The organism is Spirillospora sp. NPDC049024 (assembly GCF_040649235.1).
GTDB lineage: Bacteria > Actinomycetota > Actinomycetes > Streptosporangiales > Streptosporangiaceae > Spirillospora.
The window spans coordinates 57,672-168,232 of sequence record NZ_JBEZFD010000016.1 but is presented as its reverse complement, the minus strand read 5'-3'; the positions used below and the strand labels follow the sequence as shown (position 1 = coordinate 168,232).

Annotated in this window: 112 protein-coding genes and 1 riboswitch (2 of these 113 cut by a window edge); of the genes, 63 read left to right on the top strand and 49 right to left on the bottom strand. The window is 72.5% G+C overall.

Annotated features, from left to right (window positions below; translation table 11 throughout):
- Positions 1-20, top strand: the final stretch of a protein-coding gene (locus tag AB0C21_RS28110) for an acyl-CoA dehydrogenase family protein (RefSeq protein WP_500208218.1). The gene continues 1,162 nt to the left of window position 1, outside the view; 20 of the gene's 1,182 nt are visible here — the last part of the coding sequence; its start codon lies beyond the left edge, outside the window; its stop codon occupies positions 18-20.
- 166 nt (positions 21-186) lie between these two features.
- Here the strand turns inward: AB0C21_RS28110 and AB0C21_RS28105 are convergent, their stop codons facing one another.
- The 3 genes from AB0C21_RS28105 to AB0C21_RS28095 are packed head-to-tail and all read right to left on the bottom strand — an operon-like array spanning position 187 to position 2,855.
- A complete protein-coding gene (locus AB0C21_RS28105) occupies positions 187-1,431 on the bottom strand; it encodes a cytochrome P450 family protein (RefSeq protein WP_500208217.1) in 1,245 nt (414 codons plus the stop codon).
- Positions 1,432-1,442: 11 nt separating this feature from the next.
- Positions 1,443-2,597: an epoxide hydrolase family protein gene (locus tag AB0C21_RS28100; RefSeq protein WP_500208216.1), complete on the bottom strand. Its 1,155-nt coding sequence runs from the start codon at positions 2,595-2,597 to the stop codon at positions 1,443-1,445.
- Positions 2,598-2,648: 51 nt separating this feature from the next.
- The gene (locus AB0C21_RS28095) at positions 2,649-2,855 is read right to left on the bottom strand and encodes an MbtH family protein (RefSeq protein WP_500208215.1); all 207 of its coding nucleotides are present in this window, start codon (positions 2,853-2,855) and stop codon (positions 2,649-2,651) included.
- A gap of 236 nt (positions 2,856-3,091) precedes the next feature.
- Between AB0C21_RS28095 and AB0C21_RS28090 the strand changes: the two genes are divergently transcribed.
- The 6 genes from AB0C21_RS28090 (at position 3,092) to rfbD (ending at position 9,037) form a co-directional block, all read left to right on the top strand.
- On the top strand, positions 3,092-4,126 hold the full coding sequence (locus tag AB0C21_RS28090; protein WP_500208213.1) for a methyltransferase: 1,035 nt from the start codon (positions 3,092-3,094) through the stop codon (positions 4,124-4,126).
- Between the two features lie 21 nt (positions 4,127-4,147).
- Positions 4,148-5,446, top strand: coding sequence for an activator-dependent family glycosyltransferase (locus tag AB0C21_RS28085; RefSeq protein ID WP_500208212.1), 1,299 nt, complete (start codon positions 4,148-4,150; stop codon positions 5,444-5,446).
- Positions 5,443-5,790: an MmcQ/YjbR family DNA-binding protein gene (locus AB0C21_RS28080; RefSeq protein ID WP_132195979.1), complete on the top strand. Its 348-nt coding sequence runs from the start codon at positions 5,443-5,445 to the stop codon at positions 5,788-5,790. The genes AB0C21_RS28085 and AB0C21_RS28080 overlap by 4 nt, the downstream gene beginning before the upstream one ends.
- A gap of 69 nt (positions 5,791-5,859) precedes the next feature.
- Complete coding sequence (locus AB0C21_RS28075; protein WP_500208210.1) at positions 5,860-6,642, top strand: SDR family oxidoreductase; 783 nt, start codon at positions 5,860-5,862, stop codon at positions 6,640-6,642.
- 20 nt (positions 6,643-6,662) lie between these two features.
- The gene (locus tag AB0C21_RS28070; RefSeq protein WP_500208208.1) at positions 6,663-8,177 is read left to right on the top strand and encodes an FAD-binding oxidoreductase; all 1,515 of its coding nucleotides are present in this window, start codon (positions 6,663-6,665) and stop codon (positions 8,175-8,177) included.
- A complete protein-coding gene (gene rfbD / locus AB0C21_RS28065) occupies positions 8,174-9,037 on the top strand; it encodes a dTDP-4-dehydrorhamnose reductase (protein WP_500208206.1) in 864 nt (287 codons plus the stop codon). Before AB0C21_RS28070 ends, rfbD begins: the two co-directional genes overlap by 4 nt.
- Positions 9,038-9,052: 15 nt before the next feature.
- Here the strand turns inward: rfbD and AB0C21_RS28060 are convergent, their stop codons facing one another.
- The 13 genes from AB0C21_RS28060 to AB0C21_RS28000 all read right to left on the bottom strand — a co-directional run bounded on the left by AB0C21_RS28060 (position 9,053) and on the right by AB0C21_RS28000 (position 24,895).
- Entirely contained in the window at positions 9,053-9,589 is a 537-nt protein-coding gene (locus AB0C21_RS28060; protein WP_500208204.1) for an SRPBCC domain-containing protein, read from the bottom strand.
- 140 nt (positions 9,590-9,729) lie between these two features.
- A complete protein-coding gene (locus AB0C21_RS28055) occupies positions 9,730-10,989 on the bottom strand; it encodes a class I SAM-dependent methyltransferase (RefSeq protein ID WP_500208203.1) in 1,260 nt (419 codons plus the stop codon).
- Between the two features lie 29 nt (positions 10,990-11,018).
- The gene (gene rfbB / locus AB0C21_RS28050; protein ID WP_500208201.1) at positions 11,019-12,050 is read right to left on the bottom strand and encodes a dTDP-glucose 4,6-dehydratase; all 1,032 of its coding nucleotides are present in this window, start codon (positions 12,048-12,050) and stop codon (positions 11,019-11,021) included.
- Positions 12,047-13,150, bottom strand: a complete 1,104-nt coding sequence (locus tag AB0C21_RS28045) for a glucose-1-phosphate thymidylyltransferase (protein ID WP_500208199.1) — start codon at positions 13,148-13,150, stop codon at positions 12,047-12,049. The genes rfbB and AB0C21_RS28045 overlap by 4 nt, the downstream gene beginning before the upstream one ends.
- 120 nt (positions 13,151-13,270) lie before the next feature.
- Positions 13,271-14,218 carry a class I SAM-dependent methyltransferase gene (locus tag AB0C21_RS28040; RefSeq protein WP_500208197.1) on the bottom strand — a complete coding sequence of 316 codons (948 nt, stop codon included), beginning with the start codon at positions 14,216-14,218 and terminating at the stop codon, positions 13,271-13,273.
- A complete protein-coding gene (locus tag AB0C21_RS28035) occupies positions 14,215-15,231 on the bottom strand; it encodes a fatty acid desaturase (RefSeq protein ID WP_500208196.1) in 1,017 nt (338 codons plus the stop codon). The genes AB0C21_RS28040 and AB0C21_RS28035 overlap by 4 nt, the downstream gene beginning before the upstream one ends.
- Positions 15,228-17,177 carry an ArnT family glycosyltransferase gene (locus AB0C21_RS28030; protein ID WP_500208195.1) on the bottom strand — a complete coding sequence of 650 codons (1,950 nt, stop codon included), beginning with the start codon at positions 17,175-17,177 and terminating at the stop codon, positions 15,228-15,230. Before AB0C21_RS28030 ends, AB0C21_RS28035 begins: the two co-directional genes overlap by 4 nt.
- 168 nt (positions 17,178-17,345) lie before the next feature.
- On the bottom strand, positions 17,346-18,125 hold the full coding sequence (locus tag AB0C21_RS28025) for an alpha/beta fold hydrolase (protein WP_500208193.1): 780 nt from the start codon (positions 18,123-18,125) through the stop codon (positions 17,346-17,348).
- Positions 18,070-19,713 (bottom strand): MFS transporter, encoded by a 1,644-nt coding sequence (locus AB0C21_RS28020; RefSeq protein WP_500208191.1) that lies wholly within the window; start codon positions 19,711-19,713, stop codon positions 18,070-18,072. Before AB0C21_RS28020 ends, AB0C21_RS28025 begins: the two co-directional genes overlap by 56 nt.
- Positions 19,710-21,479, bottom strand: coding sequence for an amino acid adenylation domain-containing protein (locus AB0C21_RS28015; protein ID WP_500208190.1), 1,770 nt, complete (start codon positions 21,477-21,479; stop codon positions 19,710-19,712). Before AB0C21_RS28015 ends, AB0C21_RS28020 begins: the two co-directional genes overlap by 4 nt.
- A gap of 11 nt (positions 21,480-21,490) precedes the next feature.
- Positions 21,491-22,840 (bottom strand): condensation domain-containing protein, encoded by a 1,350-nt coding sequence (locus AB0C21_RS28010; protein ID WP_500208188.1) that lies wholly within the window; start codon positions 22,838-22,840, stop codon positions 21,491-21,493.
- A 79-nt stretch (positions 22,841-22,919) separates the two neighbouring features.
- Complete coding sequence (locus tag AB0C21_RS28005) at positions 22,920-23,663, bottom strand: class I SAM-dependent methyltransferase (RefSeq protein WP_500208186.1); 744 nt, start codon at positions 23,661-23,663, stop codon at positions 22,920-22,922.
- Positions 23,664-23,668: 5 nt separating this feature from the next.
- Positions 23,669-24,895 (bottom strand): bifunctional glycosyltransferase family 2/GtrA family protein, encoded by a 1,227-nt coding sequence (locus tag AB0C21_RS28000; protein ID WP_500208184.1) that lies wholly within the window; start codon positions 24,893-24,895, stop codon positions 23,669-23,671.
- A gap of 184 nt (positions 24,896-25,079) precedes the next feature.
- On the opposite strand from AB0C21_RS28000, the gene AB0C21_RS27995 reads away from it, so the two are divergent.
- The 7 genes from AB0C21_RS27995 (at position 25,080) to AB0C21_RS27965 (ending at position 33,511) form a co-directional block, all read left to right on the top strand.
- Positions 25,080-25,859: an SDR family NAD(P)-dependent oxidoreductase gene (locus AB0C21_RS27995; RefSeq protein WP_500208183.1), complete on the top strand. Its 780-nt coding sequence runs from the start codon at positions 25,080-25,082 to the stop codon at positions 25,857-25,859.
- Positions 25,859-27,388 (top strand): 4-hydroxyphenylacetate 3-hydroxylase family protein, encoded by a 1,530-nt coding sequence (locus AB0C21_RS27990; protein WP_500208182.1) that lies wholly within the window; start codon positions 25,859-25,861, stop codon positions 27,386-27,388. Before AB0C21_RS27995 ends, AB0C21_RS27990 begins: the two co-directional genes overlap by 1 nt.
- Before the next feature lie 108 nt (positions 27,389-27,496).
- Positions 27,497-28,546, top strand: a complete 1,050-nt coding sequence (hppD, locus tag AB0C21_RS27985) for a 4-hydroxyphenylpyruvate dioxygenase (RefSeq protein WP_500208180.1) — start codon at positions 27,497-27,499, stop codon at positions 28,544-28,546.
- 40 nt (positions 28,547-28,586) lie between these two features.
- Positions 28,587-29,366, top strand: a complete 780-nt coding sequence (locus tag AB0C21_RS27980; protein ID WP_500208178.1) for a class I SAM-dependent methyltransferase — start codon at positions 28,587-28,589, stop codon at positions 29,364-29,366.
- An 83-nt stretch (positions 29,367-29,449) separates the two neighbouring features.
- Positions 29,450-30,238, top strand: coding sequence for an alpha/beta fold hydrolase (locus AB0C21_RS27975; protein ID WP_500208177.1), 789 nt, complete (start codon positions 29,450-29,452; stop codon positions 30,236-30,238).
- Positions 30,239-30,445: 207 nt separating this feature from the next.
- On the top strand, positions 30,446-32,599 hold the full coding sequence (locus AB0C21_RS27970) for an MMPL family transporter (protein ID WP_500208175.1): 2,154 nt from the start codon (positions 30,446-30,448) through the stop codon (positions 32,597-32,599).
- A 111-nt stretch (positions 32,600-32,710) separates the two neighbouring features.
- Entirely contained in the window at positions 32,711-33,511 is an 801-nt protein-coding gene (locus AB0C21_RS27965; RefSeq protein ID WP_500208173.1) for a TIGR03084 family metal-binding protein, read from the top strand.
- 66 nt (positions 33,512-33,577) lie between these two features.
- Here the strand turns inward: AB0C21_RS27965 and AB0C21_RS27960 are convergent, their stop codons facing one another.
- On the bottom strand, positions 33,578-33,919 hold the full coding sequence (locus AB0C21_RS27960; protein ID WP_243716126.1) for a YciI family protein: 342 nt from the start codon (positions 33,917-33,919) through the stop codon (positions 33,578-33,580).
- An 84-nt stretch (positions 33,920-34,003) separates the two neighbouring features.
- Positions 34,004-34,783 (bottom strand): TetR/AcrR family transcriptional regulator, encoded by a 780-nt coding sequence (locus AB0C21_RS27955; protein WP_500208171.1) that lies wholly within the window; start codon positions 34,781-34,783, stop codon positions 34,004-34,006.
- Positions 34,784-34,993: 210 nt separating this feature from the next.
- On the opposite strand from AB0C21_RS27955, the gene AB0C21_RS27950 reads away from it, so the two are divergent.
- On the top strand, positions 34,994-36,256 hold the full coding sequence (locus AB0C21_RS27950) for an RNA polymerase sigma factor (protein WP_500208170.1): 1,263 nt from the start codon (positions 34,994-34,996) through the stop codon (positions 36,254-36,256).
- A gap of 28 nt (positions 36,257-36,284) precedes the next feature.
- On the opposite strand, the gene AB0C21_RS27945 is transcribed toward AB0C21_RS27950, so the two are convergent.
- The 3 genes from AB0C21_RS27945 to AB0C21_RS27935 form a co-directional block, all read right to left on the bottom strand.
- A complete protein-coding gene (locus AB0C21_RS27945; protein ID WP_500208168.1) occupies positions 36,285-37,961 on the bottom strand; it encodes a (2,3-dihydroxybenzoyl)adenylate synthase in 1,677 nt (558 codons plus the stop codon).
- Positions 37,958-39,247, bottom strand: a complete 1,290-nt coding sequence (locus AB0C21_RS27940; protein WP_500208167.1) for a cytochrome P450 family protein — start codon at positions 39,245-39,247, stop codon at positions 37,958-37,960. Before AB0C21_RS27940 ends, AB0C21_RS27945 begins: the two co-directional genes overlap by 4 nt.
- Positions 39,248-39,413: 166 nt before the next feature.
- Positions 39,414-39,545, bottom strand: a complete 132-nt coding sequence (locus AB0C21_RS27935) for a hypothetical protein (RefSeq protein ID WP_500208165.1) — start codon at positions 39,543-39,545, stop codon at positions 39,414-39,416.
- On the opposite strand from AB0C21_RS27935, the gene AB0C21_RS27930 reads away from it, so the two are divergent.
- The 3 genes from AB0C21_RS27930 to AB0C21_RS27920 all read left to right on the top strand — a co-directional run bounded on the left by AB0C21_RS27930 (position 39,544) and on the right by AB0C21_RS27920 (position 43,784).
- Positions 39,544-41,502 carry a CRTAC1 family protein gene (locus AB0C21_RS27930; protein ID WP_500208164.1) on the top strand — a complete coding sequence of 653 codons (1,959 nt, stop codon included), beginning with the start codon at positions 39,544-39,546 and terminating at the stop codon, positions 41,500-41,502. The genes AB0C21_RS27935 and AB0C21_RS27930 overlap by 2 nt on opposite strands.
- Positions 41,499-42,497: an enediyne biosynthesis protein gene (locus AB0C21_RS27925; RefSeq protein WP_500208162.1), complete on the top strand. Its 999-nt coding sequence runs from the start codon at positions 41,499-41,501 to the stop codon at positions 42,495-42,497. Before AB0C21_RS27930 ends, AB0C21_RS27925 begins: the two co-directional genes overlap by 4 nt.
- 279 nt (positions 42,498-42,776) lie before the next feature.
- Positions 42,777-43,784 (top strand): alpha/beta fold hydrolase, encoded by a 1,008-nt coding sequence (locus AB0C21_RS27920; RefSeq protein WP_500208160.1) that lies wholly within the window; start codon positions 42,777-42,779, stop codon positions 43,782-43,784.
- Between the two features lie 64 nt (positions 43,785-43,848).
- Here the strand turns inward: AB0C21_RS27920 and AB0C21_RS27915 are convergent, their stop codons facing one another.
- Entirely contained in the window at positions 43,849-44,148 is a 300-nt protein-coding gene (locus AB0C21_RS27915; protein ID WP_500208159.1) for an STAS domain-containing protein, read from the bottom strand.
- A gap of 183 nt (positions 44,149-44,331) precedes the next feature.
- The gene (locus AB0C21_RS27910) at positions 44,332-45,186 is read right to left on the bottom strand and encodes a maleylpyruvate isomerase N-terminal domain-containing protein (RefSeq protein ID WP_500208158.1); all 855 of its coding nucleotides are present in this window, start codon (positions 45,184-45,186) and stop codon (positions 44,332-44,334) included.
- Positions 45,187-45,319: 133 nt separating this feature from the next.
- Between AB0C21_RS27910 and AB0C21_RS27905 the strand changes: the two genes are divergently transcribed.
- The 4 genes from AB0C21_RS27905 to AB0C21_RS27890 all read left to right on the top strand — a co-directional run bounded on the left by AB0C21_RS27905 (position 45,320) and on the right by AB0C21_RS27890 (position 47,668).
- Positions 45,320-45,472 (top strand): hypothetical protein, encoded by a 153-nt coding sequence (locus AB0C21_RS27905; protein WP_500208156.1) that lies wholly within the window; start codon positions 45,320-45,322, stop codon positions 45,470-45,472.
- A 677-nt stretch (positions 45,473-46,149) separates the two neighbouring features.
- Positions 46,150-46,695, top strand: coding sequence for a PI-PLC domain-containing protein (locus AB0C21_RS27900; protein ID WP_500208154.1), 546 nt, complete (start codon positions 46,150-46,152; stop codon positions 46,693-46,695).
- Between the two features lie 235 nt (positions 46,696-46,930).
- Positions 46,931-47,056, top strand: coding sequence for a hypothetical protein (locus tag AB0C21_RS27895; protein WP_500208152.1), 126 nt, complete (start codon positions 46,931-46,933; stop codon positions 47,054-47,056).
- 147 nt (positions 47,057-47,203) lie between these two features.
- Positions 47,204-47,668, top strand: coding sequence for a hypothetical protein (locus AB0C21_RS27890; RefSeq protein WP_500208150.1), 465 nt, complete (start codon positions 47,204-47,206; stop codon positions 47,666-47,668).
- A 227-nt stretch (positions 47,669-47,895) separates the two neighbouring features.
- On the opposite strand, the gene AB0C21_RS27885 is transcribed toward AB0C21_RS27890, so the two are convergent.
- Entirely contained in the window at positions 47,896-48,537 is a 642-nt protein-coding gene (locus tag AB0C21_RS27885) for an MBL fold metallo-hydrolase (RefSeq protein ID WP_500208149.1), read from the bottom strand.
- A gap of 79 nt (positions 48,538-48,616) precedes the next feature.
- Between AB0C21_RS27885 and AB0C21_RS27880 the strand changes: the two genes are divergently transcribed.
- Together AB0C21_RS27880 and AB0C21_RS27875 are read left to right on the top strand one after the other, a co-directional pair.
- Positions 48,617-49,039: a MarR family winged helix-turn-helix transcriptional regulator gene (locus AB0C21_RS27880; RefSeq protein WP_500208148.1), complete on the top strand. Its 423-nt coding sequence runs from the start codon at positions 48,617-48,619 to the stop codon at positions 49,037-49,039.
- Positions 49,040-49,104: 65 nt separating this feature from the next.
- A complete protein-coding gene (locus tag AB0C21_RS27875; RefSeq protein WP_500208288.1) occupies positions 49,105-49,416 on the top strand; it encodes a S1 RNA-binding domain-containing protein in 312 nt (103 codons plus the stop codon).
- Here AB0C21_RS27875 and AB0C21_RS27870 read toward each other — a convergent pair.
- A complete protein-coding gene (locus tag AB0C21_RS27870) occupies positions 49,364-49,885 on the bottom strand; it encodes a YceI family protein (protein WP_500208147.1) in 522 nt (173 codons plus the stop codon). The genes AB0C21_RS27875 and AB0C21_RS27870 overlap by 53 nt on opposite strands.
- Positions 49,886-50,150: 265 nt before the next feature.
- Positions 50,151-50,636: a carboxymuconolactone decarboxylase family protein gene (locus tag AB0C21_RS27865; RefSeq protein ID WP_500208145.1), complete on the bottom strand. Its 486-nt coding sequence runs from the start codon at positions 50,634-50,636 to the stop codon at positions 50,151-50,153.
- 105 nt (positions 50,637-50,741) lie between these two features.
- On the opposite strand from AB0C21_RS27865, the gene AB0C21_RS27860 reads away from it, so the two are divergent.
- Positions 50,742-50,888 (top strand): hypothetical protein, encoded by a 147-nt coding sequence (locus AB0C21_RS27860; RefSeq protein WP_500208143.1) that lies wholly within the window; start codon positions 50,742-50,744, stop codon positions 50,886-50,888.
- Between the two features lie 86 nt (positions 50,889-50,974).
- Here the strand turns inward: AB0C21_RS27860 and AB0C21_RS27855 are convergent, their stop codons facing one another.
- The 4 genes from AB0C21_RS27855 to AB0C21_RS27840 all read right to left on the bottom strand — a co-directional run bounded on the left by AB0C21_RS27855 (position 50,975) and on the right by AB0C21_RS27840 (position 56,543).
- On the bottom strand, positions 50,975-52,861 hold the full coding sequence (locus tag AB0C21_RS27855) for an acyl-CoA synthetase (RefSeq protein WP_500208141.1): 1,887 nt from the start codon (positions 52,859-52,861) through the stop codon (positions 50,975-50,977).
- 29 nt (positions 52,862-52,890) lie between these two features.
- Positions 52,891-53,733 (bottom strand): fumarylacetoacetate hydrolase family protein, encoded by an 843-nt coding sequence (locus tag AB0C21_RS27850; protein WP_500208139.1) that lies wholly within the window; start codon positions 53,731-53,733, stop codon positions 52,891-52,893.
- Between the two features lie 28 nt (positions 53,734-53,761).
- Entirely contained in the window at positions 53,762-55,303 is a 1,542-nt protein-coding gene (mhpA, locus tag AB0C21_RS27845; RefSeq protein WP_500208137.1) for a bifunctional 3-(3-hydroxy-phenyl)propionate/3-hydroxycinnamic acid hydroxylase MhpA, read from the bottom strand.
- 115 nt (positions 55,304-55,418) lie between these two features.
- Positions 55,419-56,543 (bottom strand): VOC family protein, encoded by a 1,125-nt coding sequence (locus AB0C21_RS27840; protein WP_500208136.1) that lies wholly within the window; start codon positions 56,541-56,543, stop codon positions 55,419-55,421.
- Between the two features lie 132 nt (positions 56,544-56,675).
- Here AB0C21_RS27840 and AB0C21_RS27835 point away from each other — a divergent pair, with 132 nt between their 5' ends.
- Both AB0C21_RS27835 and AB0C21_RS27830 read left to right on the top strand, forming a co-directional pair.
- A complete protein-coding gene (locus AB0C21_RS27835; protein ID WP_500208134.1) occupies positions 56,676-57,413 on the top strand; it encodes a TetR/AcrR family transcriptional regulator in 738 nt (245 codons plus the stop codon).
- Positions 57,414-57,637: 224 nt separating this feature from the next.
- On the top strand, positions 57,638-58,090 hold the full coding sequence (locus AB0C21_RS27830) for an NUDIX hydrolase (RefSeq protein WP_500208133.1): 453 nt from the start codon (positions 57,638-57,640) through the stop codon (positions 58,088-58,090).
- Positions 58,091-58,122: 32 nt separating this feature from the next.
- On the opposite strand, the gene AB0C21_RS27825 is transcribed toward AB0C21_RS27830, so the two are convergent.
- From AB0C21_RS27825 to AB0C21_RS27815, 3 genes are read right to left on the bottom strand one after another with little or no spacing between them, the layout of a single operon-like run.
- Positions 58,123-58,941, bottom strand: coding sequence for an efflux permease Rv1217c-related protein (locus AB0C21_RS27825; protein WP_500208131.1), 819 nt, complete (start codon positions 58,939-58,941; stop codon positions 58,123-58,125).
- 38 nt (positions 58,942-58,979) lie between these two features.
- The gene (locus tag AB0C21_RS27820; protein ID WP_500208129.1) at positions 58,980-59,312 is read right to left on the bottom strand and encodes a hypothetical protein; all 333 of its coding nucleotides are present in this window, start codon (positions 59,310-59,312) and stop codon (positions 58,980-58,982) included.
- Positions 59,309-59,764 (bottom strand): ATP-binding cassette domain-containing protein, encoded by a 456-nt coding sequence (locus tag AB0C21_RS27815; protein WP_500208128.1) that lies wholly within the window; start codon positions 59,762-59,764, stop codon positions 59,309-59,311. Before AB0C21_RS27815 ends, AB0C21_RS27820 begins: the two co-directional genes overlap by 4 nt.
- 64 nt (positions 59,765-59,828) lie before the next feature.
- On the opposite strand from AB0C21_RS27815, the gene AB0C21_RS27810 reads away from it, so the two are divergent.
- Complete coding sequence (locus tag AB0C21_RS27810; RefSeq protein ID WP_500208126.1) at positions 59,829-60,302, top strand: GbsR/MarR family transcriptional regulator; 474 nt, start codon at positions 59,829-59,831, stop codon at positions 60,300-60,302.
- 217 nt (positions 60,303-60,519) lie between these two features.
- Here the strand turns inward: AB0C21_RS27810 and AB0C21_RS27805 are convergent, their stop codons facing one another.
- Both AB0C21_RS27805 and AB0C21_RS27800 read right to left on the bottom strand, forming a co-directional pair.
- On the bottom strand, positions 60,520-61,542 hold the full coding sequence (locus AB0C21_RS27805; RefSeq protein ID WP_500208124.1) for an LLM class flavin-dependent oxidoreductase: 1,023 nt from the start codon (positions 61,540-61,542) through the stop codon (positions 60,520-60,522).
- A 72-nt stretch (positions 61,543-61,614) separates the two neighbouring features.
- A complete protein-coding gene (locus AB0C21_RS27800) occupies positions 61,615-62,190 on the bottom strand; it encodes a TetR/AcrR family transcriptional regulator (RefSeq protein WP_500208122.1) in 576 nt (191 codons plus the stop codon).
- Positions 62,191-62,278: 88 nt separating this feature from the next.
- Here AB0C21_RS27800 and AB0C21_RS27795 point away from each other — a divergent pair, with 88 nt between their 5' ends.
- Positions 62,279-63,715 carry an MFS transporter gene (locus AB0C21_RS27795; RefSeq protein ID WP_500208120.1) on the top strand — a complete coding sequence of 479 codons (1,437 nt, stop codon included), beginning with the start codon at positions 62,279-62,281 and terminating at the stop codon, positions 63,713-63,715.
- A gap of 69 nt (positions 63,716-63,784) precedes the next feature.
- Here AB0C21_RS27795 and AB0C21_RS27790 read toward each other — a convergent pair whose 3' ends face one another.
- On the bottom strand, positions 63,785-64,213 hold the full coding sequence (locus AB0C21_RS27790) for an SRPBCC family protein (RefSeq protein WP_500208118.1): 429 nt from the start codon (positions 64,211-64,213) through the stop codon (positions 63,785-63,787).
- A 2-nt stretch (positions 64,214-64,215) separates the two neighbouring features.
- Positions 64,216-65,109: an N-acyl homoserine lactonase family protein gene (locus tag AB0C21_RS27785; RefSeq protein WP_500208116.1), complete on the bottom strand. Its 894-nt coding sequence runs from the start codon at positions 65,107-65,109 to the stop codon at positions 64,216-64,218.
- A gap of 482 nt (positions 65,110-65,591) precedes the next feature.
- Between AB0C21_RS27785 and AB0C21_RS27780 the strand changes: the two genes are divergently transcribed.
- The 4 genes from AB0C21_RS27780 (at position 65,592) to AB0C21_RS27765 (ending at position 69,356) form a co-directional block, all read left to right on the top strand.
- A complete protein-coding gene (locus AB0C21_RS27780) occupies positions 65,592-66,041 on the top strand; it encodes a MarR family winged helix-turn-helix transcriptional regulator (RefSeq protein ID WP_500208114.1) in 450 nt (149 codons plus the stop codon).
- 158 nt (positions 66,042-66,199) lie between these two features.
- Positions 66,200-66,904 carry a TetR/AcrR family transcriptional regulator gene (locus AB0C21_RS27775; protein WP_500208112.1) on the top strand — a complete coding sequence of 235 codons (705 nt, stop codon included), beginning with the start codon at positions 66,200-66,202 and terminating at the stop codon, positions 66,902-66,904.
- 230 nt (positions 66,905-67,134) lie between these two features.
- Positions 67,135-68,328, top strand: coding sequence for an NAD(P)/FAD-dependent oxidoreductase (locus tag AB0C21_RS27770; protein WP_500208111.1), 1,194 nt, complete (start codon positions 67,135-67,137; stop codon positions 68,326-68,328).
- Between the two features lie 134 nt (positions 68,329-68,462).
- A complete protein-coding gene (locus AB0C21_RS27765) occupies positions 68,463-69,356 on the top strand; it encodes an RNA polymerase sigma-70 factor (RefSeq protein ID WP_500208109.1) in 894 nt (297 codons plus the stop codon).
- Positions 69,357-69,387: 31 nt separating this feature from the next.
- Here AB0C21_RS27765 and AB0C21_RS27760 read toward each other — a convergent pair whose 3' ends face one another.
- Both AB0C21_RS27760 and AB0C21_RS27755 read right to left on the bottom strand, forming a co-directional pair.
- Positions 69,388-69,954 (bottom strand): hypothetical protein, encoded by a 567-nt coding sequence (locus tag AB0C21_RS27760; protein WP_500208107.1) that lies wholly within the window; start codon positions 69,952-69,954, stop codon positions 69,388-69,390.
- A gap of 150 nt (positions 69,955-70,104) precedes the next feature.
- On the bottom strand, positions 70,105-70,989 hold the full coding sequence (locus AB0C21_RS27755; protein ID WP_500208105.1) for a hypothetical protein: 885 nt from the start codon (positions 70,987-70,989) through the stop codon (positions 70,105-70,107).
- A gap of 3 nt (positions 70,990-70,992) precedes the next feature.
- On the opposite strand from AB0C21_RS27755, the gene AB0C21_RS27750 reads away from it, so the two are divergent.
- The 18 genes from AB0C21_RS27750 (at position 70,993) to AB0C21_RS27665 (ending at position 88,858) form a co-directional block, all read left to right on the top strand.
- Complete coding sequence (locus AB0C21_RS27750) at positions 70,993-71,445, top strand: SUKH-3 domain-containing protein (RefSeq protein ID WP_500208103.1); 453 nt, start codon at positions 70,993-70,995, stop codon at positions 71,443-71,445.
- A 136-nt stretch (positions 71,446-71,581) separates the two neighbouring features.
- Positions 71,582-72,856, top strand: a complete 1,275-nt coding sequence (locus tag AB0C21_RS27745; protein WP_500208101.1) for an MFS transporter — start codon at positions 71,582-71,584, stop codon at positions 72,854-72,856.
- Between the two features lie 338 nt (positions 72,857-73,194).
- A riboswitch (cyclic di-AMP (ydaO/yuaA leader) is annotated at positions 73,195-73,360 on the top strand.
- A gap of 13 nt (positions 73,361-73,373) precedes the next feature.
- A complete protein-coding gene (locus AB0C21_RS27740; RefSeq protein ID WP_500208099.1) occupies positions 73,374-74,042 on the top strand; it encodes a CHAP domain-containing protein in 669 nt (222 codons plus the stop codon).
- 195 nt (positions 74,043-74,237) lie between these two features.
- Complete coding sequence (locus AB0C21_RS27735; RefSeq protein ID WP_500208097.1) at positions 74,238-74,999, top strand: hypothetical protein; 762 nt, start codon at positions 74,238-74,240, stop codon at positions 74,997-74,999.
- Positions 75,000-75,188: 189 nt separating this feature from the next.
- On the top strand, positions 75,189-76,118 hold the full coding sequence (gene yhfZ, locus AB0C21_RS27730) for a GntR family transcriptional regulator YhfZ (protein WP_500208095.1): 930 nt from the start codon (positions 75,189-75,191) through the stop codon (positions 76,116-76,118).
- Positions 76,119-76,142: 24 nt separating this feature from the next.
- Complete coding sequence (locus AB0C21_RS27725; RefSeq protein ID WP_500208093.1) at positions 76,143-76,520, top strand: PRD domain-containing protein; 378 nt, start codon at positions 76,143-76,145, stop codon at positions 76,518-76,520.
- A complete protein-coding gene (locus tag AB0C21_RS27720) occupies positions 76,517-76,876 on the top strand; it encodes a DUF2620 family protein (protein ID WP_500208091.1) in 360 nt (119 codons plus the stop codon). Before AB0C21_RS27725 ends, AB0C21_RS27720 begins: the two co-directional genes overlap by 4 nt.
- Positions 76,877-76,913: 37 nt before the next feature.
- Positions 76,914-78,302 (top strand): YhfT family protein, encoded by a 1,389-nt coding sequence (locus AB0C21_RS27715; RefSeq protein WP_500208089.1) that lies wholly within the window; start codon positions 76,914-76,916, stop codon positions 78,300-78,302.
- A 1-nt stretch (position 78,303) separates the two neighbouring features.
- Positions 78,304-79,233, top strand: a complete 930-nt coding sequence (locus AB0C21_RS27710; protein WP_500208087.1) for a phosphotriesterase family protein — start codon at positions 78,304-78,306, stop codon at positions 79,231-79,233.
- Positions 79,230-80,321: an aminotransferase class I/II-fold pyridoxal phosphate-dependent enzyme gene (locus AB0C21_RS27705; RefSeq protein ID WP_500208085.1), complete on the top strand. Its 1,092-nt coding sequence runs from the start codon at positions 79,230-79,232 to the stop codon at positions 80,319-80,321. The genes AB0C21_RS27710 and AB0C21_RS27705 overlap by 4 nt, the downstream gene beginning before the upstream one ends.
- Positions 80,312-81,484, top strand: coding sequence for an alanine racemase (locus AB0C21_RS27700; RefSeq protein ID WP_500208084.1), 1,173 nt, complete (start codon positions 80,312-80,314; stop codon positions 81,482-81,484). Before AB0C21_RS27705 ends, AB0C21_RS27700 begins: the two co-directional genes overlap by 10 nt.
- Positions 81,481-82,653, top strand: coding sequence for a phosphopentomutase (locus AB0C21_RS27695; RefSeq protein WP_500208082.1), 1,173 nt, complete (start codon positions 81,481-81,483; stop codon positions 82,651-82,653). Before AB0C21_RS27700 ends, AB0C21_RS27695 begins: the two co-directional genes overlap by 4 nt.
- A gap of 218 nt (positions 82,654-82,871) precedes the next feature.
- On the top strand, positions 82,872-84,323 hold the full coding sequence (locus tag AB0C21_RS27690; RefSeq protein WP_500208080.1) for a glycosyltransferase family 39 protein: 1,452 nt from the start codon (positions 82,872-82,874) through the stop codon (positions 84,321-84,323).
- 62 nt (positions 84,324-84,385) lie between these two features.
- A complete protein-coding gene (locus tag AB0C21_RS27685) occupies positions 84,386-84,853 on the top strand; it encodes an RNA polymerase sigma factor (protein ID WP_500208079.1) in 468 nt (155 codons plus the stop codon).
- Positions 84,850-85,986 (top strand): TolB family protein, encoded by a 1,137-nt coding sequence (locus AB0C21_RS27680; RefSeq protein WP_500208077.1) that lies wholly within the window; start codon positions 84,850-84,852, stop codon positions 85,984-85,986. Before AB0C21_RS27685 ends, AB0C21_RS27680 begins: the two co-directional genes overlap by 4 nt.
- A gap of 353 nt (positions 85,987-86,339) precedes the next feature.
- Positions 86,340-87,332 (top strand): zinc-binding dehydrogenase, encoded by a 993-nt coding sequence (locus AB0C21_RS27675; RefSeq protein ID WP_500208075.1) that lies wholly within the window; start codon positions 86,340-86,342, stop codon positions 87,330-87,332.
- A 65-nt stretch (positions 87,333-87,397) separates the two neighbouring features.
- Entirely contained in the window at positions 87,398-87,739 is a 342-nt protein-coding gene (locus tag AB0C21_RS27670; RefSeq protein ID WP_500208073.1) for an EthD family reductase, read from the top strand.
- A 123-nt stretch (positions 87,740-87,862) separates the two neighbouring features.
- Positions 87,863-88,858, top strand: a complete 996-nt coding sequence (locus AB0C21_RS27665; protein WP_500208072.1) for an RNA polymerase subunit sigma-70 — start codon at positions 87,863-87,865, stop codon at positions 88,856-88,858.
- A 23-nt stretch (positions 88,859-88,881) separates the two neighbouring features.
- On the opposite strand, the gene AB0C21_RS27660 is transcribed toward AB0C21_RS27665, so the two are convergent.
- The 4 genes from AB0C21_RS27660 to AB0C21_RS27645 all read right to left on the bottom strand — a co-directional run bounded on the left by AB0C21_RS27660 (position 88,882) and on the right by AB0C21_RS27645 (position 93,081).
- Positions 88,882-90,177 carry an MFS transporter gene (locus tag AB0C21_RS27660; RefSeq protein ID WP_500208070.1) on the bottom strand — a complete coding sequence of 432 codons (1,296 nt, stop codon included), beginning with the start codon at positions 90,175-90,177 and terminating at the stop codon, positions 88,882-88,884.
- 209 nt (positions 90,178-90,386) lie between these two features.
- On the bottom strand, positions 90,387-91,184 hold the full coding sequence (locus AB0C21_RS27655; protein WP_500208069.1) for an endonuclease/exonuclease/phosphatase family protein: 798 nt from the start codon (positions 91,182-91,184) through the stop codon (positions 90,387-90,389).
- A gap of 41 nt (positions 91,185-91,225) precedes the next feature.
- Positions 91,226-92,623, bottom strand: coding sequence for a tetratricopeptide repeat protein (locus tag AB0C21_RS27650; protein ID WP_500208067.1), 1,398 nt, complete (start codon positions 92,621-92,623; stop codon positions 91,226-91,228).
- 5 nt (positions 92,624-92,628) lie between these two features.
- Positions 92,629-93,081, bottom strand: coding sequence for a cupin domain-containing protein (locus AB0C21_RS27645; RefSeq protein ID WP_500208065.1), 453 nt, complete (start codon positions 93,079-93,081; stop codon positions 92,629-92,631).
- A 454-nt stretch (positions 93,082-93,535) separates the two neighbouring features.
- Here AB0C21_RS27645 and AB0C21_RS27640 point away from each other — a divergent pair, with 454 nt between their 5' ends.
- The 3 genes from AB0C21_RS27640 to AB0C21_RS27630 are packed head-to-tail and all read left to right on the top strand — an operon-like array spanning position 93,536 to position 96,127.
- Positions 93,536-94,282 (top strand): PIG-L deacetylase family protein, encoded by a 747-nt coding sequence (locus AB0C21_RS27640; protein WP_500208063.1) that lies wholly within the window; start codon positions 93,536-93,538, stop codon positions 94,280-94,282.
- 28 nt (positions 94,283-94,310) lie between these two features.
- The gene (locus AB0C21_RS27635; protein WP_500208061.1) at positions 94,311-95,045 is read left to right on the top strand and encodes a 4-carboxy-4-hydroxy-2-oxoadipate aldolase/oxaloacetate decarboxylase; all 735 of its coding nucleotides are present in this window, start codon (positions 94,311-94,313) and stop codon (positions 95,043-95,045) included.
- Positions 95,042-96,127 carry a 4-oxalomesaconate tautomerase gene (locus AB0C21_RS27630; protein WP_500208060.1) on the top strand — a complete coding sequence of 362 codons (1,086 nt, stop codon included), beginning with the start codon at positions 95,042-95,044 and terminating at the stop codon, positions 96,125-96,127. Before AB0C21_RS27635 ends, AB0C21_RS27630 begins: the two co-directional genes overlap by 4 nt.
- Positions 96,128-96,244: 117 nt before the next feature.
- On the opposite strand, the gene AB0C21_RS27625 is transcribed toward AB0C21_RS27630, so the two are convergent.
- Positions 96,245-96,919 (bottom strand): GntR family transcriptional regulator, encoded by a 675-nt coding sequence (locus AB0C21_RS27625; protein ID WP_500208058.1) that lies wholly within the window; start codon positions 96,917-96,919, stop codon positions 96,245-96,247.
- A gap of 214 nt (positions 96,920-97,133) precedes the next feature.
- Positions 97,134-98,096, bottom strand: a complete 963-nt coding sequence (locus AB0C21_RS27620; RefSeq protein WP_500208056.1) for a LysR family transcriptional regulator — start codon at positions 98,094-98,096, stop codon at positions 97,134-97,136.
- A 109-nt stretch (positions 98,097-98,205) separates the two neighbouring features.
- Between AB0C21_RS27620 and AB0C21_RS27615 the strand changes: the two genes are divergently transcribed.
- The 4 genes from AB0C21_RS27615 to AB0C21_RS27600 all read left to right on the top strand — a co-directional run bounded on the left by AB0C21_RS27615 (position 98,206) and on the right by AB0C21_RS27600 (position 101,476).
- Positions 98,206-98,343, top strand: a complete 138-nt coding sequence (locus AB0C21_RS27615; protein ID WP_500208054.1) for a hypothetical protein — start codon at positions 98,206-98,208, stop codon at positions 98,341-98,343.
- 30 nt (positions 98,344-98,373) lie between these two features.
- Complete coding sequence (locus AB0C21_RS27610; protein WP_500208052.1) at positions 98,374-99,162, top strand: alpha/beta fold hydrolase; 789 nt, start codon at positions 98,374-98,376, stop codon at positions 99,160-99,162.
- 263 nt (positions 99,163-99,425) lie between these two features.
- Complete coding sequence (locus AB0C21_RS27605) at positions 99,426-100,589, top strand: MFS transporter (RefSeq protein WP_500208050.1); 1,164 nt, start codon at positions 99,426-99,428, stop codon at positions 100,587-100,589.
- 23 nt (positions 100,590-100,612) lie between these two features.
- Positions 100,613-101,476: an alpha/beta fold hydrolase gene (locus tag AB0C21_RS27600; RefSeq protein WP_500208048.1), complete on the top strand. Its 864-nt coding sequence runs from the start codon at positions 100,613-100,615 to the stop codon at positions 101,474-101,476.
- Positions 101,477-101,620: 144 nt separating this feature from the next.
- Here the strand turns inward: AB0C21_RS27600 and AB0C21_RS27595 are convergent, their stop codons facing one another.
- Positions 101,621-102,625: a helix-turn-helix transcriptional regulator gene (locus AB0C21_RS27595; protein ID WP_500208046.1), complete on the bottom strand. Its 1,005-nt coding sequence runs from the start codon at positions 102,623-102,625 to the stop codon at positions 101,621-101,623.
- A 62-nt stretch (positions 102,626-102,687) separates the two neighbouring features.
- Here AB0C21_RS27595 and AB0C21_RS27590 point away from each other — a divergent pair, with 62 nt between their 5' ends.
- The 3 genes from AB0C21_RS27590 to AB0C21_RS27580 all read left to right on the top strand — a co-directional run bounded on the left by AB0C21_RS27590 (position 102,688) and on the right by AB0C21_RS27580 (position 105,191).
- Positions 102,688-103,839, top strand: coding sequence for an epoxide hydrolase family protein (locus AB0C21_RS27590; protein WP_500208044.1), 1,152 nt, complete (start codon positions 102,688-102,690; stop codon positions 103,837-103,839).
- Positions 103,840-104,014: 175 nt separating this feature from the next.
- The gene (locus AB0C21_RS27585) at positions 104,015-104,341 is read left to right on the top strand and encodes a hypothetical protein (protein WP_500208042.1); all 327 of its coding nucleotides are present in this window, start codon (positions 104,015-104,017) and stop codon (positions 104,339-104,341) included.
- A 115-nt stretch (positions 104,342-104,456) separates the two neighbouring features.
- Positions 104,457-105,191, top strand: a complete 735-nt coding sequence (locus AB0C21_RS27580; RefSeq protein ID WP_500208040.1) for a haloacid dehalogenase type II — start codon at positions 104,457-104,459, stop codon at positions 105,189-105,191.
- Between the two features lie 241 nt (positions 105,192-105,432).
- Here AB0C21_RS27580 and AB0C21_RS27575 read toward each other — a convergent pair whose 3' ends face one another.
- Together AB0C21_RS27575 and AB0C21_RS27570 are read right to left on the bottom strand one after the other, a co-directional pair.
- Complete coding sequence (locus tag AB0C21_RS27575) at positions 105,433-106,461, bottom strand: SDR family oxidoreductase (protein WP_500208038.1); 1,029 nt, start codon at positions 106,459-106,461, stop codon at positions 105,433-105,435.
- A 127-nt stretch (positions 106,462-106,588) separates the two neighbouring features.
- A complete protein-coding gene (locus AB0C21_RS27570) occupies positions 106,589-107,044 on the bottom strand; it encodes a MerR family transcriptional regulator (RefSeq protein ID WP_500208036.1) in 456 nt (151 codons plus the stop codon).
- A gap of 504 nt (positions 107,045-107,548) precedes the next feature.
- Between AB0C21_RS27570 and AB0C21_RS27565 the strand changes: the two genes are divergently transcribed.
- Entirely contained in the window at positions 107,549-109,105 is a 1,557-nt protein-coding gene (locus tag AB0C21_RS27565) for a serine/threonine-protein kinase (protein ID WP_500208034.1), read from the top strand.
- 248 nt (positions 109,106-109,353) lie between these two features.
- Here AB0C21_RS27565 and AB0C21_RS27560 read toward each other — a convergent pair whose 3' ends face one another.
- On the bottom strand, positions 109,354-109,527 hold the full coding sequence (locus tag AB0C21_RS27560) for a hypothetical protein (protein ID WP_500208032.1): 174 nt from the start codon (positions 109,525-109,527) through the stop codon (positions 109,354-109,356).
- A gap of 794 nt (positions 109,528-110,321) precedes the next feature.
- Between AB0C21_RS27560 and AB0C21_RS27555 the strand changes: the two genes are divergently transcribed.
- Positions 110,322-110,561 carry the start of a helix-turn-helix domain-containing protein gene (locus AB0C21_RS27555; protein WP_500208031.1) on the top strand. 597 nt of this gene lie beyond the right edge of the window, so only the first 240 of its 837 coding nucleotides appear in the window; its start codon is at positions 110,322-110,324; its stop codon lies beyond the right edge, outside the window.

Sequence of the window (110,561 nt, the reverse complement as noted above, 5' to 3'; positions counted from 1 at the left end):
CCAACACCCTGTACTTCTGACCGCGCCCCCTTCCTGGACCGTCGCCGGTGGCCTCCGCCGGCGGCGGTCCTCGTCGTCGTGGCGGGGCGCGGGCCGGAACAGGGCACGGACTGGAGCGGGGCACGGGAAAGCGCCGGCCGCTCCGGGTGGGGCGGCCGGCGCGCGGTGCGCGGCGGGACGCGCCGGTCAGCGCCGTCCCGAGCCGGCCGGGACGGTCAGCCGCACCGGGAGCGTCCGGTGCCCGTTCATGATGAACGTCGGCAGCGGGGTCAGCTCCTCGGAGGGCACCGCCAGCTCCAGGTCGGGGAAGCGGCGGAACAGCGTCGACAGGCCGACCTCGGCGACCATCCGGGCCACCCCGGCGCCCAGGCAGTAGTGCGGGCCGTGCCCGAACGACAGGTGCTCCTTGTCCGCCCGGGTGACGTCGAAGACGTCCGCGTCGCCGCCGTGCAGGGCCGGGTCGCGGCCCACCGCGCTGTAGTTGACCAGGATCGGGTCGCCCTTCGGGATCGTGACCCCGTCCAGCTCGATGTCCTCGACCGCGTACCGCAGCGGCAGGTGCGCCAGCGGCGACTCGACCCGCAGCGTCTCGTCGATGACGTCCGCCCAGGACGCCCGGCCCGACGTCACCAGCGCGCGCTGCTCCGGATGGGTCAGCAGCGCGGTGATCGCGTTGTCGAAGAAGTTGATCGTGGTCTCCGAGCCGGCGCCGAGGATCGCGAAGATCGTGTCGGTCAGCTCCGCCTCGCTGAGCCGCGACCCGTCCTCGTCCCGGGCGGCGATGAGGTCGCTGGTGATGTCCTCGCCGGGCTCGCGGCGCTTCGCCTCGATCAGCTCGGCCATCGCGCCGCGCCATCCGGCCAGCACCGCCTGCGCCTGCTCGGGCGTGACGGTGGTGTCCACCATCATGTCGATGACCGTCGCGGTCTTCGCGCGGGCCTCCTCCGACATCCCGATCAGGTCCGCGACCAGCCGGGCCGGCAGCGGGTAGGCGAACCGCTCCCGCAGGTCGACGACCTCGCCGGGGCCCGCCTGGGCGAGCCCGTCGAGCAGCTGGCCGGTCAGCTCGACCACGCGCGGCCGGATCGCCTCGGTGCGGCGCGGCGTGAACGCCTTGCCGACCAGGCGCCGCAGCCGGACGTGGTCCTTGCCGTAGGCGGTCACCATGTTGTCCATGGCGATCCAGCTGATCATCTCCCAGTCCGGGGGGATCTCGCCGTTGATGAACGCGGGCCAGTGGTTGCGGGCGCTCTTGGTCACCCGCGGGTCGGCCAGCAGCCTCTTGATCACCGAGTGCCGGTTGACGGACCAGGCGAGCACCCCGCCGGGCAGCTCGATCTGCACCGCCTCCCCCTGCGCGCGCAGCAGGGCGGCCTCGCCGTGGATGTCCCGGCCTGTGGTGTCCAGCTTGAAGGGGCAGCCGTCGTGCATGGGATCTCTCCTCACTTGAGCGTGCGCAGGAAGGCGCGGACGTCCTCGACGAGCAGCCCCGGCTGCTCCAGCGCGGCGAAGTGCCCGCCGCGGTCGAACTCCGTCCAGTGCGTGATCGTCGGCAGGTCCCGCTCGGCGAGCCGGCGGACCGGGACGAAGATGTCGTGCGGGAACACCGCGACGCCGACCGGGACGGGGACCGGCGGCGGCTGCACTCCGGACGCCGCCTGGGCGACCGCCGCGGCGCCCTCGTAGTAGAAGTTCGCCGCCGAGTGCGCGGTGCGGGTGAACCAGTAGATCGCCACGTTGGTGAGGATCCGGTCGCGGTCGACGGCGTCCTCCGGGCGCCCGCCCGGGTCCGTCCACTCGGCGAACTTCTCCACGATCCACGCCAGGTGCCCGACCGGGGAGTCGTCCAGCGCGTACGACAGGGTCCGCGGCCGCGTGGCCATCACCTTCATGTACGCCGACAGCTCCGCGTCGAACCGGGCCAGCCTGCCGAGGCGCGCCTGGTCGTCCGGGCCGAGGCCGGCCAGCTCCGCCGGGTCGCCGGACGGGAAGGCCATCAGCATGTTGACGTGCACGCCGATGACGTGGTCGGGGTCGCAGCGGCCGACCTGCAGGGAGATCGGCGAGCCGGCGTCCCCGCCCTGCGCGGCGTAGGAGGTGTAGCCGAGCCTGCGCATCAGCTCCGCCCACGCGGCGGCGATCCGCGGCACGTCCCAGCCGGTGTCGCGCAGCGGCGCCGAGAACCCGTAGCCGGGCAGCGACGGGATCACCAGGTGGAACGCGTCGGCGGGGTCCCCGCCGTGCGCCCGAGGATCGCTGAGCGGGCCGATGACGTCGAGGAACTCCGCGACGGACCCGGGCCAGCCGTGCGTCAGCAGCAGCGGACGGGCGTCCGGCTCCGGCGAGCGGACGTGCAGGAAGTGGACGGTCGCGCCGTCGATCTCGGTGGTGAACTGCGGGTACCGGTTCAGCTCCGCCTCGGCGGCGCGCCAGTCGAAGCCGGTCCGCCAGTACTCGGCCAGGTCGCGCAGGTAGCCGAGCGGCACGCCGCGGTCCCAGCCGGGGCCGCCGAGGTCGTCGGGCCACCGGGTGGCGGCGATCCGGCGGTGCAGGTCGTCCAGCTCCGCCTGCGGGATGTCGATCCGGAAGGAACGCATGACTGTCCCATCTGCTGTGGTGGCTGCCGGTGCGTCGGGTGACGCCGGGGGTCAGGGGGCGGCCGGTCCGGCCGCGGCGCGGGGCCGCATGTCCGTCCAGTTCGCCGCGATGAATTCCAGGCACTCCGCTCGTGCGGCGGGGCCGTGGCGCACATTCCATCCGGCCGGTACGTCGAGCGTCCCGGGCCAGAGCGAGAATTGCCCGCCGGAATTGGTCAGGACGCGGAAGGAGAGGTTCTCGTCGTCGAATGGATTCACCGGTGGTGGTCCCTTTCCCGCTCGGATCCGTGAGCCGACCGTCCCATTCGGCGGGTGCGCGCGCATCTTCGGTATTGCCGGTTCGGCCGGTCCGGGGGCGGCGGTGCGGCGCATCTCCGGGGCTGCGCGTCGGCGCGGCATTCCGGGAGATGCGGGCCGGTAGGCCGGTCGGCGAGCCTGGGCACGGCGCCCACCACGGACGCACCCAGCCAGGCACGCTCCAGAGGGAGACCCGTATGACCCCGCCCAGCCCAGCGGCCCCCGCGCCGAGCCGGGACGCGCAGTCCGTGGCGCGGCTCACCGAGATGGCCGACTACATCGTGCCCTTCACGCTGCGCGCGGTCTGCGACCTCGGCGTCGCCGACCTGCTCGCGGACGGGCCGCGCCCGGTGGACGAGCTGGCGCGCGGCACGGGAACGGACCCCCGGGCGCTGCTGAAGGCTCTGCGGGCGCTCGCGGGACGGGGCGTGTTCAGCGAGCCGGAGCCGGAGGTGTTCGGGCTGACGGAGCTGGGGCAGCCGCTGCGCAGCGACCACCCGCGGTCGCTGCGGGACGCCTACCGGTTCCTCGCCGCGGACGTCCGGGCTTGGGCGTCGCTGCCGCACAGCCTGCGGACCGGCGAGCCCGCCTTCGACCACGCGCACGGCACGGACTACTGGACGTACATGGCGGAGCACCCGGACGAGGGCGCCCGCTTCGACGCGACGCAGCGCGGCGTGACCCGGCGCGAGGTGCGGGCGCTGCTGCCCGCCTACCCGTGGTCGCGGTTCTCCACGATCGCCGACGTCGGCGGCGGCAACGGCGCGTTCCTCGCGGCGCTGCTGCAGGCCAACCCCGGCATGCGCGGCATCCTGTTCGACCAGCCGCGCGTCGTGGCGGCGGCCGGGCCCGTGCTGGCCGCCGCGGGCGTGGCCGACCGGTGCACGGTGGTGGGCGGCAGCTTCTTCGAGACGGTGCCGTCCGGCGCCGACGCGTACATCCTCAAGCGGGCCCTGTACGACGTCGGGGACGACGACCGCGCGGTGGACGTGCTGCGGTCGGTGCGCGCCGCGATGGGCCCGGACTCGCGGCTGCTGGTGATCGAGCCGCTGTCGGAGCCGGGCGACGCGTTCAGCTGGGGGAAGCTGTACGACCTGCTGCTGCTCGCGATGCGCGGCGGCGGCAGCCGCAGCCCGGCCCGGCTGGCGGAGCTGATGGAGGCGGCGGGCCTGCGGCTCGCCGAGGTGGTGCGCACCGGGGGCCTGCCGATCATCGAGGGCCGCCCGCTCTAGGGCCGGCGGGGAGGGGTTCCGATGCGGTTCCTGTTCGCGTCCTACGCCGAGCGGACGCACTTCTTTCCGATGGTGCCGATCGCCTGGGCGCTGCGCGCCGCCGGGCACGAGGTGCGGGTGGCGACGCAGCGTCCGCTGGTCCCGGCCGTGCTGGAGAGCGGCCTGCCGGCCGTCGCCGTGGCGGGCGACCACGACTGGCAGCGCCGGGTGGTGGCGGCCAGCTCGGCGAAGGGCGACTGGGAGGGCTGGGTGCAGCGGGTCACGGACGTGGCCCGCACCGGCCACCGGATGGGCTGGGATGACCTGCACGCCTACTTCGAGGAGCAGGTCGAGCACGCCTGGAAGCACTTCAACCACGGCCTGGTCGACGGGCTGGCCGGCTATGCGCGCGAATGGCGCCCCGACATGATCCTCTGGGAGCCGTTCACGTTCGCCGCGGCGGTCGCCGCCCGCGCTCTCGGCATCCCGCACGCCCGCGTGACCTGGGGCGCGGACGTGTGGGTGCGCGCCCGCCGCCGGTTCACCGAACTGCTGGCCGAGCGCTCGCCCGGGCTGCGCTCGGACCCGCTGCGCGACTGGCTCGGCGCCGAGGCGGCGCGGTTCGGCGCGGACTTCGACGAGGAGCTGTTCACCGGCCAGTGGACGATCGACCAGTCGCCGCCGAGCATGCGGCTGGAGTCCGGGGTGCGGACGATCCCGGCCCGGTACGTCCCCTACAACGGGCCCGCCGAGATCCCGGACTGGCTCCGCGAGCCGCCGCGGCGGCCGCGGGTGTGCGTCACCGGCGGGCTCACCGCGCGCGGCCTGTACGGCGCCGACCTGCTCGGCCCGGCCCTGCTGGACCGGCTCGCCGCCCTCGACGTCGAGGTGGTCGCGACCGTCGCGGCGGGCGACGGGGAGCGGCCCGCGGTGCCGGACAACGTGCGGCTCGTGGACTTCGTCCCCATGGACCCGCTCCTGGAGACCTGCTCGGCCGTGGTGCACATGGGCGGGTTCGGGGTGATGTCCACGGCCATGCGGCACGGCGTCCCGCAGCTCACGCTGCCCAAGCTCGGCGATTCGACGGTGCGCGCCGATCTTCTGCGGGCGACCGGGGCCGGATTGGTAATCTCCCACGACGAGGCCACCCCGGACACCGTGCGCGACGCGGTCGCCCGGCTGCTGGCGGAGCCCGGATTCGGTGAGGCGGCGGAGCGGCTGCGCCGCGAGACGCTGAGCGAGCCGGCCCCCGGCGCGGTGGCCGCCGCCCTGGAGGGGCCGGCGGCCGGACGGTCAGGGCCGCGCGCCCCCGCCATCGAGTCCGAAGGAGTCCCGCTGTGATCACCCTCGACGACATCCGCCGGTTCGCGCTCGCCCTGCCCGAGGTGGAGGAGGTCACGCACTTCCGGCTGCCGAGCTTCAAGGTCCGCAAGAAGCCCTTCGCCGGCGTGGAGAAGGGGGAGGCGACCGCGGTCTTCTCGGTGTCGGAGGAGGAGGCGGCGCGGGCCGTCGCCGCCGACTCCGAGGTCTACGAGGAGGTGTGGCGCACCGCCGCCACCAAGATCTTCGTCGGCCTGCGGGTCGACCTGGCGAAGGTCGACGAGGAGCGCGTCCGGGAACTGGTCGAGAACGCCTGGCGCAACAAGGCCCCCAAGAGGGTGGTCGCCGCTTACGACGCCCGGTGACGGGCGGCCGATGACGGGACGGGGGCGGCGGGGCGTCGCCGCCCCCGTCCCGGGGACGGAGGGACGGGCATGGACGGACTGCTGCGGGACAAGGCGGTCCTGGTCTCCGGCGTGGGACCGGGGCTCGGCCGCACGACGGCGCTGCGCTGCGCTCGCGCCGGCGCGGACGTCGTCCTCGCCGCCCGGGACGGCGAGCGGCTCGACGCGGTGGCCGCGGAGGTGGCGGCGCTCGGCCGCCGTGCGGTCGCGGTGCCGGCCGACATCACCGACGAGGAGTCGGCCGCGGCGCTCGCCGCCCGCGCCGTGGACGCGTTCGGGCGCCTGGACGCGCTGGTCAACAACGCCACCGCGGGCATCCCCCCGGCCGACCTGGCGACCGTCGACCTCGGCGCGTTCGCGGCGGGCATGGGCGTGGACGTCGTCGCGGCGCTTCGGCTGACCCGGCTGCTGGCGCCCGCGCTCGCCGAGCGCGGCGGCGCCGTGGTGATGGTCGCCTCCAGCGTGATCCGCGAGTCGCCGCCCGGCCTGGGCGTCTACAAGACGGTGAAGAGCGCGCTGGTGGCGGTGGCGCAGACGCTGTCGGCCGAGCTCGGACCCGGCGGCGTCCGGGTGAACACGGTCGCGCCCGGGCCGCTGTGGGCGGACGCCGTGAAGGCGCACTTCGCCGCCGTCGCCGAGCAGCGCGGCGTCCCCCTCCGGCAGGTCTACGACGAGACCGCCGCCACCATCGACCGGCGCCGGCTCACCGAGCCGGACGAGGCCGCCGACGCGATCGTGTTCCTGGTCTCCGACCTCGCGCGCGCGGTCACCGGACACTGCCTCGACGTCAACGGGGGCCAGTACCACAACTGAACCGGCGATCGGAGAGCGACATGACCGCAACGGACCCGGCGGCCCGCACGGCGGTGGTGACACCGCGCGACCCGCGCTACGAGGATCTGCTCGACGCCTACAACCACCGGTTCTCCGCCCGCCCCCGCGAGATCCGGGTGGCGGTGTCGGCGGCGGACGTCGCCGCCGCGCTGCGCGACGCGGCCGGCTCGGGGGCCCGGATCGCCGCGCGCAGCGGCGGCCACTGCTTCGAGGGCTTCGCGTCCGCCGCCGACCTCGCGGTCCTGCTCGACGTCTCGCAGCTGGACGGCGTGGCCTACGACCCGGCCCGCCGCGCGTTCGCCGTCGGCGCGGGCGCCCGGCTCGGCCCGGTGTACCGGGCCCTGCACGCCCGGTGGGGGGTGACGATCCCGGCCGGGACCTGCTTCGACGTCGGGATGGGCGGCCACGTCGCCGCCGGCGGCTACGGCCACCTGTCGCGGCGGGACGGGCTGGTCGTCGACCACCTGTACGCCGTCGAGGCCGTCGTGGTGGACGCCGGCGGGGAGCCGCGCGTCGTCACCGCGACCCGCGAACCGGACGACCCGCACCGCGACCTGTGGTGGGCGCACACCGGCGGCGGCGGGGGCAACTTCGGCGTGGTGACCCGCTACTGGTTCCGCAGCCCGGACGCGGACTCGGCGGACCCGGCGCGGCTCCTGCCCGCCGCACCCGGACGCGTCCTGCGGCGCACGGTGGTGTGGCCGTGGGAACCGGTGGACGACAAGGCCCTGACCCGCCTCGTCCGCAACTTCTGCGACTGGCACGAGGACAACTCCGCCCCCGGCTCGCCCGCCGCGCCGCTGTGGAGCAACCTCATCCTCGGCCACCGGTCGGCCGGCGCGATCACGCTGACCTCGGTCGTCGACGAGGCCGCGCCGGGCGCCGCGGAGCTGCTCGACGAGCAGTACGCGCGGCTCACCGGCGGGGTCGGCGTCGTCCCGGCCGTGGACGACCGGGCCGTCCAGCCGTGGATGAGCGGCTGGATGCCGTCCTACAACTGGCCTCCCGAGCCGCTGGGCCGCTACAAGAACAAGGCCGCCTACCTGCGCCGGGGGTTCGACGACCGACAGCTGGAGGTCGTCTGCTCCTACCTCGGCGGGGACGGCGGCAACCCCTTCGCCTGCCTCGTGCTGTCGGGGTACGGCTGCCGGATCGCGGAGGTCCCGTCCGGCGACACGGCCGCGGCGCACCGGACGCCCGTGCTCAAGGCGATGTTCTGCGGCGGCCAGTGGACGTCCCCGGACGAGGACGGACCCCGCATCGACTGGATCCGCCGCTTCTACCGCGACGTCTACGCGCACACTGGGGGAGTGCCGGTCCCCGACGCCGTCAGCGACGGCTCCTACATCGGCTACCCGGACGTGGACCTGGCCGACCCGGAGTGGAACACCTCGGGCGTGCCGTGGCACGACCTGTACTACGGCGGCAACTATCCGCGCCTGCAGCGGGTGAAGGAACGCTACGACCCGCTCGGGGTGTTCCGGCACGGCCTGTCGGTGCGGCCGCCCGCATGACCCGCTGGCTGATCACCGGCGCGGGCGGCGTGCTCGGCCGCGAGCTGCAGGACGTGCTCCGCGATCGCGGAGCCGAGACCGTCGCCCTGACGCGGCGCGACCTCGACCTCACCGACGGGCGGGCGGTGCGCGCCGCCGTCCGCCGGCACCGGCCGTCCGTGCTGGTGAACTGCGCGGCCTGGACGGACTTCCACAGCGCCGAGGAGCGCGAGGCGGAGGCGCTGCGGATCAACGGCGCCGCGGTCGGCGCGCTCGCCCGCGCGTGCGCGGACGCGTCGGTCCGGCTCGTGCACGTGTCCACCGACTACGTCTTCGACGGGACGGCCCGCCGCCCCTACGCCGAGGACGCGCCGGTGCGCCCGCTCAGCGCCTACGGCCGCACCAAGCTCGCGGGGGAGCGCGCCGCCGCCGGCCTGGTCGCCGCCGGGGGCGCGGCGATCGTCCGGACGGCGTGGCTCTACAGCCGGCACGGGACCGACTTCGTCCGCGCCATGGCCCGGGTCGAGCGGGCCGGCGGCCGCGCCGAGGCGGTGGACGACGAGTGGGGCCAGCCCACGTGGGCCGCCGACGCGGCCCGCCAGATCGTCGCGCTCGCCCGGACGGGCGCCGCCGGGGTGTTCCACGCGACCAGCGGCGGCGCGGCGTCCCGCTGGGACCTCGCCGGCGAGGTGTTCCGGCTGCTCGGCGCCGACCCCGGCCGGGTGGCGCCGGTGCCCGCCGACCGCTTCCCGGGCGCGCACCTGCGTCCCCGGTACACCGTCCTCGGGCACGCGGCGTGGGCGCGCGCCGGGCTCGCCCCGATCCAGCACTGGCGCGCGGCACTGGAAGCCGCGTTCCCGCACCTGGACCTGGACGCGTAGCCGAAACGCCGCCGGTCACACCTCGCCGGGCAGGACGGCGGTGTAGTGGTCCACGAGCGGCTGGAACCGCGGGTCGGCCGGCGGGATCTGCGCGCGCCGCACCGGCCGCCCGGCTAGCAGGTCGTCCAGATGGGCGAGGGAGAGGTGGTAGCCGGCGGCGCTCTGCGGCGCGTGCGCGAGGTCCTGCAGCGTCACGTCGAGGACGAGGACGCTTCCGCCGGCGTCGGGCGAGACCGTCCAGCGCAGGTTCTCGTCGTACGGGCTGCCGGGGATGCCGGGCCAGTGGAACTCCAGCAGCCGGGGCGGCTCGGCCGCGGTGACCGTCCCCGCCTCCGGGGCGCCGCCCGCGAACGAGAGCCGGATCGCGCCGCCGGGGACGGGGTCGACGGCCACCTCCCAGGGCGTCCACCGGGACAGCTCGGCGCCGTCGGTCAGCGCGCGCCAGATCCGCTCGGCCGGACGGGGGTAGTGGTGGTCGAGCCGCAGCACGGGCCGCCCCGTCCCCGGGTCGCGGGACAGGGCGGCGTCGGGCCGAAAGGATGCGTCGGTCATGAAGGGCCTCTCGGGCGTCGGGCACGGGCGGCCGTGCGTCGTCGGGTCTCGTCTACCCGACGAACGCCGCGGCGGCGACAGGACACCCGCGGTAGCGCGGCGCTCGGGCCGGGAGGGGACGAGGCGGCGTCGCGGCGGCGTCAGGGCGCCGCGACGGCGGACGGCGCGGTCACGAACCGGGGCCGCGGGACCGGCACGATGAACCGGCCGCCCGCCTCCAGGTACGCGCTCTCGCGGGCGATGATCTCGTCGGCGTAGTTCCAGGCCAGCAGCAGGAAGTAGTCCGGCCGGCGGGCCAGCCCCTCCTCCGGCGAGACGATCGGGACCCGCGAGCCGGGCATCAGCCGGCCCTGCTTGAGCTGGGTGGTGTCGGTGCAGAACAGCACCTCCTCCCGCGTGAGCCCGCACGCGTTGAGCAGCGTGGCGCCCTTGGCGGGCGCGCCGTACCCGGCGACCGTGCGGCCCTCGGCGGCGAGCGAGCGGACGAGGTCGCCGATCTCCGCGCGGGCGGCCTCGGTGCGGCGCGCGAATTCCAGGTACGGGCCGTCGCCGGACAGGCCGAGCGCGTCCTCGCGGGCCAGCATCCGCGCGACCGCCGGACGCTCCGGGCGGCCCGCGCCGCGCGGCGCGGCGGACACGACGATGGAGCCGCCGTGCACGGGCGCCGTCCGCACGTCCACGAGGTCGAGCCCGTGCATGCCGAACAGGGTGCGCAGCGTGCCGAGCGAGAAGTACGACAGGTGCTCGTGGAAGATGGTGTCGAACTCGTCGTTGGCGAGCAGCTCCACCAGGTACGGGACCTCGATGGTGAGCACGCCGCCCGGGTCGAGGACGGCCGTCACCCCGTCCAGGACCTCGTGCACGCCGTTGATGTGGGCGAAGCACTGCCGGCCCAGCACCAGCCGGGCCCGGCCGTGCCGCTCGGCCAGCCGGGCGCCGACGCGTCCGGTGAACGGCTCCGGCACTGTCTCCACGCCGCGCGCGTTGGCGATCTCGGCGAGGTTGCGGGCCGGGTCGACGCCCGCCACCCGCATCCCCGCCCGCCGGAACAGGTCCAGGTGGACGCCGGTGTTGCTGCCGAACTCGACGACGAGGTCGCCCTCGGCCAGGTCCGCGTCGGCGACCAGCCGCCGCATGTGGCTCATGATCGTCTCAGACTCGGACGAGACGTACCGGTAGTGCCCGAACATCGCCTCCGGGTCGACGACGTGGCGCAGGCTCATCAGCCGGCAGCCGCGGCACACCACGACCTCCAGCGGCACCGGCCGCTCCGCGCCGATCGGGGCGTCCGGGTCGAGGAAGTCGCCGGCGAGCGGGGTCTCGCCGAACGACACGACGTCCAGCCAGTCGTCCCGCCCGCACACCCGGCAGCCGTCGACCTTCCGCACGATCTCCTGCATCGCTCCTCCTGTCGGTGTGGGCCGCGCGGTCAGGCGGTGACGCGGCGGGCCGCGCGGCGGGGCAGGCCCCGGCCCGCGACGGCGGGCGCGGCGTTCTTCAGCGGCTCCCACCAGGCCCGGTTGTCGCGGTACCACGCGACGGTCTCCGCGAGCCCCCGCTCGAGCGGGACGCGCGGCGCGTACCCCAGCTCCTCGCGGATCTTGGTGATGTCGAGGGAGTACCGCAGGTCGTGGTTCGGCCGGTCCGGGACGTGATCGACCATGTCCCAGCCGGCGCCGCACGCCCGCAGCAGCCGGTCGGTCAGCTCCCGGTTGGTCAGCTCGGTGCCGCCGCCGACGTGGTACACCTCGCCGGCGCGGCCGCCGAGCAGCACGAGCTGGATGGCGCGGCAGTGGTCGGAGACGTGCAGCCAGTCCCGCACGTTGCGGCCGTCGCCGTACAGCGGGACGCGCAGCCCGTCGAGCAGGTTCGTCACGAAGAGCGGGATGACCTTCTCCGGGTACTGATGGGGGCCGTAGTTGTTGGTGCACCGGGTGACGACGACGTCGAGGTCGCGGGTGCGGTGCCAGGCGAGCGCCAGCAGGTCCGACCCGGCCTTGGCCGCCGCGTACGGGACGTTCGGCGCGACCGGGGACCGCTCCGTCCACGTCCCCTCGGGGATGGAGCCGTAGACCTCGTCGGTGGACACGTGCACGAACCGGCTGACGCGGTGCCGGTCGGCGGCCTCCAGCAGCACCTGCGTGCCGAGCACGTTCGTCTGCACGAAGCGGGCCGCGCTGGCGATGGACCGGTCGACGTGGGTCTCGGCGGCGAAGTGCACGATGACGTCGTGGCCCGCGACGACCTCGTCCACCACGACGGGGTCGCTGGTGTCGCCCTGGACGAACCGGAACCGGGGATGGTCGCGGACCTCCTCCAGGTTCGCCGGGTTGCCGGAGTAGGTGAGCAGGTCCAGCACGGTGACGTGGACGCCGGCGGACCCGGGCAGGTCGCCGCGCAGCGCCGACCGCACGTACTCGGAGCCGATGAACCCGGCGCCGCCGGTGACGAGGATCCTCATGGCCGCGGGTCTCCTTCCGGGGCGGGGGCCGCGGGGCCGTCCAGCCCGACGTCGGCGTGGTCGCTGAGCACGAACCGGTGCCCGGCACCGGCGCGGGGCGCGGGGCGGACGGTCGCGCCGCGGCCCAGCAGCGAGCCGCGCAGCGGGTGGGGTGCCCGCACCTCCGCCCCGTCCATCAGGATCGAGTCGGCGACCCGGGCGCCGAGCAGCGTGCAGCCGCGGCCGACGGAGACGTCCGGGCCGATCCGGCTGTCCTCGACGCGGCTGCCCGCGCCGACGACCACCGGGCCGTGCAGGGTGGAGCGCAGCACCCTGGCGCCGGGCTCGACGACCACCGGGCCGAGCAGCCGGCTGTGCTCGTCGACGTGCCCGGCGACGTCGCGGGACAGGCCCGCCAGGACGCGCCGGTTCGCGGCGAGGACGTCGTCGGGGCGGCCGGTGTCCTGCCAGTGCCCGTCGTACTGGTGCGCTGTGACCGGGCGCCCGTGCTCCACCAGCCAGCGCAGCGCGTCGGTGAGCTCCAGCTCGCCGCGCTCCCCGGGGCTGATCGCGGCGACGGCCTCGTGCACGGCGGCGGTGAAGAAGTAGACCCCGATGACGGCGAGGTCGCTGCGCGGCCGCCGCGGCTTCTCGGTGATCGCGCGGACGGCGCCGGCGCCGTCCAGTTCGACGACGCCGAACCGGCGCGGGTCGGCGACCTTGCCGACGACGATGTGCGCGGCCGGGCGGTGCTCGCGGAACCCCGCGGCGAGCCCGGCGACGCCGTCCAGCAGCATGTTGTCGCCGAGCCACACGACGAAGTCGTCGTCGCCGAGGAACGCGCGGGCGACGATCAGGCAGTGCGCCAGGCCGAGCGGCCTCTCCTGGGGCAGGTAGGTGATCCGCGCGCCGAACCGGGACCCGTCGCCGAGCGCGGCGGCGATCTGGTCGCCGCCGGCGCCGACGACGACGCCGATCTCGGTGGCGCCGAGCTCCCGGACGCCCCCCACGACGTGTTCCAGCACCGGGCGGTTCGCCACCGGAACGAGCTGCTTCGGCATCGCGTGACTGAGCGGCCGGAGCCGCATTCCCATTCCGCCGGACAGTATCAGGGCTTTCATAGAAATCCGCCCGGGTCCCGCATCGGTGTCCTCCACATGGCCTTTCCGACCGCCGTTCGCCGTGCCGGACGCGCGGCGTTCTTACCGGCAACGCTAGTGGTCAGAGCAGTCACTTGCTTCTCAAAGATTGCCGGGTGAGTTTCCCGGCCGGCCGTCGGACTCCAATTCCAGGAACATTTGCGAGGGCCGCCCGCCGAATCGCGCCCGGACGAAGTCGAAACCGGCGAACAGCGGGGTGAGAACGGGGTAGAGGGGATGGCGGACGACGGGCCGGCCGGCCGACAGCCGGACCAGTCCGCGCCCGGCGAGCCAGGCGAGGACGCTCGCCGTCCAGAACGGGGCGCCCTGGGTGTAGCGGAACCGGCGGACCCGCAGCCCGGCCGCCCCGGCCAGCCGGGTGAGGTTTCCGCGGTCGAACAGCCGCCAGTGCCGCGGGCAGTGCAGCCCGCCCCAGTTGCGGTGCCGGAACAGGCGGGCGTCGAGGCTGTCGGCGTTCGGCGTCTTCACCAGGATCACCCCGCCGGGCGCGAGGCAGCGGCGGAGCGCGGCGAGCACCGCGGCCGGGTCGGCGACGTGCTCGATCAGGTTGAGCAGCAGGATGAGGCCGAAGCGCTCGCCGGGTTCGAAGTCCTCGATCCGGCCCTGGTGGTAGCGGTGGCCGCGGGCGCGCGCCAGCCGGCCCGCCCGCTCGTCCAGGTCGACGACCTGGGTGAGCGCGGTCCGCGGCTCCAGCTCCCGGATCAGGGACAGGTGGGCGCCGTCGCCGCCGCCGACGTCCAGCACGCTCACCGCCTCGCCCGGCACCCCCGCCAGGACGCGGCGGAACAGGGCGGCGTCCAGGCGGAGCTTGACCCGCGCGGCGAACGACCGGTCCGGCGGCCCGTAGGAGTAGTAGGAGGGCGGGTAGATCTCGGCCAGCCGGTCGGCCGGGACGGGGTCGATGAACACCAGGCGGCAGTCGGGGCAGCGGCGGTAGGCGAACTCGTCGCCGCTGGTGAAGTACTCCAGGTCGCGGGCGCGGGCCCACGGGAGGGTCCGCGGGGCGCGGCAGAGGGGGCAGCCGGTCATACGCGGTTCAGCTCCCGCCATGCCTCGCGGTAGGTCGTCGTCCGCCGCAGCAGCAGCGGCGCGACGTCGGTGCGCAGCAGGAACCGCTCCACCTCGCGCAGCCGGGTGAACGAGACGCTCGGGTCCCAGTGGTGGAGCAGGTGCCGGTTGAAGCCCGCGCCGCCGAGCGTGGCCGCGAGCATGCCGTCGCCGAACAGCCGGTTGACGGCGCCGTGCGGCGTCCGCCGGTAGTCGGCGCGGTCGTCGGCGGAGTCGCCGCGATGCTCCAGCACCTGCCGGACGCTGTTGAACAGCGGCAGGAAGGTGAGCATGCCGAGCACCCACGCGGCCGCGAGCGCGGGCAGGCCGAGCAGCAGCGCGCCCACCACGACGGACGCGTTCACGGCCCCCGCGGCGAGGAAGACCGCGCCCAGGAAGGGCGGTCCGGCGGTTTCGGCGGACGGCGTGCGCGATGCCGCGCCCTCCGTGGCCCCGGCGGACGCCCGCTGGTAGCCGGCCAGGGACCGCACGAGCCGCACGCCGGTCAGGCTCTCGAGCAGGAACCGGCGGTCGAGCGGGTCGAAGTAGCTGGTCTCGGTGTCGGCGGTGGTGCCGAGGTTGCGGTGGTGCACGAAGTGGATCCGGCGGTAGGCGCGCACGTCCGACCCCAGGATCACCCCGATGCAGGCGTTGGCGGCGAGGTCGTTCAGCCTCCGGCCCGGCGCCAGGTTGTAGTGCGCCGCCTCATGCTGGAACAGCAGCAGGTAGTGCAGCCAGAAGCCGAGCACGGCGCCGCCGGCGACGGCGAGCACCGCGCCGGCGGCCGCCCCCGGGAGGGTTCCGGGGACGGCCCGCTCCAGCAGCGCGATCGCCGCGCCGCAGCCGGCCAGCGCCAGGTGCCCGCCGAGCAGCTTGCCCCAGACGGACGGCCAGCGCGGGGCGAGGGTGCGGCGGAAGGCGGTGTAGCGGACGCCGGAGTCGTCCACGATCCACGAGTGCCGCACCGCGGACAACTCCTGCGGGGGCGGGGTCATCGCGAGCCGGCGCCCTGGCAGTCGAGCAGCAGCAGCCCGGTCGCCGTGGGCCGCACCATGCGACACGCCTTCAGCGCCCACATCGACACCGCGATCGACGGACCCGAGCCGAAGCCGGTGAAGCCGCGGCCGGGCGGGGCGGTCAGGATGAAGCGGATCTCGCCCTTGGCGACGAGCCTGCGGAACTGCGGCAGCGTCGGCGTCGGGTTCGACCCGTCGAAGCCGCCCATCGCCATGATCGGCGCGCCGCCGGCGGCGATGGCCATCGGCGCGGACTGCAGCCCGCTGGGGACGGCCACCAGCCAGCGCGCCGAGCCCCGGTTCGCCTGGAGGAACCCCAGCAGCGCGGGGTCGACGCGCTGCGAGCCGGAGATGACGCCCATGATCGCGTTGCCGATCTGCGGCGGGACCACGGCGAGGCCGTACCGCCCGTCCTGGTTGGCGAGCGGGTTGATGCCGAGCAGCCGCTGCTCGGTGGTCTTCGCCGACCAGACCGCCGGGGCGGCGAGGACGGCGACGGCGGTCAGCGCCGCGAGCGCAGGGCCCGCCCACGTCAGCGGCCGCGACAGCGGGACGGACAGCAGCGCCAGCGCGGCCGCGGCCAGCACCAGCGGCATCAGCCAGCCGGGACGGTGCGCCGTGGTGTCGTGCAGCACCCACGCCGACCAGCCGCCGGCCACGGCGATCTGCGCGATGAGGGCGACGGCGCCGAAGGCGCTTCCGCGCCGCCACGCCCGCCAGGCCGTCACCAGGCCGCCCGCGGCGAGGGCCGCCAGAGCCGGGGCCATGAGGCTCGTGTAGTACGGGTGCAGGACGCCCTGCATGAAGCTGAACACAGCCCAGCAGCACACGGCCCAGCCCGTCCAGAGCACGAGCCCGGCGGGGGAGCCGTCCCCGCGGCGGCGAAGGTCGTAGGCCATGGTCACGGCGCCGACCAGGGCGAGCGGCAGCCACCAGGAGATCTGGTCGGCGAGCACCCCGGACAGCAGCCGGCCGGGCCCCGCCTCGCCCGCGTGGAACGCCTGCCCGGTCTGGAACGCGTGGATGATGACCGCTCCGGGCCCTTGGACCTGGGTGTCGGGCTCGGACAGGTGCTGGGAGAGGATCTGCCCGATCCGGTTCCCCACGGTCCCGTCGGTGCTGTTGCCGACCCACGGGCGGTCGGGCAGGAGCCGGAAGACGAGCGGCCAGACGGCGCTGACCGCGGCGAGGGCCGCCCCGGCGGCCGCCAGCCGGACGAGCCGCCGCCGCACCGGGCCCGCGGCGAACAGCAGCCAGGTCAGCGTCATCGCCGGGACGACGACGAACGCCTCCAGGTACTTGATGTCGAAGCCGAGCCCGATGACGGCGGCGGCGCCGAGCAGCGGCCGGATGCGGTCCCGGCGCAGCGCCCGCAGCAGCAGCCAGGCGCCGGTCAGCATCGTCAGCAGCAGCAGCGCGTCCGGGTTGTTGTCGCGCTCGATCGCGACGTTGACCGGGCTCAGCGCCAGGCCCAGCGCGGCCGGCAGCGCGGCGGCCCGCGCGGCGGGGGAGTCGCCGCCGGCCTCACGCACCGCGAGCCCCAGCATGAGCACGGACGCCACGCCCGCCAGCGCGGTGGGCAGGAAGACCGTAGCCCAGTGCACGCCGAAGATGCCGATGAGGATCGCCGACGGCCACAGCGCGGGTGCCGGCTTGTCCATGGTGATGAAGTGGCCGGTGTCCAGGCTGCCGGACAGGAACGACGTCCAGTCCCCGGACATGCTCAGCGCGGTCGCCGTGTAGTAGGCGTTGCCGGTCCCGGTGTCGGCCGCGTGGTGCCAGACGCGCAGGACGGTCGCGATCGCGAGGCAGGCGGTCATCCCCGCCCACCACCACGAGAAGGCGGCGCGGCCCGGGCGGCCCGGCGTCTGGTCGGAGGCCGCCGCCCGGACGGGCGCCCCGTGGTCTGCTGGCTCGGTTCTCATGCGACTCAGCATGAGCGCGGCCGCGGAACCGCTCATCTTCTCCCGTGCGCGAGGCGGAACCGCTCCGGAGGGGCCTTGCGGACCGCCGAAACGCAGGAAGGGCGCGAACCGGAACGCAGCGCGGAGCGCCCGCGCCGGGACGCTCGGCGCGGGCGCTGCTCAGGCCGCTCAGACGGTGAAGAACTCCTCCAGCAGGGGGGCGACCAGCTCGGGGGCGAGCCGGTGGTTCTGGCCCTCGAGGGACCGGTAGGTCACGTCCGGCAGCGTGGCGGCCAGCTCCCGCATCGCGGTGCGCTGGAACGGCGGGCTCTCCGTCCCGTCCATCACGAGGGTCGGGACGGCGACGGCCCTGACCCGCTCGGTGGGCAGGGAGTTGTCCCCGGCGATGGCGGCCTCGTACCGCAGCGACGGCGCGAGCGCCTCCAGCGCCGGCCACGCCGGGATGGTCCGGAAGTGCGCCACCGCCTCCGGCGGGAACCCGACCGCCTTCACCAGGAAGTGCGCGACGGCGTCGCCGTTCCGCCCCTCGGCGATCATCGCGTCCAGGTCCCGGACGTAGGCGTCGTCGAGCCGCGGATGGCTGTCGTCCACGATGTACGGCGGCTCGTACAGGGCGAGCCGGGTGATCGGCAGGCCGCGCGCCACCGCCTCCAGCGCCAGCATCCCGCCGGTGCAGTTGGCGAACAGGAACGCCTCGCCGCCCGCCTCGTCCACGATCCGGCTCAGGTCCTCGACCTCGCGGTCCAGGGAGTAGGGCGGGGTGTCGCCGCTGGCGCCCCGGCCACGCCGGTCGTAGTTGTAGGTGGTGAACCGCGGCGCGAGCAGTTCGGCGATCGGTGCGCAGGTGGCCCGGTCGTTCAGCGCGCCGCCCATGAGGACGACCGGCGGGCCGTCACCGAGCCGGTCGTAGGCGATCTCCGTGCCGTCCTTGGACGTCACCGTGCGCATGGCGCTCCTTCCGGTCGTGGTCATTGCGGTGGTCCCCTCCGCTCTCCGCGGGGTCGGCGGCGCCGACCGGGGGGACGTGCCGGAGCGCGACGAGCACGAATCCGGCGAGGACGAGGAACAGGACGGCGCCCACCGCGGCGACGGAGTGCAGCCCCGCCGTGAACGCGTGCCGGGCGCTCTCGGACAGCCCGTCCGCCCACGCGGCGGACGAGTGCCGGGTCACCGCGACGGCGCCGGTGATGCCGTCGCGGGCGGCGTCCGCCGCCAGGGCGGGGGTGCCCGCGGGCACGCGCAGGTGGTCGCGGTAGGCGGCGGCGCCGACGCTGCCGAGGACGGCGATGCCGGTGGCGACGCCGAACTGGCCGCCCGCCTCCACGGTCGCCGAGCCCGCCCCGGCCTTCTCCGGCGGGACGGAGCCGAGCATCATGCCGTAGCCGAGCCCGATCCCCGGGCCGATGCCCGCCATCGCGACCGCGAACCCGGCGATCAGGAGGACGGGCACGCCGGTGCCGGTGCCGACCCCCGTCACCATCAGGTAGCCGGCGGCCGACAGCAGCAGCCCGGCCGCGGTGACGTGCGCGGGACGCAGCGCCCGCCCGGCGCCCGTGCCGGCCATGATGCCGGCCACCATCGCCAGCGTCGCCGGGATCATCCACAGGCCCGCCGACAGCGGCGACAGGCCCGCCACCGACTGCAGGTACAGGTTCGCCATGAGCAGCGCCCCGCCCTGGATCGCGCCGCCGGAGACCGACAGCACGAGCGCGGGCCGGTAGGTGCGGTTCCGGAACAGCGCCGGGTCGAGGACCGGGTGGGGCGAGCGGGACTGCCGGCGCCAGAACACCACGCCGAGGACGAGCCCGGTGAGCCCGGCGAACACCGGGCCCGGGTCCCATCCGTCCCGGGCGCCCTCCGTGACCGCGTACATGACGGGCAGCAGCGCGGCGGGCGCGAGCGCCGCGCTCACCGGGTCGAGCCGGCCCTCGGTGGCGCCGCGCGACTCCGGCAGCAGCAGCGGCCCGGTGACGAGCAGCAGGCCGATGACGGGAACGGCGAGCAGGAAGATCGACCCCCACCAGAACGCCGCGAGCATCGTCCCACCGACGATCGGGCCGACGATCGAGCCGCCCATGAAGCAGCTCATCCAGACCGCGACCGCGGCCGACCGCTGCTTCGGGTCGGGGAACATGCCGTTGATCAGCGCGAGCGACGACGGCGCGAGCGTCGCGGCGGCGACGCCCATCACGGTGCGGGCCGCGATGAGGGCGCCGGGGCCGCCGGCCCACGCCGCCCACACCGACGCCGCGCCGAACACCGCGGCGCCGGCGAGCAGCAGCCGGCGCCGCCCGGTGCGGTCCCCGAGGACGCCCATCGGGATCAGGAAGGACGCGAGCATCAGCCCGTACACGTCCAGGATCCAGAGCTGGTCGGTAGCGCTCGGCCGCAGGTCCGCGCTCATCCGCGGCAGGGCGAGGAACAGCACGCTGAGGTCGACCGATACCAGCAGCGTCGGCAGCGCGAGGACCACGACGCCGAGCCATTCGCGCCGCCCGGCCCGCGCGGGCGCGGGCGTGGCCGTACCGTTGGTCATGGGGTCTCCCGGGGTCGGCCCGCGGCCGGCGCCTGCCGCTCGCCGACCACGGCGGCGAGCTCGGCGACGGTGGGGGAGTCGAACAGGTCGGCCATCGACAGCTCCACGCCCAGCCGGGCCTGGATGCGGGCGATGAGCCGCATCGCCAGCAGCGACTGGCCGCCGAGGTCGAAGAAGCTGGCGTGCACGCCGACCGTCCCGCAGCCGAGCACCTCGGCGAACACGGCGCACAGCACCGCCTGCAGCGGGTCGGGCGGGTCGTCGTCGGCGGCGACGCCCGTCTCGGGCGCGGGCAGCGCCCGGCGGTCGACCTTGCCGTTGGGCGTCAGCGGCAGCGCCTCCATCGGGAGCAGCGCGTTCGGGACCATGTAGTCCGGCAGCGTGGCGCGGGCGTGCGCGCGCAGGTCCGCGGCGTCGAGCCGGCCGTGGACGGGGACGTAGTACGCGGCGAGCCGCAGCCCGCCGTCGTCGTCGCGGTACCCGGCCGCGGCGACGTGCCGGACCTGCGGGTGCTCCGCCAGCGCCGCCTCGACCTCGCCGAGCTCGACCCGGAACCCGCGGACCTTCACCTGGCCGTCCGCGCGCCCGACGAACTCCAGGAGGCCGTCGCCGGTCCAGCGGGCCAGGTCCCCGGTGCGGTACATCCGCGCGCCCGGCTCCCCGTACGGGTCGGCGACGAACCGCTCGGCGGTCAGGGCCGGGCGGCCGTGGTAGCCGCGAGCGAGCCGTCCCGAGAGGTAGACCTCGCCGGTCCCGCCCGCCGCCACCGGGGCGAGCGCCTCGTCCAGGACGCGGACCGCCACCCCCTGCATGGGCCGCCCCACCGGGACGGCCGTGCCGGGGCGCGCCGTGCCCGACATCGGGTTGGACGTGCTGAACAGCGTGGCCTCGGTCGCGCCGTACATGGCGCGGACGGTGATGTCCGGGCAGGCGTCCAGGACCCGGCGGACGGCCGCGGGGGCGATGACGTCGCCGCCGGTCAGCACCTCGGACAGTCCCGCGAGCGCGCCGGGGTCCTCCTCCGCGATCACTCGGAACAGGCCCGCGGTGAGGTGCGCGGCGGTGACGCCCTCCGCGGCGACCAGCCGCCGCAGCATCGCCACGTCCGGGCGGCCGGGCGGGGCGAGCACGACCGTCCCGCCGCGGAGCAGCGGCACCCACAGCTCGTAGGTGGAGACGTTGAAGGCGTACGGGGCGACCATGAGGACCCGCTCGTGCCGCCCGGTAGCCCAGCACGGGTCGTCCACCAGCTCGGTGACGTGCCGGTGGGTGACGGCGACGCCCTTCGGCCGCCCGGTGGACCCGGAGGTGTGGATGACGTACGCGAGCGCGTCCGTCGGCACGTCCACGGCGGGCGCCGTCTCGGGCAGGCCGCGGGTCGCGTCGCCCCGGTCGACGATCAGGACGTGGTCGGTGTGCGGCAGCCCGCCGCGGCGGGAGGCGGTGTCGGCCAGCAGGACCGGCGCGGCGGTGTCGTCGACGATGCCCTGCATCCGCTCGATCGGGTCGGCGCTGTGCAGCGGCAGGTAGCAGCCGCCCGCCTTGGCGACGGCGAGCAGCGCGACGACGAGGTCGGGCGAGCGTTCCAGCAGGACCGCGACCGGCTGCTCGGGCCGGAGGCCGAGGCCGAGCAGCCGGTGCGCGAGCCGGTTCGCCCGGCGGTCCAGCTCGCCGTAGGTGACGGACGCGCCGGCGGCGCGCAGCGCGCACGCGTCCGGCCGCCGCGCGGCCTGCGCGGCGAAGCGCTCGGGAATGGTGTGGTTCATCGCGATGGCCTTCACTGCAGGGGCGCGTCGGGGTCGGCGACGCCGGAGCGCAGTGCCTCGGTGAACCGCCGGACGGTCGCCGTGATGGTCGCCGCGTCGAAGACCCGGCTGTTGTACTTCAGCGAGCCGAGGACGGTGCCGTCCGGCTCGACCTCCAGGTCCCACAGGGCGCCGTCGGGGATGTGGGAGCTGATGTCCTGCCGCAGGGTCCGCCGGATCCGCTCGATCCGCACGCCCGCGTGCGCGGCGTCGTCCAGCGTCGGCGGGAACTGCGCGACCTGGAACCCGAACACGGCGCGGTCCGGGTCGGCGAACTGCCGCATCAGCTCGGGCGTGGCGATGTACTCGAACGGGATGTCGTTGGCGTAGGTGTCCAGGCAGGTCGCGCGGGTGCGGACGGTGACGTCGCGGAAGGTGGCGCAGTCGCCGAGGTCCGTGCGCAGCGGCACGAAGTTGAAGAATGATCCGACCGTCTCCTGGAAGCGCGGCTGCCGCCGGTTGGAGGTGATCGTCGGCACCACCAGGTCGGTGACGCCGGTCATGCGCAGCAGCGCGGTGTTGTAGGCGGCGAGCAGCACCATGAACGGCGAGCACCGCATCGCCTTGGCGTAGTCGAGTGCGGCGGCGGCCACGGGGCCGTCCAGGACGAACCGCTCGACGGCCGCCACCATCTCCTCGCCCTCCGGCCGCGGGCGGTCGGCGGGCAGCGCGAGGATCTCCGCGCCCGGCAGCGTCTTCTCCCAGTGCTCCCGGGAGGCGGCGACGGCGTCGCCGGTCAGGTTCTCCCGCTCCCATTCCGCGAACTCGACGTACGACGGCGCCTCCGGCAGCCGGGGCGGACGGCCCTCGCGGCGCGCCGCGTACAGCTCCGCCAGATCCCGGATGATCAGCTGCATCGACCAGCCGTCGGTGGCGGTGTGGTGCGTGTTGACCACCAGCGCGGCGTCGGCGCCGTCGAACCGGCCGAGCACGGCGCGCAGCAGCGGCAGGTCGCCGATGTCGTGGGTGCCGGCCTCGACGTCGTTGATCAGCTCCTGCGCGGCGCGGTCCCGGTCGGCGGCGCCGGCCAGGTCGCGGACCTCCAGTTCCGGCGGGGACGTCGGCTGCACGGCCTGGTAGCGGTCCCGGTCGCCGCGCACCAGCGAGGTGCGCAGCGCCTCGTGCCGGTCCACCAGGTCGGTCAGCGCCGCGCGGAGCGCGCCGACGTCGAGGTCGCCGCGCAGCCGCCAGCCGTCCGCCAGCGTGTACCGCGGCCCGAACGGCCCGGCGCCGTTCCCCTGGTCGAACATGCAGAGGAATTCCTGGTTGAAGGAGAGCGGACCCCGGCTCACCGGTGTCGGCGACGTTGCGGAAATGGCCATGCGGAGTCCTTCCCCTGGAGCGGTGGTGGCGGTGAGCGGCGGCGGGAGGGAGCGCCCGGACGCGTCACCCTCCGCAGAATCACCCGGTGCCGGAGGCGGGTGCATCTCCCGGATTGCCGCGGTGCGGGCGGTGGGCGCGCAGCATCAGCGACACCCCGGGCAGCGACGCCACCGGCAGGAACCGCTCGCCGCCGACGACCGCGCCGAGCGCGGCGTTCAGCAGCGGATGCGGCGGGCGCAGGTCGTCGCCGCCCCGGCCGCGCCGCCACCGCACCACGGGACGCAGCAGCACGTTCCAGCTCCACAGCCGGTCGACGACCAGCCCGGCGCGGGCGACCACGGCGGCGAGGCCGGCGCGGTCGTAGCGGCGCACGTGCGACAGCGCCTCGTCGTGCGCCGACCAGAGCGCCATGTCGCACGGCACGGTGATCAGCGCGGTGCCGCCGGGCCGCAGCACCCGCGCGATCTCCCGGACGGCCCGCTCGTCGTCGTCCACGTGCTCGAGCACGTCCAGCGCGGTGACCACGCCGAACGCGCCGGACGGCAGCGGCAGGGCGCGCGCGTCGGCGTGCACCGCCGCCAGCCCCCGCGACCGCGCGATCGCGACGGCCTCGGGGGAGATGTCGGCGGCGAGCGCCCGCCAGCCGTGCGCCGCGAGGATCCGGGTGTTGCCGCCGCCGGCGGCGCCGACGTCCAGGGCCCGGTCCCCGTCGCGCGGGCGGGGCAGGCGCCGCAGCTCCCGCGCGAGCCGGGCGCGGCGCTCCCGGAACCACCAGTGCCGGTCCTCCTGCTCGGCGAGCCGGCGGATCTCCGTCGCGTCCATCGGGTTCAGTCCTTTCTGCGGAACACCCACCGGTCGAAGCCGATGTAGCGCAGGACGGTGATGCAGAGCTGTCCGAGGCCGAGCAGGACCACCTCGACGATCTTTCCGGCGTGCGGCGCGGTCAGGTGGAGGACCAAGACCTCGGCCGTGGTGACGGCGAAGCTGGCGGCGAACAGCGTCGCGGCCTTCAGGTGCAGCACGACCAGCGGGCCGCCCGCGCGGTTGAACGTCCAGCGCCGGTTGGCCTCCGTGTTGAACAGCCCCGCCAGCACCAGGGCGCCGAAGTTGGCCGCCAGCGCCGGCCACACCGAGCGCAGCGCCACGTAGAGCGGCACGTAGAGGAGCGTGGAGATCGCGCCGATGACGCCGAACGCGGCGACCTTCGGCAGCCGGGCGGAGCGCGGCCGGGCGAGGACGGCGTCGGGGTGCGCGGTCCGCAGCTCCCGCGGGCGCGGCAGGCGCAGGTCGGCGCGGCCGGTCGCCATCGTCCCGGCGAGCCGGGCGAGCCCCTTGAGGTTCTCCCAGGACGCCCGCGCGATCCGCACCCGCGAGTCGACGTCCTCGACCCAGTCGACGGGGACCTCGTGGACGCGCAGCCCGTTGTACTCGGCGAGCAGCAGGAACTCGGTGTCGAAGAACCAGCCCTGGCTGCGGACCCGCTCCAGCAGCGGCCGGACGGCCTCGGTCCGGGCCGCCTTGAACCCGCACTGGGCGTCGGAGAAACTGACGCCGAACCCGTACCGCAGCAGCCCGTTGTAAGCCCGCGAGACCAGCTCGCGTTTCAGACCGCGGTGAATCCGGGAATGCGGGTTGAGCCTGCTGCCGATCGCAATTTCCGACTGCCCGCTGATGAGCGGGGCGACCAGCGGGAGAAGCGCGTCCAGCCCGGTGGAAAGATCCGCGTCCATATACGCGACGATTTCCGCCGTGCTGTCGCACCAGGCGGCCTTGAGCGCCGCGCCCTTGCCGCGGACGGGCAGCCGCACCGGCCGCACCTCCGGGAACTGTTCGGCGAGGTCGTGGGCGACGCGCCAGGTCCCGTCCGTGCTGTCGTTGTCCAGGATGGTGATGCGCCAGGAAAGCGGAAAGGAACCGTCCAGGAAGGAGTGCAGAGTCCGGACGCAGCCTGGCAGCGACCGTTCCTCGTTGAGCACGGGAATGACGATGTCGAGGGTCGCCGTCCCCGTTCCCGTTTCCGTGCCGGCGGGGCGCGGAACAGATGTCTCCTCCACGGCGGGCTGTCCTTTCTCCGGCCGGGCGTCTCAGGTCATCGTCATCACCGGCGGCCGCCGCCCGCATCTCCGGAAATGCGTAGGCCGCCGCGCCCCGCCCGGCCCGTTCGGCATTCGTGAAGATGCGCGGTGAGCAGGGCTGGGATGAAGTTGCGGGGAGAATTGACGACCCGCGGAGGAGCCGATGCTGCTGCAGAACAAGAACGCCGTCGTCCACGGCGGCGGAGGCCGGATCGGGGGCGCCGTGGCGCGCGCGTTCGCCCGGGAGGGCGCCCGCGTGTTCCTCGCCGGCCGCACCCCGGGCCCGCTGGAGAAGACGGCCGCCGCCATCGCCGAGGCCGGCGGCGCCGTCGAGACCGCCGTGGTGGACGCGCTGGACGAGCGGGCCGTGGAGGAGCACGCCGCCGCGGTCGCCGCCGCGGCCGGGAGCCTCGACGTCTCCTTCAACGCGGTCGGGACCTGGGGAGACGTCCAGGCCACCCCGATGGTCGAACTGGGCCTGGCCGACTACCTGCGGCCCGTCGAGATCGCGACGACCGCCCACTTCCTCACCGCGCGGGCGGCGGCGCGGCGGATGGCCGCGCAGGGCTCCGGCGTGATCATCACGCTCAGCGCGACCGGCACGCTGAGCAAGGTCGCGCTGCGCACCCCCATCCCCATGGGCGGCTTCGGCGTGGCGTGCGCCGCGATCGAGGGCCTGACCCGCGCGCTCGCCGGGGAGCTCGGCACGTCCGGGGTCCGCGTGGTGTGCCTGCGGCCCGAGGGGATCGCCGAACCGTTCGCCGACCCGGACCCCGACTCGCACCGCGCGACGATCACGAACGTGGTGGAGCAGGAGGCGCTGCTGCGGCGCCGCCCGTCCGTCCAGGAGGTCGCGGACGTCGCGGCGTTCCTGGCGTCCGACCGCGCCGGGGCCATGACGGGCACCGTGGTGAACGTCTCCTGCGGCACGGTCGTCGACTGATGACCGGGTCCCGGCCGCTGACCGGCGACGAGTACGTGGAGAGCCTGCGCGACGGGCGGGAGGTCTACCTGTACGGCGAACGGGTCGAGGACCCGACCGGCCACCCGGCCTTCCGCAACCCGGTCGCGATGACCGCCCGGCTCTACGACGCGCTGCACGACCCCGCCCGGCGCGACGTCCTGACCCGCCCCACCGACACCGGGAGCGGCGGCTACACCCATCCGTTCTTCACCACGCCGCGGTCGGCGGACGACCTGGTCGCCGCGCAGGGCGCGATCGCGGAGTGGGCGCGGCTCAGCTACGGCTGGATGGGCCGCAGCCCCGACTACAAGGCGGCGTTCCTCAGCACGCTCGGCGCCAACGCCGACTTCTACCGCCCGTTCGAGGGGAACGCCCGCCGCTGGTACGCGGAGGCGCAGGAGAAGGTCCTCTACCTCAACCACGCGATCGTCCATCCGCCGGTGGACCGCACACGCCCGCCCGACGAGGTCGCGGACGTCTTCGTGCACGTGGTGCGGGAGACCGACGCCGGCGTGGTCATCAGCGGGGCGAAGGTCGTCGCGACCGGGTCGGTGCTCACCCACTTCAGCTTCATCGCCCACTACGGGCTCCCCATCAGGAAGAAGGAGTTCGCGCTGGTCGCCGCGGTGCCGATGGCCGCGCCGGGGGTGAAGCTGATCTGCCGGACGTCCTACACCGCGTCCTCCGCGGTCATGGGCGGCCCGTTCGACTACCCGCTCTCGTCGCGGCTGGACGAGAACGACACGATCCTGGTGTTCGACGAGGTGCTGGTCCCGTGGGAGAACGTGTTCGTCTACGGCGACGTCGGGCGCTCCCAGCTGTTCACCGGGCAGTCGGGCTTCCTGGAGCGCGGCACGTTCCACAGCTGCACGCGCCTCGCGGTGAAGCTGGAGTTCATCGCCGGGCTGCTGGTCAAGGCGCTGGAGGTGAACGGCACCGACGGGTTCCGCGGTGTGCAGGCCCGGGTCGGCGAGGTGCTGGCGTGGCGGAACCTGTTCTGGGCGCTGTCGGACGCGGCGGCCCGCAACCCGGTGCCGTGGCGCAACGGCGCCGTCCTGCCGAACCCGCGCTACGGGCTCGCCTACCGGTGGTTCATGCAGCAGGCGTACCCGGCGATCCGGCAGAACATCCTGAAGGACGTCGCCAGCGGGCTCATCTACGTCAATTCGTCCGCCGACGACTTCGCCAATCCCGACCTCCGCGGCTATCTCGACCGTTACCTGCGCGGCTCCGGCGGGGTGGAGGCGCAGGACCGCGTGAAACTGATGAAACTGCTGTGGGACGCCGTGGGAACGGAGTTCGGCAGCCGGCACGAACTGTACGAGCTCAACCATTTCGGCAACCACGAGACCACGCGGGTCGACCTGCTCACCGCGCAGCTCGCCAGCGGCGAGATCGACGGCTACAAGGCGTTCGCCGAGCGCTGCATGGCCGAGTACGACCTGGACGGCTGGACCGCGCCGGACCTCGACTCCTTCCGGGAACTGCGTAAATTCCGCGATGTCTGAGCGCAACCCGGGAGATGCCGGAGCGCGGCCGCGGAACCGACAATGGTGAAAGTGGAACTCCATGGGAAGGCAATGATGTCACCGGCACAACGGTCGCCGTTCTCCGATATGACGGTCGACCACCTGCGTTTCTACGTCACCGATCTCGACGAGGAGGTCCGGCGTTTCACCGGCGGGTACGGATTCCGTCCGTACGCGGACGCCGAGTCCGCGGCGGAGGGGCGCTCGGCGGGGCTCGGCGCGGGCCGGATCCGGCTGGTGCTCACCGCGCCGCCGGAGGGCGACCACCCGGGCGCGGCCTACCTCTCCCGGCACGCGGACGGCGTCGCCGACATCGCGCTCGGTGTCGCCGACGCCCGCGCCGCCTACGCGGCGGCCGTCGCGGCCGGCGCCCGCCCGGTCGCCGAGCCGCGCGAGCGGGACGGGTTCGTGACCGCGACGATCGGCGGGTTCGGCGACACCGTCCACACGTTCGTGCAGCGGCCCGCGGGCGCGGACGAGCGCTCGCTGCCCGGCCTGCCGGCCCGGCCCGCGGCCGGGGCGGCGGACGGCGGCGACGGCACCGGGCTGTTCGCGGTCGACCACCTCGCGGTGTGCGTCGAGGCGGGCGAGCTGGAGGCGACGGAGCGGTTCTACCGGCGCGTCCTCGGCTTCGAGACGATCTTCACCGAGCACATCGCGGTGGGCGCCCAGGCCATGATCACGACGGTGGTGCAGAGCACGTCCGGCGAGGTCACCCTCACCCTGATCGAACCGGACCCGTCGCGCACCGCCGGCCAGATCAACGACTTCCTCAAGACGCACGACGGGCCCGGCGTGCAGCACATCGCGTTCGCCACCCGCGACATCGCCGGTACGGTGCGCGCCATGGCCGCCGGCGGCGTCGACTTCCTCACCACCCCCGACGGCTACTACCGGCTGCTGCCCGAGCGGCTGACCGTCGCCCGGCACACCGTTCCCGAGCTGCGGGAGCTGAACGTCCTGGTCGACGCGGACCACGACGGCCAGCTCTTCCAGATCTTCACCCGCTCGGCGCACCCGCGCGCCACCCTCTTCTTCGAAGTGATCGAACGGCTGGGGGCGCGCTCGTTCGGCTCCGGCAACATCCGGGCGCTCTACCGGGCTGTGGACTCCGCCCGCACCGGGGCGGAGGGATGACCTCCCGTCCCGCCGCGGCCCTCCCGAAAGGACGTCGCAGATGACCGAGGCCCAGTACCGCGACCCGCGGACCGTCCCGCACGAGGGTGAGCTGGAGCGCGAGTCGCGCGAGCGGCTCGCCAAGCTGCTGGCCGAGACCCCGATCCCGCCGCAGTACCTGATCGACAACCTGACGGTGTACCTGCGCCGGTTCGAGCTCAGCGACCTGCTGTCGATGGACGCGCTGTACCGCATGATCCCGGACCTGCCCGGCGTGATCATGGAGTTCGGGGTGCTGCACGGCCGGCACCTGGCCGCGCTGACCGCGCTGCGGCATGTGTACGAGCCGTACAACTCGCTGCGCCGGGTCGTCGGGTTCGACACCTTCGAGGGCCTCACCGGCATCGCCGACATCGACCGGGCCAGCCCGAGCGCGGTGGACGGCCGGTTCGCCGTCCCGCCCGACGAGGTGGAGCACCTGCGCGAGGTCCTCGCCGCGCACGAGGTGGGCGAGCCGTTCGGGCACACCCGCCGCAGCTTCGTGGTCAAGGGCGACGTCCGCGAGACCGTGCCGCAGTACCTGGCCGACCATCCCGAGACGGTCATCGCCCTCGCCTACTTCGACCTCGACCTGTACGAGCCCACCCGCGACACGCTGCGCGCGATCCTGCCGCACCTGACCCGCGGCAGCATCGTCGCGTTCGACGAGTTCGCGCACCCCAAGTGGCCGGGGGAGACGACTGCGCTGCAGGAGGTCATCGGGCTCGACCAGGTGTCCCTGCGGCAGATCTCGGTGCCCGGCCGGGAGCCGCCCGTCATCTACTTCCGCTGGGGCGAGTGACGCTCCGGACGTGTCCTCTCCGGGACGCCCCGTTCGTCGGTAGGGCGAAGGGGCAGGACACGAACTACCGGAAGGGGACTGCCATGGAGAAGGTGATCTCGGCCGACGGCACCCCGATCGCGTTCGAGCGATCGGGGGAGGGGCCGGCGGTGATCCTGGTGGGCGGCGCGTTCAACGACCGCGGCTCGGCGGCGCCGCTCGCCGAGCTGCTGGCGCCGGGCCTCACCGCCGTCCGCTACGACCGGCGGGGGCGCGGCGACAGCGGCGACACCCCGCCCTACGACGTCGCCCGCGAGATCGAGGACCTGGCCGCGCTGGTCGCCGAGATCGGCGGCCGGCCGGCGCTGTTCGGGCTCTCGTCGGGCGGGGCGCTGGCGCTGCGCGCGGCCGCGGCCGGCGTGCCGGTGTCGCGGGTCGCGGTGTACGAGGTGCCGTTCGTCCCGGACGACGAGGGTGCCCGCGAGCACGCCCGGCGGCGGGGCGACGCGTTGCGGGCGCTACTGGACGAGGGACGCCGCGCCGACGCGGTGGTGGAGTTCATGACCGGCATCGGGATGCCGCCGGAGATGGCGCAGGGGATGCGGCACGCCCCGATGTTCCCGGCGCTGGAGGCCATCGCGCACACCCTCGTCTACGACCACGAGGTGATCGCGGCGGACGCCGGCGGGTCCATCCCGGCCGACCTCGCCGCGGGGGTCGCGGTGCCCGCGCTCGTCGCCTACGGCGGCGCGAGCCCCGACCCGATGAAGGAGGTCGCGCGGCGGCTCGCGGAGCTGCTGCCGGCCGGCGGGCACGCCGAGCTGGCGGGGCAGTCCCACGACGCCGCGCCCGGCGCGCTGGCCCCGGCCCTCACCGCGTTCTTCGCGGGCTGACCGCCCGCACCGCCCCGGCGCCCGCCCGGTCACCGGCATCCCGCCGGGACCGGGCGGGCGCCGTTCTCGGCTCGCCCGGCGCGCGGCTCCCGGCCGGCGCGGTCTTCTCGGCTCGTGCGGTGTCCGTCCGGCGCCGGGTGTCCTTTCCGCCGCCGCGCGTTCGTCGGTAGGGCGACTGAACCGAACGAGCGGGAGGTTGCAGGTCCCATGTCCGCAGTGCACAGACTGTCCGGGCTCCCCGTCGGACGGCTGACCAAATGGCTGGTCGTGCTGTTCTGGATAGTCGTCTTCCTCGCCACCGGATCGCTGTCCGCCAAACTCGCCGACGCGCAGAAGAACGACGCGTCCCAGTGGCTTCCGGGCAACGCCGAGTCGGCGAGGGCCCTGCAGGTGGCGCAGCGGTTCCACTCGCGCGACACCTATCCGGCGCTGGTCGTCTACAACCGGGACGGGACGGCGGTCACCGCCGCCGACCGCGCCAAGGCCGCCGCCGACGCCCGCCGCTTCGCCGCCCTCACCGAGGGGTCCGGCGGCGCGGTCGACAGCCGCGTGGTCGGCGTGGCGGGCCCGATGCCGTCCAAGGACGGCCAGGTGCTGGAGACGGTCGTCCAGATCAAGGTCGGCGCGAAGGGCTGGCCGGCCCTCGGTCCGATGGTCGACCGGCTGCGCGCCACCGCCCGCGCCGGAGGCGGCGGCCTCCAGGCGCACGTGGCGGGCCAGGCCGGGTTCCAGGCCGACTCCAGCAAGGCGTTCACCGGGCTCGACTCGACCCTGCTCGGCGTGACCGTGCTCGTCGTCATCGCGATCCTGGTGCTGACCTACCGCAGTCCGATCCTGTGGGTCCTGCCGCTGATCGGCGCGTTCCTGTCGCTGAACGTGGCACAGGCGATCATCTACGGGCTCGCCCGACACGGCGGCCTCACCGTCAGCGGGGAGAGCTCTTTCGTCCTCATCGTCCTGGTCTTCGGCGTCGCCACCGACTACACCCTGCTGATCGTCTCCCGGTACCGGGAGGAGCTGCGCCGGCACGCCGACCGGCACGCGGCGATGGCGGCGGCGCTGCGCCGCGCCTCGCTGAGCCTGGCCGCGAGCGCCGGCATCGTCGTGCTGGCGATGCTGTGCCTGACGGCCGCGGACCTGAACTCCACCCGGAGCCTCGGGCCCGTCGCCGCGATCGGCGTCGCGGTCAGCCTCGCGGTGATGCTGACGTTCCTGCCCGCCCTTCTCGTCGTGTTCGGCCGCTGGATGTTCTGGCCGGCGCGTCCCACCGCCGGGTCCGCGGAGCCGGACCGCGCGGGTCTGTGGGCGCGGGCGGGCGGCGTCATCGCCGCGCGGCCGCGGGCGATCTGGATCGGCACCGTCGTGGTGCTGGGCGCGCTGTCGTTCGGCGTCCTCGGCCTCAACGCCAACGGTTTCAGCGGTGCGAACTCCTTCCGCGACAAGCCCGACTCGGTCGTCGGCCAGCAGATCAGCGACCGGCACTTCCCCGCCGGGGCCGGGCAGCCGCTCCAGGTGGTCGGGCGGGCCGGGGCGGGCGACGCGCTCGCCGCCGCCGTGTCCCGCACCCCCGGGGTCGCGGGCGTCGGCGCGCCCCGCACCTCCGGTGACGCCGTGTATCTGGAGGCCACGCTGACGGCGCGGCCCGGGTCGTCCGCCGCGTACCGGACGGTCGACCGGGTCCGCTCCGCGGCGCACGCGGTGCCGGGCGCCCAGGCGAAGGTGGGCGGCGGCGACGCGGTCAACCTGGACGTGCTGCGCGCCTCCCGGCACGACCGCGCGGTGGTGATCCCCCTGGTGACGCTGGGCGTGCTCGTCCTGCTGCTGCTCGTGCTGCGGGCCGTCGTCGCGCCGCTCGTCCTCGTCGGCACGGTGCTGCTCGCCTTCGGCGCCGCGCTCGGCCTCAGCGCCCTGGTGTTCGACCACCTCGCCGGCCTGCCCGCCGCCGACCCGTCCTTCCCGCTGTGGGCGTTCGTCTTCATGGTCGCCCTCGGCGTCGACTACAACATCTTCCTCGCCACCCGGATGCGGGAGGAGGCGCTGCTGCACGGGCCCAGGCCTGGCGTGCTGCGCTCCCTCGCCGCGACCGGCGGCGTCATCACCTCGGCGGGCGTCGTGGTCGCCGGGACGTTCGGCGCCCTCGGCGTCCTGCCGCTGGCGTTCATGGCCGAGATCGGCATCGCGGTGGCGCTCGGCGTGCTGCTGGACACGTTCGTGGTCCGGTCCGTGCTGGTGTCGGCCGTGGCGCTCGACCTCGGCCGGTGGATGTGGTGGCCCGGCGAGATCTTCCGGCGCGGCGAGCGGGCGGACGAAGCCGCGCCCGCGGCGGAGTCCGCGGCGGAGTCCGCTCCGGTGGCCGACTGACGGACGTCCGGGCCCAGGTCCGCACGATCGAACGAGACGCCCGCGCGGCGGCGGGAGACGCTGGTCGTGCCCGCTGCCCGCGGGGTCTCCGCATCGGGAAAGGACCGGCTCGTGACGGATCTGAAAACCGTGATCGCCGACCTGGACGCCGAGAGCGCCCAGGTCGGCCGGATGGTCGCCGGCCTGGACGGCGCGGGGTGGGCGCGGCCCACCCCCGCCGCCGGCTGGACGGTCGCCGACCAGGTCGCGCACCTGGCCTTCATCTTCCGGCTCGCCGGGACCGCGGCCTCCGACGCCGCGGCGTTCCAGGCGCTGACCGCGCGTGCGAAGGACGACTTCAACGGCGCGGTGAACGCCGCGCTGCGCGAGTACCCCACCGGATCACCGGACAAGCTGCTGGCCGTCTGGGAGCGCGAGCGCGCCGACGGCATCGCGGCGCTCGCCGCGTTCCCGGAGGATCAGACGGTGCCGTGGCTGGTGAACCCGCTGCCCCCGGCGATCCTCGCCTGCGCGGGCATCATGGAGACGTTCGCGCACGGCCAGGACATCGCCGACGCGCTCGGGATCCGCCCGGAGCGCACCGACCGGCTGCTGCACCTGGTCGGGTTCGCGATCCTCACTCGCGACTTCGGCTACCAGACCCGCGGGCTCACCCCGCCCGCGCACGAGTTCCGGTACGAGATCACCGCCCCGTCCGGCGCCCGGTGGACGTTCGGCCCGGCCGACGCCCCGGACCGGATCAGCGGCCCGGCCGAGGACTTCTGCCTGCTGGTGACGCGGCGGCGGCACCGTGCCGACCTCGCCGTGACCGCGTCGGGGCCGGAGGCCGACCGGTGGCTGGACATCGCGCAGGCCTACCGCGGGCCCGCCGGGCAGGGACGCGCCCCTGGGCAGTTCGCCGCGGCGTCCTGACGCCCCGGGACCCCGCCGCCGCTCGGCGGGCGGGGCTCGGCGGGCGGGCCGCGGCCGGGCGCCGGCTCAGGGCTCCCAGACCGGCCGGACCTCGATCTGGCCGATCCGGGCCCACGGGTGCCCGGCCGCGGCCTCCAGCGCCGCGTCCATCGTCGGGCACTCCAGCAGGTTGAACCCGCCGATCTGGTCGCGGGTCTCGGCGAACGGGCCGTCCGACAGCAGCACCTGCTCGTCGCGGACCCGCAGCGTCCGCGCCTCCTCGCTCGGCCGCAGGCCCGCCCCGCCGCGCAGGTAGCCGCGGCGCTCCATGTCCCGCGTCCACTCGTCGCAGCCGTCCATCGCCACGGCGGCCTTTTCGACCTCGGCGGCGCTCATGCCGGTCGACACGTCGCTGCAGAAGATGAGCATGTAATTCACGCCCGCATGCTAGTCCACGGCCGTGCCGCGCCGGTGCCGGCGGCGGGCCGGTGGCGCGGCGGCCGCGGGACCGGATCAGCGGACCGTCTGGCCGGGCGCCCCCCGCACCTCGGTGCCCTGCCGCTCGAGCGACGTGGCGACCGACCGCGCCGCGGCCTCCCGCGTGTCGCCCACGCTCACCATCAGCGCGACGAGCTGCGCCTCGAAGCACACGTCCGCGTCGTACGGCGGGACCAGGTACGCGCCGAGCTCCAGTGTGACGAGTCCGTGGATGGCGGTCCACATCTGGTGCGCGACGAGCTCGGCGTCGTCGGCGGTGAACCGTCGCGCGCGCACGCACCGGTGCGCGCAGTGCACGACGTTCATGAGGGTGTAGCGGCCGTGCTGGCGGTCGGTCTCCGACAGAGAGAACCCGGCCAGCGAGGCCGCGCCGAACATCACCGCGTACAGGTGCGGGTTGGCGTGGGCGTTCAGCCGGTACGCCCGGCCGAGCAGCGCCATGTCGGCGACCGGGTCCTCGGTGATCGCCACCCGGTTGAAGTGCGACTGCAGCCGCGCGAACCCCTCGTGGACGACCTCGCGTACCAGCCCGCTCATCCCGCCGAAGTAGGTGTAGACCACCATCGTCGAGCAGCCGGCCTCCGCGGCGAGCCGGCGCGCCGTGAGCGCCTGGGGGCCCTCCTCGCGCAGCAGCCGCGCCGCGATGTCGACGAGCGTCGGCCGCATCCGCGGGTCGTGCCGGCGGGGACTCATCGGCGTGGCCGCGCGGGCGTCGCGCCCGCGCCGGTCGGAATGGGGAGTGTCACGTTCGCGTCCCTCGTCGCACCGCACGTGGCCGGATCCCGCGGCCAGCATCTTTCGATCATGCGCTTCCGAGACTAGCCAAGCCGGCCGGCCGGCGAGTATTCCAACGTGCGGAGTGCGCGGGCACCGCCGGGGCGGCGCGCGGACCCGTCCCGTGTCGGTGCGTGACCGCGATGCTGCCGACGGGAGCCGGAGGGCGGCTACGATGGGCGTGCCGCAGGACCGGCAGGGAGGGTTCGTGAGACACCCGTTCGAGACCCCGTGACGCCGCCGGGGGTGGAGTCGGCCGTCGACGGCGCGTTCCGCGACGAGTGGGGCCAGATCGTGGCCTACCTGATCGGGCTGACCGGCGACTGGGACCTCGCGGAGGAGTGCGCGCAGGACGCGTTCGCCCGCGCGCTGGAGAGCTGGCCGCGCGACGGCGTGCCGCGGCGGCCCGGAGCCTGGCTCACCACGGCCGCCCGCAACCGCGCGACGGACCGGCTGCGCCGGGAGGCGACCGGCAGCGCGAAGCTCCGCCAGCTCGCCGTGCGGGCCGACCACGCGGCCGCCGGCGCGGAGACCGACGACGAGGCGGCGGTCAGCGGCGTCCGCGACGACCGGCTCCGGCTGATGTTCACCTGTTGCCATCCCGCGCTGCCGCTGGACGGGCGGGTCGCGCTGACGCTGCGGACCCTCGCCGGGTTGACCGTCCCGGAGATCGCCCGCGCCTTCCTCGTCCCGGAGGCGACGATGGCCAAGCGGCTGCAGCGCGCCAAGCGGAAGATCCGCGACGCCGGGATCCCGTACCGGGTGCCGGAGGCCGCCGAGCTGCCCGAGCGCACCACGGCCGTCCTCGGGGTCCTCTACCTGCTGTTCACCGAGGGCTACTCGGCGACGGCCGGCGCGGAGCTGATCCGCCGGGAGCTGTGCGCGGAGGCCATCCGGCTGGCCCGGGTCCTCGCCCGGCTCATGCCGGAGGAGGCGGAGGCGGGCGGGCTGCTCGCGCTGATGCTGCTGCACGACGCCCGCAGCGGCACCCGGGTGGACGCCGGCGGCGGCCTGGTGCCCCTGGAGGAGCAGGACCGCGCCCGCTGGGACCGCGACGAGATCGCCGAGGGGGTGGCGGTGCTGGCGGCGGCGTCGCGCGCCGGCGAGCCCGGCCCCTACCGGCTGCAGGCCGCGATCGCCGCCTGCCATGCCACGGCCCGCGACGCCGCCGACACCGAATGGGCGCGCATCGCCGCGCTGTACGGGCGGCTCGTCGAGCTGGTCCCGTCGCCGGTGGTGGAGCTGAACCGGGCGGTGGCGGTGGGGATGGCCGAGGGGCCAGCGGCAGGGCTCGCGCTCGTCCGGCGGCTGGAGGACGACGGCGACCTCGCCGGCTACCACCTGCTGCCCGCCACCCGTGCCGACCTGCTGCGCCGTCTCGGCGACGGCGGCGCGGCGGCCGACGCCTACCGGGCGGCGCTCGCGCTCGCTCCGACGGACGCCGAGCGCCGCTACCTCACCCGCCGCCTGGCGGAGACGTCCCAGCAGCGGTGACCCGGCGGGACGGCGCGCCCCGGCGGGGTCAGGACTCCTCGGAGATCCGGCGGCGGACGTCCTCCCGCAGCGCCTTCTTGTCGACCTTGCCGACGGGCGTGAACGGCAGTGCGTCCACCAGGACGAGCCGCTCCGGCCGCTTGTAGCGCGCCGCGCCGGCCCGGTCCATCTCCGCGACGACGTCCGCCAGCCGCGGCGCGGCGCCCGGCCGCGGCACCGCGTAGAGGCAGACCCGCTCGCCCAGCACCGGGTCGGGCATGGCGACGGCGGCCGCCTGCGCGATCCCGGGCAGGCGGTGGGCGAGGTCCTCGACCTCCTCGGCGGAGATCTTCTCCCCGCCCCGGTTGATCATGTCCTTGTCGCGGCCCTCCACGACCAGGTTGCCGTCGGGGCGCAGCCGGACGATGTCGCCGGTCACGTACCAGCCGTCCGGCGTGAAGGCCCGCGCGTTGTGCTCGGGCGCGCGGTAGTAGCCGCGCAGCGTGTACGGGCCGCGGGTCTGCAGGACGCCCGGCTCGCCGGGCGGCACCGGGCGGCCGTCCGCGCCGACGACCCGCAGCTCGTCGGCGGGGCAGATCGGGCGGCCCTGCGTCCCGAGCACGACCTCGTCGGGGTCGCCGGGGCGGGTGAAGCAGATCAGCCCTTCGGCCATCCCGTACCCCTGCTGCGGGGCGCAGCCGAGGACCGGGCGGATCCGCCGGACGAGCGCGGCGGGCGGCCGGGCCCCGCCGATCTGCAGGGCGCGCAGGCTGGACAGGTCGCGCCGGTCGTCCGCGGCCCGGTGGTCCACCCAGCGCTGCGCGACCGCGGGGACCGCGCCGGTGTCGGTGACGCGCTCCCGCTCGATCAGCGGGAAGACGGCGGCGGGGTCGGGGGAGGGGGCGAGGACGGCGCGTCCCCCGCAGAGCAGGGCGCCGAGCACGCCGGGCCCGCCGAGGGTGAAGTTGTGCGCCACCGGCATCGCCGCGAGGAAGACGGTGCCGGGGCCGAACCGGCAGGCCGCGATCGCGTGGTCCATGCCGCAGCCGTAGTCGTCGTGGGTCCGCGGGATCAGCTTCGGCGTCCCGGTCGTCCCGCCGGACAGCAGGAACAGCGCCGGGGACCGGGAGCCGGGCGGGTTCGCGTCGAGGGCCGCGCGCGCCGCGTCCGGGTCGGCGGCGGGCGCGCACAGGTCGCCGAGGTCCGAGCTGCCCGGCCGGGTACCGCCGCCCGCGACCAGCACGTGCCGGAGCGTGCCGCTCCGCGCCGCGATCGTGTGCGCCATCGTCTCGTGGTCGAAGCCCCTGAGGACGCGCGGGACGGCGATCGCGGCGGCGCCGGCGAGCTCGGCGACGCCGAACAGCTCGTGCTCGCGGTGCGACGGCAGCGCCATCACGGGGACGACCCCGAGCCGCAGGCAGGCCAGGGTGAGCACGACGAACTCCCACCGGTTGGGGAGCTGCACCACGATCCGGTCGCCGGGCCGCAGGCCGAGTCCGTCCAGCCGCCGCGCGGCGCCGTCGGCGCGCGCCCACAGCTCCCGGTGGGTGAACCAGATGGGGCCTTCGACCAGCGCGGTCGCGTCGGGCCGCGCGTCGGCGGCGGCGCGGAGCCGATGGCCGAGCGGGACGCCGCGCCAGAGCCCGGCGGCGGTGTAGCGGTCCGCGACGTCGTCCGGCCAGGGGACGAAGCCGTCGTCCACCGGTGCCGAGGCTGGAGTGGTCATGGGCGCGGCCCTGCTTTCTCTGCGGATCCGACGGGACGGGCGGCGCCGGCCGGGCGGTGCGGCGCCGCCTCGGGGCCGAGCACGACCGGCAGGGCGGTGAGCCCGTGCATGATGACGCTGGGGCGCCATTCCAGGCCGTCGGGCGGCTCGGCGAGGCGCAGCTCGGGGAAGCGGGCGAGCACGGACCCGATCGCCACCTGGCCTTCGAGGCGGGCCAGGGGCGCGCCGATGCAGTGGTGGACGCCGTAGCCGAAGCCGAGCTGCGGATTGTCGGCGCGGGCGAGGTCCAGCAGGTCCGGGTCGGGGAAGCGGTCCGGGTCGCGGTTGGCGCCGAGCAGCGACACCAGCACGGTCCCCCCTTCGGGGATCGGCGTTCCGGCGAGCTCCATGGGCTCCACGCAGTGCCGCAGCGCGATCTGGACGGGGCTCTCGTACCGCAGCGCCTCCTCCACGGCGGCGGGCAGCAGCTCCGGGTCGTCGCGGACGGCGCGCAGCCGGTCCGGGTGGGACAGCAGCGCCAGCAGCCCGTTGCCGATCAGGTTGACGGTGGTCTCGTGGCCTGCGGTGAGCAGCAGGAACACCATTGAGGTCAGCTCGTCCGCGCTGAGCCGGTCGCCGCCGTCGTGCGCCGCGACCAGCGCCGACAGCAGGTCGGGGCGCGGCTCCCGGCGCTTGCGGTCCAGCAGCCCGCGGATGTAGCCGAGCATCTCGGCCGCCGTGGCGTCGAGCCGGTCGATCGGGAGCGCGTCGGTGGTGAGGGCGTCGGTCCAGCGGTGGAAGTCGTCGGAGTCCTCCTCCGGGATGCCGAACAGCTCGATCAGCACCCGGACGGGCAGCGGCAGCGCGTACGCGGCGAGCAGGTCGGCGGTACCGGCGCCGGCCGTGCCGGCCGCGGCGGCCGCGGCGACCGCGTCCAGCAGGCCGTCGGCGATGGCCTGCACGCGCGGGCGCATCGCCGCCATGCGGCGGCGGGTGAACGCGGGCGCCACCAGCCGGCGCAGCCGCGCGTGGTCGTCCGCTCCGGCGTTGAGCATGTGGCTGTTCATGGCGCGGCGCAGGTCCTCGGACATGCCGCGGCGGTTGCCGAGCGTCGCGGTCCGGCCGCGCAGCCGCGGGTCGGTGAGCGCCTGCCGCGCGGCGGTGAAGCCGACCACCATGTAGCCGGTCTCGCCGGACCGCAGAGTGATCGGGGTCACCGCGCCGTGCCCGCGCAGCAGCGCGTACCCGGCGTGCCGCCGAGCCGCGCCGGACAGCAGGAAGTCGGCGTTGTGCAGAACCTCGGTCATGAGGACGAGCGTCGGCCGCGGGCCGGCCGGGGCGCATCTTCCGGTGTGCGCAGCCGCCGGCGGGGGCGGAACCGGTCGCCGGCCGAGTAATTCGCGCCGGTTTTGTGGGGGTCTGATAGCAATTCCGGAGATGCGGCTTTTCTTCCGGAAAGTGACGCTGGACGGGTCATGGCCGGCCGGTGCACGGGAAAACGCCGAACCGCCGCGCCCCGCAGAACGCCAGCTCCATGGCCCGCACGGGGACCGTGCCGGGAAAGGACCCGAGAAAGGAAGCGATGTTCTTTTCGAGCGTGCGCATGCGAAGATCCGTTCCCGCCGCCACGGCACTCGTGCTGTTCCTCGTGCTGTACCTCGTCGCACGGACGCCGGGGGCTGCCGCCGGAGACGGCGACGCCACCGCCGGAAAGTACCGGTTCACCGCCATGCCGATCGCGATGCCGCCCGGCTACCGCCCGGTCCGGACGGTCCGGACGGTGAACCCCGCCTACCACCACATCCGTTCGTGGATCTCCTCGGTCGGCGCCGCGATCGCCCTCAACGACCTCACCGGGCACGGCCGCGACGACGGCCTGTGCCTGGTCGACCCGCGCACCGACCAGGTCGTGGTGACCTACGCGCCGACCGCGCCGGCCGCCGACCGGTTCACCCCGTTCACCCTGGACCCGGCGCCGCTGCCGATGGACGCCGCGATGGCGCCGATGGGCTGCACGCCCGGCGACTACAACCAGGACGGGCGCACCGACCTGCTCGTCTACTACTGGGGCCGGACGCCGATCATGTTCCTCGCCCGGGCCGACGCCGGGTCGCCGTCCGCCGCGTCCTACCGCCCGGTGGAACCGGTGCCCACCGCGTCCCCCGACGGCCGCTACCACGGCCCGCGGTGGAACACCGACGCCGTCAACGTCGCCGACCTGGACGGCGACGGGCGCCCCGACGTCCACCTCGCCAACTACTTCCCCGACTCCGACGTGTTGGACCCGCACGGCCAGGCCAACGTGGTGATGAACTCCTCGATGTCCGACGCCAAGAACGGCGGCGGCACCCACGTCCTGCGCTGGTCGGGCGGCACGGCTGGGAAGGACCCCACGGTCTCCTACGTCGAGCAGCGCGGCGCCGTGCCGTTCGACGCCTCGACGGGCTGGACGCTCGCCATCTCCAGCGCCGACCTCACCGGTGACGGGAGGCCCGAGGTCTACGTCGCCAACGACTTCGGCAAGGACCACCTCTTCTACAACACCTCCACGAAGGGCCGCATCAGCTTCACCGAGGCGACCGGCCGGCGGACGCCCGGGACCGCGAAGTCCTTCGTGCTCGGCCACGACTCGTTCAAGGGGATGGGCGTCGACTTCGGCGACCTCGGCCGCACCGGCCGGTTCGACATCGTGGTCAGCAACATCACCGAGGCGTGGGGCCTGGAGGAGAGCAACCTCGTCTTCGTCAACCGGGCCCGCTCCGAGGCCGCGATGCGGCGCGCCCTCGCCCGCGGCGACGCGCCGTTCGACCAGCGCGCGCGGAAGCTCGGGATGGCCTGGACCGGCTGGGGCTGGGACGTCAAGAGCGGCGACTTCCTGAACAGCGGGCGGCTGGACGTCGTCCAGGCCGACGGGTTCGTCAAGGGGAAGATCAACCGCTGGCCGTGGCTGCAGGAGATGGCCATGAACAACGACGAGCAGTACACCAACCCCGCGATGTGGCCGCACGTGCAGCCCGGCGATGACGTCGCCGGCTCCGACACCCTCGCCTTCTACGCCCAGAAGCCCGGCGGGAGCTTCGTCAACGTCGGGAAGCGGCTCGGCCTGGACGTGCCGATCCCCACCCGCGGCGTCGCCACCGCCGACACCCGCGCGAACGGCGCCCTCGACTTCGCCGTGGCCCGGCAGTGGGGGCCGCCCGCCTTCTACGCCAACACCTCCCCGAACCTCGGCAACCGGCTCGGCCTGCACCTCTACCGTCCGGTCCCGGGCGCCAAGGCCGGCGCGAACCTGCAGGGCCCCGGCACGCCGGCCTACGGTGCGACGGTGCAGATCCAGACCCCCGCCGGCACGCAGATCTCCCAGCTCGACGGCGGCGGCGGGCACAGCGGCCGGCGCAGCTTCGAGGTCAGGTTCGGGCTGGGCTCCTACTCCGGCCCCGTCACCGCCCGCATCCGGTGGGCGGACCAGTCGGGCGCCCCGCACGACCAGACCGTCCGGCTGACCCCCGGCGACCACACCCTCCTGCTCGGCAACGCGGTTGAGGAGGCTCCGAGCTCATGACCGCCATCACCCAGGCGGCCGACGGCACCCCCGTCGCCGCCCCGCCCGCGGCGGTCGCCGCCGCGGCGCGACCGCAACCCGACCCGCGCTACCTCGCCCTGCGCAACTTCGCCATCTCGATCACCGTCTTCAACATCCTCGGCTACACCGTGCTCGGCTTCGAGCAGCCATGGGCCTGGTTCCCGCTGGCCGTCCTCACCGGGTACACAACCGAGCTGGTCTTCGAGGTGATCAGCGCGCGGGCGGAGCAGCGCGCGCCGCGGTTCCTCGCCGGCGGGCTGCGCGGGCTCTACGAGTTCCTGCTGCCCGCGCACATCACCGCGACCGCCTGCAACATGCTGCTGTACGCCAACGACCAGTGGTGGCCGATCATGTTCGCCGTGGTCGTCGCCGTCGCGCAGAAGCACGTGTTCAAGGCCCCCGTGTACGGCCGCATGCGGCACTTCCTCAACCCGTCGAACACCGGCATCACCGTGACCCTGCTGCTGTTCGGCACCTGGGTCAGCATCGCCCCGCCGTACCAGTTCACCGAGTACGCCAACAGCGTCTTCCGGGTGCTGATCCCGGTGGTCATCGCGACGGCCGGCACCGTCATCAACGCGGTGCTGACCAAGCGGATCATGCTCATCATGGGCTGGGCCGGCGGCTTCGCCATCCAGGCGCTGGTCCGGCACTGGATCTGGGACGTCGCCCTGTTCAGCGCCCTCGGCGTCATGACCGGCGTCGCGTTCATCCTGTTCACCAACTACATGATCAGCGACCCGGGCACGACGCCGTCCCGGGGGCGCGCCCAGTTCGTCTTCGGCGCCTCGCTGGCCGTCATCTACGCGATCCTGATGGTCGCCAACGTCGTCTACACGCTCTTCTACGCCACCACGATCCTGTGCGCGCTGCGCGGGCTCGGCTGGTGGGGCGCCCACCTGCTGCGCAAGCGCAGGGAGCGCCGGGTCGCCGCCGTCTCCGCCGTCGGGGAGACCGCCGCGGCGACGACCTGAGCATGACGACCTGAGCACGACGCCCCCGAGCCGCGCCCGGGGGGGCGCACCGCGGAGTCCGGCCTTGCCGGGCTCCGCGGTCCGTGTTCGGAGCCTCCGCCGGCGCCTCTTATTCCATATTGCTCTCCTCCTTTCCAGGGCTTTCTGCGGGGCGCGGGCGCACATACGATCACGCGAGATGCCGATGGTGAGAAAGTGATTCGAGCATCGGACCGCGCCGCGAATACCCGGCTCGATCGGCCTGGAATCGCGCTTCGCACGAAAGCGAAAGGAAATGGCATGCCGAACCGGAGACAGCTCAAGGCGGAATGGACCCGCTGGTGGCGCCTCTGCGCCGCCGGCACCGCGCTGGTGATGGCGCTGGGGACCGGGTCCGCCGCCACGGCCGGCGCGGACACCGCCTCCTCGCCCGGCGGCCTGACGGGCTTCCGCGAGGGCACCGTCAGCGTGGACGGCGGCTCCCTGCACTACGTGAAGGGCGGGTCGGGCCCGGCCCTGGTGCTCCTGCACGGCTGGCCGGAGACGTGGTTCGAGTGGCGCCAGGTGATGCCCGACCTGGCCCGCACGCACACGGTCATCGCCTTCGACCTGCCGGGCCTGGGCGGCTCCAGCGTGCCGGACGGCGGCTACGACGCGGTCCGCACCGCCGCCCGGATCCACGAGGGCGCCGCCAAGCTCGGCTACTCGAAGGTGTCCATCCTCGCCCACGACCTCGGCGCGCTCGTCGCCTACCCCTACGCCCGCAACTTCGCCGCCGACGTCGATCGCATGGCCGTGCTGGAGACGCCGCTGAACGGCTTCGGGCTGGAGAACGCCTACGGCGTCAGCTGGCACCTGCTGTTCAACCAGACGGCCGCGCCGGTCCCGGAGAACCTCATCAACGACACGGCGCACCTGAAGACCTACCTCGGGTGGCTGTTCAGCTCCGCCCGCCACCCCGGCGCCATCGCCCAGAGCGCGTACGTCTACGCCTACAGCGACGCCGACCACCGCGGCGCCGGCTTCGACTACTACCGGGCGTTCCCGACCAACGCCGCGGACAACCAGAAGCTGGCCGCGGAGAAGATCACCCTTCCCGTCCTGGCCATGGGCGCGCAGTACACCTTCGGCCCGGCGGTCGCGCAGTCGTTCGGCGCCGTCGCGACCGACGTCCGCCAGGTGGTCGCCCCCGACTCCGGCCACTGGATCCCCGAGGAGAACCCGGCCTTCCTGAACCAGTGCGCGAACCTGTTCTTCGGTTCCGGCGCCACGTCCACCGACCCGTCCCTGGAGGGCTGCAACCCCTGACACCGCGGCGTACGACGGCGGCCGGGACGTCCCGGCCGCCGTTGCGCGTGCCGCGGCCGGACGCTCAGGCGCCGTCCGCGCCGTCCAGGGCCAGCACGGAGAGGAGGCCGGTCAGGGACAGCAGCGACAGCAGATCCGGGCCGGCGCCGCGGAACCGGAGCCGGTGCCCCCGCCGCCGCGCGGTCAGATGCAGCCGCAGCAGCGCGTCGACGGTGACCATGTCCGGGTCCGTGACGGTCACGACGTCGCAGTAGGCGGGGCGCGGCTCGTCCGGGTCCAGCGCGGCGGCCAGCGAAGCGCACAGCCCGGGAACGTCGCCGCGGCTCAGCGACGGGCCGAGCGCGAGGACGAACGGCTCCGTCACGGCGCCTCGAAGCGGACGGCGGGCCACGATCCGGGCGGTCGATTCATGGGACCCATACTCGGCAGCGCGCCCGGCGATGTCTTCTCGCAGCGTGCTCTCAGCGGCCGCCGCGACGGCCCGCGCCCCGGGAGCCCGCCGCGCGCCCGTCCGGGCCGGCGCGCCGGCACCGCCCGTCCGGGCCGTTCAGCTCGGCACGCGGAACGTCCGGAGGAAGACCGGGAGCAGCCAGGGACGGCGCCCGCCGACCTTCAGCCGTCCGCTCGCCACCGTCCCGAGCCGGCTCGCCCGCCCGAACATCATCATCGACATGGCGAGCGGATCGAAGGTGAGCCGGACGTCGGGCGCCGACCCTGGCGGTTCGAGGCTCACGCGGCCGTCCTGGAGCACCAGCGTGGCCGGAGCGACGCCGTCGGGACGGAACTCCACCGCGATCCGCCGCGGTCGCGGCCGTCCGCCGCCGTCCAGCAGCCGCGCCGTGCCGTGCCGGGCCAGCCCGAAGATGAACATCTCGAAGAACGGCGCCGCCTCCGCCGCGTCCGGCCGCCAGTCCCGCCCGACGGCGGCGCCCAGGTCGTGGCCGTGCAGCAGCAGCTCGTTCTGCAGGTGCGCGAACAGGCCCGGGACGGGCAGGCTGGATCCGCCCACCCAGGTCACCGTGTCGTCGGCGGCGCCGTCCGCGCTCGCGGCCGTCATCGCCGCGACCTGGTCGCGCAGCATTCCCGCGAGCACCTTGGGGTCGCGTTCCGGGAGCGCGGCGAGCACGAGGTCGTTCAGCTCGTTGATGCCGTCCACGTTGGCGGCCCGCAGCCGGTCGAGCAGACCGGGCACCGGCAGCGCGGGGACGTCCGCGCCGAGGAGCGCGGCGTTCAGCCAGGCGACCCCGGCGACGTGCGCCACCACCTCGCCGACCGACCAGCGTCCCACGGCCGTCGCGCCGGGGGAGCGGGCGGACGACGCCAGGTCCGCGAACCGCTCGGTGATCTCCTCCAGCGAGCGGCGGACCGCCTGCCACCGTTCCTCGCCTGTGGACGCGCTCATACCGTCTCCCGGGGGCGTTGGGAATGCGATCACGTCGGCGCCTTCGCGCGAAGAGTACACGCCGGGCGGGACGTCCGGAAGGACGGTCGCCACAGCCGTCCGGACGGCGGCGCCCCGGGCACGGAAGGACCCCATGGAGATCAACCCCGGCACCGGCGCGGCCTTGGCGTACAACACCATGGCCGACTCCTTCTTCACCGCCGGACCCGCGATTCCCGGAGTCATCGTGGCGCTCGCCGACGCGTTCTACGAGGCTACGATCGACGAGGGGGCAGGTCGGCTCTGAGCTGGTCGCAGCGACAGATCAGGCGGTCCGCCCCGCGTGCGACTGCCTGGCGCCGCCTCACAGCTCCAGGAACTTCCCCGATGACGGGTAGCCGTAGGTGCGTTCCCGCTTCGGGCGCCGCTGGACGGTGTGATCTCGATGCTGGGGCTTGCGGTCTGCCGACTGGCCGCTGGCGGCACGCGGTCCGCTCGCCGTCCCTCAGTCAGTGCCCGAAGTGACCGGCGAAGGCAAGTACCAGCCAGGTCGGCCGAACAACGCAGCGCGCCGGCTCCATGGGATGACCACGGAAAGCTTGGGCGGAGTGGATCCGCGAACCCTGGGCCCGGCTCCCCGGCACTGGGGCCGGGCTCTCGGGCGGGCGGGAGGTTGCGCCGGTGGGCCCTGGATGCCGGGAGCGGGCGGTCTCATCCTCAGAAGCATGATCTCTCGGGGATTCGGGGGCGTCGGCGATCGAGTACGGCGCGCTTCTCCTGGTTGCCGCCGTGGTCGTCACCGGCCTTGTCGAAACGGTCGGCGTGAGGCCCGCCCGGGCATGCCAGGCGGCGCTGTGCCGGATGTTCGGCGGGGACTGCGGGAGGGCGCGGACCGTGAGCCGGAGCGCCGGTGGAGCGTCCCCGCGTCCTTTGATGGCGCCCCGTGCTCCGAGGGCCGGGGCGGCGCGGGGTGCGGTGCCGGGGATGCCGCTGACGGCCAAGGCTCCGATCCCGCCGCGGGTGTGCGCGCCGAACCCTGGCGCGAAGTGGGTCGACGGGCTCAACGCGCACAACGACTACCAGAACCGCCGGCCGCTCAAGGGTGCGCTGAGCAACGGGGCCACGAGTGTGGAGGTGGATCTGGCGTTCGATCCCTCCGGCCGTCTCATGGTGACCCATGAGGTGATCGGCGATCTTGAGGGGAGGGAGTTCCGCGCCACGTACGTCAAGCCGTTCATCGACCGGGCGAAGAAGAACGGCGGGCAGATCTATCCGGGGCAGAACGGGAAGTTCCAGCTCTTTGTGGAGGTCAAGTCCAAGGATGGCGTGAAGCAGCGCGAAGAAGCGCGAAGAAGCCTACGAGAAGATCGTCAAGGCGGTGAAGGACCTTCCCGACAGCGTGGAGGTCGTTCTTCCGGTGAGTCTCATCGTGGGTCTTCCCGGCCAGAACCCGGTGGAGAATCCGCCGCCGCACATCACGTTCTCGCAGGGGTTCACGGCGTGCACGTCGACCGCCGAGCGGGGCTGTGAGAACGGCGAGAGGTGCAAGGTCCCGGAAAGTTCTTCCAGTGCGCCATCGTGGCCTGCAACAACGATCAGCGGCACGACTGGTGGAACCTGCAGATAGCGGCCGGTGCCGACTACCTGGTGACAAACCACCTCGGGACCGGCGCCGACTGGCTGACGCACTGCGGATCTCCGAAAAAGAGGTGATCCGGAAGAGACGGCCTACGTCCAGAATCAGCACCGGGCCACCGCCGAGATGGTGAGCTGGTCCGGCGTCCTTGAACACCCGCACGCTCTGCCCAAGGGGCCGGTGGCCTTGGCCGAGGCGGAGATCAAGCCGATCTCCGCCAAGCGGTGCTCCCGCGGCCTGTTCGGCGGCTGCTGAGGCCACGTCTCAGGCACCTGTGTCCGCAGAATGCGGGGTTGCTGCGTCTGGGGCCGGAAGTCGGGGGTGCGAATCTTCACATGCTCTCCACATTTCACCACAACTTCTACATTCGAAACCTTGCCGTAGCGCGTAGCATTTCCGCCCATGACACGCCCGCGTTCGTCGGCCTGGATCGCCATATTCGCATTCGCCATACTCGTGACCGGCTGCGTCATCGGAGTGTGGACCTTCATCTCCGAGGGCAATGCCATGAAGAAACGGGACGAGGACCGAGCGCGCGCGACCCTGGTCACCTATCTGGATCTCGTTCGTCAGCGCAAATGGATAAAGGCCTGCGACATGCAGGACGACACCTCCGATTTGGCGACGGAAGACTGCGAGGGATATCTGTCGAGCGGGGCACCCCTCGTGTCCTTCGACGTTGGAGGCGCGCGCTCGACGAGTTGGAACACCGAAGGCACCTTCATCAAGTTTCCGGTTTCCCTCGTCTACGCTGACGGGAGCCACGAGCAGATCGAGCTGGAGGTCGGCTCGAAGGCCAGTGGCTACCCCGACACGGTCCTCGACGGCCCCATTTCTCATACCCGCGAACGCCCGTACGAGGGGTGAACGGTGTCAGAGCCCGGTGACCGACGAGACTCAAGCGTTCGGGTCGGGCTCGTTCGCGAGCCTCCCCCCGGTTCCACGGACACCTTGATCTTTCCCCGGTTCTCCGGACACGGCCTTGACCGGTTCGCGGCAGTCATCGCCGCCACGGCGTCGAGGACGGCCGGCCGGTCGCCGTGGACGCGCGTGACCGCCACGGGTGCCTCGTGCCGGATCGTGGCGACGCGTGTTCAGGCGATCTCCGCGGACGCGCCGGGGGCCAGCCGCTGGTAGGGGCTGCCGGTGCCGGGGCCGTTGCCGCCCAGCAGGCCGGCGACCATCGCGCCGCCGACGTCGTTGAGGGCGCCGTCGTGGACGCCGACGACCTGCCGCGGCGCCACTTCGCGCACGTAGTCGATCAGCTCCCCGGTGGTGGACCAAGGGCCGTGGACCGGCAGCAGCAGGGTGCCGACGGCCGTGTCCGGCACGGTCAGCGCGTCGCCGGGGTGAAAGAGGCTGCCGTCGACCAGGAAGCCGATGTTGGCCACGCGCGGGATGTCGGGGTGGATGACCGCGTGCCAGGTGCCGAAGACCTGCACGTCGAAGCCGGCCGCGGTGAATGCCTCGCCGTCGCCGACGACGGTCACGCGGTTGCCGAGGTCGGCGAGCTTGCTGCCGACGGCGGTGTTGGTCCACAGGAGCAGGCGCGGGTTCGCCGCGAAGGCCTCACGCAGGGTGTCTTCGGAGAAGTGGTCGAAGTGCTCGTGGGTGACCAGGACCGCGTCGGCGCCGTCGAGAGCGCGCGGATCGGTCAGGCCGCCGGGGTCGATGACCAGGCGCCGGCCGGCGGATTCGACGCGGACACAGGCGTGCCCGAACTTCGTGAGCTGCAAGGTTCGCTCCCAAATATACAACTAAGCTGTACAATCAAACTATACAACCTGGTTGTGAGAGCAAGGGTAGGGTGAAGAGGTGGACGACACTCTGGCCGAAGATTTGCGGCAGGCGATCGGTGCGCTGGTGCGCGCGGTGCGGGCCGTCGACACCATGCCTGGCGGCGCGGCCGCCATCCTCGGCTACCTCGACCGGGACGGCCCCCAGACCACCGCTGACCTGGCACAGCGGCGGATGGTGAGCCACCAGTCGGCCGCGAAGACGGTCAAAGAACTGCTGAGCGCCGGCCTGGTGGCCGCCGAACCGCACCCCGATGACCGCCGCAAGGTGCTCCTGCGCATCGGCGACGCCGGGCGAGAACGCCTGCGGCAGGACCGCGACCGCCGCGCCACCTCATTGCACAACGCCATTCACGACACGCTCACTGTCGACGAGCAACGGGAACTGCGGAACTGCGTGTCCCTGCTCACCCGGCTCACCGCCCGGCTGACCCGCCGTTGAGCCGCGGTGTCGAACGTCCTGATCAGCCTCACGGCGGCACCTGATCTGGCCGGGAGGCAAGGGGTCTGTGCCTGTCTCGCCGGACTGATCCCGCGAGCAGACTTGGGGATGTAGCGGCGCATGCCGGGCTGAGAGCCGGCAACGAAGGCCTGATCCATCTCAGCGAACTCGCCGACTCGCCTGTCAACAGGCCCGGGAAGGCGGTCGAGCTCGACGACTCCGTCACCGTGGTCGTCACCGACATCGATGCTGTGCGCTTGGAGCCGTCGAAGCTGGACGTCCTCAGAGTCCTCGGAAGGGCCGGTCGCGTGAAGGTGGATCTTGTCAGGGCCGCCGGATCGCCGTGGCCTCGAACTCCACCGTCACGCTCGGGCTGATCATGATCTTGGTGGCGGCGTTCCAGTTCACGCCCCAGTCAGTGCGGTCGATGGTGACGCTGCCTTTGAAACCGACTCGCTCGACTTCGTCGGTGCCCGTCAACTCGACGTCCACGGTGACCGGTCTGATCACGCCCCGCATGCCGAGGTCGCCGGTGACCTTGAATTTCGTGCCATCGGTCTCCACCTTCGTCGAGGTGAAGGTGGTGGTCGGATGGTCGGTCACCCCCAGGAACTTGGCGCGCAGGAGGTCGTCGCGCTGCGAGTTGCGGGTCTGGATGCTCCGCGTCCGGATCGTGAGCCGAACATCGGACTTCGACGGGTGGTCGCCGTCCAGGTACACCGCGCCCTCGAACTCCTCGAATCGCCCGCGCACCCTGGTGGCCATCGTGTGCCGGGCGACGAATCCGATCCGGGTCTGGGCGGTGTCGAGGACGTAGTCGCCGGTCAGCTCGCTGAGATCTGTCATGTTCGTGAATCCTTGAGGAAATGAGGTGGTTGGAAGGTGCTGCCGCCCCTCGGGCCTGTCGTGCCTCCGGAGAGGAAGATCACCGCGCTTGCGCGCCGCCGCAGGCGAGGGGCCGTAGAACCTCAAGGGCGGGGTGCTTGTCGGGGAGATGCCGAGAAGTCGCTGATCCTGCCCTCGGCGATCTCGATCGGGGTCGCTGTACTGCGGACGCGCGGGCCCGGCCCGGATCGGAAGATCCGGTCCGGGCCGATGTTCCCTTGTCCGGCTAGTTCGCCATGTCGGCGAACGCTCCGGTCTCGTACGATCCGCCCTTCTGGTGCAGGATCACACCGAGCCGGTTGGCCGCGTTGATCATCGCCACCAGGGACACCAGCGCGACGGTCTCGTCGTCGTCGTAGTGCTTGCGGACCTGGTCCCAGGTCTCGTCCGAGACGCCCTGGTGGGCGTCGGCGAGCCGGGTGCCCTCCTCGGCCAGCGCGAGCGCGGCCCGCTCGGCCTCGGTGAACACCGTCGACTCTCGCCAGGCGGCCACCAGGTTGATCCGGACGGCGGTCTCGCCGGCGGCCGCGGCCTCCTTGGCGTGGGCGTCGACGCAGAAGCCGCAGCCGTTGATCTGGCTGGCGCGCAACTCCACCAGTTCCATGAGGCCCTTGGGCAGCGGCGACTCCTGGATCGCCAGGCTGACGTTGGCGATCCGCTTACCGATCTTGGCGCCGAGCTCGTTGGCGAACAGGTTGAAACGAGGCTCCATGACATCGTCCTGACTCCTTGAGGGGAGGCGCCGCGCGGGTCGTCCGCGTGGCGCCCTGACGAACACGAGATGCCGCCGATCCGCCCCCCGTGACAGCACGTCCATGTGACCTGGACCACCAGCACCCGTCCGAATGGCCCGCTGCACGACAACGATCTGCCCGCCAGCACCTACGGACTGCTTCTGCGCGCCGCGACAGCGCATCCCGACCAGCCCGCTCTGCACCTGCTCGGCGAGGACGGCCTGCCCTGACCACAAGCACCGGTCCTGACCTGCGGAACGCTGCTGCGGTGGGTGCGCCGAGCCGCCAACGCGGACGCGCGTGTCGACGGCCGGGGCTATGAGGTGATCTCGTGGGTGAAGGAGTGGCGGTCGAGTTCGCTTGCCAGGCGGTCGCGGCCCTCACCGGTGGCCAGGTGGATGTGCGCGTGGGGGCGTCCGTCGCGCAGGTCGACCTGTACCTGACCGGCCAGCCCGGCACGGGAGAGTTCGGCCAGGACGAGGCGCTGGACGGCGTCCTGGAGCAGGGCGGGCTTGTAGATCTTGCCGACGGCGGTGGCCGGCAGGGCGTCCAGCACGTGCACGGCCTTGGGGGCGGCGGCCGGTTCGGGTGCGTGGGCGCGGGCCCAGGCCAGCAGGTCCTCCTCGCTGACCTGGGCGCCTGCGGCCAGGACGAGGTAGGCGACGGGCACTTCGCCGGAGTGCGGATCGGGGGCGCCGATGACGGCGGCGGCGCTCACCTCGGGGTGGGCGAGCAGTGATTCCTCGACGAGGGAGGGGTCGATGTTGTGGCCGCCGCGGATGATGAGGTCCTTGGCGCGGCCGGTGAGGTAGACGTAGCCGTCACCGTCGACCTTGCCCAGGTCGCCGGTGAGGAGCCAGCCGTCGAAGATCTTGCCTTCGGCGTCGGGGGAGGGGCCGTCCGGGCCCGGACGCAGGTAGCCGGGGAAGACGCTGGGGCCCTTGATGGCCAGGACGCCGGTCTGTCCGGGCGGGCAGTCGGCGAGCGGTCGCTCGTCGGAGTCGAGGGTGACGGCCTTGACGTGCTGGTAGGGGAGGCGTAGGCCGACCGATCCGGGTCTGGGGGCGAAGGCGGGCGTCGTCGCGGTCGCGCAGGTCGCCTCGGTGAGGCCGTAGCCCTCCAGCAGCGGAACCTTCGCGGTGCCTTCGAAGGCGGTGCGGACCTTGCCGGGCAGGGGAGCGGCACCGACGGCTCCGGCGCGCAGGCTGGAGATGTCGACGCCGTCGGGGATCGGCGGCAGTGAGGCGTAGACGGTGGGGACGCCGGAGAAGCTGGTCACCCTGTAGTGCTCGATGATCTGCCAGAAGTCGGCCATCAGCGTCCTGTCCCGGTAGCCGAGGGGGCCGAGCGAGACGACGGGGCGGCCGTGCAGGAACGGGCCGAGGCCCGTCACGTGGAGGGCGTTGACGTGGAACAGCGGCAGGCCGGACAGGCAGACGGCGTCGTCGAGATAGGCGCCGGAGCAGCCCAGTGCCCAGGCCATGTACACCTCCATGGCGTGGGTGTGCGGCGCGACCTTGGGCACGCCGGTCGTCCCGCCGGTGTGGAAGTAGGCGGCCAGATCCCGCGGGCCGGGACGGCGTGCGGTGAGCAGCCGGTCGGCCGGCTGCTCCCGGGTGAGCTCGTCGAAGTCGGCTTCTTCGAGGGCTGACCTGCGCTGCGGATCTGGCGGTGATCCGACCGCCAGGAGGGCGCGGAGACCGGGCAGCCGGGAGGCGATCCGCTGGGCCTTGGCCCAGAGGTCCGGGGCGAGTCCGGGGCCGGGGGCCAGCAGGACGCGGGCGCCGGTCAGCGAGAGGATCTCCACCAGGTGGTCGTCGGCCAGCATCGGGTTGACGGGGTTGGCGATGCCGACGGCCTGCGCGCCCAGCAGTGCCGCGTAGGTGTCGCCGAGGTTGGGCAGCATCAGCGCGGCGACGCCGCCCTCGGGCAGGCCGAGTGTCAGGTAGGCGTTGGCGGCCTGGTGCACGCGCCGCAGCAGAGTCTCGTATGTCCAGCTCGTCGCGTCCCGCCACGGCAGGCCGTCCTCGCCGAGCAGGTGCAGCGCGGGCCGGTCGGGGTGGGCGGCGGCCGAGCGGTGCAGCAGCTCGTAGGTGCTGCCGGGCAGGTTCCGTGCGGCAAGCGGGACGGCCTCGATGGCGGGGACGTCCTCGGGGAGCAGGACGAGAGGGCGGTCGCCCTGGGTGTGCGCGGCGGGTTCCAACGGTGTCTCCTCGCGGGTGGGGGAGTGGCTCAGGAGAAGGTCGTGCGCAGGGCGCCGAGGTGCTCGATCGTGCTGACGAGTTCGTCCCCGGGCGCGAGGAAGCGGGGCGGGGTACGGGTGGCGCCGATGCCGGCCGGCGTGCCGGTGAAGACGAGGTCGCCCGGGAGCAGGGGGGTGATCGCCGACAGCCGGGTGATCAGGGCGGGGACATCGAAGATCATCTCTGCGGTGCGGGAGTCCTGCATCGTCTCGCCGTTGAGGGTGCAGCCGATGCGCAGGTCGGCGGGGTCGGGGATCTCGTCGAGGGTGACCACGGCGGGTCCCGTCGGCGAGAAGCCCGGGTAGGACTTGCCCAGCGAGAACTGCTGGGGCGCCGGGCCCGCCCACTGGGTGAGGCGCTCCGAGAGGTCCTGGCCGACGGTCAGTCCCGCCACGTGGTCCCATGCGGCGGCGGGGTCGATGCGGTGGCCGCCGCGTCCGATCACCACGACGAGCTCCACCTCCCAGTCGACCCAGCCTTCGGGCAGGTCCACCCGCGCGGCGGGGCCGGTGAGGCTGGCGGCGAACTTGGTGAAGGTGACCGGGGGCGCGTCCGTCGAGGCCGCCTGGAGGTCCGCCTCGTCCGCGTGGTCGCGGTAGTTGACGCCGATCGCGAAGATCTGCCCGGGCCGGGGGACCGGGGCCCGCAGGTCCTCCTCGGCGTACGGGAGGGCTTCGCCGGTCAGCGTTTCCAGGACGGGACGGGCCTGGTCCCACTGGTCGAACAGCGCCTGGGGTTCGGGCCCCAGGGCGCCGCCGCTGGCCTTGTGCACGTCGAGGGCTCCGCTCTCGGTGAGCAGGACGGCCCGTCCGGCGAGATTGGCTAGGCGCATGGTCTTCTCCTTGGGATGTCGGTGCTGGTCAGGGAGTAGGGGTGGACGGCGCAGCACGGCCTGAACCGGGCAGAGTCGAGCAGAGCCGCTCCAAGTTGCGGCCGGTCCGCAGGACGGTGCCGTCCGGCCGGACCACGGCCGCCGCGGCCCGGCCGCCGCGGAGCCACCGGTCCAGGTCGCCCCCTGGTTCGGCGAGGACGACGACTCCGCGGCGGCGCTCGATCTCCGCGCGCTGCACTCGGGACGGAGCGATACCGCTGACGATCGCGAAGCGGCCCCCGGCGGCCTGGTCGAAGCGGCTGCCGTCGGGGAGGGCGGCGTTGGGGCAGAGGGTTCCGGGCAGGCGCCGGTCCTGCCATGACCAGAGCACCAGGCCGGAGCGGCGCAGCGCGGGCGACCGGCCGTCCAGGATGCGGCGGGTCGCGCCGGGGATCCGGTGCAGCCGCGGGGCGATCAGGCGCCGGAGGAGGGTGCCGGTCCGTCCGCCCCGGGTCATCGCGACGCCGATCAGCTTGGCGCGGCGGATCATGGTGCGGGCGTGCGGTTCGCGCTCGGTCTCGTAGGTGTCCAGGACGCTTTCGGGGAGCGTCCCGTGCAGGACCGCTGCGAGCTTCCAGGCGAGGTTCGCGGCGTCGCGGAGACCGGCCCCCATGCCCTGGCCGATGAAGGGCGGGGTGAGATGGGCGGCGTCGCCGAGCAGGAGGACGCGGCGGTCCCGCCACCGGTCGGCGATCTGCGCGCGGAAGGTGTACTCGGCGACGCGGACCAGTTCCAGCGCGCCGTCCGGGACGTCCGCCGTCCAGGGGGCGAGGAGCGGCCGGAGGCGGGCCAGGGCCTGGAAATCGGCGGCGGTCTCTCCGGGCAGCAGCCGGAACTCCCACCGGTAGCGGCTCGACCCGATCCGCATGTAGGTGGCCGCGCGCTTCGGGTCGCAGACCTGGTGGACGCCCTCCCACTGCCCGAGGTCGCTATCGGTGGCGACGTCGACCACGAGCCATCGCTGGTCGAACTTCAGATCGCGCATGACCGCGCCGATGGATCGGCGGACGAGGCTGTTGGCGCCGTCGCACCCCAGCACGTACCGGGCGCGGCACGTCACGGTGGCCCCGGAGCCCGGCTCGGTGTACTCGATGTGCACGCCGACGTCGTCCTGACGCACGCCGGTGACCTCGGCCCCGCCCAGAAAGGTGATCTCGGGTTGCTCGGCCATCCGCGCGCGCAGCAGCCGTTCCAGTTCCGGCTGGTCGAACATGTTCGCCTCGGGGCACCCGTGCCGTCCGGTCGCGGCGCTCCGCTCGAACTCCGCCAGCACCCGCAGGTCGCCGTCCAGGAGCCGCAGGCCGAGCGCCGGCCGGGAGATCGCGGCGAACTCCTCGGCCACGCCGAGACGGTTGAGGATCCGGTGGACCTCGTCGTCGAGGTGGACGGCGCGCGGCTGCGGATAGACCGCCTCCCACCGGTCCAGGACGACGCAGGGGACGCCGTACCGGGCCAGCAGGATCGCGGCGGCCGACCCGGTCGGTCCCGCCCCGATGATCAGTACCGGGGCCACGCCGGTGACCGCGCTCACCGCGCGCCTCGCCCGGTCGTGCGCCGCCCACGGAGGCCGGTCTCCCCGTCGCCGGCTGGGCCCGGCCTGTTGACGACCGCGCGGCAGGCGGCGGCCGCGTGCGGCGCGATGGCGCTCATGACGAGGCGACCTTGAGTAGACCGCGCAGGCGGTGCAGGTCGAACTCGTTGTCGTCGCGGAGCGCACCCGCGATCGCGCGCAACTCGGTGATGGACTGCCGACCGGGCTTGACCCCCAGGAAGTCCTTGGTGGCGGGCGGCCCCCACTGGGCCAGCCCCGACGCGGTCATCGGAGCCCAGCCCGGCTCCAGGGTGCAGTCGAACAGGTCCCCGTCGGTGAAGTGCTCGACCAGGAAGCCGTCGGGGTCGCGCCAGTAGTCGAAGATCTGGCTGCCCTGGATGTGCCTGCCGATTCCCCACGAGCGCCGGTAGCCGCGGTCGAGCAGGTACTCGCCGCCCGCCGCGAGGACGTCCAGGTCGGCGACCTGGTAGGCGGAGTGCACGTACCGCTCGGACGGCCCGAGCGCCATCGCGAGCGTGTGGTGGTCGGTCGGGGTGCGGCCGCGGTCGCAGCGGATGAACGCCATGACCGGGCCCCGCTCCCGCTGCCCGGCGTAGTAGAGGAAGTCGCTGACGATCAGGCCGAGGTGCTCCAGGTACCAGTCGAGCGTGCGCCGGAAACGGGTGGTCTGCAGCACCACGTGGCCGGCCCGCTGCACCGTCGCCGGAGCCCTGGGCGGACGCTGGGTCGCGTTGATCCGCGGTGCCTCCTCTCCGAAGTTGTGGACCGGCGGAGCAGGGGACTCCAGCGCCGCCAGGTCGTGCGTGCCCGCGACGACCCGGACCCGCAGGCCGCTCGGATCCGTCAGGTCCACGGTCTGCCCGCCGAGGTGGCCGGGCAGGTCGGCGACCGTGCCGCCGGCGGCGTCCGCCAGACGCGTCAGGTCGGCCCGGTCGGCCGCGCGGAACGCAGGCCCCAGGAAACGCGATCTGGAGCCCCGGCGGAGCAGGACGCAGGGCGCGCCCGCCTCGGTGCCCCTCAGGTGCAGTTCGTCCGAGGTGCGCAGCGCGACGGCGAACCCGAACGCCCGCGCGAACAATTCGGCACGGTCCAGGTCCGGCTTCTCGAACTCCAGCCATGCCAGGTCGTGCACCTTCACGACCGGCGAGGCCGTCCGGCCCGGATGCTCGCCCGCCAGCGCTCCCTGCTCGCTGTGCAGGCCGGTGTGCGCGTCCTTCATCGCACCCTCCCCCCATACTCTTGACGAAATCGTCAGTAACGACGTTAGCATCAATCCGAACGAAGTTGACGATTCGTTCAGTTGTGAAGGCGGCGCCTAGACTGGACGGAGCAAGCCGAGGAGGGGACGGAGATGGCCGATCGCAGCCGGACGGCGCCCAACCGGCTGGACCGGCGCAAGGCGCGGACCCGAGGCGCGCTCATCCGCGCCGCCCAGTCGTTCATCGCCCAGGGCGCCTCGAACGTCCCGATCCTGGAGATCACCCAGGCGGCCGACGTCGGCCTCGGCTCGTTCTACAACCACTTCGAAAGCCGGGAGCAGCTGTTCGAAGCCGCGGTCGAGGACGTCCTCGACCGCCTCGGGGCCCTCCTCGACGACCTCACCGCGCCCCTGGAGGATCCCGCCGACGTCTTCGCGCAGGCGTTCCGGCTGACCGGCCGCCTGCACCGCCTCGACCCGGAGCTGAGCAAGGTTCTGCTGAACAGCGGCCTGGCCCTTGCGTCCTCTCCCAGAGGCCTGGCGCCCCGCGCCCGCCGCGACATCGCGGCCGCGATGCGGGCCGGCCGCTTCCCCGCCGTCCGCGACCTCGACCTGGCCATGGTCATCGTGGGGGGCGCCGCGCTCTCCCTCGCCCACTTCCTCCACGACCACCCCGACCGCGACGGCGCCGAGACCGTCGACCAGATCACCGAAGACCTGCTCCGCACGTTCGGGGTCCCTCCCGCCGAAGCCGCCGACATCGGCCACCGCCCGCTGCCCGCCCTCGTCCACCCCGCCACGACGACCGCAGTCGCCAGGAAGAACGCCCAGCCCGTCCCCGAAGCCCTGCCTGACGACACCGCCAGGACCGAGAAGCACGACGACCGGTGACCTTGATCGCTGACGAAAGGGCACCGGAAAAGGGATCTTCACCGCACCGGTGGCGGTTGCGGGCGGGGGGCGAGCGACAGGTTGTCGATTCGGGCGCCCCCACTCCCACCGGCCGACGTCGGGAGGACGTGCTAGGTTCCGCGCCGTCGCACCCGCCCGGTCGCGCAATCTCCATCCGCACGAGCCCATATGCGACCTGGTCGCTGACTGCGAGGTCTGCCTTGGTGAACAAGCCCCCGACCTGGCCGATATCCGTCAAAGGTGTCGCAGTGGTCGGCGGCCGGGTGGCGCTGGCGAAGAACGAGCGCGACGAATGGGAGCTGCCCGGAGGCCGATTGGAATCCGGTGATGGCAGCCTAGAGGCGGCTGTGGAACGAGAGATCCAGGAAGAGACCGGCTGGAGCGTCGAAGCGGGTCCGCTCCTGGACGTGTGGATCTATCAGCCGTTGCCCGAGACGTCGCCGGAGTCACGCGTTGTCATCGTCACTTATGGCTGCACCGTCCTGACTCCCGACACCGAACCCGTGGTGAGCCATGAGCATCAGCAGTTGGGCATGTTCACCGCCGGTCAGGTCCGCGGTCTGCGCATGCCCGACGGCTACAAACGGTCAATCGAGGCGTGGTTCGGCCGGGGTCGACAGGGAGCCGGTGCGGAGGGCTTCCTGACCCTCGACTGAGAGCCGCTCGTCCGCCCATTGGTGGGGCGAGGTCAGGTGAGGTCGCGGTGGGTGAAGCGCCAGGCTCCGGTGGTGATGAGGGCGGCTGCGGTTGCGGCCAGGATGGCGGTGTCGGCGAGTTGGAGGCCGTTCTTCAGGGGTTCGCCGCCGATGTAGTACTGGTACGGGGTCAGGTTGCGGAGCCAGGTGGCGCCGATCTGCGGGGCGAAGCCGTACAGGGCGTAGGCGGCGACGCCGATTCCGGCGGTGATGCCGAAAACGGTGGGGCGGCTCTTGCGTGTGGCGGCGCCGAGACCGGTGGCGAGTGCTCCGAACACGGTGGCGAGCAACGCCAGGTTGATCGCCTGGGCGGTGAAGTGGCCGAGGCTGATGGCGTCCAGGTCGGCACTGGAGCGGATGGCCGCCATCGCGGCCAGGACCACGGCGGCGATGGCGACGGCGCCGGTGGCCAGGGCGGCGAAGCGGTGCAGCAGCAGGCGGGTGCGGCCGACAGGGTGGGCCAGCAGCAGGTCCAGATAGCCGGACTCCTCGTCGGCGGAGATCATGCGGGCTCCGGTGGCGGCGCCGTAGAAGGTGGCCAGGAGCGGGACGAGCAGGCCGAACACGGCGCCTTGGAGGTAGCCGGCGGCGCTGGAGACGTCGTTGAGGCCGAAGCCCCGCATGGATTCGGGGACGTTGGCCAAAGAGTCGGCGGAGATCTGCGGGTAGAAGCTGCCGTACATCATCGCCAGCAGTCCGGTGGCGGCCGCCCAGGCGGTGAAGACGCGGCGGTTGTCGTACAGGGTCTTGGTGAAGATCGAGCCGCTGAAGGTGCGGGCCGGGCCGGACGTGCCGGGAACGGGGGTGGTCATAGTGCCGCCCTTTCGGGGACGCGGTGGCGGAGGGTGGGTCAGGCGGCGCTGGGGGCGCCGGTGTAGTAGGCGTGGAAGAGCTCTTCCAGGTCCTGGGTGTCGGCGCGCAGGGCGGTGACGGTGTGCCGGGCGGCGGCCTTGACCAGGGCGTCGGGGGAGCCGTCGACGCGGCAGCTGAGTGTTGAGCCGTCGGCGGTCACCTGGGTGACGCCGGGCAGGGCGGCGAAGTCCTCGGCTCGGACCGGGGCGGCGAAGGTGATCCGCACCGTCAGGAAGGAGCGGGCGCGCAGTTCGGCGACGGTGTCCAGGGCGGCCAGTTCGCCGTCGCGGATGATGGCGACGCGGTCGGCGACCGCCTCGACCTCGCTCATGATGTGGCTGGACATGAACACCGTCTGCCCGTCGGCTCGCGCCTCGGCCACCATGTCCAGGTGGTCTTGATCCGGGCGGACAGGTCCAGCTCCAGCCGGTCGGCCAGCGCGGTGATCCGGCGCGGGGGGACGCCGCCGCGCAGGTTGCCCAGGAACGTCAGGCACTCGCCGGCCTTCTGCCGGCCGTCCACGACGAAGTCGCCGGCCAGGTAACCGACGCGGCGGTGCAGTTCGACGGCGTCGGCGCGCGGATCCAGGCCCAGCACGCGGGCGGTGCCCGAGGTGGGCCGGATCAGGTCCAGCAGCAGCCGGATGGTGGTGGACTTCCCGGCCCCGTTGGGGCCCAGGTAGCCGAACACCTCTCCGGCCTGCACCTGGAGGGTGAGACCGCGCAGGCCGCGCCGGGTGCCGTAGGTCTTGGTGAGCTCGGTGAGCTCGATCGCCGTGTTCACGGAGCAGAAAGTATCAGAACTTTCAGAGAATTCTGAAGATTCGGAGCTGTTAGGATTCGTTCGGATGAACGGGGAGGGGACGGGGTTGGCGGACACCACCGAGGCGGCCGAGCACCTGGCGCTGGTGCTGGCGGAGGGCGGTCTTCAGAAGGCGACCGCGCGGGTCCTGGCGGCGTTCATGTTCGCCGACCAGGACAGCGTCACCGCACCCGAGTTGGCCGAGCGGCTGGGCATCAGCTCCGGTGGCGTGTCCGGCGCGATCAAGATGCTGTCCACCGTCGGGCTGATCGAACGTGTCCCGGCGCCGGGCAGCCGCCGCGAGCACTACCGGGTGCGCGAGGGGGCCTGGGCCACCCTGATGTCGTCCCAGAACGGCCTGGTCCAGGCGATGTTCGAGGCCGCCGACCGCGGCATCGCCGCCGCCGGGGACGGCAGCCACGCGGCCCGCCGGCTGCAGGAGATGCGTGACTTCTACGGGTTCATGTTCCGCGAGATGCCCGCCCTGATCGAACGCTGGCGCACCGGACGCGGCACCTGACGGCTCCCTCGACACGACGGTCGGCGCAGAGGCTGGGTGTGGCGGCCGCGAGGTGGTCGGTGATCGGGGGCGTCCGGTCGATCGCCGACCACTTGCGCTGTCCCCACGAGCGGGACTGGCATCGGCCACAGCGTGCGTCGCCGCAACTTCCGCCGCCTTGCTCGATCGCCCCAAGCGTCCTGGTGGCCGAACTCTCAGGCCGAGGCCGGCCGTGCCCTCAGCGCCAGCCGAGTTCGGGTGCCACGTGGGTCAGGATGTTCTCCAGGACGTGGGCGTTGTAGTCGACGCCGAGCTGGTTGGGGACCGTGAGCAGCAGCGTGTCCGCGGCCTGGATGGCCTCGTCGTTGGCGAGTTGTTTGACCAGCACGTCCGGTTCGGCCGCGTAGGAGCGTCCGAAGATGGCCCTGGTGTTCTCGTCGATCATGCCGATGTGGTCGTCCGAGTCGGCGTTCCGGCCGAAGTAGGCGCGGTCCAGGTCGCTGGTCAGCGCGAAGATGCTGCGGCTGACCGACACGCGCGGCTCGCGTTGGTGTCCGGCGTCCTTCCACGCTTGCCGGTAGGCCTCGATCTGCTTGCGCTGCTGGACGTGCAGCGGCTCGCCGGTCTCGTCGTCCTTGAGCGTGGAGCTTTGCAGGTTCATGCCCAGCCGGGCGGCCCACACGCTGGTGGCGTTGGAGCCCGAGCCCCACCAGATGCGGTCGCGCAGCCCCTCGGAATGCGGCTCGACGCGCAGCAGCCCGGGCGGGTTGGGGAACATCGGCCGCGGGTTCGGCTCGGCGAAGCCTCTGCCCTGCAGCACCGTGAGCAGTACCTCGGTGTGCTTGCGTGCCATGTCGGCATCGGTTTCGCCCTCGGACGGCTCGTAGCCGAAGTACCGCCACCCGTGGACGACCTGTTCGGGTGATCCCCGGCTGATGCCCAGCTGCAGCCGTCCACCGGAGATCAGGTCGGCCGCGCCGGCATCCTCGGCGAAGTACATCGGGTTCTCGTAGCGCATGTCGATGACCCCGGTGCCGATCTCGATACGCGAGGTCTTCGCGCCGATCGCGGAGAGCAGCGGGAAGGGAGAGGCCAGTTGCCTGGCGAAATGGTGCACGCGGAAGTAGGCGCCGTCGGCGCCCAGTTCCTCCGCGGCCACGGCGAGATCGACCGACTGCAGCAGTGCGTCCGCCGCCGACCTGGTCCGCGAGCCCGCGCCGCCACTCCAGTGACCGAACGAGAGAAAACCGATCTTCTTCACACCGACACCAACCATCTCGGCGCCCACGAGATTCCAGGACGGCACTCGTGGACCGCGGGCGGAAGGCAGAGATCAGGGCTGCTCCAGCAGCCGGTCGACCAGCCCGGCGATGTAGTCCGGGGTGAGGGGGCCCGCACCGAACAGGACGCGGATGTACATCGGGGCCATGATGTGGTCGAGCACGCCCAGCACGTCGGGTGGATGCTCGCCGCGTTCGCCGGCGCGGTCGAGCATGGCCTGGACGAACCGGGTGCGTTCGGCGAGGAACTCGTCACGCGCCCGCAGGCCCCGTTCGCCCCTGTTCGACAGGGCGACGGTCAGGCGCAGCACCGCCAGGCCGTCGGGTCCTGTGATCTCGCGCGCCACCTGGGCCGCGTAGGCGTGCAGGTCACCGGCCAGGGTTCCGGTGTCGGGCATCGGCGACTGCGCGTTCAGGCGCGTGAGCACCACGTCGGTGAGCAGGGCCTCCAGGGTGCCCCACCGGCGGTAGACGCTGGTATCGGCCACGCCCGCGCGGGCCGCGACGTCACCGACCGTGAATTCGCCGTAGCCGCGCTCGCCGACCAGTTCCGTGACGGCCTGGTGCACCGCCGCCCGGACACGGGCGCTGCGCCCGCCGGGCCGCCGGGCGGGCCGTCGCTCCTCCATGGCCCCACCTTAGCGCAGCTCTCAGTTGCGTTTACGGGGCCGACTGTCTAGATTCCTAACGCAGTGAATGACTGCTTTAGGAGGAACGATGAAGGCTGCACCGCCGGTGGCCGTGCCGAACCGGGCGGCGCTGCTCACGGTGACCTGCCTGGGGCAGTTCATGGTGCTGCTCGACAACACGATCGTCGGTGCGGCGCTGCCCGACATGCAGGAGCGGCTGCACACCCAGTTGACCGGGCTGCAATGGATCGTCGACGCCTACGTGCTGCTGGTCGCCATGCTGCTGCTGTCCGGCGGCGTCTTCGCCGACCGCTTCGGCCGCAAGAGGATGTACCTGGCCGGCGTCGTGGTGTTCACCGCCGCGTCCGTCCTGTGCTCCGCCGCGCCCTCGATCGGCTGGTTGATCGTCGGGCGGGTGCTGCAGGGCATCGGGGCCGCGGCGCTGAGCCCCGCCTCGCTGGCCCTGCTGGTCGCCGCGTATCCGGCTCCGCAGGAGCGGGTCAGGGCGATCGGGCTGTGGGCCGGATTCAGCGGGATCGGCCTGGCCGCCGGACCATTGGCCGGCGGCGTCCTGGTGGAGGCGTTCGGCTGGCCCGCCATCTTCCTCGTCAACGTGCCCGTCGGCGCGGTCCTGCTGGTCGCCGGCCTGCGCACGCTGGGCGAGTCCCGCAACCCGAGCGCGCCGGCGATCGACGTCCCGGGGACGGTCCTGTCCGTCCTGGGCGTGGGGGCGCTCACCTACGCGCTGATCGAGGGCGGCTCCCGCGGCTGGACCTCGCCGCTGATCCTGGGCGGCTTCGCCGCCGCGGCCGTGATCCTCGCCGTCTTCGTGGTCGTCGAAGGGCGGGTTCCGTCGCCGATGCTGCCATTGCGACTCTTCCGGCAACGGCTGTTCACGGTCTCCAACACGGCGATGACCGTGGTCGGCTTCGCGCTCATGGGCTCGTCGTTCTTCTTCTCCCAGTTCTTCGTCTACGTCCAGGGCAGCTCGATCCTGCGAGCCGGGGTGCAGACCCTGCCCGCCACGCTCGCGATGGTCGTCGTCAGCCCGTTCGCGGGCCGGTTCGCCGCCCGGTACGGCTTCCGGATCATGGTCACCGTCGGCCTGGCGCCGGCCGGGCTGGGACTGCTGGCCCTGGGCTTCGTCCACGCCGACACCGGCTACGCGAACGTGTGGTGGCGGCTGGCCGTCGTCGGCATCGGTTTCGCCCTGACCATGTCCCCGCTGACCGGCGCCGCCATCCAGTCGGTCAGCCCGCAGGAGGGCGGCCTGGCGTCGGGCGTCAGCAGCACCACCCGGCAGATCGGCGCGGTCCTCGGCGTGGCGGTGCTCGGAGCCGTCGTCCGCACCCGTGAGTCCGGTGGCGCCTCCTTCGAGGAGGGGCTCAACAGCGCCTTCGTCGTGGCCGGCGTCGTTACCTTGGCCACGGCCGTCCTCACGGGCCTGTGGCTGATGAGGAGCACCGAGCCGTCACGGCCGGCGAGCCCGGCCCCGCGCGTCCATGAGAACACCCCGATTCACTGACCATCGACCCGGGGGCTGGTAATCGGCGGTCTTGTTGCGGCGAGGGTGCCTCACCCACGGTCCTGCGGTTCATGCCGGGCGTTCGAGGATCTGTTTGAGGGCCTGCAGGTTCCTCATCATCCCCTGCCTGAACAGTCGTTCGGCGAAACCGCCGAGGCGGGCGGCGGGACCGGGCAGACCGTCCCCGCTGATCTCGCCGTCGAGGGTCAGCCTCGCTCCGTCGGGGACCGGCTCGACCCGGTATCGGTATCGGAAGGGCGTGGGGCCGTTGACCGAGGTGAACGTGACTTCCTCGTTCGGTCGATAGGCGGTCGTTTCGACGTCGTTGCGCGCCGGGCCGCCGGGCAGCGACCGCACCATGCGGAAGCCTGGTCCGTCCGGCCGCGTGGTGACCCGTTCGACCGCGTCGTACCAACGAGGCATGTTGCGGAAGTCGGCGAGGAAGGCGAACACCTCCGCGGGCGGACGGCCGATGTCCACGGCTATCTGAAAGCTCATCCTCAACCCCGGCCTGTGCGGGTTTCCGGCGCGACTCCGCCGAGTGCCGCCGCAAGGCGGTCGCCGGCGGCAGGGTCATGGGCGGGGAGGACGACCAGTCCGGGGATGCGTGAGCGGAGCTCGTTCACCATCCGCGTCGCCGTGCGCATCATGCGCTTGCTCCCCACGCCCGGGAGCTTGTCGTCCGCCAGCAGCCGGTCGTCGTAGGTGAGGTCGCCGACCATGAGGAGCGGTGCTCGCCGGGGGCGGCGGACGAGCATCGACATGGAGCCGGGCGTGTGGCCGGGCGTCGGCAGCAGCACCAGGCTGCCGTCGCCGAACAGGTCGTGCCCGCGTGTGAACGGTGCGAGTGCGGGATCGGCCAAGGCCTCCATGTCCACCTGGTTCCACCGCAGGCCCGGCAGGTCGATATGGCCGGGCATCAGGCCACGGGCCTCCGGCAGCGGCCGGTGCAGTGACTCCCACTCCGGCCGGCTGACGACGATCTCGGACTTGCCGAGGTCGGGGAGTCCTCCGATGTGGTCCTGGTGCAGGTGGGAGAGGACGGCGGTGCGGACGTCTCCGGTCCGGTGGCCGAGCCTCTGAAGCCCGGCCGCCAGGGTGTCCTCGGGGCCGATGTCGAACCTGGCGAGCCGCGAGTAGACACGCCCGTTCAGGCCGCCGGGGAAGTAGTGGGGGTCCGTGACGGACGCGCGGTCCTGGCCGGTGTCGAACAGGACGAGGCCCTCGCGGTGTTCCACGACGTACACGTTGATCGGCCGGGGGGCGGTCCATCTGCGTGAGGAGAACAGCCACACGTAGGTGTTCTTCCATGTCGGTCCGACGTGTTCGGGCCGGATGGCGACGGTGCCGGTGCTGATGACCGAGACGTCGGCGATGGGGTCGGAGCGGTTCATGGGTGACCTCTGTGAGTTCGATTACACGACATTAGATTACGCGACATCTATTCTCGTCAAGAGGGCCGGGCCGGCCGAGCGGCTCGCTGCCCCAGGTCTTCGCCCTCATCTCTCCGGTGCCGGGGATCTGACGCAGACGAGCGAGCTGCCGCATCGTCCGCTCCGCTCGTTCGGGCTCCCGGCCCATGGCGCACTCGCGTTGGCGGTCAGGCAGCCGCTCGGGCCGCGCGCCCTGGTGATGTCCAGCGGATTCGTTTGGGATCCACCGGTTCCTGGACCTGGTGACAGGTGAGCGGTGTCTTTGGTGGCCAGTCGTCCAAGTTCGCTTGACACGACATGCATGTCGTGTAATCTAGTTGCCGTGGCAGTGAGTCGAGTGATGCTTGGGCGCTTCTCTCACCTGGTCGCCCGCGCGCGCGCATTCGAGAATCGCCTCGCCTGGAGCACCGATCGGCTGGTGGACAGTGCGACCGGCTGAGGAATTGCGCTACCTGATCCTTGCCGCGCAGCGGGAGGGCAACCGGATTCTCGGCCAGGCCCTCAAACCGCTGGGAGTCACTCCTTCGCAGGCCGAAGTGCTCAGCCTGCTGCGCGAATGGCAGCCGCTGACGCTGAACGGCCTCGGTGACCTTCTGGTCTGTGAAAGCGGCGGCAGCCCGAGCAGACTCGTCGACCGTCTCGTCGCCGCAGGCCTGGTAGATCGCAAGGTCGCCGCCCACGATCGCCGTCACGTCGAACTCTCGCTCACGCGGGACGGCGTGCGCGTCGCGGAAGACATCGCCGAGATCGAACAGGGCCTCTACGCGATGATCGATACCGCGGCCGAAGGCCACGGCGCGGAACACGTCACCGGATTCCTGCGCTCCTTCGTCAGCGACCTTCCCTCGGGGCGCGCACTGGCTCGCCGGACGGCGATGAGGTCCGACGACTAGGAACCACAGCCCTCGAACCGCCGTCCCTGCGTGCGCAGGGAACCGGCGTACTTCGCCGGTCGGCCGACCTGGCCGGTCGCCTTCCTCTACGGTGGTGGCGGCAGGGTCTCCACGCCGCCCGGGGTTCCAACCGAAGACGCTCCGTGGCCATGGATACGATGAGTAGGCAAGTCATCGCCACGGTAGACGACCTGTGCGCCGCCGGTGCGGCGGTACCGGCGGCGAGCGCGGCGGCTCTGCCGTTGACGGCCCAGGGGGAGGGCGTCATGACCGAGCGCGGCGCGGACGAGATGAGGGAGCAGATCCGGCAGGTCGCCCTCCGGCTCTTCGCACAACTGGGGTACGACAACACCGACCTCCGGTTGATCGGTGATTCGGTCGGCATTTCCCCGGAGGCCGTCGAGGAGTTGACCGGCGGCAAGCGGGAGTTGTACCTCAGCGTCCTTGCCGAGGGCGTCGAGGGTCTCCTCGCGCACATGGACATCGACAGTCCCGACTACACCCCGGACGCCGCGGGCTTCTGCCTGCTGGCCGACCGCTACTTGGCCTACCTCGTCGAACACCCGGAACTGCGGCGCATCTGGATGCAGCGATGGCTGTCGGACGCGGCCGACCTCAGCGACCTGGAGAACACCTACACCGCACCGACCATCGGCCCACTGATCGACCGGTGGCGCCCGGGGTTCCGGCCCGGCGTGGACGTCCACATGGCGATCTTCATGACCTTCTCCGCGATCAATGACTTCGTGGCCGGGGGCGTCGTTCTGGAGGACGGCAAGTGGGTCGGCGCCGAGTCCAGGGCGGCCTGCCAGCGGCTGTCGGACTACGTCCACGAGCACATCGCCACCTACTTCGTGTCCTGACGGGTCCCCGCCTCGGCGAGGAGCCGCCCGTACCGGCCGTGCCCCACGCCCAGCGCGGCGCACCTTCAGGCGCAGCGGCGGAAGCCGGCGCGGCAGGTTGGCGCCCGGTGTCGTGATGTGACTTGGATTACATTCGGGGGTGTCACGGACGGGCTGGGCCTATTTGTCCCATGGGTGTCACCGGCCGGCGCATCGGGCCGGACGGGAATCGACCGTGGGAGTGAGAAGCGATGAACACCACCCAGCGCGGCACCGGGCACCGCGTCGTCATCGTGGGCGGCGGCTACACCGGCATGCTGACGGCGATCCGGCTGGCCCACCGCACCCGGCGGGCCGGCGTGCAGATCACGCTGGTCAACCCCTCGCCGCTCTTCATAGAGCGGCTGCGGCTGCACCAGGTCGCGGCCGGTCACCCGCTGACCGAACACCGCATCCCCGACCTGCTGGCCGGAACCGGTGTGGCCTTCGTCCAGGGCAGGGCGACCGCACTGGACCCCGAGCGCCGCGTCGTGGTGCTCGACGAGGAGGCGGACCGGCTGGAGTACGACACCCTGGTGTACGCGCTCGGCAGCGCGACCGATGTCAGCCGGGTCCCCGGCGCCGACCTGCATGCCTTCACCCTGGACGGGCCGAGGAGCGCGGGTTTCACGGCACGGGTGCGTGAAATCGCCGCGGACCGCGGCACCATCGCGGTGTGCGGTGGCGGGCTGACCGCCGTCGAGGCCGCGGCCGAGATCGCCGAGGCCCACCCCGGCGCCCGGGTGACCCTGATCAGCCGCGGCGAGCCCGGCGCGATGATGGGCGCCAAAGCCCAGGCGTACATGCGCGAGGCCCTCGACCGGCTCGGCGTCACCGTCCGGACGGGAGCGGGCGTGGCCAAGGTGCTGCCCGACGCCGTCGAGCTGGACGACGGCCGGACCGTCGCCTCGGATGCCTGCCTGTGGACCACCGGAGTCACGGTCCCCCAACTGGCCGCGCAGGCGGGGATCGCCGTGGACGAGCACGGCCTGATCCAGGTGGACGCGACCCTGCGGTCGGTCTCCCACCCCGACGTCCACGCCGTCGGCGACGCCGCCGCGGCCCGGATGGCCTGGGGGCCGATCCACGGCACCTGCCAGAGCGGGCTCCCCACCGCCCAGTACACCGCCGACACCATCGCCCGGCTGCTGCGCGGCCGTTCGGTGAAGCCGTTCCGGTTCGGCTACGTCCACCAGCCGGTCAGCCTCGGCCGCCGCGACGCGGTCATCCAGTTCACCCGCGCCGACGACACCCCGCGCCGCGCCTACCTCAAGGGCCGCGCCGCCGTGCTCTACAAGGAGACCATCTCAGGCAGCCCCTTGAAGCTCTACCGGTACAGCAAGCGGATGAACGTCAGCGCGACCTTGTCCCGGGGCGGCCGCGCCACCCGCACACCGGCCGCCTGACCGCCGGGACCCGGCGTGACGGCGACCTCGACCCTGGCGGGCAGGGGTTTCGCCATGGCCGCCGCCCGGTCGGCGGCCCCGGCCCGCCGTCCGGCATCGGCACGCACACCCGAGAGGCTCTGAGGATGAGGAAGATGTCCGGATCAGACCCCTATCTGGAGCATCGCCGGCTCCTGTTCGGCACCGCCTACCGCCTGCTCGGCAGCGTCGCCGACGCCGAGGACGTCCTTCAGGACGCCTGGCTGAACTGGAACGCCGCCGACCGCGCCGCGGTCCGCAACCCGCGGGCCTACCTGGTGCGCATGGTCACCAACCTGGCGCTGAACCGGCTCAACTCCGCCCGCGCCACGCGCGAGACCTACGTCGGCCCCTGGCTGCCCGAGCCCCTGCTGACCTCCCCGGACATCGCACAGGAGACCGAGTTGGCCGACACCGTGTCCACCGCCATGCTGGTCATACTGGAGACCCTCAGCCCCCTCGAACGCGCGGTGTTCGTCCTGCGCGAGGTCTTCGGGTACACCCACGCCGAGATCGCCGACACCCTCGACCGGCCCGAGGCGACCGTCCGCCAGATCGCCCGCCGCGCCCGCACCCACGTCCAGGCCCGCCGGCCGCGCTTCGACGCCGACCCCGTGCAGCGTGAGAAGGTCACCGCCCGCTTCATCGCGGCCTGCTCGGGCGGCGACCTGAACGCCGTCATGCAGCTCCTCGCCCCGGACGTCACCGCGTGGTCCGACGGCGGCGGCAAGGTCACCGCCGCTCTCCGCCCCGTACACGGCCCCGACAACGTCGCCCGCTGGTTCCTGGGCGTCCTGGCCAAGCCCGTCTCGGCGGGCGTCGCCCTGCGGCCGGCCACCATCAACGGCGAGCTCGGCATCCTGGTCACCCTCGACGACCGGCCCCTCGGCGCCCTGACCTACGACCTCGCCGAGGACGGCATCCAGAACCTGCGCCTCCAGATCAACCCGGACAAACTCACCGGCCTGAACCCCGATTCGAGGACATCCGAGAACGAAAGAGGCCGCTGATAACCGGGACGGCCATCCTGCGGAAGAGCTGCTAGGGAGAATCCCAATCGATGTGCCCATCTTCGCAGAAGGTGCCGGGAATTCCCTCCATCTTGGGTGGACGGTCGGGAAGGTCGGCGAACATCCGCGCCGAGAACGGCCACAGGCCGTGCCCGCCGTTGAGAGATATTCCGTTCTTCCCATAGTCGTTGAAGTCGAGCATGAGCTGATGCCGTGGTTCGCCGTAGGTGAGGCAGACCTGCACCAGCGGGCCGGTCTGCTCCCGATCGAGCTCCGCCTGCACAGGGCCACTGAGCGGCTCTGCGAAGTAGCGGACCAGCCACGCGGCGCCCTTGTCGGCGTCCGGACCTCCACGCCGACCCTTATCGTCCATGTCGAGATGGGCCAACCCGGCTGTATCTCGCTGACGGACCTTGGTGATGACCTCGCCGACGCGGACACGGAGATCGGCATCATCGAGCCCACTGAACGTGACGTTCGCCGGCATTTCAGGCGCGCTGACGTGTTGCGAACACGCCGCCAAACCCAATGCCCCGGCTACGACGCCTGAGACCAACAGGAGACAGCGCCACGGGTACTCCATGCGAACAGTGGTCACCGCGCCATCCAAGCAAAACCGATGCCGCTGCGGAGGGCGAACTCGCCTGTGACCAGTGTGAGCAGACCATCGGCGGGGGGCATTCGCCCAGGGTGAAGGACGGTTGTCGTGACCGCCCCGCGCGACCGGACCCTGGTCGCGACCTCGGCCTCATGCTCCATCGCGCAGGCCGCGAGCCAGGTGGCGCGCCAGTTGGCCGAACTGGCCGCTCTCGAAGAACAGGCCGACGCCGATTGGCAGGGCGACCAGCGGCAAGATGAACATCGCCGCGGCGATCCGGTTCTGGTTGCGAGTGTGCGCGCCGAGGGCCCTGACGAATTCCTCGGAGTTCTCCGTGGTTACGGGCCGGGTGCGATAAGTGCACTGAGTGTGCAGGTCAAGCCTGAATCTTCGCCAGGATCGATCCCCTATGTCCGTGAGCAGCGCGGAAGCGGTGTCTGGAGGCAAGAGTCGTCTCGCTTCGATCTCCGGCCAGTTCCGGTTGGCGCTCATCACCCAGATGCAGCCGCCCGCGAACAGCAGGGCGGGCGGCAGGGCGAGTTTGAGCCCGTCCCACAGCCCCACATTGTTGATCATGTACTCGGTGGGGAGGATGGTGAACAGGACGATCGCGGCGATGCTGTGGGCGTCCTGAAGCAGATTCCTCCAAGGCGGCAGCTCCGTAAGGTACCGGTGCCCGCGGCCGGCGGCCCCGCCAAGGAACGTGATGAGGGCGACCAGCAGCAACAGCGCAAGGAGAGCCAGAACAAGGGTCTGCACGACGCCGCGTCCGCCGTGACCGGTCTGAGTTCCGGCGGTCAGGATCCACAGGACCGCGCTGCCCGACAGCAGCGCCAGACCGAGCGCCAAGACCGGCCACACCCGCTCCTGGTGGGAGCCCGACCAGAAGTCTCGGTGGCGCATGTCTCCGCCGGTCTCGGCGATGATGACCCCGGCAGCGAGTTGGCCCACTCCAGGGCTGGGGTCCAACCTGTCCAGGTCTTCGTGCTGCGCGGGTGTCGGATGTTTTTGGGCTAATGCGCGTAAGGTAGCCAACTGATGGAGATTAGCGAAGAGCAGTTGAATGCGCTCCTGGGAGCGTCTGGCTGGTTTCCCGAAAGGAAAGTGGATGTCGCTCCAGCTGTAGAGGCTTGGACCAGAGCGGGATGTGCTGCTTCGGAGGCTGCGCTAGATTTTGTCTCTAGCTTTGATGGACTGTCCGTTCGGTATCCGCGCAGGATTGCGACCCAAGGGTTTCACGATTTGATTCTCAACGCGGCGGCGGCTACGTATGCAGTCCATGGCGACAGAGTGCGAGAGTACGAGCAGCGAACGGGATTTTCGTTGTGCCCTGTAGGGATTGCGGCATCCAACCACTGGTTCTTGCTGATGTCTCCGTCAGGCGCGGTTTTCGGCGGGATAGATCAGTTTTTGTCTCTCTGTGGAGGAGATGGACGCGAGGCGATTTGGAATGTTTGTCGCCATCTAGCGCCTATCAAATTCATCGAATAGTTCCTCCTTCTGAACATGTAGGGCCCCGGGCCGCTGGAGCCGGGGAGTGGAGGGAAGGTCGGGGGTGGCGGGATGTTAGCGGTCGTTGGCATTTGCGCCACTTCTGTCGTGGGGGCGCGGCCAAGATGCTGGTGCGATGCCGTGTGAGATCCCCGTTTCGTCCGCCCGCCGGTCGTGGCGAGACTTTCGACTGCTGTGGGCCGGGCAGAGTGTGAGCCTGGTCGGTGACCAGGTCTTTCTGCTGGCGCTGCCGCTGGCCGCGCTGCAGGAACTGCACTCGGGCACGATGGAGATCGCCGTCCTCGCCGCGCTCGGCAGGTTGCCGTTCCTGCTGATCGGGCTGCCGGCCGGGGTCTGGGTGGCGCGGCTGGGGATGCGGCGATCGATGCTCGGCGCGGACCTCATGCGCGCCCTGGCCGTCCTGTCGCTGCCGGTGGCGGCCTGGCTGGACGTGCTGACGCTGCCGCATCTGCTGCTGGTGGCGCTGGTGACCGGGATCGGCATGGTGTTCTTCCAGGTGGCCTACCAGTCCTACACGCCCACGCTGATCGCAGACGACGAGCGGTTGCATGCCGCCAACACCCGGCTTTCGGTCTCCGAGTCCACCTCGCTGCTCGTCGGCCCGGGCATCGCCGGGGTCATCGTCAGCAGCATGGGGGCCGCTCGGGCGCTGCTCACCGATGCCTGTAGTTACCTCGTCAGCGTGCTGACCCTGGCACTGATCGGGCAGCGCGACCCGGTCTTGGCGGTCCCGGTGGAACGGCGTCCATTGCGGCGGGAAGTCCTTGACGGGCTGCGGTTCGTGGCGCGGCATCCGGTGCTACGGCCGATCATGGTCTGCGGCGCGCTGTACAACCTCGGCGTCGCCATGTACGACTCCCTCCTCGCGGTGTTCGCGGTCAAGCACCTCGGCCTGGACGCCTGGCTGCTCGGCGTGGCTCTCGGGGTCGGCGGCAGCGGATTCCCGCTGGGCGGTCTGCTGGCGCGCTCCATGGCGGACCGCTTCGGTATCGGGCCGTCCCTGACGATCGCCGGCGTGCCCTCGGTGCTCGGGCTGGCCATCGGCGCGGCGTCCGCCGGTCCCTGGCCGGGCGTGCTGCTGGCCGCCGGAACGTTCGTCAACGGAATCGGCCAGGGGATGTTCGCCGTCAACGCCATCACCATCCGGCATCTGGCCACGCCGCCGGAACTGGCCACGCGCGCGACCGCGGTCCACCGCTTCCTCACCTGGGGCACGCTCCCCATCGGCTCAGCCGCCGCCGGACTCGTCGGCACCACGTTCGGCCTGCGAGCAGCGATGCTCGCCGCCGCTGCCACGGCCGCGGTGTGCATGCTGCCACTGCTCGCCCGGCCCTTGCTGCGGACCAAGCGACTCCACCGTCAGCCGGACGCCGCCGTGCAGCCGGTTTGACCACCGGACCACCGTCATCCTGCGACCGGTCGGCGGCCCGCGCCTGATCGATGAGGGCTCCACGCTCCGGCGCGGGAGGGACCTCGGTGACGGCCGCGGCGCCACGGGGTGGCGGACGGAAAAGAATCTTGCTTCGGTTTGACTGGGCCGGAGGCCTTGCGTTTAGGGGGTTTTGGGGTGGCTTTGCAGGTCGGGCGGGTTTTTGGGGCGTGCTTGACGAAATATGGGGTCGCTTGAACCTGTTGGGAGTGTGTAACCGACGGGGAAGCCCGTACGGAGCGCCCGACCAGATCATGAAGGGCGCATCGAGTCCCTGATCATCAGGACGGCCGATCACGGCACGTCCGCCGCCGAGTCCGCAGAGAGCCGATCATGGCCGAGCGGAGCCGGGGACCCACCGAAACACCGGGGTGAATCCGCACCCCCGCCATGCGCGGGGCCGCGGTAGGGCCACTTCCACGCCCGAACCCGACAGCTAACCCGGTAGGCGGACTGGAAGAACTCAGGAGAACCTTGCATGACCGCTCGTAATATCCGCATGCCCAAGCGCATGGGCGCCCGCGTCACCGCCGGAGCCGTCCTCTCCCTGGCAGGTGTGTTCGGGATCACCTCCCTGGCCCCGTCCGCCCAGGCGGACACCAAGCCCGCGAACGCCGCGCAGGCCGCCCCCGCGTCCAAGGCCGACGGCCAGAGCGCCGAGGTCGGCGCCTCCGCGCAGGACGTCATCAAGCTCGCCCGCACGCAGGTCGGCACCCATGAGGACGGCTCGGGCAACAGCAAGTTCAACGACTGGTATGCCGGCTCGCCGCTGGGCGAGCAGAACGCCCACCGCATCGGTGCCAAGAGCGCCTCGGTCTACAAGGGCCAGTCCTGGTGCGACATGTTCGTGTCCTGGCTGGGCCAGAACACCGGCACCAAGGGCATGGGCGCCGACGCCTACACCGTCAGCCACGCCAAGTGGTTCAAGAAGACCGGCCGCTTCGGCGAGACCCCGAAGCCCGGCGCCGTGGTCTTCTTCGCCTGGAACGGCGGCGGCGTCAAGGGTGTCGAGCACGTCGGCATCGTCGTGAAGGACAACCACGACGGCACCATCAAGACCATCGAGGGCAACACCGGTGACGCGGTGAAGCAGAAGGTCCGCGACACCTCCACCGTCGCCGGCTACGGCTACCCCCAGTACCGGTGAGCCCGGGCCGCTCAGCGGCCCCCCAGCCCCGCACCGTCCAGCGGTGCTCCCCCCTTTCTCCATCCCTCCGCGCGATCACACCCACGTCGCGAGCACGCCCACGTGCCGTGCGCCGGGTCCGTCATGCCCGAACGGCGAGCCCCACACGCCCGAAGGCGCGACCCGGCGCCCCGGACCACCGAGCAAAGGATGAACATGCAGCAGCGAGTCGCCCTTATCAGTACCGCCCTCGCCGGCACGCTCGTCGCGGGGGTGGCGGTCGGGACCGCCCAGGGAGCCCTGGCGGACAGCCCGACGGCGCACAAGGTCAGCGGCCAGCAGGCCACCGGCCAGCAGGTCACCGGCCGGCAGATGACCGGCCAGCTGGTCGCCGGTCAGGAGATGGCCGGGAAGCCGGTGGCGGGGGAGCAGGTGACCGGTGAGCAGGTCACCTGGAAGCAGGTGACCGGGAAGCCGGTGACCGCGAAGCAGGTGACCGGGAAGCAGGTCACCGGGCAGCCGGTGTCCGGGCAGCACGACGCGAAGGCACCGCGCCATGCCACCGGCAAGAGCGCTCCGAAGAGCCACGCCGTCCTGTCGGGCAGCACCACCGCGTCCTACTTCTGGGACGACGGCTCGGGCGTGAACGGCGACACCGGCGCCCCCGCCGGCGGCAAGCCGATGCAGAAGGGCCTGTTCGCCAGCCCGAGCTGGCCCATGCACACCAAGGTCAGGGTGTCCTACAAGGACCGCACCGTCACCGGCTTCGTCGGGGACCGCGGGCCGGGCGAGCCGTCGCACCGCGGCGTCATGCTCGACCTCGACACCTACACCTTCCGCCACCTGGTGGACGGCAAGAAGCCGAACAGCAAGTACGACACGGGCACCTCGGCGGGCCACCTGAAGGGCGTCAAGTACGAGGTGCTGTCCTGGGGCCACGGCCCCGGCAAGAAGGGCGCCCCGAAGCCCCTCGGCTGAGCCCCGTCCGGGTGATCCCTCCCAGCCCCCCGATCCTCGCCACAGACCCCGCTCCCGTCCTCGGACGGGAGCGGGGTCCGTCATGTCCGGGCAGGAAATGCCGGCAGCGCCGCCGTCGTCGGCGGACTGTCTCGCGGCGGTTGCCGTCACCCATTGCGCTTGTACAGGATCCTGGTTATTGTTCCGTCCATGTTGGACGCACGGTTCCTTACGCGGAACGGGATGGCCGCCCGGCAATTGGCAGCCGAACTGCTCAACCAGCAGCCGGATTCGCGGTTGCCGAGGATCCGCGACTATGCGGAGCGGCTCGGTGTCGGCAACGGCACGGTGCAGGCGGCCCTGCAATTGCTGGAGAGCACGGGCGCGGTGCAGACCGAGGCGCGCGGGCACCTCGGCACGTACCTGCGGGCCGTCGACCGGACCGGTCTGTGGAAGCTGGCCGGGCTCGGGACGATGCTCGCCGCGATGCCGCTGCCGTACTCGCGCCGCTACGAGGGGCTGGCGACCGGGCTGCGGGAGGCGTTCGAGCATGCGGAGATCCCGTTCGCGCTCACGTTCATGCGGGGCGCGCAGGCCCGGCTGGACGCGCTGCTGGCCGGCAAGGTCGATCTCATCGTGGTGTCCCGGCTGGCGTTCGAGGAGTTCGGGGCGGACTGCCCGATCGCCCAGCTCGCCGACCTCGGCCCCCGCACGTTCGTCGGCGCGCACGGCGTGCTGCTGCGGGCGGGCACGTCGCTGGACGATCCGGGCCTGGCCGTGGCCGTCGACACCAGTTCCGCCGACCAGCAGCGCCTCACCCGGCTGGTCTTCGCCGAACGGCCCGTCCGGTACGTCGAGACGTCGTACATGCAGCTCGGTGAGCTGTTCCGCCGGGGCGAGGTGGACGCGACGGTGTGGAACCTCGACGAGGTCCACCAGCACATCGACGAGGAGGTCACGACGATCCCGTTCGACGAGGTGACCTCCACGGGCCTCGCGGACCGGAACTCCCGCGCCGTCCTCGCCGTCCGCGCCGGCGACTCCCCGGCCCTGGAAGCCGTGCGCGACCGCCTCTCCGCCGAGCTCGTGACCCGCACGCAGCAGGCCGTGCTGTCCGGCGACCGGCTGCCTTCGTACTGATTCACCCTGACAGGAGGCCGTCCCATGGACCGGCAGCTGGCCGAGCGGCTGGAGATCTTCGAGAGGACCGGGCAGGTCGCGCCCGAGATCTGCCGTTTCGTACGAGCCGAGCTCGACGTGCTCGACGCGGCGGGCAGCGAGATCACCGAGGAGAGCGCGGGAACGCTGACCAGCCATCTCCTCCTGGCCTTGCAGCGCGCCCGCGACGGCGGGGCGCTGACCGAGTTCACCGCCGACGAGACCGTCCGGGCGGAGCTTGCCGGCCACCCGGACGCGCTGGAGCAGGCGGCGGCGCTGGCGGAGCGGGCCGAGTCCGCGCTGGACGTCGTCCTGCCCGGTCAGGAGGTCCGCTTCCTCGCTCTGCACCTGGCCCTGCTACGACAACGAGAGGCGATGCGATGACGAAGATCCTGGTGGGGGGCGTCGGCAAGGTCGACGTGGCGAAGCGGCTCGAGGAGCTCGGCGGCTTCGAGGTCGTCGTGACCAACGACATGGACGCCGCCACCCGGCTGATGGCCGGCCAGGCCGACTACTACATCGGAACGTGCCACACCGGGGCCGGGGGCTCCCTGGGCGTGCTCGTCGGGCTGCTCGGCGCGGCCCGGTGCTTCACCTTCGGCCGGGGGCAGGCCGCCGAGGCCGACGCCGAAGCCGCGATCGCCGAGGGCAGGGTCGCCTTCGGCTTCTCGATCGACCAGATCGACCAGGTGGTCCCGATCCTCGCCGGGGCCATCCACGAACGGCGGCGGAACGGGTGACCGGCCCGTTCTGACCAGTTTCCCCTCGGAGGCAGCCATGCCCTATGCCCTCTACACCCCCGCGGCGGCGGACAAACTCGACTTCTCCCTGGCGCAGAGCCTCACCGTCATCGCCCTCTGCGCGCTCACCGCACTGATCTCGAACATGGCGCTCGCCGTCTTCAACGACGGCGCCCGCCCCTTCCTGCTGGACTTCATCCGCGGCAACACCAGACGCGGCGAGATGACCGCGGTGTCGTTCGGCCTGTCGGCCGGCTTCGTCTTCGGGCTCGGGGCCCCGATGGCGCTGTCGACGGGGGTCCTCAACCCGTGGCTGCTGTTCCTGCCCACCGACATCCTGGGCCTGTTCGCGCCCCGCCGTTGGCTGGCGCCGATCCTGGGCGGGGCCTGGGGCGCGGTCGTGGTGTTCGGGCTGTCGGGGGCCAACAACGCGGCGCACGACCTGCCGGTCGACTTCCTCACCGCGATGCAGGAGATGGCGACGCCGATCCTCTTCCTGTTCCTGCTGTTCCCCGTCATCGCGATCGCGAGCCAGTTCGGACGGGTGCGCGGGGCGGTCACCTTCGCCGTGGAGATCGCCATCGTCGTGGTCTCCATGAAGGTCTGGCCGGACCAGTTCCCGGGCGCGCTGGCCATGGCCGCGGGCGTGCTGATGCTGCTCGGCTTCGCCCTGGCCAAGGACCTGCGGGCCCGGCGCGCCGCCGCGGCCCCGCCGAAGCCGGCCGACGCGCCCGGCGCCGCGCGGATCCCGCTGGAGGACAAGGCGGACGACGAGCCCGCCGCGGACCCGATGGCCTCGTTGTTCGGGGCCAACGCCGAGCGGCTGCGCCGGCACCTGCCCTGGTTCGCGCTGCTCGGCGCCGTCCTCGCCGCGATGGTCAACATGCACATCTTCGGCGGGGGCGAGGCGACGAGCTTCCTGGTGGCCAAGGGCGACTACGGCGAGGCCGCCCAGGTCGATTTCTACCGGGCGTTCGGCTTCCTGCCGCTCATCGCGACGACCGCGCTGGCCAGCGGCGCGTACCAGACCGTCGGCTTCACCTTCGTCTACCCGCTGGCGTACCTGGCGCCGAACGTGGCCGTGGCGGCGGTCGGCGGCGCCGTCCTGTTCACGGTGGAGGTCCTCGCGCTGTCCTACATCGGCAAGGGGCTGACGATGCTCCCGTCGATCCGGGACGCCTCCGACCACCTGCGCAGCGCGATCGGCAAGACGCTGGAGATCGCCATCCTGTTCGGCGCGATCGCGGCCGCCGCGAAGATGGGCGGCGGCCTCGGGATCACCCTCGTCGGCGGGCTCTACCTGCTGAACGAGTCGATCGGACGGCCGATCGTCCGGCTCGCGGCGGGCCCGGCGGCCGTCGTCGTCGCGGGCATCGTCCTGAACGTCCTGCACTGGCTCGACCTGTTCACTCCGCTGAAGGGCTGACATGAGGCTGAGGACCGTACTCGGGGAGGTCCCGGCACCGCCTGGACCGGTGCTCGTCCACGAACACCTGCGCCTCGACCTGCGCGGGCCGCGCGGACGCGCACCGGATCCGGCGGCGTCGCTCGACGACGAGGCGGCGGTCGGCGGCGAACTGGCGGCGCTGCGGCGCTCGCACGGCCTGGCGGTCGTGGTCGAGCTGACCTGCCTCGGCATGGGACGGGACGCCGCCGCGCTCGCCCGGATCAGCGAGCGGGCCGGAGTGGCGGTGGTGGCCGCGACCGGGTTCTACCACGGCGCCTTCCACCCGTCCTACGTCGCCGGGGCGAGCACCGCCGACCTCGCGCGGCGGCTGCTCACCGAGGTCGAGGACGGCCTGGACGGCACCGGGATCCGGCCGGGCGTGATCGGCGAGGTCGGCACGGGCGGCGAGCGGCCCTCCCGGGACGAGGAGCGCTGCCTCCGCGCCGCGGCCTCGGCCGCCGTCCGCTCGGGGCTGCCGGTCGCCACCCACGCCCACCTGGGCCGAGGCGGGCTCGTCCAGCTCGACGTCCTGGCCTCCGAGGGGTTGGCGCCCCACCGGATCAGCATTGGGCACCAGGACCTGCTGGACGACGCGGCGACCCACCGCAAGCTCGCCGAGGCCGGCGCGTACGTCGCGTTCGACACGGTCGGCAAGTCGTCCTACCAGAGCGAAGACGTGCGGCTCCGGCGGGCTCTGGACCTGATCGAGGCCGGGCACGCCGACCGGCTGCTGCTCAGCAACGACGTCTCCAGGGCCGGCTACCTGAAGGCGAACGGCGGCGGCGGGTACGGCGCCGTCTTCGACTCCTTCGTGCCGCGGCTCGCCGCGGCGGGCGTCGGCGAGCCGGCGCTGCGCCTGATCCTGCACGACAATCCCATCCGGTTCCTGACCTCGGGGGAGGCTCGATGACCGCGCCGGAGCTGCGCGAGACCCACCCGCTGCCGACCGTCTCGCTGGAGGAGGCGACGGCCCGGCAGTTCCGGCTCCTGGAATGTGTGGCGGACCACTTCGACGGGCGGCAGCTGTTCACCGCCGATGTCGGCGTCACCCCCCGGTGGGGGCGGCCGGACGCCACCCGCCGGACGGAGGCGGCCCTGGCCGACTTCTTCGGCGCCCCGGCCGCGGTCCTCGTCCAGGGCGCGGGCAGCGGCGCGATCAGGGCGATGCTGACCGCGGCCCTGGAGCCGGGCGACCCCCTGATCGTGCATTCCGCGCCCGCCTACGCGACCACCGCGACGGCCTTCCGCTCGATGGGCCTCGACCTGGTCGAGACCGACTTCAACTCCTCCGCCGCCAAGGCCGCGGCCTCCTACGTCTACATCCAGCATTCGCGGCAGCGCCCGGAGGACTCCTACGATCCGGCCGAGGTGATCGCCCGGTACGCGGACCTGGGCGTGCGGGCCCTGGTCGACGACAACTACGCGGCGTTCCGCACGCCGCGCGCCGGTGTCGAGATGGGGGCGGAGGCGTCGGCGCTGTCGCTGTTCAAGCTGCTCGGGCCCGAGGGCGTCGGACTGGTCGTCGGTTCGCACGACCTCGTCGACCGGATCCACGCCGACAACTACTCCGGCGGCGGGCAGGTCCAGGGACCGCAGGCGCTCGACGCCCTGCGCGCGCTCACCCACGTCCCCGTCCTGTGGGCCGTGCAGTCCGCCGCCATCACCGAGATCGCGGAACGGCTCGGCGCGGGCGAGGTGCCCGGCGTGGCGCAGGTGCGCATCGCCAACGCCCAGGACCGGTGCGTGCTCGTCCGGCTGGACGCCCCGGTCGCCCGGCAGGTCATCGAGGCCGCGGCCGGGTACGGGGCGGCTCCCTACCCGGTCGGGTCCAACTCCCGGTACGAGATCGCCCCGCTCTTCTACCGCCTCTCCGAGACCTTCCTGGCCGGTTCCCCCGAGCTGGCCGACTGGACGATCCGGATCAACCCGATGCGGTCCGGAGCCGACCTCGTCATCAGGATCCTGGGCAGCGCGCTGAGGGAGATCCGGTGTTCCTGACCGCGACGACGACGCGCAACCCGCGGCTCGTGGACGCCGCGGTCGGGCTCCACCGCGACGGACGCGTCCCGCCCGACACGTATCTGGTCGACCTGGACGCCGTCGCGGCCAACACCGCCGCGCTCGCAGCCGTGGCCGCCGCCCACGGCGTCCGGCTGTGGCCGGTGTTCAAGCACGTGGGACGCAACCCGTACGTGATCAGGACGGTGGCCGGGCACCTGCCGGACGCCGCCGCCATCGACCTTCGCGACGCCCACGCGGTCCGGCGGGCCGGGGCGCGGCTCGGCAACGTCGGCCACCTGGTCCAGCTTCCGATCGGCGCCGTGGACGAGGTGCTGTCGTGGCGCCCCGAGCACGTCACCGTCTTCGGCGTAGAGCAGGCCCGTGCGGTCTCCGCCGCGGCGGCCCGTCTCGGGATCACCCAGCCGCTCCTGGCCCGCGTCGTCGCCGCGACCGACCACATCTACCCCGGTCAGGAAGGCGGCGTCCCCCTGCCCGACATCGAGAAGTTCGCCGCCGAGGTCGGCGGCCTGGACGCCGTCTCCCTTGAGGGCGTCACCTCCTTCCCCTGCCTGCTCTACGACGAGTCGGCCGGAGCCATCACCCCGACCCCGAACCTGCGGACCCTGCTGACCGCCAGGTCCCGCCTCGCCGCGGCCGGGTCGCCGATCCGCTCGATCAGCGCGCCCAGCGTGACGGCCGCCGCGAGCATCCCCCTGCTGGCCGCCCACGGTGTCACGCACGGGGAGCCCGGTCATGCCCTCACCGGGACGACTCCGCTGCACGCCGCCGACCTCGACCAGCCCGAGATCCCCGCGCTCGTCTACGTCTCCGAGATCGCGCACATTCTGCCGGACGGCCGGCCCGCGATCCTCGGCGGCGGTTTCTACCCGCGAGGCCGTCCGGACGAGGCCCTCGTGTTCCCCGGCATCGGCGAACCCCTCACCCTCCCGGTCGAGCCCGCGCCGCCCGAGAACATCGACTACTACCGCCTGCTAGGCGCCCCGTCCTCGGGACCGCCGCTCCGGGTGGGCGACACCGTCGTCCTGGCCTTCCGCACGCAGATCTTCGTGACCCGCAGCGCGGTCGGCGCCGTCCAGGGCGTCGCCTCCGGCAAGCCTCGCCTCCTCGGCCTCGCGGACTCCCAAGGGCGGCCCTGGTGAGCCGCGCCGTCATCCTGGTCATCGACGGCCTCGGCGTCGGCGCCATGCCCGACGCCGCCGCCCTCCGTCCCGGCGACGCCGCCGCGCACACCCTCGGCCACGTCCTGGACGCCGCGAGCGGCGCTCCACGCCTTCCCGCACTCGCCGCTCTCGGCCTCGCACTGCTGCACCCGCACGAGAGCCTGGACCACCCCATCCTCCCCGGTGCGGCCGCCGGACGTTCCGCCCTGGGCTATCCCGGCGCGGACACCTTCGCCGGCCACCAGACCATGATGGGCACCGACATGAGCGGGACGGCCCTCGCCCGCTTCGCCGACCACCTCGACACCGTCGCGTCCGCCCTGCGGTCGGCCGGTCACGAGGCGCGCGCCCTGGACGGCCTGCCCGTCCTCCTCGTGGACGGGCGCGCCGTCGTCGGCGACAACCTGGAGGCGGATCCCGGTCTCACCTGGAACGTGAGCGCCCGGCTGGACGACCTGCCGTTCGAGGAGGTCCTCGCCATCGCCCGGACGGTGCGCGGCGTCGCCCCGACCGCCCGGGTGATCGCGGTCGGCGGTCGCAGCACCGAACCGCTGCTGCGCTCCGTCCGGTCGGGCGCGGACGGCACGGCGGGCCTCGACACCCCCGCCTCGGGCTTCTACGTCAACGACGGCCTCGAGGTCGCCCACCTCGGCGTGCGGATCGACCACACCCGCCAGCTTCCCTCGCGCGCCGCCGCGGCGGGCGTCCCGGTGACCCTCGTCGGGAAGGCCGCCGACATCATCGTGTGCCCGGACGCCGTGCGGCGCCCGGCCGTCGAGACCGCCGAAGTGCTCAAGGAGACCTTCACGGCCCTCACCCGCACGGACAGCGCTCTCGTCGTGGCGAACGTCCAGGAGACCGACCTGGCCGGGCACCAGCAGGACGCCCACCGATACGCGTCGCTTCTGCAGGAGATCGACGCCGGACTGTCCCCGCTCCTCGATGCCCTGCGCCCCGGCGACCACCTGATCGTCACCGGGGACCACGGCAACGATCCGACGATCGGCCACCCGTTCCACACCAGGGAGTTCGTCCCCGTCCTCAGCCACGCCCCGGGGTCGCCGTCGAGACCCCGGGCATTGCCGGACGCCACCAGCCTGTCCAACATCGCCCTCGCAGCCGCCCGAGCCCTGGGCGTCCCTTCCTGACCCGAGGACGCCCTCACACCGCTCGCGACTGATCGAAAACAGGTGCCGGGGGATGCAACATCGCGGCGCTCCCTGCGTCTCTTGGCGTGGACTCAAAACTGGATCTTCTGCTCGGGGAACGCCCGGCCACGGCCGAGCGTCCCGGCCCGCCCGCCGAAGACGCAGGTCGGCGAGGGGAGGCGGGGGGAGGGCATCGGAGGGCCTGGATCCTTCCCTCGGTGCCCGCCCTGCTGGCGCTGGCGATGGGCCTCTGGGGCGCTGGACGGTTGCCGTTGTGGCGTGACGAGGCGATCACCTCCGAGATCGCCCGCCGCTCGACCCCCGACATCCTGTGGTGCGCCTGGCACATCGACGCCGTCCATGCCGCCTACTACCTGCTCATGCACTGCGTCGTGCAGGTGTTCGGGGCCGGCGAGTTCGCGCTGCGGATCCCCTCGATCGCGGCGTTCGCGGCCACGGCGGCGGGCGTCACCGTCCTCGGCCGCAGGATCGTGTCCGGGCCCGTCGGGCTGGTCGCCGGCCTGCTCTGCGCCGGCGCTCCGTTCGCCAGCCACTACGCGCACGAGGCCCGGTCCTACTCCCTTGTCGCGGCGCTCACCGTGTGGCTGACCGTCATGTTCGTGGATCTGGCGGAACGTGGCTCCCGGCGCCGGTACGCCGCGTACGGCGCGGGCATCGCCCTGCTGGGGCTGGTCCATCTGTTCGCCCTGCTCGTCGTGCCCGCCCACCTGGCGACCCTGCTGCTGGCGCGCCGCACCAGGCCGATGCTGCGCAGGTGGTCCGCCGCCGCGGCGGGAGCGGTCGTCGCGGTGAGCCCGCTGATCGCGCTGGCCGTGACCCAGCGCAACGCCCTGGACTGGCTGACGCGTCCGGGATGGCGCGACGCGCTCTACCTGGCCGAGGCGTTCACCGGCCCCCCGATCGCGGCGTACCTTCTCGGCGCGGCGATGGCGGTGGGCCTGGTCACGGCGCCGCGCCGCGGTCCGATCGGCCTGCAGGCCCTGGCCCTGCCGTGGCTGCTGCTGCCCGCGACGGTGCTGCTCCTGGTCTCCCAGTTCCATCCCTTCTACACGAACCGCTACGTGATCGGCAGCCTCCCCGCCATGGCGCTGCTCGCCGCCGCGGGACTCGCCCGGCTGCCCCGCCGGACGTGGATCGCGCCGCTCGTCGCGATGGCCGTCCTGCTGGCACCGCTGCACGTCGAGCAGCGCCGTCCGGAGAACTGGTGGGACGACCTCCGCGGGGCCGCGGCGATCGTCGAGCGGGAGGCCCGGCCGGGCGACGCGATCCTCTTCCTCACGGCGGACCGGCGTTCGGTCGCCGAGGCGTACCCGGACGAGTTCCGCGGGTTGCGCGACATCGCACTGCGGCGGACCCCCGCCCAGGCGGGCAACTTCGGCGGCACCGAGTTCGAACCGGCCGAGATCGGCCGTCGGCTGACCGGCGCCGCGACGACCCGGGTCTGGCTGCTGGAGGGGCCCTGGCGCGTGCCGTCGCTCGTCCCGCGGGACCGCGCGAAGGTCGACGTCCTCCAGCGGCACTTCCAGCAGGCCGGTGTGTGGCGCGTCCGCGGCATCACGCTGTCGCTGTTCCAGCGGGAGACGGCCCGCCCCGAAAAAGTCGGGCCGCCCGTGCAACATCAGCGCCCCGGACGCGTCTCTTCCCCGTGAGCCTCCTCAAATTCCGCCAGGACGGCCCCCCGGACCTGATGGTGCATTCCCCCGAGAGAGCGGTGACGCAGTTGTACGAAGCGCACGCGCTGGACCTCGTCAGGCTGGCCCTGGTGATGGTCGGCGACAGGCCGACGGCCGAGGACGTCGTCCAGGACTCCTTCCTAGGCCTGTACCAGCGGTGGGGCCGGCTGAAGGACCCCGACAAGGCCCTGACCTACCTGAGGTCGTCGGTGCTCAACAACTGCCGGTCGGTGCTGCGCCGCCGGGGCCGCCGCCTTCTCGGCGCCCAGGACCCGCCCGTCGCGTCGGCGGAGAGCCGGGTCCTGGGCCGGGAGCAGGGCAGGGAGATCCTCGACGCGCTGCGCCGCCTCCCGCACCGGCAGCGGGAGACGCTGGTGCTCCGGTTCGTCCTCGAACTGTCCGAGGAGGAGACCGCGCAGGTCATGCGGGTGAGCCGGGGCACCGTCCGGTCCAACACGTCCCGCGGGCGGACCGCCCTTGAGCGCATGCTGGGAGAGACCCTGTGAACGTCGAACGGCTGCTGAAGGACGCCGCCGCCGCCGAGACGCGCGAGGTGACGCGCGAGTCGCTGCCGCCCCTGGTCCTGCCCGCCGCCCGCCGCCGCCGGCCGGCGGGACGGTGGATCGTGCCGGTCGCCGCCGCCTTCACCGTGATCATGGTCGCGGTCGTGACCGTCGCCTTCCGCGGCGTCCTGCGCGGCCCGGAGGCGCTCGGCGAGCACGAAGGCCCCCCGTACTTCCTTGCGACCCACCGGAAGGGCGGCGTCGGGGTCTTCGACTCCTGGACCGGACGCATGATCGACGACATCAAGCCCCGTGCCGGGCACTACGCCGCGCTCGCCGTCTCGGCCGACCGGCGCACCGCCTTCCTCGCCGACGAGTCCGGCCCCTGCCGCACCCGCATCGACAAGGTGACCCTGCGCCGCGACGGGACCGTGGCGCGCAGGACGACCCTGCCCGGCGGGTTCGACACCAGGGTGGCCGAGATGGCCGCCACGGCGGACGGCGGCCGCCTCGCGATCGTCTTCAACAACTTCACCGGTTGCCGCGGCGACGACATTGCGGTCGTCGAATCCTCGTCCGGTGCCCGCCGGGGATGGCGTCTGCCGTCACCGAGCGGCGGCTCTCCGGAGTACGTGCAGTTCCCGTCATGGGCGACGGACGGCCGCACCCTCTTCTTCGTCACCGACGCTCCGGAGGACCCCCAGGCGGTGTACACCGGCATCGTCCTGCGTGAGCTCGACACCCGCACGACGGGCACCGACCTCGCCCACGCCCGCGCCGTCCTGAGGAGCACCGACGACCTGTCCTCCTTCCGGCCGTCCCCGGACGGGCGTACCGTCACGGCGATCAAGCAGAACACCGACATCGACGACGGGAAATTCAGGTCCGTCGCGATCGTGGAGCTGCCCCTCCTCGGGGACGGGTCCCGCAAGGCGCCCGTCCGCGAGCTCGCCCGCATGACGGCCGGGCAGATCGCGCCCGCGGCACCGGTGGACTTCCGGACCGCCCTCGACGGGACCGGCAGGCACCTCCTCGTCAGCTCGCGCCACGACCGGGCCGTCTTCCGCATGGACGACGGCCGCTTCCGCCGCCTCCCCGACATGCACCGCACAGACCTGGGCCTGATCGCCTGGTAGGCCCCCATGCTCAGGGGGCGCGGGCTCGGCTGGTCGGGGTATCGATGCCGGGTTGGGGGAAGGTCGGCAGGCGAGGTGTCGGCGGTCGGCGCGGAGCGCTGGGATCTGGACGGAGGCGTTGAGTCTTGTTCGCCTCGGTCGTGTCGTGGGTGGCCGGGCCGGCCCAGGCGTTGGAGCACACGTCGTAGCCGTGATCGGCCCCGGCATGCCCGCCGAACGCGCCAAGGCCTGACGAACCGACCGGTTCGGGAGTGGCCGATTCCTTTTCGTGGCGGGTGCGGTCTACAAGGTAGGAGGCGCGACGGCTGGGTCGGTCTCTCTCATGTAAGCCGAGAAGGAAAGGCCGATCGCCGATGAGCGTCCCCGCGACCATGCGCGCGCTGCAGCAGATCTCCCTCAACGGCCCGCAGGACATGCGCCTGATCACCGATGCGCCGGTGCCGCGCCCCGGCCGGGATGAGGTCCTGATCCGCGTCACCGCGGCCGGGGTCAACTTCGCCGACGTCTCGAAGGCGCACGGCACGTTCGCAGGCGGTCCGCGGCCGCCGTACCTGGCGGGTTTCGAGGCGGCCGGCGAGGTCGTCGCGGTGGGCGGGGCGGTGACCGGCCCGCAACCGGGGGCCCGGGTCGTCGGTGTCGGAACCGGCGCCTTCGCCGAGTTCATGGTCCTGCCCGCGGCCGGTGCGGTGCCGGTGCCGACGGGCTGGACGGAGCAGCAGGCGCTGGGTCTGGTCGTGAACTGGCCCACCGCGCTGGCGGCGCTCAAGCCTCTTGGCGGGATCTCTCCGGGGCAGGTCGTGCTGATCCAGGCCGCGGCGGGCGGGACCGGCCAGGCCGCGGTGCGGCTGGCCAAGCACTACGGTGCGACGGTCATCGCCACCGCCTCGCCCGGCAAGCACGAGACGGTGCTGGCGCTGGGAGCCGACCACGTCCTGGACTCCCTCGGCGGCGACCTCACCGCCGAGGTGATGGAGCTGACCGGCGGTTCCGGCGTCGATGTGGTTCTGGAGTCTGCCGGCGGCGCCGCCTTCGCCGCCGGCCTGGCCACGGCCAAGCGGGTCACCGGGAAGGTCATCGTCTACGGCACGGCAGGCGGCGAAGCGCCGATCACCAACTGGGAACTGGTGTACAAGCACCAGGTCCAGATCATCGGCCTGAACATCGGCGTGCTGATCCAGGCCGCACCGCAGATCTTCGGCGAGCTGATGGGGGAGCTGTCCGCGCTGATCGCGGCCGGCGTCCTCGCCCCCGGCCAGCCCACCGCCTATGACCTGGCCGACGGCCCGAAAGCGCTGACGGAACTGGAAGCCCGCGCCACCGTCGGCAAACTGGCCCTGCTGCCCTGAGAAACCCCTAATGCCGCGCTGGTGCCGTCGCACACCGGAGGCTTCCATGACAGGAGTTGAAACAGATGACCGCAGCCGTGGAACCGGCCTCTGAGCAGACGGCGCGATTCGTCGTGATGTATGACACCCCCTCCGACATCGACGTGTTCGAACGGCACTACAGAGACGTCCACATCCCGTTGGCGAAACGGTATCCGGGCCTGCGTCGCTTCACGCGCAGTCATGACCCCGCGGCCGTCATCGGCGAACCCTGCTACATGGTCGTGATGCTCGACTGGGACGACATGGCCGCGCTGGAGGCCGCGCTCGGCTCCGAGATCGGGCGGCGCACCGCCGAGGACGCCGCAACGAACCTGGCCCCCTACGCCGCCTTCCGGGGCATGATCCTGCAGCTCGATGAGGTCTGATCGCGGACGCCGCCTCTGCGGAAGGGCGCCCGCGTCATCGGCAGCGGCCGACGCGGGCCGGGCGTCGTCGGCTGCGCCGGCACGCGGACCGCGCCCGAAGTGCCACGTGGCTAGGCTCGCGGCGTGACATCGGATCTGCGGGCGGCACCGAATCGAGACCGGTTCACCGCCGAGACCGAGCGGTTCCGCCGCGAGCTGCTGGCGCACTGCTACCGCATGGTCGGCTCGGCGCACGATGCCGAGGACCTGGTGCAGGAGAGCTACCTGCGGGCGTGGCGGTCCTACTCGGGTTTCGAAGGCCGGGCGTCGATCCGGTCCTGGCTCTACAAGATCGCCACCAACGTCTGCCTGACGGCGTTGAAGCCGCGCCCGATCCGGGTGCTGCCCTCGGGGCTGGCCGGCCCGGACGACCGCCCCGATCACCCGCCGAACCCTCTTGCGCCGGGCGAGGTCTCGTGGCTGGAACCGCTGCCGGACGCATGGATCGCCCCGCCCGCCGACGATCCCGCCGCGGTGATGGTCGAACGCGAGTCGGTGCGGCTGGCGCTCATCGCGAGCCTGCAGCACCTGCCCGCCCGCCAGCGCGCGATCCTCATCCTGCGCGAAGTGCTGGCGTTCTCGGCGGCCGAGACCGCGGAGATCCTCGACACCACCACGGCGGCGGTCAAGAGCGGCCTGCAGCGCGCCCGTGCCCGGCTGGACGAACTGGAGCCGGACCCCGAGCGACTGCTCGAACCGACCGACCAAAGGGCACGCGCGCTGCTCGACGGCTACATCGCGGCCTTCGAGCGCTCCGATGCCGGCCTGATGGAACAGGTGCTGCGCGCGGACGCCACGCTGGAGGCGACGCCATTCCGCGACTGGCAGTCGGGAAAGGCGATGTGCATCCGCATGCTCGACGCGTACGTGCTGGGCGCACCGGGCGACTGGCGGATGCTCGCCACTGTGGCCAACGGCCAACCCGCCGCCGTCGTATACCACCGCGATGCCGACGGCGCGCTCCGAGCCGACGGCGTAGTGCTCCTGGCCCCTACCGCCACCGGCGTCTCGAGCGTGGTCAAGTTCCACGATCCCGCACTGGTCACGACGTTCGGCTTCCCAGACGTCCTCGCACCCTGACCAACTGACCACGGCGGTGCCGGTCAGGCGGTGGTTCTGGTGTTGGGGGCGGCTGCTGAGTCGACCCACCACAGGGCGGCCAGCGCTACGGCCTGCACGCTCAGGACGACCGGTACCAGGGCGGCGTGGGCGTGGCCGTAGAGGGCGCCGAGGGCTGCTCCGCCGACGAGCCAGGCGGTTCCGTAGACCGCGGCGAAGGCGCCGTAGGCCGTCGGGCGGCGTGCGGCCGGGACGAGGTCGGCGACCGCCGCCCGCATCGTCGACTCCTGTACGCCCATCGCCGCGCCCCACAGCGCCGCGCCCGCCAGCACCGGGAACAGCGAGCCGGCGAACGCCAGTGCGGTGCCGGCGCCGGCCAGCACCGGCAGCGTCACCAGGACGCGCAGACCCCACCGGTCGAACAGCCGGCCCGTCGCCAGCGCCGCCACCGCGTCGACCGCCATCGCCCCGGCGTACACCAGAGGCACCGCCTGTGGCCTCAGCAGGTCCGCCTCCACCAAGTGGAACCCGATCAGCCCGAACGTGGCGAACCCCGCCATCGTCACGGCGGAGAACACCGCGTAGCGCCAGAAGACCCGGCCCAGCCCCGCCAGCGGAGCACGGCCGCGCACCGCCGCGGATCCCAGCGCCGGAGTCTCGGCGGGTGTCCGCTCGGCGCCGTCCTCGTAGACCCGCGGGTCGGGGACGCGGTGGGCCAGCCAGAGGAGAACGATCATGACCGCGATGCCGGGGACCGCCAGGATCGCGAAGCCCAGGCTGTACCCGTGCCAGGCGACCGCCGCCGCGACCAGCAGCGGACCCGCGAACGCGCCCGTCTGGTCCAGCGCTTCGTGCACGGCGAACGCCGTCCCGCGTCCCATCGGGCTTCCGGCGTGGGAGAGCAGCGTGTCCTTGGCCGGGCTGCGTGTGGCCTTGCCCACCCGTTCGGCCACCACGAGCACGCATGCCCCGGCGAGCCCGACCGGGAGCGCCAGCGCCGGCACCGCCACGACCGTCAGGCCGTACCCGGCGATCGTCCAGGCCCAGTACCGGCCCGACCACTCCGCCGCCGGGCCGCTCACCAGCCGGAGAACCAGGCCCGCCGCCTCGCCGGCGCCCGTCACCACTCCCACCAGGACGGCGCCCGCGCCGAGCGATCCCAGATAGGGACCGGTGATCGATCGGGCCCCCTCGTAGACGGCGTCCGCCAGGAGGCTGACCACACCGAAGACCACGACGAACCGCCACGGCGACAACGCCGCAGCCCGTCCGGAAGCCGCCCGCTCGGCGCCGGCCCCCGAAGCATCACCGGTGTGTTCGCGAGCGTTATCGCCGGCCATGGGCTTCTCCTACCGGGCATACAAGAGGGACACAAGGTAGGGACTGTTGGCGGAGCCAACCACGCGGTCGCGCACTTGTGGCCGCAGGCGCTGGTGCTGACCGGCATCGTGCGTCTCTGCTACGCAACTCCTTACGCTACGCCTCCCGTAGCGGTGGCTGGAGTTCGCCGAGTACCGGGGAAACAAACGCCCCGGTACTGTCCGAATGCCTAGAGGTCGAGCATCAGTGCGCGGTGGTCGGACACCTCAGGCCGGGCGATGATCTCGAACCGCCGGACGGCGCCGGGGTCGGAGATCAGCATGTAGCTCGCGTGGCGTAGCGGCTTGGGGTAGCGCGACGTTCTCGTGTCGGCGTCCTTGACGAGGTCGACCAGGCCGAGCTTGGCGAGGATCTGGAACGTCTCGCTGCCGGGCAGCAGGTTCAGGTCGCCGCAGACCACGGTCAGGTCGCCATCTTGGCGGATGCCGGTGATGAGGTCGGCGAGTCGGTCGGCCTGTGCTCTCCGGGCGGGAGTGTCGGCCTTCCCGTTCGGATCCCGCAGGCCGTGCAGGTGGGCGATGGTGACGAACCGCTGGGCCCGGCGGTCGAAGACACGCAGTGCCTGGGCGGCGCGGGGGCGGTCACCGGTTGGCCAGTGGCTCCGGTACTCGACGTAGTCGCCGTGCACGAAGGCCGTTCGGATGCCGACGAGGGGATAGGCGGGGGCCGTGAGGGCCATCAGTCCGAACTCCTGCTGATGCAGGTCGCCGGCCTGATCCTGGACGGGGCCGGCGTCGCTGGGGGTGAAGACCGCGTGGTGCCCGGGAAACAGCGAACGGACGTCGGAGAGGAGATCCGCCCGCTGTGGCAGTGACCTTTCGGCGTCGTCGAAGCGCGTCCAGCCGTTGGCGGTCGGGGTGTGGGTCGCCTCCTGGAGGCAGAGGACGTCGGTGTCGTTGGTGGCGAGCCAGCGGCTGAGGTCGTCGAACATCGCGCCGCCCCAGGCGTTGAGAGAGATGATCCGCACGGGACACGAACCTAGCCCCGCGGGGCAGGGCGATGGCCGTCCTAGGCCCGGCGGAGCTTCGTCGCGTGCGATCGGGCGGTGGCCGCGGTGGCCGCGTCGCCGAGGGCCTCGGCCACGGCGGCGTGCTTGAGCCAGTTGAACGGGCTGGCGGGCCGTATGCTGATCCGCTCGCTGACCAGGACGCGGGCCAGATCGAGGCGGCCGGACCGGAGGGCGGCCTCCAGCAGGGTCTTCTGCAGCGCGTCGCGTTGCGCGTGGCTGCCGCCGAATTCGTTGACGCGGTGCCTGACGGGGGCGAGGAGGTCGACGGCGGCGGCGTAGTCGCCGCGGCCGAAGGCCACCAGGGCGCGGCAGGCCGGGAGGCCGACGCGTGCGGTCATCGCCTGGTTGGTGACATCGGGCAGGGGAGCGGCCAGGTAGGACTCGCGGTCGGCGATCAGCCGGTCGGCGTCGCCGAAGCGGCCGGCGCCGACGAAGGACATCACCGCGTGCATGTCGTTGAACGCGTAGAACGGTTCCCGGGCTTTGGGCGCCCATCCGTCGGCCAGGGCGTTCCACCTCGCGGTCTGGTCATCGCCTTCGAGGAGCAGCCGCCAGAGCAGGGCGGCGGCGTCCAGCAGCTCCATCGCGGTGCCCGTCGACTCCGGGCCGTGGAGCACGGCGTCGTAGATCTCCAGGGCCCGGGCCGCGTCCCCCGCCTCCAGTGCGTAGAGCGCGTAGTGCCACCACGCGTGCACGTTGAAGAACGTGCCGGTCGACCAGTCGGCCAGACGTTCGTCCATGTAGCCGATTCCTCGCCGGAACCGGCCCTGCATCTCGTAGGTGTGGACGACCGCGTGGATGCCCCACACGTCCTTGGGGTGGAGTTCGACCGCGCGCAGGCCGACCTCCTCTGACCGGTCGTAGTGGCCCGCCTCCTCCAACCCGAAGGCGTACATGCCGAGCAGGTGACCGAAGTGCCGGTCGGCCTCGCTCCACGCCGTCAGCGCACCGCCGACCCGGTCGCGCAGTGCCCGGGCGTCTCCGGTGAAGTAGTCGATCTGATGGCCGAGGAACAGCGCCAGGACGTCCCGCGGGTACTCCTCGCTGATCTGGCCGAGCAGCCGGCCGCAGCCGAGGAAGTCGCCCTTCACCAGGCGCTCGAGCGCCGCGACGTGCGCGCGTTCCCGGGTAAGCAGCCCGGAGCCGTCCACGCGCGACCGGAAGCGCTGGAACCGTTCCGCCGCGGCCTGCGCGTTGTCGGGCTCGGTGCTCAGCAGTCCGAGGTACACCGACAGGACGTTGCCCAGGGGGAAGTCGGGATCCGCTTCGAGCGCCCGCTTTGCCTCGGCGTCCACCTCTGGACGGAAGTGCAGCAGTTCATGGACGGCGTTGTCGTAGTGTTCGAGTGCGGCGCGGCTGCCCGTCCCGATGGCCAGCCCGTGCTCGTCGGTCTTCATGGTCGTCAGGAGTCCGTCGGACGCTCGACGTCCGCCCACAGGCTGGGAAGGTTGACCACGATCCCCTCCTGCGTGCTGCGTGCGATGACCACGACCGCCTCCTCGTCGGGGGACGGGTTCTCCTCGCGGTGCGGGACATAGGGCGGGACGAAGATGTAGTCGCCCGGCCGGGTCTCGACGCGGACCTCCTCGGCGCCCTCGGCGAAGACGAAGACCGGGCGGCCGGAGACGACGTAGATCGCCGTTTCGGCCTCGCCGTGGTGATGGTCGCCCGAACTGGTCGCGGGCGCGACGTGGGTGCGGCCCATCCAGAGCCGTTCGGAGCCCACGCTCCTGCCCGAGATCGCCTCGTACCTTCGCATTCCCGGGGTCTGCGCGGTGTCGGGGTCCAGGCCGGATCCGCGGACATGCTCGATGCGCCCATGCCAGGCGGCCGTCCCCCGTGCGTGATCGGTCACCGGTGTTCCTTCTGTCGGCCGTTCCGCTGGAGATGGGCAGGCGGAACGTTCCTTGCGAGGACGATTCAGCCTTGCACGTGATCGTCCATGCGGGCAACAAGCCCTCGCCGACACCGATGCACCCCCTCATCGCGTTCGCGTCCCGGCGAAGCCCTGTCGGCCGGCAGGGCTTCGCCGGGCCGGGGTGGCGAACCGAGGTCGGAGGCGGCGGCCTCAGGTCGTGGCCCGCACCAGCTCGTTGACTTCGGGCAGGACGGTGTCGGCGACCCGGACCAGCCGCTCGATCATGCCGTCGACCTTTCTGCGGACAATTTTGCGAACTGGATTGTTGACAATCTGGTGGGCGCCTCACATGCTGAGGGCGGCCCGCCTTCCCGAGGCGCCTCCGCCGCACCCTCCGTAGCGTCCTGCCGGATCGGCGAGGGGGAGCGGCCACCCAGAGATGAGGTAGAGCATGTCCACACGTCCACCGGAGAGTTCGGCATCGCTCCTGGTCGTCAGCGCCCACGCCGGCGACTTCGTCTGGCGCGCGGGCGGCGCGATCGCGCTGGCCGCCGAGCGGGGCGAGAGGGCCACCGTGGTCTGCCTGAGCTACGGCGAGCGCGGTGAGTCCGCCCGCGCCTGGCGCGAGGGCAAGGGGCTGGCGGAGATCAAGGAGATCCGCCGGGCCGAGGCCGAGAACGCGGCACGGGCCCTCGGGGCGGAGGTCGTCTTCCTGGACGCCGGCGACTACCCCTTGCGGGAGACCCCCGAACTCGTCGACCGCCTCGTCCGCATCTACCGCGACGTTGCCCCGAGCGTCGTCCTGACCCACACCCTCGCCGACCCCTACAACGGCGACCACCCGGCCGCCGCACGCATGGCCCTGCAGGCGCGCGTGCTGGCTCAGGCGATCGGATACGACGCACCGGGGGAGCCGCTCGGTGCGCCGCCGGTGTTCTGCTTCGAACCGCACCAGCCGGAGATGTGCGATTTCCATCCCGACGTCCTGCTCGACATCACGTCCACGTTCGAGCGCAAGCGCACCGCGATGGAATGCCTGCCCGCCCAGCAGCACATGTGGGACTACTACACCGATCTGGCCCGGCGGCGCGGCGTGCAGTTGAAGCGGAACGCGGGGCCGAACCTCGGCCTCCCGCACGCCACGATGGGTGAGGCCTACACGCGGCTCTACCCGCAGGTCACGGGAGTGCTGGCATGAGCGGCGGCCGGATTCGGGAGGGGTCCTGATGGACAAGGTGATCGTCACCGACCCGCCGCGCGCCCCGCTGGACCGGGTCGACGCGCTCGCCGCGTACGGCGTGGCCACCGTCCACGAGGCGCTCGGCCGCCGCGGCTACACCGGGCCGGGCATCCGGCCGGTGCACCTCGGCTCGCGCATCGGCGGGACGGCCGTGACCGCGCTGTGCTGGCCCGGCGACAACCTCATGATCCACGCGGCGGTCGAGCAGTGCCGCCCCGGCGACGTCCTGGTCGTCACGACGACCTCGCCTTGCACGGACGGTCTGTTCGGCGAGCTGTTCGCCACCGCGCTGATGGAGCGGGGGGTGCGCGGGCTGGTCACCACGACCGGTGTCCGCGACGTCGCCGACCTGCACCGTCTCGGCTTCCCCGTGTGGTCCGCCGCGGTGAGCGCCCAGGGGACCGTCAAGGCCACCGCCGGATCCGTCAACACACCCGTCGTCGTCGGCGGGCAGCGGATCTGCGCGGGCGACGCCGTCCTGGCGGACGACGACGGAGTGGTGTGCGTCCCCCGGGCGTTGGTCGACCTGGCTCTGACGAGGTCCCGGGCCCGCGCGGAGAAGGAGGAGGCCACACGCGCCGCCTTCCGGAAGGGCGAACTCGGCCTGGACCGGTACGGGTTGCGGGCCACGCTCGACCGGCTCGGCGTGCGCTACCTCACCGCTCAGGAGTACGAGGCTGAGCGCGCGGCCGAGGAAGGCGGGACGGGGGCCACCCCGTGACGGCGGGAACGGCGGACGGCGGTGTGCGCTGCATGCTCCTGCGCGGAGGCACCTCCAAGGGCGCGTACTTCCTCGCCGATGACCTTCCCGCCGACCCCGCGGAACGGGACGATCTGCTGCTGCGCGTCATGGGGACGCCCGATGCCCGGCAGATCGACGGGCTGGGCGGGGCGACCTCCCTGACCAGCAAGGTCGCGGTCGTCTCGCGCTCCGCCCGCCCCGGCGCCGACGTCGACTACCTCTTCCTCCAGGTCGGCGTGGACGAGGCCGTGGTCAGCGACCGCCAGAACTGCGGCAACCTCCTGGCGGGGGTGGGCCAGTTCGCGGTGGAGCGGGGGCTCGTCCCCGCCGGCGACCCGGAGACCGTGGTGCGCGTCCGCATGGTCAACTCCGGCAGCGTGGCCCGCACGCGGTTCCCCACCCCGGGGGGCGCCGTGCGGTACTCCGGAGGCACCGCGATCGCCGGCGTCCCGGGGACGGCGGCGCCGGTGGTGCTGGAGTTCGCCGACACCGTCGGGTCGGCGACCGGGCGGCTGCTCCCCACCGGCAGCGTGCGGGACGTGATCGACGGGACACCCGTCACCTGCGTCGACAACGGCATGCCGGTGGTCGTCGCCGCGGCCGCGTCGTTCGGCCTGAGCGGCCACGAGTCCCACGGCGAACTGGCCGCCGACCAGCGGCTGCTGGAACGCGTCGACCGGTTGCGGATCCGGGCCGGTGCGCTGATGGGGCTGGGGGACGTCACCGCGTCGTCCATACCGAAGACCACGCTCGTGGCCGAGCCGAGGGACGGCGGCATGCTCGCCACCCGGACCTTCATCCCCGTCAGTCCGCACACCGCGATCGGCGTGCTGGGCGCCATCTCCGCCGTGACCGCGGTGCGCCTCCCCGGCGCCGTCGGCCACGACCTCACCGCGTCCTGGCCGGCCGGCGGCACCCGGGTGGACGTCGAACACCCCACGGGGCACCTGGTGATCGAGGTGGACGTCGACCCGAGCACCGATCCGCCCGCGGTGCGGCGCAGCGGCGTCGTGCGGACCGCGCGCAAGCTGTTCGACGGGACGACGTTCCCCCGCGGCTGAGGATCCACGCCGTCTCCCGTGTGCGGAGGTCCGATTGCGGAAGGGCTTGGTCGAGATCGTGCGCGCACAGTCAGTTGCCGACGAGCGGGTTCCGTTCAAGCCCTTCCGCGGCCTCGCTCAGCCGCCGAACTGCCCCAGCGCCGGCTCGTCGCTCTCGCCGAGGGCCCTGATCACGTCGAGGACGTGGTCGCGCATGGCCGTCTCGGCGGCGTCGGCGTCCCCGGCGGCGACCGCCGCGATGATCTCCAGGTGCTGGGGCAGGGACTGCCCGGACCGCCCGGGGCGCAGGGCCAGCCGGAAGCGGTGCCGGACCAGTTGCGCGTGCATCCCTTCGAGCATCTCCTTCGCGACCGGCTGGGCCGCGATCTCCCGGATCTGGGTGTGCAGCCGCTCGTTCAGCTGCGAGTACTGGAGCGGATCGCCGTTCCGGACGGCCGCCTCCATGCTCGCGCCGATCGCGCGCAACCGCGCGGCGCCGTCCTCGGTGATGTTCTCCGCGGCCTTGCGCGCGCACAGGCCCTCCAGCACCATGCGGCACTCGTACATCGCGATCGCCTCGGCGACGGTGACCACGCGGACCCGGGCGCCGCGGTTCCTGATCCGCTCGACGAGCCTCTCGGCGGTGAGCTCCACGAGCGCCGCGCGCACGGCCGAACGCTTCACCTGGAGCAGTTCGGCGAGGTCGCTTTCCACGAGCCGCTGCCCGGGGGCCATCTCGCCGGCGAGGATCAGCGCGCGCAGACGGTCCGCCGGACTCTGGTCGTCACCGGCCGGACCGCTGCCTGGGGACACCAAGGGGACTCTCCCTCCGGCTGCCCGCCGGATCTCGACGGGCGACTATATGGGCAACAATATTAGCGCCATTCCATCGGGATCGGGCGGTCGGAACTCCGCACCGCGGCCCGCAAGCCATCGGGGTGCGCGAGGACGGTTCCGCGCAGTGCGGCGTCCACAATCGATCGGGGCGAGTTGGCCGCTCCGGGCCGGACGGTGAGAACCGGGCCTCTCAGGCTCCGCGCGGTGAGCGTTGTTCTTGCAGGGGAGCGTCCCAGGTGGCCGTGATGTCACGGGCGACATCACGGAGGAGGTCGATGAGCATGTCCGCGAGTGGTGTGAGGCTGGCGTCGGCTCTGGTCACTGCGTAGAGCTGGCGGTAGGGCCTGGGGTGGGCCAGTTCGCGAGGGGTGGTGCCAGGCGCATGCGTCAGGGCCAGGCGCGAGACCAGGGCCACCGCGATGCCCGTGCCGACGAGTGCTTGGGCGACGTCGTAGGACTCGGTCTCGAAGCGCACGGCGGGAGTGAAGCCCGCCTCGCGGGCGGCGTCGTGGAACTGTTCGCGGGCGGCATGGCCCGCCAGGATGGACACCCACGATTCGCCGCGCAGTTGTTCCAGGTGGAGCTCGGTGTCCGCGGGCTGCCCGGTGGCCAGTGGATGGTCGTCGGGGAGGACCACGACCATCGGGTCCGACAGGAGCGGGTGGGCCCGCAGGTGCGGGGGCGGCACGAGCGGCGTGCCCCAGGACGCGACGACGGCGACGTCCAAGCGCCCCGCGCTGATCTCGTCCGCTCCCCGTCCGGACACCACGTCGATGACGGAGACGTCGGCGTCCGGATGGCGGTGCCGCAGAGCCGTCAGGGCCGGTGGCAGCAGGTGCAGGGCGGCCGCCTGGAACGTCCCGATCCGCAGGCGGAGCGAGAGGTGGCCGAGCAGTGCGGCCAGTTCCGCCTCGGCCCTGTCCGATGCCTCCTCCACGGTTCGGCCGTGGGAGGCGAGCAGCGCGCCGGCCGCGGTGAGCGTCGCTCCGCGAGGACCCCGGATGACCAAGGGCACCTGCCAGTCGCGCTCGGCCTTGGCCACCTGCTGGGTGACCGCCGCGGGCGTGAGGCGAAGTGCGTGAGCCGCCGCCGCCAGGGAGCCGTGCCGCTCGATCAGCGCGAGAAGCCGCAGCTGCCCCGGATCGACAAGCATTCATTAATGCTAACGCTGAACCATCACTTTTAACTTCTCTTAGGGGATGCGAGGCGGGAAGCCTGGTGGTGCACCCATCGGCTGCAATCCCCGGAAAAGGTTCATTCCCATGCCCACGCATGTGCCCGTCTTCGTCGTCACCACCTTGCGCGCCCTGGTGTCGCAGCCGGCCGTCCTGCGGGGCCTCAGCGTGACCACCGGCGTCGTCCTGCTGGAGCTGGGCACCGCGGTGGCGGCAGGCCTCTGAGGGCCGACGGCACGGGAGGGAGGAAGCCGCATGACGTACGCCGTGGCACCGGACGGAACGCGCATCGCCTACCAGTTCCAGGGCCTGGGGGCGCCGCTGGTCCTGTTGGCGGGCCAGGCCAACGACCACCACTGGTGGGATGCGGTTCGCGCCGACTTCCATTCCGCTCGCAGCACCCTCACGCTCGACTACCGCGGCACCGGCGACAGCGACAAGCCCGACATGCCCTACAGCGCCGAACTGCTCGCTCAGGACGTCATCGCCGTCCTCGACGAACTCGGCATCGACCGGGCCGACGTCTACGGCACGTCCATGGGCGGACGGGTGGCCCAGCAGCTCGCGGCCCGCCACCCCCACCGGGTAGCCGCCCTGGTGCTCGGCTGCACCTCACCCGGCGGCCCGCACAGCGTCGAACGCGGCAACGACGTCCGCCGAGCCCTGGCGCAACCTCGGCCCGAAGCCGCGCGGCAGGCCCTGCTGGAGCTGATGTACACCCCGCGATGGCTCGCCTCCCACCCCGGCCCGCACCACACCCTCGGCGACCCCCGCATGCCTCCCTACGCCCGGCGCCGCCACCTCGTGGCCAGCAACCAGCACAACGCCTGGGACCTCCTGCCGGACATCAGCGCCCCCACCCTGGTCGTCCACGGCACCGACGACCTGCTCAACCCCGCCGCCAACGCACCCCTGCTCGCCGCCCGCATCCCCGGCGCCCGACTGCACCTGATATCCGGCGCCCGGCACGCCTACTTCGAAGAGTTCCGCACCCACGCGAGCCCTCTCGTCCTCGACTTCCTCACCACCACGCCCAAGCCGTAACCGCCCACAGGGTCGGCACGTCTGTGCGGGGAGCCGGCCGATCGGGCGATCGCGGACGGCCGATGGGGTCGGCCAGTTCGTCGTACGTCACTCCGGTGGCCGGCCATCGCGCGTTGACCAGGGCCGGCGCAAAGGCTCACCGGTCGGAGGCCGGGGCGTCATGGTCGCCTCTAACCCTCTATCTCTGTTTGACAAGTTAGATGCTGAATGGCACCTTCCTTCCTAACCAGTAAGTGACTTTTAGCCGGTTAGGGGACGTTCGGATGCAGCGGGATCGTGTGGCGCGGGCGGCGCTGGCGGCGCAGGCGGTGTCGTTCGGCTTGAACTTCTCGGCGGGTGTCTTCTTCGCACCGGCCTCCGCCTCCTACGGGCTGTCCGCCGCGACGCCGGCGCTCGCGGCCGGGATCGCCATCGCGTTGACCGGCCTGGCGCAGCCATTGGTGGGCGTTCTGCTCGACCGGGTGGGAGCGAGGCTGGTCCTGCTGACCGGACTGACTCTGATCTCCAGCGGCTACGTGGCCTTGGCGGCCGTCCAGCAGGCCTGGCAGTTCATCGCCGCCTACGTGGTCCTCGGCGGCCTGGGCTTCGCGGCCTCGTCCAGCCTGGCCGTCACCACGCTGATCGGCCGCCGGTACGGCGACCAGGCCGGTCCGGCCCTGGCCCGCGCATCGGTGGGCGTCAACCTCGGCCAGTTGCTCGCCCCGTGGGCGGCGACGGTGCTCCTGGAGCCGGTCGGCGTACGAGGGACATACCTGGCGCTCGGCCTCGCCGGCCTGACGGTCACCGCCGCGCTGGCGACGATCCTGCCCCGGGACGGCCGCGGGCGGAACGCCCCCGCACCGGCCGCCGCCAACGCCCTGCGCGGCAGAGGCCGCGTGCTGACGTCCTTCGCCCTGCACTCGGCGTCGCTTTACATGCTGGTCCTGCTGCTGCCGAAGTACGCCACCGAACTGGGCTGGTCGGCCACGCACGCCGGACGGCTGATCACCCTCAGCGCTCTCACCGCGGGACTCACCGCGCTGGCCACCGCCCGGCTGCTGCACCGGTTCGGCCCCGAACTCCTGCTGCGCACGCTGCACATGGTCCGGGCCGTGGCCCTGGTGCTGGCGGCGACCGCCACCGGGCCCGCCGTCCTCACCGCCGTGGCGGTGCTCTTCGGGGCGGCCTCCTTCACCGTGATCCCGCTGACGATGACGCTGCTGACCCGCGGCCTCGACCGGGCCCGGCTCGGCCGGGCGCTGGCCCCGGCATGGCTGATCCACCAGCTCTCGGCCGGCACCGCACTGGCCGTGGCCGCCGCCGTCCACGCCCTGTCCGGCAGCTACCGGGGCGCCTTCGCCCTCGGCGTCCTGCTCAGCCTCACCGCCGCCGCGCTGATCGCGCCCGCGGCCCCCAGACCCGTGGCGACCGCCACGCAATCCCGCTGAACACCGCGAGAGGAAACAGCACCATGACCACCAGGCACCACACCATCACGATCCAGGGCCTCGACGTCTTCTACCGGGAGGCGGGCGACCCGGCCAACCCCACGCTGGTGCTGCTGCACGGCTTTCCCACCAGTTCGGCGATGTTCCGCGACCTCCTGCGCGACCTCGCCGACGACTACCACCTGATCGCCCCCGACCACATCGGCTTCGGCCAGTCGGCGATGCCCGCGGTCGACGAGTTCGACTACGGCTTCGACAAGCTCACCGAGATCACCCTGGAACTGCTGGACAAGCTCGGCCTGGACCGCTTCGCCCTCTACATCCAGGACTACGGCGCCCCCATCGGACTGCGCATCGCCAGCCGCCATCCCGAACGCGTCACCGCCATCGTCACCCAGAGCGGCAACGCCTACATGGAGGGTTTCACCCCGTTCTGGGACGTCCTGTTCGCGCACGCCAAGGACCGCCTCCCGAACGAACCCGCCGTCCGCGAACTGCTGACGCCGGACGCCACCAAGTGGCAGTACACCCACGGGGTTCCCGCCGACCGGATGGACCGGCTGTCCCCCGACACCTGGACCCTCGACCAGGCCTACCTCGACCGTCCCGGCAACAAGGAGATCCAGCTCCAGCTGTTCTGGGACTACCAGTTCAACCTCGACGGCTACCCGGCCTTCCAGGAGTACTTCCGCACCCACCGCCCGCCGGTCCTGGTCACCTGGGGCGGCAACGACGAGATCTTCGGCCCCGACGGCGCCCGCGCCTACGCCAGGGACCTGCCGGACGCCGAGATCCACATCCTTGACGCCGGTCATTTCGCGCTCGAGACCCACGGCCCCGAGATCGCCGCCCACATCCGCGACTTCCTCGGCCGCACCCTGCGCTGACGCGGGCACCGACGACCCGGGTGAACTGATCCCCAACACCTGGTGGGGCCGTCCCAGAGAGGGGCGGCTCCACCCGCGTGGGCGCCCTTGCCGAGGTGCGGCAGCCGTTCCGCCCCGCGGCAACGAGGGCGAAAGCACTCTCGCTTACCGGCCGATGGAGCGTAGGTAGCGTTCGCCCAGGACCGCGAGGTGGTCGATGAGTTCGGGTGGCCCGGTGACCTCGAAGTCGAGTCCGAGCATGCCGATGTACACCGCGATGGTCTCGAGGCTGTCGGCTCCCGTGACGAGCACGCACTGCTCGTCGCCGACCGACTCGACCACGCCGACGGCGGCGTTGATGCGCGACAGCACCTCCTGCGCGGAGGCGAACACGGTGATCCGGGCGTGGACCTTCCAGCCCGTCGAGGCGACGTCACGCAGGACGAAGCTCGTGTAGTCGAGGCCGGGCAGCGGGGTCGGGGTGAACCGGCGGCGGGTGGGCGCGCGCGGGGTGATCCAGTCGATCCGGAACGTCGCCCAGGTGCCGGCCTGCGGGTCGCGGCCGACCAGGTACCAGCGACGCGCCCAGCTGACGAGCCGGTAGGGCTCCACGAGCTTGGGCCCCGACGTCGCCGCCGTGCCCGAGGGCAGCTCGCCCGCCTGGGCGTCGGACCCGGTGGTGTAGTCGAAGCGGAACCATTCGCAGTCGCGGACCGCCGTGGCGATCTGGGCGAGGAGCGCGGGGTCGATCTCGGGGTCCTCGACGTTGGAACCGGTGTTCTGCGGCCCCTGCGAGGTGGACTGGTGGATCGCCGCCACCTGGCGGCGCAGCCGGTGCGGCAGCACCTGCTCCAGTTTGGCCAGGGCACGCGCACTGCTCTCCTGGATGCCGCTGATGCCGGTTCCGGCGCGCAGCCCGATCGCGATGGCGACGGCCTCCTCGTCGTCCAGCAGCAGCGGCGGCAGCTTCGTGCCGGCGCCGAGCGTGTAGGAGCCGGTGGTGCCGCGCGTGGCGTCCACGGGATAGCCGAGTTCGCGCAGCCGCGCGATGTCGTTGCGGATCGTGCGACCGCTGACGCCGAGGCGTTCGGCCAGTTCAGAGCCGGGCCAGGACGGTCGCGACTGCAGTAGCGAGAGCAGGGCGAGCAGCCTCGCCGAAGTTTCCAGCATGATCTGCATGATGCCGCATCATTAGGAATCAAGTCTTCCTATATGGCTTCTACTGTGAAGACATGACGACGACGAAGTCCGCTTCTCCCGAGATCCGTCCCTTCCGCGTAGAGATCGCCCAGGCCGAGCTCGACGACCTCGCCCTGCGCCTGGCCAACACCCGGCTGCCCCGTCCCGCCGCGGTCGACAACTGGGACCTCGGCACGCCGAACGGCTACCTGCGCGAGACCGTCGACTACTGGCGCGACGGCTTCGACTGGCGGCGGCAGGAGGCGCGGATGAACGAGTTCCCGCACTACCTCACGGACATCGACGGCCAGGACGTCCACTTCATCCACGTGCCCTCCGCCGAGCCGGATGCCACCCCCCTGCTGCTGATCCACACCTACCCCGGCTCGTTCGTGGACTTCCTCGACATGATCGGCCCGCTCACCGACCCCGTCGCGCACGGGGGACGGGCCGAGGACGCGTTCTCCGTCGTCGTCCCCTCGATCCCCGGCTTCGGCTTCAGCACCCCGCTGTCCGACGGGGATTGGACGATGGCGAGGGTCGCCCGCACCTTCGACGCCCTCATGCGCCGGCTCGGCTACGAGACCTACGGCTCGCACGGCAGCGACGCCGGCACGATGGTCTCCCGGGAGCTCGGACTGCTCAAGCCGCCCGGATACCTCGGCATGCACGTGCTGCAGCTGTTCTCCTTCCCCTCGGGCGACCCGGCCGAGTTCGCCGGCTTCGGGCCCAAGGAGTACGCGGCGCTGGAGCACATGCAGTGGTTCCAGTCGGTCGGCGGCTACAACGCGATCAACGCCTCCCGGCCGCAGACCGTCGCGGTCGGCATCGCGGACTCGCCGGTCGGCCAGCTGGCGTGGAGCGAGCTGTTCAACTCCTTCGGCAACGGCACGAGCCTGGTGACCCGCGACCAGATCCTCACCCAGGTCACGCTGTACTGGCTCACCAACACCCAGGCCACCGCGGGGCGCTACCACTACGCCGAGGCGCACTCCGGCGCCGAACCGGCCATCAACACCGCGCCGACCGGCGTCGCGGTCTTCGCCGACGACTTCCAGACGATCCGCTCCCTCGCCGAACGCGACAACACCAACATCGTGCACTGGAGCGAGTTCCCCACCGGAGGCCACTTCGCCTCCCTGGAGGTCCCCGACGCGGTGACCGCGGACCTGCGCACCTTCTTCGCAGCGCTGCGAAAGGGCTGAACCTCCCGGCTCTGCGGTCGGGAGTGGGCCGGGAACGGCCCGCTCCCGCCGCAGCGGGGTCAGGGGTGCAGATGACACGCGAGCGGGGCGTGCCTGGCGGGGGTGACGGCTCGTGCGTGTCCGAGCGCTGCGGCCGCGGGGCGCGCGGGGAGCCCGCCCCCGCTACTCTCCGCCCATGGAGCAGGACCATCCCCTCGTTCGTGACGTCTTTCCAGATCTCATCGCCGAGCTGACGGCCCTCCTAGCGGAGGAGGGTGAGCATGAGCTGGCCGACTGCGCGCGGGATCTGCGTCTGGTCGACGAGTGCGGCTGCGGCGACGACTTCTGCCAGAGCATCCGGACGGCGGATCATCCACGTGGCCGGCCGTACGGTCAGGGCCATCGGTGCGTGCCCCTCTCGCCCTCGAAGGGCATGCTGATCCTGGACGTCGTGGACGCCCGGATCATGTACATCGAGATACTCGATCGCCCCCCGATGCACCGCCGCAACGCACAGCCGTGACGTCCGCCCAGGCGGAATGCGAAGTCCTGTTGGTGCTCAAGCCTGCCGCCCAGGACGGGCATGTTAGGACTGGGATAGGGGCACCAACCGGGCGATCCGGGGCGAGGGAGGCACAGTGGGCTTCGACGCAGGAGCGATCAGGGTGGTGGCCTGCGACATCTTCGGGACGACCGTCGACTGGCGGACGGGGGTCGCCGAGCAGGTGGCGGCGATCGCCGCGGAGCGCGGTGTCACGTTGGACGGCGGGGCCTTCGCCGACGATTGGCGCGACCGGTACCTGCCGTCGATGCAGCGGGTCAGCGGCGGGGAGCGGGAGTGGGTGTACCTCGACACGCTGCACCGGGAGTCGCTGGACGAGCTGCTGGAGCTGCACGGCGTCGCGGACGCCTTCGACGAGGACGCGCGGCGGCGGCTCGTCCGGGCCTGGCATCGCCTGCCCGCGTGGGACGACTCGGTGGGCGGCCTGGCTGCGCTGCGGGAGAGGTACGTGGTGGCGGCGCTGTCCAACGGCGGGTTCGCCCTGCTGACGAACCTGGTCAAGGGGCCGGGATTGCCCTTCGATTGCATCCTGTCGGCCGAGCTCGCCCGCACGTACAAGCCCGCGCCGGAGGCGTACCTGACAGCCGTGCGGCTGCTGGACGTGGAACCGGCGGAGGTACTGATGGTCGCCGCGCACAGGTGGGACATCGACGGCGCCAGAGGAGCCGGGCTCGCCACCGCGTTCCTGGAGCGTCCACTGGAGAAGGGACCCTCTCTCAGCGCCGACCGTGCCGACGACGTGGAAAGCGACCTGGCCGTACGCGGATTCGACGAGCTCGCCGCCCTCCTAAAGGCCGCTCCGCGGACCTAGGCCGCGGGGCGGCCGCGCGGGGAGTACGCCATGGCATCGACACCGCTGGCAGCCGCCCTGGCTGCTAGGCGGCGTGCGCGTCCAGGCGGGTGAAAAAGGTCGGCGATCTGGTCCTTGGTCAGGTACTGGACGGACAGCTCCATCGGCATGGGGCCGCAGCCGAAGCGGCAGCGTGCCGACGGTGGGTCTGGTGCCCCCCGCGACGACGGAATGCGGCGGGAGGCGTGGGGCGGCGTCCGGGCTAGGGGTGGACCGTGTCCGGGGCGTCCACGAGGCCCAGGCGGAACAGGCTCTCGGCGGTGTCGACGATGGTGGTGGCCGTGTCGCGCGGTTTCCAGCCGAGGACGGTCCGCGCCTTCTCGGTGTTCACAACGGGGATCTCGCCCAGCCGACCGGCGGCCTCGCGCATCGCGGGGTCGGTGCGGGCCGCCTCGCGCACCTCGTCGGCGGTCAGTTCGCGGGACGGCACCCGGACGGCGCGCCCGCCGAGGTGCTCGGCCAGGATGCGCGCCATCCCCAGAAAGCTGATCGCCTCGCCGGTGGAAGCGAGGAAGCGCTCGCCGGCGGCGGCGGGGGAGGTCATCGCCCGCACGTGGAGGTCCGCGACGTCCCGCACGTCGACCACGCCGAAGTACAGGGGAGGGACGGAGGCCATGGTCCCCGCCAGCATCGCCTTCACCATTCCGGCGGAGGCGGACAGGCGCGGTCCGAGCACCGGGCCGAAGATCCCGGTCGGGTTGACGACCGCCAGTTCCAGGTCGCCGCCTTCCGCGGCCACGAAGTCCCACGCGGCCCGCTCCGCGATGGCCTTCGACCTGACATATGCGGAGTTGTCGTCGGCGGGGTCGGTCCAGTCGGTCTCGTCGTACGCGCGGCCGTCCGCCTTGCGGCTGTAGCCGACCGCGGCGAACGACGAGGTCAGCACCACGCGTCGCACGCCGCCGTCCCGCGCGGCCCGCAGGACCCGGAGCGCGCCGTCCCGGGCGGGGACGATCACGTCGTCGTCGTGGGCGGGCCGCGCGGCGGGGAACGGGGAGGCGACGTGCAGGACGTGCGCGCACCCCGCCACCGCGGCGTCCCAGCCGCCGTCCGCCGCGAGGTCGGCCGCGACGATCTCCAGCCGTCCGTCCGGGGCGGCGCCGAACACCTCCAGCGCCGCCCGCACCTCCGCCGCGCGGTCGAGGGACCGCACCGTGGTGCGCACGCGGTACCCGTCCCGCAGCAGGCGCCCGACCACGTGCGCTCCGACGTAGCCGGTTCCGCCGGTCACCAGGACTCGGTCTCGTGAGGTCTCGCTTGTCATTTCTTCCCCCTGTTGGCGTGCTGTTTCCGGAGCGGCGCCGGGCAGACCGCATCGCCGCGGCGCGGTGGTGCCGCGGTGCCGTGGTGCCGCCGCGTCAGCGCAGTTCGCGCATGACCGGCAGGATCGCGTCGACGGCGCGGTGCTCGGCCTCGAGGTCGCCGCGCTCCCTCGCGCCCCACAGATCGGCCTTCAGTTGCAGGTACCGCAGCCGGATCCGCATGCGCTCCAGCTCCTCGGCGACCCGGTCGGCATTGCGCCGGAACAGGTCCCGCAACTGCGCGGCCTCCGCGCCGCCCTCGGCGAGATGCCGGAGGTAGGACCGCATGTCCTGGACGCTCATGCCGGTCGCCCGCAGGCAGCCCAGCGCCTCGATCGTCCGGACGGCCGCCGCGTCGTAGCGCCGGTGGCCGCTGCTCTCGTCGCGGTCCACCGGGTCGATGAGGCCGATCTTCTCGTAGTACCGCAGCGTCGGTTCCGAGAGGCCGCTGAGCCTGGAGACCTCCTGGATCGTCAGCGGCGCGGCGTCCTCGACGTTCTGTGTCGCTGCCATGCGTCCACTCTCGGATACTTCAAGCGCTTGAAGTCAAGCCGGACCCTGCCCAGGACGGCCCCGGCAAGGCCGCAGCCTTGAACATCGTCCTGAACCGCCCAGCGGTGGCGGCCGGGACGGCCGCTGAGGTCTCGTTGCCGGGGCGGGCGGCGCGCAGGGCGATGTTGCGGCCGCACAGCCATGCCCGCAGGTCGGGGAAGTCGTAGCCCTTGTCGGCGTGCGAGTTGGCCGGACTCCGCCGACGTCACCCGGTCACCGCCGCCTTGCTTCCGGACGGGGCCACAGAGGCACGCCCGCTGGATATCGGCCACGGGATCACGGCGGGATTCTGGGCGCCCGACCGGGCGGAAGTCGAACCGGGAGCGTGAGACATGCCGGGCACGACCGCCATGGCGGTTCGGCCCGTTCTCCCCTGGACCCGGGTGCATGCGTTGGAGATCATTCAGGCGTGCGGGCGGGATGGGAGCGGGGATGCAGGGGCGGACCTTGGGCGGGCGCTATCGCTTGGAGACGCTGCTGGGCCGCGGCGGTATGGGCGAGGTCTGGAGAGCAGCCGATCTGCGGCTGAAACGCACCGTGGCGGTCAAGATCTTGTCGCTGAACGGGATGCCCGGCCAGGCCGTGGCGCGTTTCCGCCGAGAGGCCGAGATCGCCGGCGGCCTGCAGCATCCGGGTATAGCCGTGGTGTTCGACACCGGCACCGACAGCGACGTGCTGTATCTGGTGATGGAACTGCTGGACGGCACCGACCTGGCCGAGGTGGTCCGGCGCCATTCCGACGGACTGCCGGCCGTGCGGGCGGTCACGCTGCTGGCGCAGATCGCCGACGCGCTGGCCGAGGCCCACGCCAAGGGCATCGTCCACCGTGACATCAAACCCGCCAACGTGATGCTGCTCAAGGACGACCGCATCAAGATCCTGGACTTCGGCATCGCCCGTTACACCGAGCAGACCACTGACCTCACCGGCAGCGCCCTCATCGGCACCCCCGCGTTCATGGCACCCGAGCAGTTCGACCGCGACCAGGGCGTCGACCACCGCACCGACCTGTACGCACTGGGCGCCCTGGCCTACGAACTCCTCACCGGTAGGCGGCCGTTCACCGCCGACACCGTCCGCCAGCTCCTTCATGACGTCCTGTTCACTCCGGCCCCGGCGGTCCGCGACACGCACGCGCACGTCCCCCCGGCCTTGAACGATCTGATCGCCGAACTGCTGGCCAAAGACCCGGACGACCGGCCCGGCAGCGCCCTGATTGTCGCCGCACGCCTTCGCGCGGTCGATCATCGGACGGCGCCCGCCCCCCTGACCGCCGGGCGGAAAACCGCCGTTCCCCCGGCCGGGACGGCCGCGAAGCCCACGGTGAGGCTCTCCGCCTCCGGCTCACGGAGCAAGCGCTCGGGCCGGCTGCGGTGGCCCGCCGCGACACTCCTCGTGGTGCCGGTGCTAGCCCTTGGCGCGTTCTGCGTCAACCCCGGCGGTCCTCTGCAGGACGGCGGCGACTTCCGTGCCGAGCCTGCCTGCGGCGAGCTGCGGCCCGCCGTCTTCTCCAACGCCGCCACCGAGGATGAGGGCGGCATCGACTGCCACTGGTACAAGGAGCAGAAGAAGACCGGCGTCGTGGACGACGGAAGTCACAGGAAATACGACTACAAACTCATCTGGGACCTCAGAGTCAGCATGTCCCTGCACTCCCCAAAGCCGTGGGAGTGGCAGTCGGGGCCGGACGTGGCCGCAACCTACCTACAGAAGCAGGCCTTTGACGGCGATGACATCGCTGAGCCACGCCTGGGGCCTGGCGCCTATTACTCCCTGGACTCCAGTCCGTACGCGGACGACGGGAACCCTGATACGGACTACGAAATAGACGGCAGTCATACCTTCGCATTCCAAATCAACAATCTCGTCGCGATGGTCTCCTACGTGGAGGATAGAAGTGACCTCGGAGACATGGACGAGAAAGAGGTACGGGCCACAGCACTGAAATTGGCCCTCGAGATGGCGGCGAAAATCAGGAAAGAGACGGTCGACCTCGGACTCGCCCGAACCAACGGCGCCTGACCCGCGGCCCGGGGACGGCCGCCGGGGCCGCCCGACCCACGCCCGGACGGCTCTCGCACGACTTCTTCAGCGGTCTTCCAGGCTGGAGGAACCGCTGGCGATCTTGTTAGACCGTGTCTTGGTTGATGATTGATCTCGGGACCGGTTGTGGCGAGCTTTGCCGAGCCACTGGTCTCTTGGCGTGAGGAAGGCAAAGCCGCGCGGCCGGGATGTGCGGGGAAGAGTCCCGGCCGCGCGGCGGCTTGAGGCTACCGGCGCTTCCAGGCCTTGAGGATCTCATGGAGCAGGGAGCCCGGTTCTTCGGCGTTGACGATCGTCCACTGGGTCCCGCCGGGGACGATCGCCCACCACTCGTAGGTGTGGCGGCCCCACCAGCAGACGACACCGGCGAACCGGTTCTCCAGTTCGGCGATCGTCGTCACGTGGGCGGGGTCTGGCACGGCCGGCGGAGCGGGGTGCGAAGCCCTGGTTCTCTGCGTCCGGTGCGACCGCGCGGCGCGTATGGCGGTCACGTACGGGATGAGGATGCGGGTTATCTGCCTGGCCGCATGGGTCGGGTCGGTGTGCGGGGCGAGATCTTCGCCGGTACTGGACCTGAACCACCAGACTCCCGCCGTCGATCCTGGGACGAGCGTGATGCTCTCCCCGAACTGCGGGACTTCCCGATCGAAGACGTGCACGAGCGGGTGCGGTCCGTCATAGCGCGGGACGGCCTGCCAGCCCTGCCGGGCGACTTCTTCGGCAAGTCGGTCAAGATGGCACGTTATAGATGAAGCTGGGGCACCGACGTTCCGTTGCTTCGGTTCAACCCATTTCATTTACCAGCTCACCCACTTAGTGGGTTGGCTGCTAGGCCGGGCGGACGCGCGACTGCGTTCGTGGACTAGAGCCTCACGTAGCTCTTCTGCGCTTCCACATACAACAGTGGCGTCTACACCTTCCTTGGGGTCGTGCAGAGTGGCAACCCAGGCGCCTGCCTTTCCGTCCTGGCGTCTTGCACGCCAGATGCGATGCCCTTGGAAGTCTACGCGGAGTTCCGCTAACGCCTGGTCAGCGGGGTTGACGGGCGTCTCCATGATCGTTGGACTTTCGTGTGTGATTTCTCTCGTTTGTGGCTCCGTATCTTGCTGTGATCGGGCTATCTTTGGGAAGAGCGAGAAGTCCAACCAGAGAAACCCCTCGGTGGGGCGTAAGAAAATCGCCCTGCTTTCGAATCTTGGAGATCGTCATGCCGCGCCGCCCCCGCGATCCTGGTGTTCCGTCCTCCCCGGTCGAGTACTTCGGTACGGAGTTGCGAGCCTTCAGGGAGGCGGCCGGCCTGTCCCGACCGCAACTCGCCGAAAAGCTCGGATACACCCCGCAATGGATTGGCCAGGTCGAGTCAGGAAAAAACGGACCTTCGGAGGAGTTCGCCAAGGACTGCGACACCTACTTCAAGACCAACGGGACCTTCTAC

Excerpts from the sequence above, each read along its gene's own strand:
- AB0C21_RS27790 (WP_500208118.1), bottom strand. The coding sequence starts at position 64,213 with ATGAGCTTTCAGATAGCCGTGGACATCGGCCGTCCGCCCGCGGAGGTG.
- AB0C21_RS27710 (WP_500208087.1), top strand. The coding sequence starts at position 78,304 with ATGAGGCTGAGGACCGTACTCGGGGAGGTCCCGGCACCGCCTGGACCG.
- AB0C21_RS27675 (WP_500208075.1), top strand. The coding sequence starts at position 86,340 with ATGAGCGTCCCCGCGACCATGCGCGCGCTGCAGCAGATCTCCCTCAAC.
- AB0C21_RS28100 (WP_500208216.1), bottom strand. The coding sequence starts at position 2,597 with ATGCGTTCCTTCCGGATCGACATCCCGCAGGCGGAGCTGGACGACCTG.
- AB0C21_RS27990 (WP_500208182.1), top strand. The coding sequence starts at position 25,859 with ATGACCGGGTCCCGGCCGCTGACCGGCGACGAGTACGTGGAGAGCCTG.
- AB0C21_RS27735 (WP_500208097.1), top strand. The coding sequence starts at position 74,238 with ATGCAGCAGCGAGTCGCCCTTATCAGTACCGCCCTCGCCGGCACGCTC.
- AB0C21_RS27955 (WP_500208171.1), bottom strand. The coding sequence starts at position 34,783 with ATGCTGGCCGCGGGATCCGGCCACGTGCGGTGCGACGAGGGACGCGAA.
- AB0C21_RS28015 (WP_500208190.1), bottom strand. The coding sequence starts at position 21,479 with ATGAACCACACCATTCCCGAGCGCTTCGCCGCGCAGGCCGCGCGGCGG.
- AB0C21_RS27795 (WP_500208120.1), top strand. The coding sequence starts at position 62,279 with ATGAAGGCTGCACCGCCGGTGGCCGTGCCGAACCGGGCGGCGCTGCTC.
- AB0C21_RS27590 (WP_500208044.1), top strand. The coding sequence starts at position 102,688 with ATGACGACGACGAAGTCCGCTTCTCCCGAGATCCGTCCCTTCCGCGTA.
- AB0C21_RS28040 (WP_500208197.1), bottom strand. The coding sequence starts at position 14,218 with ATGACCGGCTGCCCCCTCTGCCGCGCCCCGCGGACCCTCCCGTGGGCC.
- AB0C21_RS27765 (WP_500208109.1), top strand. The coding sequence starts at position 68,463 with ATGTCCGGATCAGACCCCTATCTGGAGCATCGCCGGCTCCTGTTCGGC.
- AB0C21_RS27770 (WP_500208111.1), top strand. The coding sequence starts at position 67,135 with ATGAACACCACCCAGCGCGGCACCGGGCACCGCGTCGTCATCGTGGGC.
- AB0C21_RS28090 (WP_500208213.1), top strand. The coding sequence starts at position 3,092 with ATGACCCCGCCCAGCCCAGCGGCCCCCGCGCCGAGCCGGGACGCGCAG.
- AB0C21_RS27930 (WP_500208164.1), top strand. The coding sequence starts at position 39,544 with ATGCGAAGATCCGTTCCCGCCGCCACGGCACTCGTGCTGTTCCTCGTG.
- AB0C21_RS27670 (WP_500208073.1), top strand. The coding sequence starts at position 87,398 with ATGACCGCAGCCGTGGAACCGGCCTCTGAGCAGACGGCGCGATTCGTC.
- AB0C21_RS27995 (WP_500208183.1), top strand. The coding sequence starts at position 25,080 with ATGCTGCTGCAGAACAAGAACGCCGTCGTCCACGGCGGCGGAGGCCGG.
- hppD (WP_500208180.1), top strand. The coding sequence starts at position 27,497 with ATGACGGTCGACCACCTGCGTTTCTACGTCACCGATCTCGACGAGGAG.
- AB0C21_RS27570 (WP_500208036.1), bottom strand. The coding sequence starts at position 107,044 with ATGGCAGCGACACAGAACGTCGAGGACGCCGCGCCGCTGACGATCCAG.
- AB0C21_RS27650 (WP_500208067.1), bottom strand. The coding sequence starts at position 92,623 with ATGAAGACCGACGAGCACGGGCTGGCCATCGGGACGGGCAGCCGCGCC.
- AB0C21_RS28020 (WP_500208191.1), bottom strand. The coding sequence starts at position 19,713 with ATGACCAACGGTACGGCCACGCCCGCGCCCGCGCGGGCCGGGCGGCGC.
- AB0C21_RS27750 (WP_500208103.1), top strand. The coding sequence starts at position 70,993 with ATGGAGATTAGCGAAGAGCAGTTGAATGCGCTCCTGGGAGCGTCTGGC.
- AB0C21_RS27825 (WP_500208131.1), bottom strand. The coding sequence starts at position 58,941 with ATGACCACCCCCGTTCCCGGCACGTCCGGCCCGGCCCGCACCTTCAGC.
- AB0C21_RS27910 (WP_500208158.1), bottom strand. The coding sequence starts at position 45,186 with ATGAGCGCGTCCACAGGCGAGGAACGGTGGCAGGCGGTCCGCCGCTCG.
- AB0C21_RS27940 (WP_500208167.1), bottom strand. The coding sequence starts at position 39,247 with ATGACCGAGGTTCTGCACAACGCCGACTTCCTGCTGTCCGGCGCGGCT.
- AB0C21_RS28070 (WP_500208208.1), top strand. The coding sequence starts at position 6,663 with ATGACCGCAACGGACCCGGCGGCCCGCACGGCGGTGGTGACACCGCGC.
- AB0C21_RS27980 (WP_500208178.1), top strand. The coding sequence starts at position 28,587 with ATGACCGAGGCCCAGTACCGCGACCCGCGGACCGTCCCGCACGAGGGT.
- rfbB (WP_500208201.1), bottom strand. The coding sequence starts at position 12,050 with ATGAGGATCCTCGTCACCGGCGGCGCCGGGTTCATCGGCTCCGAGTAC.
- AB0C21_RS27725 (WP_500208093.1), top strand. The coding sequence starts at position 76,143 with ATGGACCGGCAGCTGGCCGAGCGGCTGGAGATCTTCGAGAGGACCGGG.
- AB0C21_RS28075 (WP_500208210.1), top strand. The coding sequence starts at position 5,860 with ATGGACGGACTGCTGCGGGACAAGGCGGTCCTGGTCTCCGGCGTGGGA.
- AB0C21_RS27975 (WP_500208177.1), top strand. The coding sequence starts at position 29,450 with ATGGAGAAGGTGATCTCGGCCGACGGCACCCCGATCGCGTTCGAGCGA.
- AB0C21_RS27840 (WP_500208136.1), bottom strand. The coding sequence starts at position 56,543 with ATGAAGGACGCGCACACCGGCCTGCACAGCGAGCAGGGAGCGCTGGCG.
- AB0C21_RS27585 (WP_500208042.1), top strand. The coding sequence starts at position 104,015 with ATGGAGCAGGACCATCCCCTCGTTCGTGACGTCTTTCCAGATCTCATC.
- AB0C21_RS27745 (WP_500208101.1), top strand. The coding sequence starts at position 71,582 with ATGCCGTGTGAGATCCCCGTTTCGTCCGCCCGCCGGTCGTGGCGAGAC.
- yhfZ (WP_500208095.1), top strand. The coding sequence starts at position 75,189 with ATGTTGGACGCACGGTTCCTTACGCGGAACGGGATGGCCGCCCGGCAA.
- AB0C21_RS28105 (WP_500208217.1), bottom strand. The coding sequence starts at position 1,431 with ATGCACGACGGCTGCCCCTTCAAGCTGGACACCACAGGCCGGGACATC.
- AB0C21_RS28005 (WP_500208186.1), bottom strand. The coding sequence starts at position 23,663 with ATGGACGCGACGGAGATCCGCCGGCTCGCCGAGCAGGAGGACCGGCAC.
- AB0C21_RS27835 (WP_500208134.1), top strand. The coding sequence starts at position 56,676 with ATGGCCGATCGCAGCCGGACGGCGCCCAACCGGCTGGACCGGCGCAAG.
- AB0C21_RS27775 (WP_500208112.1), top strand. The coding sequence starts at position 66,200 with ATGAGTAGGCAAGTCATCGCCACGGTAGACGACCTGTGCGCCGCCGGT.
- rfbD (WP_500208206.1), top strand. The coding sequence starts at position 8,174 with ATGACCCGCTGGCTGATCACCGGCGCGGGCGGCGTGCTCGGCCGCGAG.
- AB0C21_RS27935 (WP_500208165.1), bottom strand. The coding sequence starts at position 39,545 with ATGCGCACGCTCGAAAAGAACATCGCTTCCTTTCTCGGGTCCTTTCCC.
- AB0C21_RS27970 (WP_500208175.1), top strand. The coding sequence starts at position 30,446 with ATGTCCGCAGTGCACAGACTGTCCGGGCTCCCCGTCGGACGGCTGACC.
- AB0C21_RS27850 (WP_500208139.1), bottom strand. The coding sequence starts at position 53,733 with ATGCGCCTAGCCAATCTCGCCGGACGGGCCGTCCTGCTCACCGAGAGC.
- AB0C21_RS27800 (WP_500208122.1), bottom strand. The coding sequence starts at position 62,190 with ATGGAGGAGCGACGGCCCGCCCGGCGGCCCGGCGGGCGCAGCGCCCGT.
- AB0C21_RS27870 (WP_500208147.1), bottom strand. The coding sequence starts at position 49,885 with ATGACAGATCTCAGCGAGCTGACCGGCGACTACGTCCTCGACACCGCC.
- AB0C21_RS27640 (WP_500208063.1), top strand. The coding sequence starts at position 93,536 with ATGTCCACACGTCCACCGGAGAGTTCGGCATCGCTCCTGGTCGTCAGC.
- AB0C21_RS27720 (WP_500208091.1), top strand. The coding sequence starts at position 76,517 with ATGACGAAGATCCTGGTGGGGGGCGTCGGCAAGGTCGACGTGGCGAAG.
- AB0C21_RS27810 (WP_500208126.1), top strand. The coding sequence starts at position 59,829 with ATGAACGGGGAGGGGACGGGGTTGGCGGACACCACCGAGGCGGCCGAG.
- AB0C21_RS27785 (WP_500208116.1), bottom strand. The coding sequence starts at position 65,109 with ATGAACCGCTCCGACCCCATCGCCGACGTCTCGGTCATCAGCACCGGC.
- AB0C21_RS27610 (WP_500208052.1), top strand. The coding sequence starts at position 98,374 with ATGACGTACGCCGTGGCACCGGACGGAACGCGCATCGCCTACCAGTTC.
- AB0C21_RS28060 (WP_500208204.1), bottom strand. The coding sequence starts at position 9,589 with ATGACCGACGCATCCTTTCGGCCCGACGCCGCCCTGTCCCGCGACCCG.
- AB0C21_RS28085 (WP_500208212.1), top strand. The coding sequence starts at position 4,148 with ATGCGGTTCCTGTTCGCGTCCTACGCCGAGCGGACGCACTTCTTTCCG.
- AB0C21_RS27905 (WP_500208156.1), top strand. The coding sequence starts at position 45,320 with ATGGAGATCAACCCCGGCACCGGCGCGGCCTTGGCGTACAACACCATG.
- AB0C21_RS27820 (WP_500208129.1), bottom strand. The coding sequence starts at position 59,312 with ATGAGCGAGGTCGAGGCGGTCGCCGACCGCGTCGCCATCATCCGCGAC.
- AB0C21_RS27865 (WP_500208145.1), bottom strand. The coding sequence starts at position 50,636 with ATGGAGCCTCGTTTCAACCTGTTCGCCAACGAGCTCGGCGCCAAGATC.
- AB0C21_RS27620 (WP_500208056.1), bottom strand. The coding sequence starts at position 98,096 with ATGCTTGTCGATCCGGGGCAGCTGCGGCTTCTCGCGCTGATCGAGCGG.
- AB0C21_RS27715 (WP_500208089.1), top strand. The coding sequence starts at position 76,914 with ATGCCCTATGCCCTCTACACCCCCGCGGCGGCGGACAAACTCGACTTC.
- AB0C21_RS27920 (WP_500208160.1), top strand. The coding sequence starts at position 42,777 with ATGCCGAACCGGAGACAGCTCAAGGCGGAATGGACCCGCTGGTGGCGC.
- AB0C21_RS28045 (WP_500208199.1), bottom strand. The coding sequence starts at position 13,150 with ATGAAAGCCCTGATACTGTCCGGCGGAATGGGAATGCGGCTCCGGCCG.
- AB0C21_RS27705 (WP_500208085.1), top strand. The coding sequence starts at position 79,230 with ATGACCGCGCCGGAGCTGCGCGAGACCCACCCGCTGCCGACCGTCTCG.
- AB0C21_RS27635 (WP_500208061.1), top strand. The coding sequence starts at position 94,311 with ATGGACAAGGTGATCGTCACCGACCCGCCGCGCGCCCCGCTGGACCGG.
- AB0C21_RS28055 (WP_500208203.1), bottom strand. The coding sequence starts at position 10,989 with ATGCAGGAGATCGTGCGGAAGGTCGACGGCTGCCGGGTGTGCGGGCGG.
- AB0C21_RS27600 (WP_500208048.1), top strand. The coding sequence starts at position 100,613 with ATGACCACCAGGCACCACACCATCACGATCCAGGGCCTCGACGTCTTC.
- AB0C21_RS28035 (WP_500208196.1), bottom strand. The coding sequence starts at position 15,231 with ATGACCCCGCCCCCGCAGGAGTTGTCCGCGGTGCGGCACTCGTGGATC.
- AB0C21_RS27615 (WP_500208054.1), top strand. The coding sequence starts at position 98,206 with ATGCCCACGCATGTGCCCGTCTTCGTCGTCACCACCTTGCGCGCCCTG.
- AB0C21_RS27595 (WP_500208046.1), bottom strand. The coding sequence starts at position 102,625 with ATGCTGGAAACTTCGGCGAGGCTGCTCGCCCTGCTCTCGCTACTGCAG.
- AB0C21_RS27890 (WP_500208150.1), top strand. The coding sequence starts at position 47,204 with ATGACACGCCCGCGTTCGTCGGCCTGGATCGCCATATTCGCATTCGCC.
- AB0C21_RS28010 (WP_500208188.1), bottom strand. The coding sequence starts at position 22,840 with ATGGCCATTTCCGCAACGTCGCCGACACCGGTGAGCCGGGGTCCGCTC.
- AB0C21_RS27740 (WP_500208099.1), top strand. The coding sequence starts at position 73,374 with ATGACCGCTCGTAATATCCGCATGCCCAAGCGCATGGGCGCCCGCGTC.
- AB0C21_RS27925 (WP_500208162.1), top strand. The coding sequence starts at position 41,499 with ATGACCGCCATCACCCAGGCGGCCGACGGCACCCCCGTCGCCGCCCCG.
- AB0C21_RS27660 (WP_500208070.1), bottom strand. The coding sequence starts at position 90,177 with ATGGCCGGCGATAACGCTCGCGAACACACCGGTGATGCTTCGGGGGCC.
- AB0C21_RS27945 (WP_500208168.1), bottom strand. The coding sequence starts at position 37,961 with ATGACCACTCCAGCCTCGGCACCGGTGGACGACGGCTTCGTCCCCTGG.
- AB0C21_RS28025 (WP_500208193.1), bottom strand. The coding sequence starts at position 18,125 with ATGCGCACGGTGACGTCCAAGGACGGCACGGAGATCGCCTACGACCGG.
- AB0C21_RS27900 (WP_500208154.1), top strand. The coding sequence starts at position 46,150 with ATGCCGCTGACGGCCAAGGCTCCGATCCCGCCGCGGGTGTGCGCGCCG.
- AB0C21_RS27960 (WP_243716126.1), bottom strand. The coding sequence starts at position 33,919 with ATGCTCATCTTCTGCAGCGACGTGTCGACCGGCATGAGCGCCGCCGAG.
- AB0C21_RS27605 (WP_500208050.1), top strand. The coding sequence starts at position 99,426 with ATGCAGCGGGATCGTGTGGCGCGGGCGGCGCTGGCGGCGCAGGCGGTG.
- AB0C21_RS28030 (WP_500208195.1), bottom strand. The coding sequence starts at position 17,177 with ATGAGAACCGAGCCAGCAGACCACGGGGCGCCCGTCCGGGCGGCGGCC.